101 protein-coding genes (1 of these 101 running past the window's edge) are annotated in these 115,343 nt (G+C 60.7%); 51 read left to right on the top strand and 50 right to left on the bottom strand.

What is annotated here, in order from left to right:
* Positions 1-71: 71 nt before the first annotated feature.
* The 5 genes from entH to entC are packed head-to-tail and all read right to left on the bottom strand — an operon-like array spanning position 72 to position 4,898.
* Positions 72-485: a proofreading thioesterase EntH gene (gene entH, locus ACKLKD_RS09275; protein ID WP_080897291.1), complete on the bottom strand. Its 414-nt coding sequence runs from the start codon at positions 483-485 to the stop codon at positions 72-74.
* Positions 486-1,241, bottom strand: coding sequence for a 2,3-dihydro-2,3-dihydroxybenzoate dehydrogenase EntA (gene entA, locus ACKLKD_RS09280; protein ID WP_042929942.1), 756 nt, complete (start codon positions 1,239-1,241; stop codon positions 486-488).
* On the bottom strand, positions 1,241-2,092 hold the full coding sequence (gene entB / locus ACKLKD_RS09285; RefSeq protein WP_025714610.1) for an enterobactin biosynthesis bifunctional isochorismatase/aryl carrier protein EntB: 852 nt from the start codon (positions 2,090-2,092) through the stop codon (positions 1,241-1,243). Before entB ends, entA begins: the two co-directional genes overlap by 1 nt.
* A 13-nt stretch (positions 2,093-2,105) precedes the next feature.
* Positions 2,106-3,713, bottom strand: a complete 1,608-nt coding sequence (entE, locus tag ACKLKD_RS09290; protein WP_025714611.1) for a (2,3-dihydroxybenzoyl)adenylate synthase EntE — start codon at positions 3,711-3,713, stop codon at positions 2,106-2,108.
* 9 nt (positions 3,714-3,722) lie between these two features.
* The gene (gene entC / locus ACKLKD_RS09295) at positions 3,723-4,898 is read right to left on the bottom strand and encodes an isochorismate synthase EntC (protein WP_025714612.1); all 1,176 of its coding nucleotides are present in this window, start codon (positions 4,896-4,898) and stop codon (positions 3,723-3,725) included.
* 187 nt (positions 4,899-5,085) lie between these two features.
* Here entC and fepB point away from each other — a divergent pair, with 187 nt between their 5' ends.
* Positions 5,086-6,045: a Fe2+-enterobactin ABC transporter substrate-binding protein gene (gene fepB, locus ACKLKD_RS09300; protein WP_025714613.1), complete on the top strand. Its 960-nt coding sequence runs from the start codon at positions 5,086-5,088 to the stop codon at positions 6,043-6,045.
* A 342-nt stretch (positions 6,046-6,387) separates the two neighbouring features.
* Here the strand turns inward: fepB and entS are convergent, their stop codons facing one another.
* Positions 6,388-7,629: an enterobactin transporter EntS gene (entS, locus tag ACKLKD_RS09305; RefSeq protein WP_080897292.1), complete on the bottom strand. Its 1,242-nt coding sequence runs from the start codon at positions 7,627-7,629 to the stop codon at positions 6,388-6,390.
* Positions 7,630-7,741: 112 nt separating this feature from the next.
* Between entS and fepD the strand changes: the two genes are divergently transcribed.
* Genes fepD through fepC form a run of 3 tightly spaced genes read left to right on the top strand, consistent with a single transcriptional unit; the run spans position 7,742 to position 10,529 of the window.
* Positions 7,742-8,749, top strand: a complete 1,008-nt coding sequence (gene fepD, locus ACKLKD_RS09310) for a Fe(3+)-siderophore ABC transporter permease (RefSeq protein WP_004176917.1) — start codon at positions 7,742-7,744, stop codon at positions 8,747-8,749.
* A complete protein-coding gene (gene fepG / locus ACKLKD_RS09315) occupies positions 8,746-9,738 on the top strand; it encodes an iron-enterobactin ABC transporter permease (RefSeq protein ID WP_004147521.1) in 993 nt (330 codons plus the stop codon). Before fepD ends, fepG begins: the two co-directional genes overlap by 4 nt.
* The gene (gene fepC, locus ACKLKD_RS09320) at positions 9,735-10,529 is read left to right on the top strand and encodes an iron-enterobactin ABC transporter ATP-binding protein (protein WP_002893737.1); all 795 of its coding nucleotides are present in this window, start codon (positions 9,735-9,737) and stop codon (positions 10,527-10,529) included. Before fepG ends, fepC begins: the two co-directional genes overlap by 4 nt.
* Before the next feature lie 64 nt (positions 10,530-10,593).
* On the opposite strand, the gene entF is transcribed toward fepC, so the two are convergent.
* The 3 genes from entF to fes are packed head-to-tail and all read right to left on the bottom strand — an operon-like array spanning position 10,594 to position 15,946.
* Entirely contained in the window at positions 10,594-14,475 is a 3,882-nt protein-coding gene (gene entF, locus ACKLKD_RS09325; protein ID WP_087806254.1) for an enterobactin non-ribosomal peptide synthetase EntF, read from the bottom strand.
* Between the two features lie 10 nt (positions 14,476-14,485).
* Positions 14,486-14,689: an MbtH family protein gene (locus ACKLKD_RS09330; RefSeq protein WP_004176919.1), complete on the bottom strand. Its 204-nt coding sequence runs from the start codon at positions 14,687-14,689 to the stop codon at positions 14,486-14,488.
* Between the two features lie 27 nt (positions 14,690-14,716).
* A complete protein-coding gene (gene fes, locus ACKLKD_RS09335) occupies positions 14,717-15,946 on the bottom strand; it encodes an enterochelin esterase (RefSeq protein ID WP_312019180.1) in 1,230 nt (409 codons plus the stop codon).
* A gap of 239 nt (positions 15,947-16,185) precedes the next feature.
* Here fes and fepA point away from each other — a divergent pair, with 239 nt between their 5' ends.
* From fepA to ACKLKD_RS09370, 7 genes are all read left to right on the top strand, one after another.
* Positions 16,186-18,414 carry a siderophore enterobactin receptor FepA gene (gene fepA / locus ACKLKD_RS09340; RefSeq protein WP_080897294.1) on the top strand — a complete coding sequence of 743 codons (2,229 nt, stop codon included), beginning with the start codon at positions 16,186-16,188 and terminating at the stop codon, positions 18,412-18,414.
* 66 nt (positions 18,415-18,480) lie between these two features.
* On the top strand, positions 18,481-19,140 hold the full coding sequence (entD, locus tag ACKLKD_RS09345) for an enterobactin synthase subunit EntD (RefSeq protein ID WP_087806258.1): 660 nt from the start codon (positions 18,481-18,483) through the stop codon (positions 19,138-19,140).
* A 117-nt stretch (positions 19,141-19,257) separates the two neighbouring features.
* Positions 19,258-20,199: a D-ribose ABC transporter substrate-binding protein gene (locus ACKLKD_RS09350; protein ID WP_004178959.1), complete on the top strand. Its 942-nt coding sequence runs from the start codon at positions 19,258-19,260 to the stop codon at positions 20,197-20,199.
* A 10-nt stretch (positions 20,200-20,209) separates the two neighbouring features.
* Complete coding sequence (locus ACKLKD_RS09355; protein WP_174705290.1) at positions 20,210-20,818, top strand: DUF2291 family protein; 609 nt, start codon at positions 20,210-20,212, stop codon at positions 20,816-20,818.
* Positions 20,818-22,344, top strand: coding sequence for a sugar ABC transporter ATP-binding protein (locus ACKLKD_RS09360; protein ID WP_004893537.1), 1,527 nt, complete (start codon positions 20,818-20,820; stop codon positions 22,342-22,344). The genes ACKLKD_RS09355 and ACKLKD_RS09360 overlap by 1 nt, the downstream gene beginning before the upstream one ends.
* 1 nt (position 22,345) lies before the next feature.
* Complete coding sequence (locus ACKLKD_RS09365; protein ID WP_004885708.1) at positions 22,346-23,434, top strand: ABC transporter permease; 1,089 nt, start codon at positions 22,346-22,348, stop codon at positions 23,432-23,434.
* Between the two features lie 155 nt (positions 23,435-23,589).
* Positions 23,590-24,552: an Rpn family recombination-promoting nuclease/putative transposase gene (locus ACKLKD_RS09370; RefSeq protein ID WP_080924550.1), complete on the top strand. Its 963-nt coding sequence runs from the start codon at positions 23,590-23,592 to the stop codon at positions 24,550-24,552.
* Here ACKLKD_RS09370 and ACKLKD_RS09375 read toward each other — a convergent pair.
* Entirely contained in the window at positions 24,549-25,499 is a 951-nt protein-coding gene (locus ACKLKD_RS09375; RefSeq protein ID WP_004893547.1) for a sugar-binding transcriptional regulator, read from the bottom strand. The genes ACKLKD_RS09370 and ACKLKD_RS09375 overlap by 4 nt on opposite strands.
* A gap of 311 nt (positions 25,500-25,810) precedes the next feature.
* Between ACKLKD_RS09375 and ACKLKD_RS09380 the strand changes: the two genes are divergently transcribed.
* From ACKLKD_RS09380 to ACKLKD_RS09395, 4 genes are read left to right on the top strand one after another with little or no spacing between them, the layout of a single operon-like run.
* Positions 25,811-26,641, top strand: a complete 831-nt coding sequence (locus ACKLKD_RS09380; RefSeq protein WP_004893549.1) for a transketolase — start codon at positions 25,811-25,813, stop codon at positions 26,639-26,641.
* Positions 26,634-27,584, top strand: a complete 951-nt coding sequence (locus ACKLKD_RS09385; RefSeq protein WP_087637213.1) for a transketolase family protein — start codon at positions 26,634-26,636, stop codon at positions 27,582-27,584. The genes ACKLKD_RS09380 and ACKLKD_RS09385 overlap by 8 nt, the downstream gene beginning before the upstream one ends.
* 34 nt (positions 27,585-27,618) lie before the next feature.
* On the top strand, positions 27,619-29,037 hold the full coding sequence (locus tag ACKLKD_RS09390; RefSeq protein ID WP_040147406.1) for an L-fucose/L-arabinose isomerase family protein: 1,419 nt from the start codon (positions 27,619-27,621) through the stop codon (positions 29,035-29,037).
* A 14-nt stretch (positions 29,038-29,051) separates the two neighbouring features.
* On the top strand, positions 29,052-30,551 hold the full coding sequence (locus ACKLKD_RS09395) for an FGGY family carbohydrate kinase (RefSeq protein WP_087806262.1): 1,500 nt from the start codon (positions 29,052-29,054) through the stop codon (positions 30,549-30,551).
* 60 nt (positions 30,552-30,611) lie between these two features.
* Here ACKLKD_RS09395 and ACKLKD_RS09400 read toward each other — a convergent pair whose 3' ends face one another.
* Complete coding sequence (locus ACKLKD_RS09400) at positions 30,612-31,217, bottom strand: glutathione S-transferase (RefSeq protein WP_087806264.1); 606 nt, start codon at positions 31,215-31,217, stop codon at positions 30,612-30,614.
* A gap of 254 nt (positions 31,218-31,471) precedes the next feature.
* Between ACKLKD_RS09400 and ACKLKD_RS09405 the strand changes: the two genes are divergently transcribed.
* Entirely contained in the window at positions 31,472-32,365 is an 894-nt protein-coding gene (locus tag ACKLKD_RS09405) for a LysR substrate-binding domain-containing protein (protein ID WP_087806266.1), read from the top strand.
* Here ACKLKD_RS09405 and ACKLKD_RS09410 read toward each other — a convergent pair.
* On the bottom strand, positions 32,362-33,618 hold the full coding sequence (locus ACKLKD_RS09410) for a mechanosensitive ion channel family protein (protein ID WP_080897301.1): 1,257 nt from the start codon (positions 33,616-33,618) through the stop codon (positions 32,362-32,364). The genes ACKLKD_RS09405 and ACKLKD_RS09410 overlap by 4 nt on opposite strands.
* Before the next feature lie 224 nt (positions 33,619-33,842).
* Between ACKLKD_RS09410 and ivy the strand changes: the two genes are divergently transcribed.
* A complete protein-coding gene (ivy, locus tag ACKLKD_RS09415) occupies positions 33,843-34,289 on the top strand; it encodes an Ivy family C-type lysozyme inhibitor (RefSeq protein WP_200548247.1) in 447 nt (148 codons plus the stop codon).
* 46 nt (positions 34,290-34,335) lie between these two features.
* Here ivy and betT read toward each other — a convergent pair whose 3' ends face one another.
* Positions 34,336-36,369 (bottom strand): choline BCCT transporter BetT, encoded by a 2,034-nt coding sequence (gene betT, locus ACKLKD_RS09420; RefSeq protein WP_008805564.1) that lies wholly within the window; start codon positions 36,367-36,369, stop codon positions 34,336-34,338.
* Between the two features lie 128 nt (positions 36,370-36,497).
* Here betT and betI point away from each other — a divergent pair, with 128 nt between their 5' ends.
* From betI to betA, 3 genes are read left to right on the top strand one after another with little or no spacing between them, the layout of a single operon-like run.
* Positions 36,498-37,085, top strand: coding sequence for a transcriptional regulator BetI (gene betI / locus ACKLKD_RS09425; protein WP_087806270.1), 588 nt, complete (start codon positions 36,498-36,500; stop codon positions 37,083-37,085).
* Positions 37,086-37,098: 13 nt separating this feature from the next.
* Positions 37,099-38,571: a betaine-aldehyde dehydrogenase gene (gene betB / locus ACKLKD_RS09430; RefSeq protein WP_087806272.1), complete on the top strand. Its 1,473-nt coding sequence runs from the start codon at positions 37,099-37,101 to the stop codon at positions 38,569-38,571.
* A 13-nt stretch (positions 38,572-38,584) separates the two neighbouring features.
* The gene (gene betA, locus ACKLKD_RS09435; RefSeq protein ID WP_087806274.1) at positions 38,585-40,249 is read left to right on the top strand and encodes a choline dehydrogenase; all 1,665 of its coding nucleotides are present in this window, start codon (positions 38,585-38,587) and stop codon (positions 40,247-40,249) included.
* 121 nt (positions 40,250-40,370) lie between these two features.
* Here the strand turns inward: betA and ACKLKD_RS09440 are convergent, their stop codons facing one another.
* Positions 40,371-41,066: a GNAT family N-acetyltransferase gene (locus ACKLKD_RS09440; protein WP_074386597.1), complete on the bottom strand. Its 696-nt coding sequence runs from the start codon at positions 41,064-41,066 to the stop codon at positions 40,371-40,373.
* Between the two features lie 205 nt (positions 41,067-41,271).
* On the opposite strand from ACKLKD_RS09440, the gene ACKLKD_RS09445 reads away from it, so the two are divergent.
* From ACKLKD_RS09445 to ACKLKD_RS09465, 5 genes are all read left to right on the top strand, one after another.
* Positions 41,272-42,840, top strand: a complete 1,569-nt coding sequence (locus tag ACKLKD_RS09445) for an ABC transporter substrate-binding protein (protein WP_087806276.1) — start codon at positions 41,272-41,274, stop codon at positions 42,838-42,840.
* 120 nt (positions 42,841-42,960) lie between these two features.
* The gene (locus ACKLKD_RS09450) at positions 42,961-43,983 is read left to right on the top strand and encodes an ABC transporter permease (protein WP_080897307.1); all 1,023 of its coding nucleotides are present in this window, start codon (positions 42,961-42,963) and stop codon (positions 43,981-43,983) included.
* Positions 43,983-44,816, top strand: a complete 834-nt coding sequence (locus ACKLKD_RS09455) for an ABC transporter permease (RefSeq protein ID WP_025714282.1) — start codon at positions 43,983-43,985, stop codon at positions 44,814-44,816. The genes ACKLKD_RS09450 and ACKLKD_RS09455 overlap by 1 nt, the downstream gene beginning before the upstream one ends.
* Complete coding sequence (locus ACKLKD_RS09460) at positions 44,809-45,645, top strand: ABC transporter ATP-binding protein (protein ID WP_080897308.1); 837 nt, start codon at positions 44,809-44,811, stop codon at positions 45,643-45,645. Before ACKLKD_RS09455 ends, ACKLKD_RS09460 begins: the two co-directional genes overlap by 8 nt.
* Positions 45,632-46,336, top strand: a complete 705-nt coding sequence (locus ACKLKD_RS09465) for an ABC transporter ATP-binding protein (protein ID WP_080897309.1) — start codon at positions 45,632-45,634, stop codon at positions 46,334-46,336. The genes ACKLKD_RS09460 and ACKLKD_RS09465 overlap by 14 nt, the downstream gene beginning before the upstream one ends.
* Before the next feature lie 742 nt (positions 46,337-47,078).
* Here ACKLKD_RS09465 and ACKLKD_RS09470 read toward each other — a convergent pair.
* Positions 47,079-48,416, bottom strand: coding sequence for an aspartate aminotransferase family protein (locus ACKLKD_RS09470; protein WP_080897310.1), 1,338 nt, complete (start codon positions 48,414-48,416; stop codon positions 47,079-47,081).
* Between the two features lie 180 nt (positions 48,417-48,596).
* Here ACKLKD_RS09470 and ACKLKD_RS09475 point away from each other — a divergent pair, with 180 nt between their 5' ends.
* On the top strand, positions 48,597-49,361 hold the full coding sequence (locus ACKLKD_RS09475) for an SDR family NAD(P)-dependent oxidoreductase (RefSeq protein ID WP_080897311.1): 765 nt from the start codon (positions 48,597-48,599) through the stop codon (positions 49,359-49,361).
* A gap of 54 nt (positions 49,362-49,415) precedes the next feature.
* Here the strand turns inward: ACKLKD_RS09475 and ACKLKD_RS09480 are convergent, their stop codons facing one another.
* Genes ACKLKD_RS09480 through ACKLKD_RS09495 form a run of 4 tightly spaced genes read right to left on the bottom strand, consistent with a single transcriptional unit; the run spans position 49,416 to position 52,390 of the window.
* Complete coding sequence (locus ACKLKD_RS09480) at positions 49,416-50,177, bottom strand: amino acid ABC transporter ATP-binding protein (protein ID WP_008805553.1); 762 nt, start codon at positions 50,175-50,177, stop codon at positions 49,416-49,418.
* Positions 50,170-50,835 (bottom strand): amino acid ABC transporter permease, encoded by a 666-nt coding sequence (locus tag ACKLKD_RS09485; RefSeq protein ID WP_025714456.1) that lies wholly within the window; start codon positions 50,833-50,835, stop codon positions 50,170-50,172. The genes ACKLKD_RS09480 and ACKLKD_RS09485 overlap by 8 nt, the downstream gene beginning before the upstream one ends.
* 14 nt (positions 50,836-50,849) lie before the next feature.
* On the bottom strand, positions 50,850-51,491 hold the full coding sequence (locus ACKLKD_RS09490) for an amino acid ABC transporter permease (RefSeq protein WP_004142522.1): 642 nt from the start codon (positions 51,489-51,491) through the stop codon (positions 50,850-50,852).
* Positions 51,492-51,538: 47 nt separating this feature from the next.
* A complete protein-coding gene (locus ACKLKD_RS09495; RefSeq protein ID WP_022631237.1) occupies positions 51,539-52,390 on the bottom strand; it encodes a transporter substrate-binding domain-containing protein in 852 nt (283 codons plus the stop codon).
* A 241-nt stretch (positions 52,391-52,631) separates the two neighbouring features.
* On the opposite strand from ACKLKD_RS09495, the gene ACKLKD_RS09500 reads away from it, so the two are divergent.
* Positions 52,632-54,095, top strand: a complete 1,464-nt coding sequence (locus ACKLKD_RS09500) for a PLP-dependent aminotransferase family protein (protein ID WP_080897312.1) — start codon at positions 52,632-52,634, stop codon at positions 54,093-54,095.
* Here the strand turns inward: ACKLKD_RS09500 and ACKLKD_RS09505 are convergent.
* On the bottom strand, positions 54,092-55,426 hold the full coding sequence (locus ACKLKD_RS09505) for a PLP-dependent aminotransferase family protein (RefSeq protein WP_087806280.1): 1,335 nt from the start codon (positions 55,424-55,426) through the stop codon (positions 54,092-54,094). The two genes, ACKLKD_RS09500 and ACKLKD_RS09505, sit on opposite strands and share 4 nt — an antisense overlap.
* Before the next feature lie 123 nt (positions 55,427-55,549).
* On the opposite strand from ACKLKD_RS09505, the gene ACKLKD_RS09510 reads away from it, so the two are divergent.
* The 3 genes from ACKLKD_RS09510 to ACKLKD_RS09520 all read left to right on the top strand — a co-directional run bounded on the left by ACKLKD_RS09510 (position 55,550) and on the right by ACKLKD_RS09520 (position 58,452).
* Positions 55,550-56,458: a DMT family transporter gene (locus ACKLKD_RS09510; RefSeq protein ID WP_087806320.1), complete on the top strand. Its 909-nt coding sequence runs from the start codon at positions 55,550-55,552 to the stop codon at positions 56,456-56,458.
* A 111-nt stretch (positions 56,459-56,569) separates the two neighbouring features.
* Positions 56,570-57,685 (top strand): YbdK family carboxylate-amine ligase, encoded by a 1,116-nt coding sequence (locus ACKLKD_RS09515; RefSeq protein ID WP_025714460.1) that lies wholly within the window; start codon positions 56,570-56,572, stop codon positions 57,683-57,685.
* 47 nt (positions 57,686-57,732) lie between these two features.
* A complete protein-coding gene (locus ACKLKD_RS09520) occupies positions 57,733-58,452 on the top strand; it encodes a phosphodiester glycosidase family protein (protein ID WP_025714461.1) in 720 nt (239 codons plus the stop codon).
* A gap of 260 nt (positions 58,453-58,712) precedes the next feature.
* Here the strand turns inward: ACKLKD_RS09520 and ACKLKD_RS09525 are convergent, their stop codons facing one another.
* Genes ACKLKD_RS09525 through ACKLKD_RS09535 form a run of 3 tightly spaced genes read right to left on the bottom strand, consistent with a single transcriptional unit; the run spans position 58,713 to position 65,674 of the window.
* Positions 58,713-61,805: an efflux RND transporter permease subunit gene (locus ACKLKD_RS09525; protein ID WP_087806282.1), complete on the bottom strand. Its 3,093-nt coding sequence runs from the start codon at positions 61,803-61,805 to the stop codon at positions 58,713-58,715.
* A 13-nt stretch (positions 61,806-61,818) separates the two neighbouring features.
* A complete protein-coding gene (locus ACKLKD_RS09530; protein WP_025714463.1) occupies positions 61,819-62,898 on the bottom strand; it encodes an efflux RND transporter periplasmic adaptor subunit in 1,080 nt (359 codons plus the stop codon).
* Positions 62,899-62,950: 52 nt separating this feature from the next.
* On the bottom strand, positions 62,951-65,674 hold the full coding sequence (locus ACKLKD_RS09535; RefSeq protein ID WP_165931831.1) for a cation-transporting P-type ATPase: 2,724 nt from the start codon (positions 65,672-65,674) through the stop codon (positions 62,951-62,953).
* A 504-nt stretch (positions 65,675-66,178) separates the two neighbouring features.
* Between ACKLKD_RS09535 and ACKLKD_RS09540 the strand changes: the two genes are divergently transcribed.
* Complete coding sequence (locus ACKLKD_RS09540; RefSeq protein ID WP_002893037.1) at positions 66,179-66,427, top strand: DUF1158 domain-containing protein; 249 nt, start codon at positions 66,179-66,181, stop codon at positions 66,425-66,427.
* An 18-nt stretch (positions 66,428-66,445) separates the two neighbouring features.
* Here the strand turns inward: ACKLKD_RS09540 and ACKLKD_RS09545 are convergent, their stop codons facing one another.
* Together ACKLKD_RS09545 and ACKLKD_RS09550 are read right to left on the bottom strand one after the other, a co-directional pair.
* A complete protein-coding gene (locus ACKLKD_RS09545; protein ID WP_002893035.1) occupies positions 66,446-66,787 on the bottom strand; it encodes a RamA family antibiotic efflux transcriptional regulator in 342 nt (113 codons plus the stop codon).
* Between the two features lie 30 nt (positions 66,788-66,817).
* Positions 66,818-67,933 carry an MBL fold metallo-hydrolase gene (locus tag ACKLKD_RS09550; RefSeq protein WP_165931832.1) on the bottom strand — a complete coding sequence of 372 codons (1,116 nt, stop codon included), beginning with the start codon at positions 67,931-67,933 and terminating at the stop codon, positions 66,818-66,820.
* Positions 67,934-68,112: 179 nt separating this feature from the next.
* On the opposite strand from ACKLKD_RS09550, the gene ACKLKD_RS09555 reads away from it, so the two are divergent.
* From ACKLKD_RS09555 to nfsB, 3 genes are all read left to right on the top strand, one after another.
* Positions 68,113-68,697, top strand: a complete 585-nt coding sequence (locus tag ACKLKD_RS09555; RefSeq protein WP_025714466.1) for a TetR/AcrR family transcriptional regulator — start codon at positions 68,113-68,115, stop codon at positions 68,695-68,697.
* On the top strand, positions 68,694-69,062 hold the full coding sequence (locus ACKLKD_RS09560; RefSeq protein ID WP_025714467.1) for an MmcQ/YjbR family DNA-binding protein: 369 nt from the start codon (positions 68,694-68,696) through the stop codon (positions 69,060-69,062). Before ACKLKD_RS09555 ends, ACKLKD_RS09560 begins: the two co-directional genes overlap by 4 nt.
* Before the next feature lie 119 nt (positions 69,063-69,181).
* Complete coding sequence (gene nfsB / locus ACKLKD_RS09565) at positions 69,182-69,835, top strand: oxygen-insensitive NAD(P)H nitroreductase (protein ID WP_025714468.1); 654 nt, start codon at positions 69,182-69,184, stop codon at positions 69,833-69,835.
* 609 nt (positions 69,836-70,444) lie between these two features.
* Here the strand turns inward: nfsB and ACKLKD_RS09570 are convergent.
* From ACKLKD_RS09570 to ACKLKD_RS09585, 4 genes are all read right to left on the bottom strand, one after another.
* Positions 70,445-70,732, bottom strand: coding sequence for a helix-turn-helix domain-containing protein (locus ACKLKD_RS09570; protein WP_087806286.1), 288 nt, complete (start codon positions 70,730-70,732; stop codon positions 70,445-70,447).
* Positions 70,725-71,042 carry a type II toxin-antitoxin system RelE/ParE family toxin gene (locus tag ACKLKD_RS09575; protein WP_087806288.1) on the bottom strand — a complete coding sequence of 106 codons (318 nt, stop codon included), beginning with the start codon at positions 71,040-71,042 and terminating at the stop codon, positions 70,725-70,727. The genes ACKLKD_RS09570 and ACKLKD_RS09575 overlap by 8 nt, the downstream gene beginning before the upstream one ends.
* A 183-nt stretch (positions 71,043-71,225) precedes the next feature.
* A complete protein-coding gene (locus ACKLKD_RS09580; RefSeq protein ID WP_087806290.1) occupies positions 71,226-72,269 on the bottom strand; it encodes a DUF2157 domain-containing protein in 1,044 nt (347 codons plus the stop codon).
* Positions 72,270-72,958: 689 nt separating this feature from the next.
* Complete coding sequence (locus tag ACKLKD_RS09585) at positions 72,959-73,825, bottom strand: helix-turn-helix transcriptional regulator (RefSeq protein ID WP_008805530.1); 867 nt, start codon at positions 73,823-73,825, stop codon at positions 72,959-72,961.
* Between the two features lie 109 nt (positions 73,826-73,934).
* Here ACKLKD_RS09585 and ACKLKD_RS09590 point away from each other — a divergent pair, with 109 nt between their 5' ends.
* Complete coding sequence (locus ACKLKD_RS09590; protein WP_025714926.1) at positions 73,935-75,362, top strand: MFS transporter; 1,428 nt, start codon at positions 73,935-73,937, stop codon at positions 75,360-75,362.
* A 70-nt stretch (positions 75,363-75,432) separates the two neighbouring features.
* Complete coding sequence (locus tag ACKLKD_RS09595; protein ID WP_004142570.1) at positions 75,433-76,677, top strand: mechanosensitive ion channel family protein; 1,245 nt, start codon at positions 75,433-75,435, stop codon at positions 76,675-76,677.
* Between the two features lie 3 nt (positions 76,678-76,680).
* Here ACKLKD_RS09595 and ACKLKD_RS09600 read toward each other — a convergent pair whose 3' ends face one another.
* Entirely contained in the window at positions 76,681-77,661 is a 981-nt protein-coding gene (locus ACKLKD_RS09600; protein WP_004176981.1) for a LacI family DNA-binding transcriptional regulator, read from the bottom strand.
* Between the two features lie 231 nt (positions 77,662-77,892).
* Here ACKLKD_RS09600 and ACKLKD_RS09605 point away from each other — a divergent pair, with 231 nt between their 5' ends.
* Positions 77,893-78,309, top strand: a complete 417-nt coding sequence (locus ACKLKD_RS09605; RefSeq protein ID WP_025714923.1) for an Exc2 family lipoprotein — start codon at positions 77,893-77,895, stop codon at positions 78,307-78,309.
* Positions 78,310-78,317: 8 nt separating this feature from the next.
* Here the strand turns inward: ACKLKD_RS09605 and ACKLKD_RS09610 are convergent, their stop codons facing one another.
* From ACKLKD_RS09610 to ACKLKD_RS09640, 7 genes are all read right to left on the bottom strand, one after another.
* Positions 78,318-79,469, bottom strand: a complete 1,152-nt coding sequence (locus ACKLKD_RS09610) for a Gfo/Idh/MocA family protein (RefSeq protein WP_025714922.1) — start codon at positions 79,467-79,469, stop codon at positions 78,318-78,320.
* 1 nt (position 79,470) lies between these two features.
* Complete coding sequence (locus ACKLKD_RS09615) at positions 79,471-80,493, bottom strand: sugar phosphate isomerase/epimerase family protein (protein ID WP_087806294.1); 1,023 nt, start codon at positions 80,491-80,493, stop codon at positions 79,471-79,473.
* 16 nt (positions 80,494-80,509) lie between these two features.
* Positions 80,510-81,715 (bottom strand): MFS transporter, encoded by a 1,206-nt coding sequence (locus ACKLKD_RS09620; RefSeq protein WP_025714919.1) that lies wholly within the window; start codon positions 81,713-81,715, stop codon positions 80,510-80,512.
* A 186-nt stretch (positions 81,716-81,901) separates the two neighbouring features.
* Positions 81,902-83,278 (bottom strand): phenylalanine transporter, encoded by a 1,377-nt coding sequence (pheP, locus tag ACKLKD_RS09625; protein WP_087806296.1) that lies wholly within the window; start codon positions 83,276-83,278, stop codon positions 81,902-81,904.
* 107 nt (positions 83,279-83,385) lie between these two features.
* Positions 83,386-85,584: a TonB-dependent receptor gene (locus ACKLKD_RS09630; RefSeq protein WP_087806298.1), complete on the bottom strand. Its 2,199-nt coding sequence runs from the start codon at positions 85,582-85,584 to the stop codon at positions 83,386-83,388.
* A gap of 59 nt (positions 85,585-85,643) precedes the next feature.
* Positions 85,644-86,726, bottom strand: a complete 1,083-nt coding sequence (locus ACKLKD_RS09635) for a YncE family protein (protein WP_004147457.1) — start codon at positions 86,724-86,726, stop codon at positions 85,644-85,646.
* Between the two features lie 395 nt (positions 86,727-87,121).
* Positions 87,122-88,606 (bottom strand): aldehyde dehydrogenase family protein, encoded by a 1,485-nt coding sequence (locus ACKLKD_RS09640; RefSeq protein WP_025714916.1) that lies wholly within the window; start codon positions 88,604-88,606, stop codon positions 87,122-87,124.
* Positions 88,607-88,764: 158 nt separating this feature from the next.
* Here ACKLKD_RS09640 and ACKLKD_RS09645 point away from each other — a divergent pair, with 158 nt between their 5' ends.
* From ACKLKD_RS09645 to ACKLKD_RS09660, 4 genes are all read left to right on the top strand, one after another.
* Positions 88,765-90,066 (top strand): NAD(P)/FAD-dependent oxidoreductase, encoded by a 1,302-nt coding sequence (locus ACKLKD_RS09645; RefSeq protein WP_025714915.1) that lies wholly within the window; start codon positions 88,765-88,767, stop codon positions 90,064-90,066.
* 13 nt (positions 90,067-90,079) lie between these two features.
* Positions 90,080-90,445 carry a cupin domain-containing protein gene (locus ACKLKD_RS09650; RefSeq protein ID WP_025714914.1) on the top strand — a complete coding sequence of 122 codons (366 nt, stop codon included), beginning with the start codon at positions 90,080-90,082 and terminating at the stop codon, positions 90,443-90,445.
* 374 nt (positions 90,446-90,819) lie between these two features.
* Complete coding sequence (locus ACKLKD_RS09655; protein WP_087806300.1) at positions 90,820-92,319, top strand: APC family permease; 1,500 nt, start codon at positions 90,820-90,822, stop codon at positions 92,317-92,319.
* Positions 92,297-92,839 carry a DUF3156 family protein gene (locus ACKLKD_RS09660; RefSeq protein ID WP_025714912.1) on the top strand — a complete coding sequence of 181 codons (543 nt, stop codon included), beginning with the start codon at positions 92,297-92,299 and terminating at the stop codon, positions 92,837-92,839. Before ACKLKD_RS09655 ends, ACKLKD_RS09660 begins: the two co-directional genes overlap by 23 nt.
* 17 nt (positions 92,840-92,856) lie before the next feature.
* Here the strand turns inward: ACKLKD_RS09660 and ACKLKD_RS09665 are convergent, their stop codons facing one another.
* The 5 genes from ACKLKD_RS09665 to ACKLKD_RS09685 form a co-directional block, all read right to left on the bottom strand.
* Positions 92,857-93,219 carry a helix-turn-helix domain-containing protein gene (locus tag ACKLKD_RS09665; protein ID WP_023341146.1) on the bottom strand — a complete coding sequence of 121 codons (363 nt, stop codon included), beginning with the start codon at positions 93,217-93,219 and terminating at the stop codon, positions 92,857-92,859.
* Positions 93,220-93,522 carry a type II toxin-antitoxin system HigB family toxin gene (locus ACKLKD_RS09670; protein ID WP_025714910.1) on the bottom strand — a complete coding sequence of 101 codons (303 nt, stop codon included), beginning with the start codon at positions 93,520-93,522 and terminating at the stop codon, positions 93,220-93,222.
* 85 nt (positions 93,523-93,607) lie between these two features.
* Positions 93,608-94,723 carry a class II histone deacetylase gene (locus ACKLKD_RS09675; protein ID WP_080896951.1) on the bottom strand — a complete coding sequence of 372 codons (1,116 nt, stop codon included), beginning with the start codon at positions 94,721-94,723 and terminating at the stop codon, positions 93,608-93,610.
* A gap of 16 nt (positions 94,724-94,739) precedes the next feature.
* Entirely contained in the window at positions 94,740-95,912 is a 1,173-nt protein-coding gene (locus ACKLKD_RS09680; protein ID WP_080896952.1) for an MFS transporter, read from the bottom strand.
* Between the two features lie 117 nt (positions 95,913-96,029).
* Complete coding sequence (locus ACKLKD_RS09685) at positions 96,030-96,713, bottom strand: helix-turn-helix transcriptional regulator (RefSeq protein ID WP_002892774.1); 684 nt, start codon at positions 96,711-96,713, stop codon at positions 96,030-96,032.
* 425 nt (positions 96,714-97,138) lie between these two features.
* Between ACKLKD_RS09685 and ACKLKD_RS09690 the strand changes: the two genes are divergently transcribed.
* The 4 genes from ACKLKD_RS09690 to ACKLKD_RS09705 all read left to right on the top strand — a co-directional run bounded on the left by ACKLKD_RS09690 (position 97,139) and on the right by ACKLKD_RS09705 (position 101,786).
* Entirely contained in the window at positions 97,139-98,326 is a 1,188-nt protein-coding gene (locus tag ACKLKD_RS09690) for an anaerobic sulfatase maturase (RefSeq protein ID WP_080924870.1), read from the top strand.
* Positions 98,327-98,371: 45 nt separating this feature from the next.
* Positions 98,372-100,105 (top strand): arylsulfatase, encoded by a 1,734-nt coding sequence (locus tag ACKLKD_RS09695; protein WP_025714906.1) that lies wholly within the window; start codon positions 98,372-98,374, stop codon positions 100,103-100,105.
* 87 nt (positions 100,106-100,192) lie between these two features.
* The gene (locus ACKLKD_RS09700; RefSeq protein ID WP_025714905.1) at positions 100,193-100,969 is read left to right on the top strand and encodes an SDR family NAD(P)-dependent oxidoreductase; all 777 of its coding nucleotides are present in this window, start codon (positions 100,193-100,195) and stop codon (positions 100,967-100,969) included.
* A 25-nt stretch (positions 100,970-100,994) separates the two neighbouring features.
* Positions 100,995-101,786, top strand: coding sequence for a MoaF C-terminal domain-containing protein (locus ACKLKD_RS09705; RefSeq protein WP_080896956.1), 792 nt, complete (start codon positions 100,995-100,997; stop codon positions 101,784-101,786).
* A 351-nt stretch (positions 101,787-102,137) separates the two neighbouring features.
* Here the strand turns inward: ACKLKD_RS09705 and ACKLKD_RS09710 are convergent, their stop codons facing one another.
* The 3 genes from ACKLKD_RS09710 to ACKLKD_RS09720 all read right to left on the bottom strand — a co-directional run bounded on the left by ACKLKD_RS09710 (position 102,138) and on the right by ACKLKD_RS09720 (position 105,193).
* On the bottom strand, positions 102,138-103,091 hold the full coding sequence (locus ACKLKD_RS09710; protein ID WP_080896957.1) for an aldo/keto reductase: 954 nt from the start codon (positions 103,089-103,091) through the stop codon (positions 102,138-102,140).
* Positions 103,092-103,218: 127 nt separating this feature from the next.
* Positions 103,219-103,995, bottom strand: a complete 777-nt coding sequence (locus tag ACKLKD_RS09715; RefSeq protein ID WP_002892707.1) for an ABC transporter substrate-binding protein — start codon at positions 103,993-103,995, stop codon at positions 103,219-103,221.
* 19 nt (positions 103,996-104,014) lie between these two features.
* A complete protein-coding gene (locus tag ACKLKD_RS09720; RefSeq protein ID WP_080896958.1) occupies positions 104,015-105,193 on the bottom strand; it encodes a M20 aminoacylase family protein in 1,179 nt (392 codons plus the stop codon).
* A gap of 540 nt (positions 105,194-105,733) precedes the next feature.
* On the opposite strand from ACKLKD_RS09720, the gene ACKLKD_RS09725 reads away from it, so the two are divergent.
* From ACKLKD_RS09725 to ACKLKD_RS09735, 3 genes are all read left to right on the top strand, one after another.
* On the top strand, positions 105,734-106,015 hold the full coding sequence (locus tag ACKLKD_RS09725) for a YSC84-related protein (RefSeq protein WP_229588915.1): 282 nt from the start codon (positions 105,734-105,736) through the stop codon (positions 106,013-106,015).
* 163 nt (positions 106,016-106,178) lie between these two features.
* The gene (locus ACKLKD_RS09730; protein ID WP_223862116.1) at positions 106,179-107,723 is read left to right on the top strand and encodes a nucleoside hydrolase-like domain-containing protein; all 1,545 of its coding nucleotides are present in this window, start codon (positions 106,179-106,181) and stop codon (positions 107,721-107,723) included.
* 93 nt (positions 107,724-107,816) lie between these two features.
* Positions 107,817-108,833 carry an ROK family transcriptional regulator gene (locus ACKLKD_RS09735; protein ID WP_080896960.1) on the top strand — a complete coding sequence of 339 codons (1,017 nt, stop codon included), beginning with the start codon at positions 107,817-107,819 and terminating at the stop codon, positions 108,831-108,833.
* Between the two features lie 60 nt (positions 108,834-108,893).
* Here the strand turns inward: ACKLKD_RS09735 and ACKLKD_RS09740 are convergent, their stop codons facing one another.
* Together ACKLKD_RS09740 and ACKLKD_RS09745 are read right to left on the bottom strand one after the other, a co-directional pair.
* A complete protein-coding gene (locus tag ACKLKD_RS09740) occupies positions 108,894-109,349 on the bottom strand; it encodes an RcnB family protein (protein ID WP_012542546.1) in 456 nt (151 codons plus the stop codon).
* 168 nt (positions 109,350-109,517) lie between these two features.
* A complete protein-coding gene (locus ACKLKD_RS09745) occupies positions 109,518-109,907 on the bottom strand; it encodes a hypothetical protein (protein ID WP_025714898.1) in 390 nt (129 codons plus the stop codon).
* A 271-nt stretch (positions 109,908-110,178) separates the two neighbouring features.
* On the opposite strand from ACKLKD_RS09745, the gene ACKLKD_RS09750 reads away from it, so the two are divergent.
* The 3 genes from ACKLKD_RS09750 to ACKLKD_RS09760 are packed head-to-tail and all read left to right on the top strand — an operon-like array spanning position 110,179 to position 113,180.
* Positions 110,179-111,297: an ABC transporter substrate-binding protein gene (locus ACKLKD_RS09750; protein ID WP_025714897.1), complete on the top strand. Its 1,119-nt coding sequence runs from the start codon at positions 110,179-110,181 to the stop codon at positions 111,295-111,297.
* Between the two features lie 60 nt (positions 111,298-111,357).
* The gene (locus ACKLKD_RS09755; protein WP_162494475.1) at positions 111,358-112,386 is read left to right on the top strand and encodes a FecCD family ABC transporter permease; all 1,029 of its coding nucleotides are present in this window, start codon (positions 111,358-111,360) and stop codon (positions 112,384-112,386) included.
* On the top strand, positions 112,383-113,180 hold the full coding sequence (locus ACKLKD_RS09760) for an ABC transporter ATP-binding protein (protein ID WP_025714896.1): 798 nt from the start codon (positions 112,383-112,385) through the stop codon (positions 113,178-113,180). Before ACKLKD_RS09755 ends, ACKLKD_RS09760 begins: the two co-directional genes overlap by 4 nt.
* Positions 113,181-113,220: 40 nt before the next feature.
* Here ACKLKD_RS09760 and ACKLKD_RS09765 read toward each other — a convergent pair whose 3' ends face one another.
* The 3 genes from ACKLKD_RS09765 to ACKLKD_RS09775 form a co-directional block, all read right to left on the bottom strand.
* Positions 113,221-114,363 carry an HlyD family secretion protein gene (locus tag ACKLKD_RS09765; protein ID WP_080896961.1) on the bottom strand — a complete coding sequence of 381 codons (1,143 nt, stop codon included), beginning with the start codon at positions 114,361-114,363 and terminating at the stop codon, positions 113,221-113,223.
* A complete protein-coding gene (locus ACKLKD_RS09770) occupies positions 114,363-114,707 on the bottom strand; it encodes a DUF3302 domain-containing protein (protein ID WP_025714539.1) in 345 nt (114 codons plus the stop codon). The genes ACKLKD_RS09765 and ACKLKD_RS09770 overlap by 1 nt, the downstream gene beginning before the upstream one ends.
* A gap of 135 nt (positions 114,708-114,842) precedes the next feature.
* On the bottom strand, positions 114,843-115,343 hold the 3' portion of the coding sequence (locus ACKLKD_RS09775; protein WP_025714538.1) for a helix-turn-helix domain-containing protein. The gene runs 141 nt beyond the window's last position; only the last 501 of its 642 coding nucleotides appear in the window; its start codon lies off the right edge, out of view; its stop codon occupies positions 114,843-114,845.

Here is a 115,343-nt window from a genome sequence, read left to right on the forward strand (position 1 = left end):
AAATAGCAGCTTCTTAGCCCAGAAACCGTAGCCCGGCTCAGCGCAGCGCAAGCCGGGGAAATAGCGGCTTCTTAGCCTAGCACCGCGGTACCCAGACGACAGGTGCAGCAGCGCCGCCCCCTTTCGTCATACACCACAATTTCCCAGCTCTGACTCTGGCGGCCAAGATGCAGCGGTCGGCATTCGCCTCGTACTTTCCCGCTGGAGACCGGACGATGGTGGCTAGCGTTAAGCTCGGTGCCCACCACGCACTGCCCATCCTCGGTCATCAGCCAACCGGCCATCGAGCCCAGCGTCTCCGCCAGCGCCGCCGAGGCGCCGCCGTGCAGCAGGCCAAACGGCTGATGCGTGCGGGCATCCACCGGCATCTCCGCCTCCAGCAGCCCCGCATCGAGCCGGGTGTAGACGATGCCAAGATGCGCCACCAGGGTGTTTTCGCTGCTGGCGTTCAATTCCGCCAGCGTGAGCTCTCGTTTCCAGGCCATTTACGCCCCCAGCGTCGAGCCGCCATCGACCACAATATCCTGCAGGGTGATATGGCTGGCGTGCGAAGAGGCGAGGAACAGAATGGTATTGGCGATCTCCTGCGGACGGGCAATCTTACCCAGCGGGATCCCGAGCTTAAACTGCTCGCCAAATCCGCGGATCCGCTGCTGTTCCGCATCGTCATTGACCCACAGGGTACGTTGCATATCGGTATCGGTGGAGCCCGGCGACACGAGGTTGCAGCGCACGCCGCTGCCTGCCAGCTCAAGTCCGACGGTCAACGCCAGGCTTTTCAGCGCCGCTTTCGAGGCGCCATAGGCGCTCATGCCGATACGCGGCGTATGCGCGGCATCGGAAGCGACGGTGACAATCGCCCCACCCCGCTGACGGCGGAACTGGGCCATCGTCTGCTGAAACAGATTAAACGCGCCGCCAACGTTCACCGCGAAGGTCTGCCGCCAGTCTTCCGCGCTCAGTTGATCGGTCGCACCCATGCGTAGGATCCCGGCGGCATTCACCAGCACGTCCAGCCGTTCGATGTTGTTGAGCAGCCGCGCGCACACGTCGCGTACCTGGTCGGCATCGGCGACGTCCAGCGTTTCGGTGGCAAACGGGTAGCTTTCGCCGCTAAAGGCAAGGTCGAAACCGGTGACGTTGGCCCCGGCCTCGACGAAAGCCAACGCGGTGGCATAGCCAATGCCTTTACCCGCGCCGGTCACCCACACGGTCTGGCCGCGAAAATCCAGCGCCGCCATTATTGCACCTCACGGGAGAGCAGCGCCCACCAGGCGTCGATGGTCGGGTTTTTCGCCAGCATCACGAAGTCGATATCGCCGTGCACTTTACGCCAGCGGGCGGCCAGCGCCATCATGCGCACCGAATCCAGGCCGTAGTCGATCAGGTTTTCATCATCCAGCGGTTCATCGGATTCGTCGAGCAGCGGCAGGATCAGCGCGCGCAGCGCCGCTTTGGAGGCCGGCAGCGGCAGCAGCTCTTCGGTCATCACCACGCGTCCGGAGCGGCCGGCGACGTATTTCAGCGCCATCAGGTGCTCTTCACGGCTGAAGTCCGCCAGCGCGTCGGCGACAAAGAACGGTTTGATATCGCGCATAAAAGCATCGGTGGCGGTAGTCATGCAGCCGATATGGGCGTAAACGCCGGTAATGATCAGCTGGTCGCGGCCGCTCTCTTTCAGCATCTCTTCAAGCGGCGAGCGATGAAACGCGCTGTAGCGCCATTTCACCAGCACCGTATCCTGTTCATCCGGCGCCAGCGCGGCAATCACCTGCTGCTGCTCCGGCGAGCGGGTCAACCCCGGCCCCCACATATCATTCAGCAGGGCGCGGTCTTCATCGCTCTGCTCTTTCGGCTGGGCGGTGTAGTACACCGGAATACCGTTTTGTTTGCAGAAGTCGCGCAGGGCGGCGATATTAGCCACCACTTTCTCCATCATCGCGCTGTTTTCGCCCCAGAAATTGAGGAAATACTCCTGCATATCGTGGATCAGCAGCGCGGCGCGCGACGGCTCAAAGGCCCAGTTGACTTTGTTCGCCGGGATATCGCTGGCTTCCGGCAGCGCGTAAGCCTGTAATTTAGGGATTGCCATTTTCTGTTCTCCTTCAGCCCAGCTTGCCTTCGGCCAGCCACTGACGTAATTGTTTTTTATCGACTTTGCCCACCGGCGTCAGCGGCAGCGCGGCAACGCACTCCACGCGATCCGGCAGTTTAAATTCCGCCACCCCCTGCTCGCGCAGGAAGCGGCGTACCGCGACGGCGCGCAGCGGCGAGGTCACCACCAGATAAGCGCAGCTTTTCTCGCCCAGCAGATTGTCTTCAATGCTGACCAGCGCGGCGTGGATCACCGCCTCATGGCGCAGCAGCAGGTTTTCGATCTCTTCCGCGGCGATCTTCTCGCCACCGCGGTTGATCTGATCTTTTTCCCGGCCCTGCACGGTGATATAGCCGTCTTCATCGATCGAAATCAGATCGCCGGAGCAGTAAAACCCCTCGGCGTCAAAGGCTTCCGCGTTATGCTGCGGGCTGTTGTAGTAGCCGCGGAAGGTATAAGGGCCGCGGGTCATCAGACGGCCCACTTCGCCGCGCGGCAGCGGGTTGCCATCGGCATCCGCCACCCACACTTCATCGTCCGGGCACATCGGGCAGCCCTGGGTGTTGATAATTCGCTCCGGGCTGTCGTTAAGGCGGGTGTAATTCACCAGCCCCTCCGCCATGCCGAACACCTGCTGCAGCTGGCAGCCGATTTCCGCCGGAATGCGCGCGGCGAGGGTCGCCGACAGGCGTGCGCCGCCGACCTGCAGCAGCTCCAGCGATTGCAGTTGCGCGTTGCCGCCCCATTCATGGATCGCCTGCAGCCACAGGCTGACCGCCGGCGGCACCAGCGACGCGACGTTGATCTGGTGTTGTTCAATCAGCGGGAAACAGAGGGTGGCGCTCGGGTCGGCGGCGAGGATCACCCGGCCGCCGGCGAGGAAGACACCGAGCGAACCCGGGGAACTCATCGCATAGTTATGCGCCGCCGGCAGCGCGTTGAGGTAGCGCGTCTCCGCGTTGATCCCGCAGATCTCGTTGCTGCGCCGGATACTGTAGTCGTAATCGTTATGGGTGCGCGGGATCAGCTTCGGCGTCCCGGTGCTGCCGCCGGAGAGCTGGAAAAAGGCCACTTCGTCGGCAGGGGTTGGATTGGCGACAAAGTTATCCGCCGGGCGGTTAATCTCCGTCGCCAGATCGCGCTCGCCGCCGTCGTTACGCAGCAGCGCGACGCGCAGAGAAGGATGCTCCGCGATAAACGCGTGGAGGAAACTATCATCGGCAAACAGCGCGTGCTCGCGATCGGCAATCAGCAGCGCCGGTTTAATCTGTGCGGCGTAGGCGTTAAGCTCGCTGCGCTGATGGCTGAACAGCGCGTTCACCGGCGCGACGCCGATGCGCAGCAGAGCAAAGAAGGTGATGTAAAACTCGGCGACGTTGCCCAGCTGCACCAGCGCGGTTTCCCCGCGCTTCAGTCCCTGGCGCTGCAGCGAGCAGGCAAGATTGTCCACCAGTTGATTAAACTGGCGGTAGCTAATCTGCCGCTCGCCATCGATAATCGCCACGGCGTCATTGTCCGCATGACGGGTAAGCAGATTGGTTAACGGCAGATCCTGCCAGTAGCCTTTTTGACGATAGCGGGACGCGAACGCTTCCGGCCAACGGGTAAATGCAATCATCCTTGCCTCTTAATTCAAGCCAAATACGTTAAGCATGGTGGTCAGTTTGACGCCGGTTTCGCGCCATTCGCCCAGCGGCGAAGAGGCCGGGACGATACCCGCGCCGGCAAACAGGCGCAGCGTACGCTGCTGCAGACGCGCACAGCGGATGGTCACCACCCACTCACCGTTGCCTTCATCGTCGCACCAGCCAACGATGCCGCCGAACAGCTGGCGATCGAAGGGTTCGAGCTCGGCGATCAGGCGCTTCGCCGCCTGGTGCGGGAAGCCGCTCAGCGCCGGGGTCGGGTGCAGCAGACAGGCCAGCGACATGGCGTTTTCTTCCGCCAGCGCTGTACCTTCGATCGGCGTCGCCAGATGCCAGAGCGTCGGGGTGGTAATCAGCTGCGGCGACTCCGGCAGCGACAGCTGGCTGCTGCGCGGGCCAAGCACGCTCTTCATCGCCTGGGTCACCAGCTCGTGTTCGTGACGATCTTTGCCGGACGCCAGTAGTTTGTTGCCTGCTTCGCGGTCCAGCACATCGTCCGGCTGACGACGGGCGGAGCCGGCCAGCGGTAACGAGCTGAAGCGCTGTCCTTCTTTACGCAGCAGCAGCTCCGGACTGGCGCCCAGCAGCACGCCGCCGTCGGAGAGCGGCACGTGGAAGTTAAAGCTGGCGGGGTTCTGGGCGATCAGTCGCTCCATCAGCGCGCCGCTGTCGACGCGGTCGCGGGTGGTAATATCGATAAGCCTTGATAGCACCACTTTGTCGACTTCCGGGGTGGCGGTCAGCGCGGCGGCGCGTTCTACCATCGCCAGAAACTCGTCCTGCTCCGGGATCTCCCGACGCTCCACCACCTCCATCGCCTCCAGCGGCGCGGCATAGCGGGCGGAACGCTGCTTTTCCGGGCGAGAGAACGCTTCCCAGCGCTCGGGGATATAGAGCTCGGAAGGCTGACAGGTGTCGAACGGGATAGCCCCGACCATCACCGGCTTGCGGATCCCCGCCGCCCGGGCCTCGGCAAAGGCGGCGGCCATCTGCTGCTGGAACTCGCCGTTCAGCGCATCGCCGCCAACGGCGGGCTGTGAGAAGCGACGGAAGCAGCCTGAAGTGGTAAAACTGCGGTACGGCGACATAAAGAAGAAGCTGTCCGGAGACAGGGTCTGGGTGTGTTTCTGTACATCCTCAGCCAGTGACGTTTCCATATCATCCTCCAAAAACGATAAATATATTACGAATAATTATCATTTGTATTTTGGTTGGCTAACCTAAAAGGTATTGCCCGCCATGTCAACCGCGTTACGTCATTGCGCGCCACTTTGGCTTGCATCCTGCTGACGCAAAGTTGAAAATGAGACGCATTTATTACCTTTCGAATCAGGATGCGATGACGTGAACTTCTTTTCTTTCTGCCGCCGCGGTGCGCTGACCGGCATGCTGTTGCTTTTAGGAATTACCTCAGCCCAGGCGGCGGACTGGCCGCGCCAGGTCACCGACAGCTACGGGACCCACACCCTGCCGAGCCAGCCGCTGCGCATTGTCTCCACCAGCGTGACCCTCACCGGCTCGCTGCTGGCGATTGACGCTCCGGTGGTCGCCAGCGGCGCCACCACGCCGAACAACCGCGTGGCCGATAGCCAGGGATTTCTGCGCCAGTGGAGCGAGGTCGCCAAAGCCCGCAAGCTGGCGCGGCTGTACATCGGCGAACCGAGCGCGGAAGCGGTGGCCGCCCAGATGCCGGACCTGATCCTGGTGAGCGCCACCGGCGGCGACTCTGCCCTGCCGCTGTACGATCAGCTCAAAACGATCGCCCCGACGCTGGTCATCAACTATGACGATAAAAGCTGGCAAACCTTGCTCACCCAACTGGGGCAGATCATCGGCCATGAGCAGCAGGCCAGCGCGCGCATTGCCGACTTCAATAAACAGCTCGTTTCGTTAAAAGAAAAAATGAAACTGCCGCCGCAGCCGGTGACCGCCCTGGTCTATACCGCCGCCGCGCACAGCGCCAATATCTGGACGCCGGCATCGGCCCAGGGGCAGATGCTCGAACAGCTGGGCTTTAGCCTGGCGACGCTGCCGGGCGGCCTGCCCGCCAGCCATAGCCAGGGTAAACGCCACGATATCGTGCAGCTGGGCGGGGAGAACCTCGCGGCCGGTCTGAACGGCCAGAGCCTGTTCCTGTTCGCCGGCGACCAGAAAGATGCGGATGCCATCTACGCCAACCCGCTGCTGGCGCATCTCCCGGCGGTCGAAGGCAAACGCGTCTATCCGCTGGGCACCGAGACCTTCCGCCTTGACTACTACAGCGCCCTGCTGGTGCTCCAGCGTCTCTCCAGCCTGTTCGGCTAACGCGGGCTGTGCCATCAGGCCTTAACTCTTTGCCGGGCGGCGCGGCGCTTGCCCGGCCTGCTGAGCTTGCACCGCCCTGCCATACCCCAGGCCCGGTAAGGCGCAGCCGCCACCGGGCATCAGGACGGGAACGCAACCTGAACTCTTTGCCGGGCGGCGCTCCGCTTGCCCGGCCTACAATACCCGAGACCGTAGGCCCGGTAAGGCGTAGCCGCCACCGGGCATCAGGCCGGGTACGCGGCCTGAACATCTTGCCTGGCGGCGCGGCGCTTGCACCGGCCTACAATGCCCGAGACTGTAGGCCCGGTAAGGCGCAGCCGCCACCGGGCAATCGCACCCTACTTAACTTTCGTTGACGATTTCCGGGCTCTGGAAACGGCGCAGCTCGCGTAGCAGCCCCACCAGCAGCACACCGACGAGCGCCAGCGCCCAGCCGCTGGCGCTGGCGGATGCCGCCGGGGTCATCACCGCCCCTAAGCCGCCGAGCAGCGCCGCGCCGATGGCGTCGCCGGTGACGTTTTGCGCGGTCCACAGGCCGTTAATCCGTCCAAGCATATGTTCCGGCGTCTGGGTCTGGATCAGGGTGTACTGCAGCAGCGAGCTAATAGCGCTCAGCCAGCCAAACAGCGCCAGGCACAGCGCACCCAACGCCCAGTGCGGCATCAGGCTGAACAGCGCAATGGCGATAAACGATCCCACCGTGGTCGCCAGCATCAGCGCGCCTGGCCGCACCGTCTGGGCCAGCTGGCCGCTGGTCAACGCCCCCAGCGCCGCCCCGAGCGGGATCGCAGCGTACAGCAGGCCAATCTGTCCGGCCGACATCTGCCAGCCGTCGGCCAGCGCCGGATAGAGCACCCGCACCGCGCTGGCCATGGTCAGCAGACCACCGAGCAGCGCAATCCCGCCGATAAGCGGGCTCTGGCAGAGGAAGGTCAGCCCCGCCAGCAGGGAGCGCAGCGGATGCTCACGCGGCTGCGGAGGCGGCGGCAGCTGCGGCAGACGCAGCAGGGTTAAGGTGGTGATAAAGGTCCCCGCCGCCGCCAGGCCGAAGTTCCAGGCCACGCCGCCGGTGGCCAGCAGCAGGCCGCCGATCATCGGCGAAATCACCGAGCCAAGGCGCACCGTCAACATGGTGATGGCCCCGGCCTGCATCAGGTTTTCCCGCCCCACCAGCGCCGGCGTCGCCGCCAGCAGCGCGGTCACCCCCAACGAGGCGAAGAACCCGTCCCAAATCCCCAGCAGGTAGATCGCCGCCAGCGACGGCTCCGGCAACAGGGCGTTCAGACACAGGCCGACAAAGCCCACGCCGCAGGTGCCGCGCGCCAGCAGGATCAGGCGTTTGCGCTCATAGCGGTCAGCCAGTACGCCCCCCACCATCAGGCCAACAAACATCGACGCGCCGGTCAAGGTCACCGACAACCCGACCTGCCAGGTCGAATGGGTCATCATCTGGATCTGCACCGGGATGGCCACGCCCAGCAGGCCAAGCGACAGAATAGAGATAAAGCGAGCGATAAAAACGGCGCGAAACGCCGGGTGAGTTTTCAGCAGGCTGAGATTGAGCAGCCAGGATTGTCGGTTCATTACAGCGCCTTGTCGTTATTTTTAATACCCTTTTTACTGTGGGTCATGCTACCATAGCTGAATAAAATCGATAACGATAATTACTATCATTATCATATCAGGGATGTCAGTTATGTCGTTTTCTACGACCGCGGTACGCTCTGTCGCCGTGCCCGGATTGTTGCTATTACTCGCCTTAGCCGCCGCGCTTAGCCTGACCATCGGCGCCAAATCGTTGCCGATCGGCACGGTATTCACCGCCTTCAGCGGAACCTGTCAAAGCGCCGACTGCACTATCGTGCTGGACGCGCGCCTGCCGCGCACTCTGGCCGGTCTGCTGGCCGGCGTCGCCCTCGGCCTCGCCGGCGCGCTGATGCAGACGCTCACCCGCAACCCGCTGGCCGACCCCGGCCTGCTGGGGGTCAACTCCGGCGCCAGCTTCGCCATCGTCCTCGGCGCGGCGCTGTTCGGGATCACTTCCCCGCAGGAGCAGCTGCTGCTGGCGTTCTGCGGCGCGCTCTGCGCCTCGCTGCTGGTAGCCTTTACCGGCAGCCAGGGCGGCGGTCAGCTGAGCCCGGTGCGCCTCACTCTCGCCGGGGTCGCCCTTGCGGCGGTACTCGAGGGGCTGTCCAACGGCATCGCCCTGCTCAACCCGGACGTCTACGATCAGCTACGCTTCTGGCAGGCCGGTTCGCTGGATATCCGCACCCTGCAAACGCTGAAAATTGTCCTGCTGCCGGTAGTCGTGGCGGGGATCGCCGCTCTGCTGCTGAGCCGGGCGCTGAACAGCCTGAGCCTGGGCAACGATACCGCCACCGCCCTCGGCAGCCGCGTCGCCCGCACCCAGCTGATCGGCCTGATCGTCATCACCGTCCTGTGCGGCAGCGCCACCGCCGTCGTCGGCCCCATCGCCTTTATCGGCCTGATGATGCCGCATATGGCGCGCTGGCTGGTGGGGGCCGATCATCGCTGGTCGCTGCCGGTCACCCTGCTCGCCACCCCGGCCCTGCTGCTGTTTGCCGACGTGATTGGCCGCCTGCTGGTGCCCGGCGAACTGCGGGTATCGGTGGTGAGCGCCTTTCTCGGCGCGCCGGTGCTGATCTGGCTGGTGCGCCGCCAGCCGCGGGGAGGTGGACTGTGATTGCTCCGTCCCGCCGCCTGATAGCCAGCTGTCTGCTGCTGATGGCCGCCAGCCTGCTGATTTCTCTGCTCGGGCTGGCGCAAGGCCCGGTGCCCCTGACGATTGACCAGGTGTTCTCGGCGCTGTTCGGCGATGCGCCGCGCAACGTCGCGATGGTGGTGAACGAATGGCGGCTGCCGCGGGTGTTAATGGCGCTGCTCATCGGCGCCGCGCTCGGCGTCAGCGGCGCCATTTTCCAGTCGCTGACCCGTAACCCGCTCGGCAGCCCGGACGTGATGGGCTTTAACACCGGCGCCTGGAGCGGCGTGCTGGTGGCAATGGTCCTCTTCGGCCAGAACCTGACGGCGATCGCCCTGGCGGCGATGGCCGGCGGGGTGCTGACCTCGCTGGTGGTCTGGCTGCTGGCCTGGCGCAACGGGATCGAAACCTTCCGCCTGATCATTATCGGCATCGGCGTGCGCGCCATGCTGGTGGCATTCAACACCTGGCTGCTGCTGCGCGCCTCGCTGGAGACCGCCCTTTCTGCGGGCCTGTGGAACGCCGGATCGCTTAATGGCCTGACCTGGGGTAAAACCTGGCCGTCGGCGCCGCTGATCCTGTTGATGCTGGTGGGCAGCGCCCTGCTGGTTCGCCGGATGCGGCTGCTGGAGATGGGCGACGATACCGCCTGCGCGCTGGGGGTGCAGGTCGAGCGTTCGCGCCTGCTGCTGATGCTGGTGGCGGTGGTGCTCACCGCCGCCTCGACGGCGCTGGCCGGGCCGATCTCATTTATCGCGCTGGTGGCGCCGCATATCGCCCGCCGCCTGAGCGGCACGGCCCGCTGGGGACTGACCCAGTCGGCCCTGTGCGGCGCGCTGCTGCTGGCGCTGGCCGATTACGGCGCCCAACGGCTGTTTATGCCGTGGCAGCTGCCGGTTGGCGTGTTAACCGTCAGCCTCGGCGGTATTTACCTTATTGCATTGTTGATTCAGGAGTCCCGCAAAAAATGAGTGCTGTCCCCTCCCGTTTGCGCGGCGAGCAGTTAACCCTGGCCTACGGGAACAAGACCATCGCCGAGTCGCTGAACGTGACCATCCCTGACGGTCACTTCACCGCCATTATCGGCCCCAACGGCTGCGGCAAGTCGACGCTATTGCGCACCCTCAGTCGCCTGATGACGCCCGCCAGCGGCCACGTCTGGCTCGACGGCGCGCAGATCCAGCAGTACGCCAGTAAAGAGGTTGCCCGCCGCATCGGGCTGCTGGCGCAGAATGCCACCACCCCTGGCGATATCACGGTGCAGGAGCTGGTGGCCCGCGGGCGCTATCCGCACCAGCCGCTGTTTACCCGCTGGCGCAAAGAAGATGAAGAGGCGGTGAACAAGGCGATGCGGGCGACCGGGATCAGCGATCTGGCGCTGCAGAGCGTCGACACGCTTTCCGGCGGCCAGCGGCAGCGGGCGTGGATTGCGATGGTGCTGGCCCAGGAGACGGCGATTATGCTGTTGGATGAGCCGACCACCTGGCTGGACATCAGCCATCAGATCGACCTGCTGGAGCTGTTGAGCGAGCTGAATCGCGAGAAGGGTTATACCCTGGCGGCAGTGCTGCACGATCTTAACCAGGCCTGCCGCTACGCCACCCACCTGATCGCCCTGCGCGACGGCAGGATCGTCGCCGAGGGGGCGCCAAAGGAGATCGTTACGGCGGATCTGATTGAACGGATTTACGGCCTGCGCTGCACGATCATTGAGGATCCGGTGGCGCATACGCCGCTGGTGGTGCCGCTGGGCCGCCGGTAATCTCCCCTTTCCCCGGCTTGCGCTACGCTGAGCCGGGCTACCTGCTGTAGCCCGAACTCAACCGTTACCCCAGAATCTCCCTGACCACCGGGCCGATGGCTTCAAAGGCCTGCGGGGAGATGATGTCTACGTGGGCGCAGTTCTGGCTGAACACCTCCAGTTCCCCCACCCACGGGCCCCATACGACCTGCGGATCCATCCCCGCCTGCCGCGTCTTCTCCGCCACGAACAGCGTCGCCTTGCCGTCAAACGACGCGCTGTGGGCGGTGGTTAACAGCCGCACCGCATCGGCATAGTTACCTTCGATAGCGCTGAACAGCTCGCCGGAGGCTTGCCCTTGCTGGGCGGCGAGGAACGCCTCGCGCTCGCGGTCAATCTCCGCCAGTACCTCGGGATCCAGCCCGTTAGCCTCTTTCTCCGCCCAGTTTTGCGTCTCCGGCGGCCAGGTATCCAGCAGGCCGAGGAAGGCCACCGCTTCGCCGCGCTGGCGCAAACGGGCGGCAATCCCCTGGGCTAAGGTGCCGCCCAGCGAATACCCGAACAGGTAATAAGGGCCGTGAGGCTGCTGCGCCAGCAGCGTGCGCAGATGGTGCTCGCACACCTCATCGAGGCTGGCGGCGCTGGCCATCGGCCCCTGCGGACGCGGCGACTGAATCCCGGTTATCGACCAGCGCGGGCTGAGATAGCGCGCCAGCACGCTGAACTGCCAGGCAAAGCCGGAGGCGGGATGGAAGCAGAACAGCGTCGGGCCGTCGCTCTCGCGCAGCGGCAGAAGCGTATCCAGCCCCAGGCGCCGGGCCTGCTCATCGCTGAGATCGGCAGCCAGCAGCGCGCTCAGTTTGCCCACCGTCGAGGCCACCATCACCTGCCCCGGGGTCACCTGCCGCGCCAGCTGGCGGCTGAGCTGCGCCGCCAGGCGCATCGCCAGCAGCGAATGGCCGCCAAGGGCGAAGAAATCGGCGTCGATATCGTTCACCTCGCAGCCCAGCAGCTGGCTAAAGGCCGCGGCGACAAGGGTTTCCATCCCGGGCTCCGGCGGCCGGCCGCTGCGCTCCCCGCCGAGGGTCGGCAGCGGCAGCGCTTTGCGGTCCAGTTTGCCGTTGGCGCTCAGCGGCAGTTCAGCGAGCTGCATCAGCACCACCGGCACCATATGCGGCGGCAGCTGTTCCGCCAGCCGCGCTCTCAGCGCCGCGGTATCCAGCGGCAGGCCGGAGTCAGAGACCAGATAGCCCACTAGCTGCCGGGCATCGCCGCCGGTCGCCGCCGCCTGATTGAAGACGCAGGCGTGGCTCAACGCCTGCGCCACGTCCGGCAGGGCCGACATCACCCGATCAATCTCGCCAAGCTCGATGCGCTGCCCGCGGATCTTCAGCTGGTCGTCGCTGCGGCCAAGGTACTCCACCGCGCCGTTCGTCAGCCAGCGCGCCACATCGCCGGTGCGATACATCCGCTCGCCGGGGGCAAACGGATCGGCGATAAAGCGGCTGGCGGTGAGGTCCGGACGTCCGAGATAGCCCTGCGCCAGCTGGATGCCGGTAAGATAAAGATCCCCCGCCACCCCCGGCGGCACCGGGCGCATCGCGGCATCGAGAATGCGCAGCCCGGTGTTCCACACCGGCCAGCCAATCGGCACGCTGCTGCCAGTCACGGCTGCCAGCTCAGGCCCGCAGGCCGGATACCAGCTGACATCCACCGCCGCTTCCGTCGGGCCGTACAGGTTATGCAGCGGCGCGCCGGTTAAGCGCTCCCAGTCGCGGCACAATTCCGTCGGTAGCGCTTCGCCGCTGCAGAAGACCCGTCGCAGCGTGCGGCAGGCGGCGACGCTGTCGCCATCCAGCGAGGCGACAAACGCCGCCAGCATCGAGGGCACAAAGTGGGTGGTGGTCACGCCGTAGCGGGCGAAAAACTGCTGCATCGCCTGCGGGTCGCGGTGCGCCTCCGGCTCGGCCATCACCAGCTGCGCGCCGGCGATAAACGGCCACCAGAACTCCCACACCGACACGTCGAAACTGCACGGCGTTTTCTGCGCCACCACGTCGTCGGCAGATAACGGATAGCGATCCTGCATCCACAGCAGGCGGTTGACGATGGCGGTCTGGCCGACCATCACCCCTTTCGGCCGCCCGGTGGAGCCGGAGGTAAAGATGATGTAGGCGGTATGGTCCGGTTTTGACAGCGCCAGCGGCGCCTCATCACCGGCGGCCAGCGGCTGCTGGTAGCAGAGGCTTTCCAGCCCCGGGATATCGCTGAAGCGGGCCAGCTGATCCTCCGAGGCGATCAGCAGCGACGGCCGGGCGTCTTCCAGCATCATCCGCAGGCGGTCGTCCGGATAGCCAGTGTCCAGCGGCAGCCAGGCGGCCCCCGCTTCGACAATACCGTGCAGCGCCAGGGTCAGGAACACCGAGCGCGGCAGGGCCACCGCCACGCTGTCGCCCGGCTTCACGCCGCGCTGACGCAGCAGCTGCGCGAGCGCCACCACCTGCTGACGCATCTCGCGATAGCTGAACTGCCAGCGGGCGTCCGCCAGCGCCGGGGCATCCGGCGTCTTCCGCGCCTGGTCGGCCACCAGCGCGCTGAGGGTGGTAGCGGGCAGCGGCACAGCGGTATCGTTGACCGCCGCCAGCCGGGCCAGCTCGTCGGCGGAGAGCATCTCTGCTTCGCCGCAGCGCAGCGCCGGATCGGCGGCGAACTGCGCCAGCAGCGCGGTCAGTCGCGCCATGTGGCGACGCAGCTCGGCTTCGTCGTACCGGGCTTTGTTGGCGAGGATCTCCAGCGACAGGCCGCCGGTCTCATCCGGGAACAGCGCCAGCTCAAGATCGTTGACCGGGCCGGTGGCAAGGGTGTGGGTCACCGCCTCAATACCATCGATATCCAGCTGGTAATCAAAGACTTTGACGTTCAGCACCGGGCCGAACAGCGGTTCATCCCCTGCCGCTTTGCCGCTGTCGCGAACGATCTGCTCGGCGTCATAGCGCTGATGGCGGCGCATCTTTTTCAACTGAGCGGCGAGGCGCATCGCCAGGTCTGCCAGCGTCTCCCGGGCGTCAATATGCACCGCCAGGGGCAGGACATTGAGCACCGGCCCCGTCGAGGTCAGCGCGGCTGACCCCATCCGGCGCATAAAGATAAAGCCCGCCGCGTAGTCCATCCGGTTGCACAGGCGGCCCAGCCACAGGGTGGTGAGCGCCAGCGCCAGGTCAGCGGGCTGACACTGCGGCGCATGGCCGGCCAGACGGCGGAAGGCGTCGGCATTCATCTCCAGCTTCATCCGCCAGATATCGCTCCCGGCGGCGCGCCCGCCCAGCGGCGCGGCAGAGAGCGAGGCAGGCGCCGGTAACGCCTGGCGTTGGGCCTGCCAGAAGGCTTTATCCCGCTGCCAGGCCTCGCTGCCGGCGTAGCGCTGGTACTCATCCACCACCTCAGCGAAGGGGGTGAAAGGCGACTCAGGAGTGGCTTCCCCCCGCTGCCAGGCGCGGTAAATGGCGGCGATCTGCCGGGTTATTGCCGGGAAGCTGAAGCCGTCCACCAGCAAGTGGTGATAGCGCTGATACCAGTACCAGCGGTCGTCGCCGACGCGCAGCAGCTGATGGCACACCAGCGGGTTGCCGCCGTCAACGCGCAGATCCTGCGCCAGGTCCGCCTGCATCCGCTCCACGGCGGCGTGATGCGGATCCGGCGCCGTACGCAGGTCAATGATCGACGGTTCGCCAAAGGTGCGGTCGGCCGCCAGCCACTGCCAGACTTCCCCCTCCTCTTCCTCAAAGCGCAGGCTGAGGGTGTCCGCCTGCTGCAGACCGGCGACAATCGCTTTTCCCAGCAGCGTCGGGTCGAGGGCGCCGCGCAGTTCAACATAGTGGGCCACGCTCCAGGCGCCTGGCAGAGTGGAGAGGCGCTCGGCCATCCAGATCCCCGGCTGCGCGGCAACCAGCGGTAAACGAGTGGTCATTGTCAGCTCCTTATGACGCATGATGGGCGGGGGTCAGTGTCGACCAGTTGGCCGCCAGCCAGGCGTTGCAGGCCTCGGCCGACTGCGGGGGGCACACCACCGTCCAGCCGGCAGGCAGGTCGCAGTGCGCCGGCCAAAGGCTGTACTGCTGCTGATCATTGCGCAGAATGTAAAACTGCCCTTGCGGATTGTCGAAGGGGTTACTGAATTGCATATCAAACTCCTGTCGTAAAGCGCGATGCTAAGGGTGCGACAGCAGCGGCTGCCAGAGCTGGATAAGCCCTGCCGTCAGCCCGCCGCGCCAGCAAAGCGCATCATGCCCGCCGTCAACCTGACGCCAGAAAATCGTCTGCTGTGGTGTAGTGAGTTGCGCCAGTAGCGTCTGGTTAGCGCGAAAAATAATCGGTTCACGCTGGCCCGCTTCCAGCCAGACGCGCAGCCCGGCCGCGGACACCTCACCCTGGCGAAGCTGTTCGCCGATAAAGCCCGTCCCGCGGCCATCGCGATGCGGCCACCAGTAGGAGCCTGACTGGCTGAGTACGCAGCCAAAGCGCTGCGGCCAGTTGAGGGCGGCGAACATCGCCGCCAGGCCGCCGAAGCTTTGCCCGGCCACCACCGTCCGATCCGGGCGGTCGCTGAACGGGGCATGGCTGCGGACCAGCGGCAGGAGCTCCTCCTGCACCGCCAGCCAGAAATCGCGGTGACAGGGCAGCTCAACCCCGCGGCGCTGGTTGTCGATCGCGTCAATCAGCAGGTAGACCGCCGGCGGCAGCTTCCCCTCGTGGGTCAGGGCGGCCAGCGGCGACCACACCGGCATGCTTTCGGCCCAGAACTGGCCGTCCAGCAGGATCGCCAGCGGCCGCGTTTGCGGGTCGACGGCCTCGCCAGGGGTGTAGATCCAGACCCGGCGATGGTTGCCCAGACGCGCGCTGCGCCACTCAAGACAACGGGCGGGAGGATGCGCCTCATTAAGCCGGTCCCAGCCGGGCTGCGCGGGGGCCTGCGGCATCTCCAGGGCCGACACGCCATGGCCGCGTCCGCCCTGCCAGCTGTGCGGGTTCAGCGGATCGGCTATCGCCCGCGGCAGCAGTTTGCGCCAGCCTTCGCGCAGCAGCGCGCGGTCGGGGGCGTCAGCGCTGAACACCTCAGGGGAAAAATCATCGTCACGGTCGGAGGGAATAAAACAGTAGCTACCGCGCCAGGTCGGCGACAGCGTAGTGCGCCAGCACCAGGCGTCGGTCCCGGGCAGACGCGTCAGCGATTGCGGCCGCGCATTCTGATGGTGGTCGGTCACGCCGGTGATATACAGCCATACCCGACGATAGGGAGAGTGCGTTTCATCCCCCGCCGGATCCCGCCACCAGAACGTCACCTCGATGACGTCATCCACTGCGCGGCACTGCGGTCCGTGCAGGGTTTGCCACCATTCCTCGCTTCCTGTCCTTAACATTCTGTCATTAACCCTATGTATCACGTGACTTTTTTAATTAATTGTCACTATTTATTGATAATATTATTGATAACTATTTGCATTTGCAATAGCGTATTAGCGCGCCGTGGGAAGCGCGTCTTTCACCAGAACATGTCAAAGCGGGCTTATTCAGCCAGCGACGGAGTGCCTTTGCCCGCTTCTGGCAACATTTATGCCGCCTCCCCTCCCGGTGGGAAGGGGCGTTTGGGGAACGTGGCGACAAAAAAGCAGGAATAACAATGAATAACAGGATCAAATCCCTGGCCTTGCTGGTCAATCTGGGAATTTACGGGGTTGCTTTTCCGTTAAGCGCAGCGGAAACCGCCACCGACGATAAAAACAGCGCTGCTGAAGAGACCATGGTGGTCACCGCCGCCGAGCAGAACCTGCAGGCGCCGGGCGTCTCCACCATCACCGCCGATGAGATCCGCAAACGTCCGCCAGCGCGCGACGTCTCGGAGATCATTCGCACCATGCCGGGGGTCAACCTGACCGGCAACTCCACCAGCGGCCAGCGCGGCAATAACCGCCAGATTGATATCCGCGGCATGGGCCCGGAAAACACCCTGATCCTGATCGACGGCAAGCCGGTCACCAGCCGCAACTCCGTGCGCCTCGGCTGGCGCGGCGAGCGCGACACCCGCGGCGACACCAGCTGGGTGCCGCCGGAGATGATCGAACGCATCGAAGTGATCCGCGGCCCGGCCGCCGCCCGCTACGGCAACGGCGCCGCCGGCGGCGTGGTGAATATCATCACCAAAAAAACCGGCGATGAGTGGCACGGCTCATGGAACACCTATATGAACGCCCCGGAGCACAAGGATGAAGGCTCCACCAAACGCACTAACTTCAGCCTCAGCGGCCCGCTGGGCGGCGATTTCAGCTTCCGCCTGTTCGGTAACCTCGACAAAACGCAGGCCGACGCCTGGGATATCAACCAGGGCCATCAGTCCGAACGTACCGGGATCTATGCCGATACCCTGCCGGCCGGGCGCGAAGGGGTGAAAAACAAAAACATCGATGGTCTGGTGCGCTGGGAATTCGCTCCGATGCAGTCGCTGGAGTTTGAAGCCGGCTACAGCCGCCAGGGCAACCTCTACGCTGGTGACACCCAGAACACCAACACCAACGACCTGGTAAAAGAGAACTACGGCAAAGAGACCAACCGGCTGTATCGCAACACCTACTCGGTCACCTGGAACGGCGCCTGGGACAACGGGGTGACCACCAGCAACTGGGCGCAGTACGAGCGCACCCGCAACTCGCGCAAAGGCGAAGGCCTGGCCGGGGGCACCGAGGGGATCTTTAACAGTAATCAGTTCTCGGATATCGATCTGTCAGATGTGATGCTGCACAGTGAAGTCAGTATCCCGTTCGACTATCTGGTTAATCAGAACCTGACGCTGGGCAGCGAGTGGAATCAACAGCGGATGAAGGATAACGCGTCCAACACCCAGGCGCTGTCGGGAGGCGAAATTCCGGGCTACGACAGCACCGGCCGCAGCCCGTACTCGCAGGCGGAAATCTTCTCGCTGTTCGCCGAGAACAACATGGAGCTGACCGACACCACCATGCTGACTCCGGCGCTGCGTTTCGATCATCACAGCATTGTCGGCAATAACTGGAGCCCGTCCCTCAACCTGTCGCAGGGCCTGTGGGACGACTTCACGCTGAAGATGGGTATCGCCCGCGCCTATAAAGCACCGAGCCTGTATCAGACCAACCCGAACTATATTCTCTACAGCAAAGGACAGGGCTGCTACGCCAGTAAATCCGGTTGCTATCTGCAGGGTAACGACGACTTAAAAGCCGAGACCAGCATCAACAAAGAGATTGGCCTCGAGTTTAAACGCGACGGCTGGCTGGCGGGCGTCACCTGGTTCCGCAACGACTATCGCAATAAGATTGAAGCGGGCTATGCCCCGGTCTATACCAACGGCAGCGGCACTGACCTCTACCAATGGGAAAACGTGCCGAAAGCGGTGGTGGAAGGCCTGGAAGGGACGTTGAACGTGCCGGTAAGCGAGACCGTGAACTGGACCAACAACATCACCTATATGCTGCAGAGTAAGAACAAAGAGACCGGCGATCGTCTGTCGATTATCCCGGAATACACGCTGAACTCTACGCTGAGCTGGCAGGTACGCGATGACGTTTCGCTGCAGTCAACCTTTACCTGGTACGGTAAGCAGGAGCCGAAGAAGTACAACTACAAAGGTCAACCGGTTACCGGCAGCGAGAAGAACGAGGTCAGCCCCTACAGCATCCTCGGCCTGAGCGCGACCTGGGACGTCACCAAATACGTCAGTCTGACCGGCGGCGTGGATAACGTCTTCGACAAACGCCACTGGCGCGCGGGCAACGCCCAGACCACCGGGGGCGCCACCGGCTATATGTATGGCGCCGGCGCCGAGACCTATAACGAATCGGGCCGTACCTGGTATATGAGCGTCAACACCCACTTCTGATAGCGGGTTCTCCCTCCCCCGCCCTTGCTGGACAAAGGGCGGGGGCAACCGCGGTAACCTTACCCTATGCGCCACCATCACACCGCTTTGCCACTGGCCGGCTATACCATCCAGCAGATCGACTTCGACCCGGCGACTTTCCAGCCGGAAGATCTGTTCTGGCTGCCCTATCACGCCAGCCTGACCGGCTGGGGCCGCAAGCGGCAGGCGGAGCATCTGGCCGGACGCATCGCCGCGGCATACGCCCTGCGCGAGGTGGGGGAGAAACGGCTTCCCGCCATCGGCGATCGGCGCCAGCCGCTGTGGCCCACACCCTGGTTCGGCAGCATCAGCCACTGCGGCCAGCGCGCGCTGGCGGTGGTTGCCGATCGGCCGGTGGGGGTCGATATCGAGCGCCGGTTTACCCCCCAGCTGGCGGCGGAACTGGAGAGCAGCATTATCAGTCCGGCAGAAAAAACGGCGCTGCTGCGCAGCGGTCTGCCCTTCCCGCTGGCGCTGACGCTGGCGTTTTCCGCGAAAGAGAGTGGGTTTAAGGCCTGGTCTTCACACGCTTTAGCCCTGCCCGGCTTCCACAGCGCCCGGATTGTGGCGCTCACTGCGCAGCAGGTTCATTTACGTTTTACCGCCCGCTTCTCCGTACAGCTTGCTGATTTCACCTTGCAAATCAATCATCTGATAAAAGACGATTTCGTTATTACCTGTACCTGCCCGCCTCGCGAAGCGTGATCCTTTTCGCTTTTTAAGAAATTACCTGTGCAAACCGTAGACAGTTCTGGCTGGCCGCTTTATGGTTACATTGAATAATAAATCATTATTGAATATATATTCAATGCGGAGATAATAATGAAAACTACCCTGATAAAGTCTGTTCTGTTTGCCTCCATGATGGCCGCATCTGGCTCACTTTTCGCCGCCGATAATGGCCTGATCGCGATCATTACCCCTTCACATGATAATCCATTCTTTAAAGCGGAGGCTGACGGCGCAGCGGCGAAAGCGAAAGAGCTGGGTTACAGCACCCTGGTCGCCTCCCACGACGACGACGTCAACAAACAAAACCAACTGATTGAAACGGCTATTGCGCGCAAAGCCAAAGCCATCATCCTGGATAACGCTGGCGCGGATGCCACCGTCGGCCCGCTGGAAAAAGCAAAAGCGGCAGGTGTGCCGGCATTTTTAATCGATAGAGAGATCAATAAAACCGGCGTCGCCGTGGCGCAGATCGTCTCTAACAACTATCAGGGCGCCCAGCTTGGCGCGGAAAAATTCGCCAGCCTCCTCAACGGTAAAGGCAAGTATGTCGAACTGTTAGGTCGTCAGTCCGACACCAACGCCAGCGTCCGCTCGCAGGGTTATCACGATGTGCTGGACGACTATCCGGAAATGAAAATGGTCGCCCAGCAGACGGCGAACTGGAGCCAGACGGAAGCCTTTACCCGTATGGAAGCCATTCTGCAGACCAATCCGGATATCGTCGGCGTGATTTCCGGCAACGATACCATGGCGCTGGGGGCGGAAGCGGCGCTGAAAGCCGCGGGTAAAAACGACGTGATTGTCGTCGGCTTCGACGGTAGCGACTACACCCGCGACTCGATACTCAAGCAGGGCAACATTAAAGCCACGGTTCTCCAGCCTGGCTGGAAGCAGGCGCAAATGGCCGTGGAACAGGCGGACTTTTTCCTGAAAAACGGGAAAGCCCAGAAAGAAGAGAAGCAGTTGATGGACTGCATCCTCATCGATAGTGGCAATGCGAAAAAACTCAACATGTTCAACCTCAGCGAGTAAGGCGGAAATGATGCGGTTAAAACAATGGGGCGCCGTGCTGATGGGCTGCGCCGCCCTGTTGCTGACGGCCTGCACGGTGGTGGACTTAGATGAGAATGGCAAGCCAGTGCTGCCTGCCGACCCGAACGCGAAACCCAGCTTCGACCATCTCACCCCGCAGCAGATCGCGCAACAAACCTGGCAATCTCGAGTAATTGACGCAGCGAACCAACATGCGCTGGACGCGACTGCGCTGGAAAAAGTGCGTCAGGCCTCTGGCGCGACGCCACAGAGCGTCTTTGTTCGCCTGAGCAGCGAAGTGACCGGGATTGACGTCAGCACCCCACGCGAGCAGAAGCTCACTCTTACGCTACAGGGCCAGCCGTTGGTCGTGCAGCTGGGTCCTGTCATGCGGGGCAACGCCATTCGCGATGCCAGCGGGTTCAAATTTGAAGACTTTACCAACCAGGTGCAGTTTGCGCAGCTTTCACGCGCCTATAACCGGGAGGCGATAAAATCGTTGCCGACAGTGGACGCGAGCTGGGCAGGCAAACCTGTCGATATTCTCTTTGCGGCCACGGTGGTTAACGGCAGCCTGCAGGATGCGGCCGCTCTTGCGCTAAAACAGGAGGCGCGCTGATGGCCAGTTCACCCACAGAGGAGATCATTTTACGCACCCGTGGTATTTCCATGCTGTTCCCCGGCACGGTGGCGCTGGATAACGTCGACTACAACGTCTGGCGTGGCAAAGTTAACGTGATCATCGGCGAAAATGGCGCGGGTAAATCAACGCTCATGAAAATTCTCGCCGGTGTGCAACAGCCGAGCCTGGGCGAAATGGAGCTCAACGGTAAGCTTGTCCGTTTCTCCAGCACCCGCGAGGCCGCCGCCCACGGCATTGGTATGGTTCACCAGGAGCTGAACCTGTTTGAAAATCTTAGCGTCGCGGAAAATATCTTTCTTGGCCGCGAGCTACAGCGCGGGCTTACGCCGATTAACGAAGCAGAGCAGGAACGACAAGCCGCGGAGCTGTTGCAGCGACTCGACCAGCCGATCTCGCCGCGGGAGCTGGTGGGTAACCTGAAGGTCGGTCAGCAGCAGTTGGTCGAGATAGCCAAAGCGCTGGCGGAAAATGCGGACATTCTGATCCTTGATGAGCCCACCTCCGCCTTAAGCAAAACCGAGGTGGATATCCTGTTTCGGGTCATCCGCGAACTGACGCGTCAGGGGGTGTCCATCATCTACATCTCACACCGTCTGGAGGAGCTGATGGCCATCGGCGACGTCATTACCATACTGCGTGACGGCAAATTCCAGGCGGAGGCCAGGGTGAGTGAAATTGATGTGCCATGGATCGTCCGTGAAATGCTGGGAAGCGATCCGGTAAGCCATTTTCTTCCTCCGGATCGCCGCTTCGGCGCCCCACTGCTGGAAGTGGAAAACCTGACCTGCGTGAATGCCGCGGGCAATACGGTGGTGGATAACGTCAGTTTTAAAGCACATGCCGGTGAAATTATTGGGATCTACGGCCTGATGGGCGCCGGGCGAACCGAGCTGTTTGAATGTCTGCTGGGGACTGCGCGCCACTACTTTGGCAAGATCTGGCTGGACAGCAAACCGGTTCCCCAGCGGTTAACCACGGCCGAACGCATCCGCATGGGCATGAGTCTGGTGCCGGAAGATCGTAAGCGGACCGGGATTTTTCCTATCTCGTCAGTCGCCAGCAATCTGACCATTGCCAGCCTGTGGCGTCGTCTTCAGCGCGGGTTAACCATTGCCAATAAAGAGGAAGAGGCCGTCGTCGCCAGCACGATTGGCAATCTCTCCATTAAGGTCTCATCACCAGAGGTCGAGATCCAGGCGCTCAGCGGCGGCAATCAGCAAAAGGTGGTGATTGGCCGTTCGCTGTTAACCAATCCGAAGGTGCTGTTTCTTGACGAGCCTACGCGTGGAATCGACATCGGCGCCAAGGGGGATGTGTTTCGCATGATGGTGCAATTGTCGCAGCAGGGAATGGCGGTGGTGTTCTCCACCTCCGATTTAAAAGAAATCATGGCGGTCTCTGACCGTATCCTGGTGATGTCAGGCGGCAAACTGACCGCCGATATCGTTCGTGACCAGGCCGAAGAGTCGGCGCTGGTTTCAGCAAGCGCTCAGGGGTTCTAAGATGAAAATGACACAATCGGTCGCACTGGCGCCGCGCGGCGGAGCCTCCCTCTCCCGTGAAAATATCCTGCTGTTGTTATTAAAACTGCGCACCTTTATCGCGCTGTTTCTGATTGTCGGCTTCTTCACGATGACCGTGCCCGGGTTTTTATCCGCTGGCAGCATGGTGATTATGATTAAACACATTGCGATTAACGCCTTTCTGGCGTTGGGGATCACCTTTGTCATTATCACCGCCGGTATCGACCTCTCGATTGGCGCCACGCTCGGTCTCTGCGGAATGATAGCCGGCTGGCTTATCACCAAAGGGATCGTCCTGCCGATGTTCGGCATCGCCATTTTTCCAAGCGTGTGGGTCATTGTGCCCCTGGTGCTGCTGATAGGCGCGCTGATTGGCGCCGTTAATGGCTGGATCATTACCCGCTACAATGTGGCGCCGTTTATCTGCACCCTCGGTACCATGTATGTGCTCCGCGGAGCCGCGATGCTGACCTCTGATGGCCAAACCTTCCCCGGGCTCGCGGGCAATCCGCAGCTGGGCAACACGGGTTTCGATGAAATTGGCGCAGGTGCGCTCTTTGGCATCCCGTGGGCCATCTGGCTGATGATCCTCCTGGCGCTGATCATCGCCTATATCGCCCGGCGTTTGCCTTTTGGCCGCCATGTTTATGCGATCGGTGACAACGAGCGCGCCGCCGAGCTTTCCGGCGTGAAAGTGAAGCAAATTAAAGTGCTGGTCTACACGCTGTCCGGTTTTTGCGCCGCCATTGCCGGGATCGTGGTCTCCGCGCAGCTGCTGGCCAGCCACCCGGCTAACGGTACCGCTTTTGAAATGAATGCTATCGCCGCCGTCGTACTGGGCGGAACATCGCTGGCCGGCGGCCGGGGAACCATTCTGGGTACGCTGATTGGTGCGTTTGTCATCGGTTTTCTCGCCGACGGGCTGGTGATGATGGGGGTGAGCGAGTTCTGGCAGATGGTCATCAAAGGGATCGTGATTATTGTGGCGGTCATTATCGATCAGATGCAAAACCGGATGCAGCAGAAAGCGGCGGTGGTCGCTCAGAAGGCGGTCATGGAGAATAAGTAACCGCAAGCCCTCCTGTGGCACCGGCCACAGGAGGTGGCGGCTTGACGCTCGATGCGCCTTTCTCCGAGGCGCTTCGCAAAACCTCATCGAAAAATCCTGCCCGACGGCAAGCGGTGGTAGCATCCCGCCACTCTGCTCTGCCAGGCAAGGAAGCCATGAAAAAACGTCCGCACTCGACCCCGCACGACAGCCTGTTTAAACGCTTTTTGCGCGACAGCGAAACCGCACGCGATTTTCTGGATATTCATCTGCCGCCCGCGCTACGGCAGCTGTGCGACTTAAGCACTCTGCACCTGGAATCCGGGAGCTTTGTTGAGGACAACCTGCGCGCCAGCTATTCCGATATTCTCTACTCTCTGCAGACCAGCAAGGGAGAGGGCTATATCTATGTGGTCATTGAGCATCAGAGCACCCCGGACAGCCATATGGCGTTCAGACTCCTGCGCTATGCCCTCGCGGCCATGCAACAGCATCTTGATCGCGGCCATAAAGCGCTGCCGCTGGTGATCCCCATGCTGTTTTATCATGGCACCATTTCTCCCTATCCCTTTTCACTGTGCTGGCTGGACGAGTTCCCACCTGACTCACCGGCAAAGCAGCTTTATCTCGGGGCTTTTCCGCTCGTCGATGTGACCGATATTCCCGACGACGCCATATTACAGCATCGGCGGATCGCGCTTCTGGAACTGGTCCAGAAACACATCCGTCAACGCGATCTTAGCCATATCCTCCAGCAGTTGGTGGAGGTGGTGCTGATGGGATACACTGACCACCAGCAGTTCAAAACGTTATTTACCTATATGTCGCTGCATGGCAATAGCGCCGACCCGGACAACTTTATCGACCAGCTGGTCGAACGTCTGCCGCAATATGAGGATACCCTGATGACGATTGCCGAGTACCTGAAGCAGAAAGGGCGCGAAGAGGGAAAACAACGCTGGTTACAGGAAGGCTTGAACGAAGGTTTACAGGCGGGTGAGCATCGCGAAGCCTGCCGCATCGCGCTGATGATGTTAGAGAACGGCATGGACACTGAAACCGTATTGCGGATGACTCGCCTCAGCGCGGACGAACTGGCGACGCTGGCGCGCCAGGCACGCCAGTCTCCCCCCGCTTAGCCCTTAATTAACGCGCGCGCGGTCGGGAAGTCGGTGATCAGGACATCAATATAGTCGCCCTGCAACGCGCCGCGGATGGCGTTCTCTTTGTCCACGCCGCCGGCCAGCGCAATCACCTGCGGACAGCGACGAATTTGCTCAAGCTCCATACCGATCACCGGATCCTCATCCTGGCTCAGTACCGGTTTGCCCGCCGCATCATAGTAATGCAGGCAGATATCCCCCACCGCGCCGCGCGCCGCCAGCAGCTGGAGCATGGTTTCATTATAATAGTTACCGGAGTTTTTCAGCAGCTGCGAAGGCTCCAGTTCACCAATACCGACGATGGCCACATCCACTTCGGCAAATTTCGCCACCACCGCCGCGACGTCCGGGCTGTTTACCAGACGGCTGCGCTCCTCCACGGAGTGCTCAATACTCTGCGACGGCAGCAGCCACGCCGGGCAGCCTAAATGCGCCGCCAGCTGCTGGGTTAAGATGGTGGCCTGCACGTTGCCGTTGGGACCGACGCCGCCCAACAGCTGAATCACCCCGGCGGCGCGAATGTTCTGCGGATGCATCTCATCCACCATACAGCGGATCGTACTGCTCCAGGACGAGATCCCCACGAGGTCTTCCGGCCGCAGCCGCGTTTCAACATAGTGCGCCGCCGCGCTGCCGATGGCATGCTTTACCTGGCTGTAACTGGCGTTCTCGCCCACATCCACGACTATCGCCTGTCGAATGCCAAAACGCTCCTCAATCGCCTTTTCCAGATCGACAAAAATGTTTGTCGGCTGGACCACGGTAATTTTCACCAGCCCCTCTTTCTGACAGCGGGTTAGCGCCCGTGAAACAAAAGACTGGGACAGATGCAGCAGCGAGGCGATCTCGGACTGCTTTTTATTCTCGCTGTAGTAAAGCGTGGCGATCTTCACCAGCAACCGCTGTTCATCCTGCTTCGACATGGCATTCCCCTCTGTTTTCTGCTCGTTATTTTTATGCATCATTGAATAGATAACAAGCGCAGCGCCCTTTTCCCGACGATCCAAATGTGATCGTTTTCTCCTTTTTTAGAAAATAGGCCGTACAAATCGTGGACAAACCCCGTCACAGGGCATATCTTACCTATGTGAATAATAAATCAGTAGTGAATATATATTCAATCACTTATTAATACCTTGTTTTGTCGACGATTAAAGGTAGTCAGGATGGGAAGTGTTTTTTTACCCTGCTGGAATATTTATTCATACAAGAATTTACTTTCAAGAGGTGTTTTATGAATCCGTTTTCACTCTCCGTTAAGGAGTTAGAACAAAAAGCACGCGCCATCCGCCGCCGCATCATCGTCTTGAATGCGGAAAGCCCGGCAGGCGGCCACACCGGTGCCGATCTATCACAAGTCGAACTGCTGACCGCCCTCTACTTTCGCATCCTTAACTGCTCCCCTGCGCGAAAAGAGAGCGACGACCGCGATATCTATATTCAGTCGAAGGGGCATGCTGTCGGCGGTTATTACTGCGTGCTGGCCGAAGCAGGCTTTATTCCCGTTGACTGGCTGGCAACCTATCAACACGCCGACTCGGCGCTGCCAGGACACCCGGTAAAGCACAAGACGCCGGGTATTGAGCTGAATACCGGGGCGCTGGGCCATGGTCTGCCCGTGGCGGTAGGCATTGCGCTGGCAGCGAAACGCGATAACAACCCGCGTCGCGTATTTGTCGTCACCGGCGATGGCGAACTGGCGGAGGGCAGCAACTGGGAGGCCGCGCTGGTCGCCGCCCACTACCAGCTGGATAACCTTATTATTATCAACGACAAAAATAATCTGCAGCTGGCCGGTGCGACCAAAGAGATCATGAATACCGATCCGCTGGATGAAAAATGGCGCGCTTTCGGCATGGAGGTTACGCAGTGCAACGGCAACGATATGGCGGAGGTGGTCGCCACCCTTGAGGGCCTGCAGCCGAACGGGAAACCACACGTCGTGATTGCTAACACCACCAAAGGCGCGGGTATTTCCTTTATTCAGGGACGCCCCGAGTGGCATCACCGGGTACCGAAAGGAGAAGAAATTGAACTGGCGCTGGAGGAACTGAAAGATGAGTAATAGCGAACATCTCGCCACGGTGATGGTGAATGCCTTTATTGATGCCGTAGACCGCGGCGTGGATCTGGTGCCGGTGGTGGCCGACTCCACCTCAACGGCGAAAATTGCTCCGTTTATCAAAAGATTCCCTGGCCGGCTGGTCAACGTCGGCATCGCCGAGCAGACGCTGGTTGGCGCTGCCGCCGGTCTGGCGCTGGGGGGGAAAGTGGCCGTAACCTGCAACGCCGCGCCATTCCTCATCTCACGAGCCAATGAGCAGATTAAGGTCGACGTTTGCTACAACAACACCAACGTCAAACTGTTCGGGCTGAACGCGGGCGCCAGCTACGGTCCACTGGCCAGCACCCACCACAGTATTGACGATATCGCCATTCTGCGCGGTTTTGGCAATATTGAAATTTACGCGCCGTCCAGTCCCGGCGAGTGCCGGCAGATTATCGATTATGCCCTTGCCCACGTCGGGCCAGTGTATATCCGCCTCGACGGTAAAGCGCTGCCGGAACTGCATGATGAACATTACCGGTTTGTTCCGGGCAACATTGATGTGCTGCGTCTGGGGCGCGATATTGCGCTGGTTGCCATGGGCTCAACGGTACATGAAATTGTGGAAGCCGCCGCACAACTCGCTGCAGAAGGTATTGACGCCACCGTTATCAGTGTCCCATCTATTCGTCCTTGTGATACCCAGGCGCTACTGGCGGCAATCCAGTCCTGTCCGGCCGCGATCACGGTGGAAGAACACAACGTCAACGGCGGCGTCGGGAGCCTGGTGGCGGAAGTGCTGGCCGAGGCCGGGTGCGCGATCCCGTTGCGGCGCTTAGGTATCCCTGACGGGCAATACGCCATTGCCGCCGATCGCGCTGCCACGCGCGCGCGCCATGAAATCGATGCCGCCGGGGTGGTGAAGCACGCCCGCAAGCTACACATAAAAAAAGCATCCTGAAAAATAACAAGAACATCTTACTGGAGAGAACGCAATGTCCCGAATTCCTCAACAACTCACCATGGGCGTCATTATTGGCAACCGGGGATTTTTCCCCAGCTATCTGGTCGCCGAAGCGCGCGAACAGGCGGTAGCCCTGTTTAGCCGTCTTGGGATTAACACCATTATGCTTGATCCATCCCAGACGGAACTGGGTGGCGTGGAAACCCGGCAGGATGCCAAAATTTGCGCCGAGCTGTTCCGCAGCCACCGCGACAATATTCACGGTGTCGTGGTGCTGTTACCCAACTTTGGTGATGAGAAAGCCATCGCCGAAACGCTGCGCCTCTCCGGTCTCAACGTCCCGGTGCTTATTCAGGCCGAAGAGGATAATCTGGATAAAATGGGGTTGTCGACGCGCCGCGATAGCTTCTGCGGCAAAATTTCCCTTTGCAACAACCTGCGCCAGTACGGTATCCCGTTTACGCTGACCACCCAGCACGTCTGCGCGCTCAGTGGCGAAGTGTTTGAGCAGGATCTGCGGCGCTTCACGCAGATATGTCGCGTGGTGAACAGTATGCGCGGCGTGCGCGTTGGCGCGATCGGCGCCCGTCCAGCGGGCTTTAACACCGTGCGCTACAGCGAAAAGCTGCTCGAACGTTTAGGCATCGCGGTGGAAACGTTAGATCTGTCAGAGGTGTTTACCCGGATTAAAGCCCTGCGTGATGACGATATTCGTGTGGATGAGAAGCGCCGCCTGCTGATCGATAATGCCGACGCCAGCGGTATTCCGGCAGATAAACTGGTCACCATGGCAAAACTGTTTGTGGTCCTGAGCGAGTGGATTGTTGCCAACGACATCGACACCACCGCAATTCAGTGCTGGACCTCGCTGCAGGAAAATCTGGGGATTAACGTCTGCTCCATCATGAGCGTGATGTCCGGACAACTGATGCCAAGCGCCTGTGAGGTCGATGTCATGGGCGCGCTCTCCATGTATGCGCTCGCCAGCAGCAACCTGAGCCCCGCCTCGATCGCGGACTGGAACAATAACTTCGGCGACGATCGCGATAAATGTGTGCTGTTTCATTGCGGGAACTTTGCCTCGGCCAGCCTTGAGTCGCCGCACATGGGAACGGCCGATATTATCGGCACCACCGTCGGCAAAGAAAACACCTGCGGTGCCGTGCATGGTCGCATGAAAAGCGGCGCGCTGACCTATTTTCGCCTCAGCACCGACGACCTGACTGGCGAGATCAAAGCCTACGTCGGCGAAGGTCGGTCGGTTGACGATCCCCTCGATACGGTAGGCTGTCGGGCGGTCATTCAGGTTCCCCACCTGGAAAATCTGCTGTCGTGGATCTGCCGCAATGGCTTTGAGCACCATGTCGCGATGAACCATTCCGCCAGTGCCGCAATTTTGCACGAAGCATTTACGCGCTACCTGGGCGTGTCGACCTATCTCCACCAGTGAGGCCGGAGGCCGCTATGTCGGTAAACAAGGATATTATTATTGCCCTCGATGAGGGCACAACCAATGCCAAAGCCGTTGCCTTCGACAGCCACGGGCGGGTAATTGCGCAATTTTCCCGTGCGCTTGAAATCGCTACGCCGCAGGAAGGATGGGTAGAACAGTCAGCGGAGCTTCTGCTTGCCGCGTCGCTGGAGGTGATTTCTCGCGCAGTGGCCGCCGTTGGCGCGGAGCGTGTAGCCGCCCTGGCGATCAGCAACCAGCGCGAAACCGTCGTGGGCTGGTATCGGGAAACGGGCGAGGCTATAGCGCCCGCCCTGAGCTGGCAATGTGCACGTACTGCCGCATTTTGCCACATGCTGCGTGAACAAGGTCATGAGCCGCAGATCAAGGCGGTAACCGGCCTGCCAGTCGCCCCGCTCTTTTCCGCCTCGAAAATGCGCTGGCTGCTGGACCACACTCCGGATGGCCTGAAGCGGGCGAAAAATGGCGAGATTTGCCTCGGTACGGTGGATAGCTGGCTGCTCTGGCACCTGACGCAAGGCCAGCATTTTTGTTGTGATTATGCCAACGCGTCTCGTACGCAGCTCATGAATTTGCACACAGCGGACTGGGATACCGATATGCTCGCCCTGTTTGGCATTCCGCGTGCAGCACTCCCGGTGATTAAACCTTCGAGCGGCCTGTTTGGTTACACCGCGGGTTTAGCCACCCTCCCTGATGGCATTCCGGTAATGGCGATGATTGGCGATTCGCATGCCGCCCTTTTCGCCCACGGTCTGGGCGCCGCCGGTTGTGTTAAAGCCACTTACGGTACAGGGACCTCGGTGATGGCGCCCGTTGATTCGGTGGCGTGTCACGTCAGTAATCTCGCCACCACGGTGGCCTGGCACGACGGAGAAAAGCTGGTCTATGCACTCGAGGGGAACATTCCCCATACCGGCGATGCGGTGGCGTGGATGGCCGACAGTACCGGATTGAGCGAACGCGCTCCCGGCGAACTGGCCCAGGCGCTGAATGATCTGCCGCGCTCGGTCGACTCCACCTTAGGCGTCTTTTTTGTCCCGGCGCTCACCGGCATGGGCGCCCCCTGGTGGGACGATAAGGCCCGCGGTTTGATCCATGGATTAAGCCGGGGCGTGAAGCGGGCCCATCTCATTCGTGCCGCGCTCGAGTCAATAACCTACCAGATTGCCGATGTAATCACTGCGATGCGTGCCCATCATGGCTTTACGCTCAACACGCTGCTGGTGGATGGGGGCCCCACCAAAAACGACTGGTTAATGCAGTATCAGGCCGACCTGCTGGGTTGTCCGGTGATGCGCAGCGATGTGGCCGAGCTGTCGGCGACCGGTGCGGCACTGCTGGCGCGTAAAGCGTTGCACAAGCTGACGGTGGCAGAGCTTCAGCCCTTTTTACCAGAACACATCACTTATGCGCCAGAACTGATCCGGCATCATCGGCTTGTGCAGCGATGGCAGTCCTGGCAACACGCGGTGACGCTGGCAAGACGCTGAGCGCAACCCAGCCGGGCGATAATGTCTTCGTCCGGCTGCAATCCAACGCGCCCCCCGCCGTTAAGCCAGCGGATACTGTTGAAACGCCGGCAGCGCCTCTCCTTTCTCCGCCAGCGCGCGAATATGCGCAAACGCCGCTGCCGGCACCACCGCCGGGATCATCAACTGGATAAAGGACCAGACCACCGTGCTGGTGACCAGCACCTGGTCCGGCTGCGCGGCGGCGGCGCGGTCTGCCAGCCGGGCGTCCCACTCCCGACAGGCGGCGAGCAGCTGGCCGGTCACCCGGGCTATCCACGGCTGATGCTGCTTCTCTTCCGGCCGCAGACGGTGCTCATAAACATGCTGGACCGCTTTTTCACAGGCGGCGAGGATCACCCCCAGCAGGTGCAGATCGCGGGCCAGCGCGTCAGGCTGCGCGGGAAGCAGCCGGCGCCCGGTCAGATTGGTCGTTTCGAAATAGTGGAGGATCAGCGTGGAGTCCATCAGCTGCGTCCCGTCATCGAGCACCACCGTCGGCGCCTTGACCACCGGATTAATGCGGGAAAATTCGTCAAAGCCGCTAAAAACCGAGAGCGGCAGGCTCTCGAATTCCACGCCATAGAGCGCCAGAGAAACCGCCACGCGTCTAACATAAGGTGAATCCATCATACCAATGAGTTTCATCGTCACTCCTGCCTGCGATAAAGGGGTTGCGGCTTTACCTTACTGGAAAACCCATGCTGCGAATATCACGGGATACTTACCGAAATGGTTAGTCAAACTAACAGATTGGCGATTCGCGGTAGCCCTCCAGTTCCCCTTGTGCTATACCGACTGAGACAGCATTTCGCTCCTTTTCAGCCTGTTTGCAGTGGCGTTAAAAGCCGCTAACCCGGTAGTAACGTTAACGTATCGACTCCCTGACAAGAGAGATCACCATGGCAGATTTTCCCCCTGTCGCCAGCCTGCGCAGCTTTGAGGCGGTGGCGCGCCTCGGCAGCGTAACGCAGGCCGCCCGCGAGATGAGTGTGACCCATTCGGCGGTCAGCCAGCACATCAAACAGCTGGAAGCGCTGGTCGGCGTCACGCTCTTTATCCGCCACGGTCGCGGAGTGCGCATTACGGAAGAAGGCCGGCTCTATGCCCTGCAAATCCGCGAGGCGTTACAGCACATCGCCGACGCCACGCGGATGGTACAGAGCAAACCCCGCACCCTGGAAGTGACCCTGGCGACGCTCCCCTCCTTTGGCTGCCACTGGCTGCTGCCGCGGCTGGCGCGCTTTCAGGCGCGGCATCCGCAGATCGCGGTGCGCCTGCTGACCAGCCTGGCGGTGGTTAACCTGCAGCAGGAGGGTATCGATCTGGCCATTCGCATGGGGCAAGGCGACTGGGAGGGGATGGAAAGCCGGCATCTGTTTGCCGATGAACAGCTGGTGGTCGCCGCCCCCGGCTATCGCGGCGGTAACCTGCCGACCACCCCGCAGGCGATCGCCGCCAGCGATATTATTTTTTCCATGGAGTCCTGGAACGCCTGGTGCAGCCAGGCGGGGCTGGAAAAGGCGATCGTCCCCTCAGGCCTGCGCCTGAACGACTCCAATCTGGTGCTGGAGGCGGTTCGCCTGGGGGCCGGCGTGGCGCTGGAGCGGCGCTCCCTGGTGGCGGGGGCGATAGCCCGCGGCGAGCTGGTGCAGCTCACCACCGTCACCGTCCCCTACCCCTGGCACTACTGGCTGACCCTCTCCCCGCAGGCGGAGAACCGGCCGGAAGTCGCCCGGTTCATCGCCTGGCTGGAGGAAGAGATCGCCCTCTGGCGCCAGCAGATCAGCGCTTAGCCTTCGGCCGACGGCGGCAGGCCCGTCCGGGCGGCGTGCTCCTGGGAGAGACGCCAGAAATCGTGGCCGGCGGGATACTGATAGAGGCGCAGAGAGAACTGCCCGGCCACCGCGGTAATGTACTCAAATATCGCCGACTGGGTGTTTTCGTAGTCTTTCCACAGCGTTGAGGAGGTGAAGCAGTAAATCTCCAGCGGAATGCCCGACGGCGACGGTTTCAGGGTTCTCGCCACAATGTACATCTCCTTAATAATATCCGGCCGCTCGGCGAGATAGTGCATCAGATAGTGGCGAAACAGGGTCAGGTTGGTTAGCCCGTTATCGATAAACCAGCGGTCGGCCACGCCGCCGGGATCCCGGCCGTCAAGCAGCGTCGCCAGAGGCTCACTCACCCCGCGGATGGACAGCATCGAAGCCAGCATCTCCTGGTCGAGAAAACGCACCGAGTGCTGATCGATGGCGATACTGCGCATGATCCGCCGCGCCCCGGAGGAGAACATCGCCTGCCAGTTGGTATAGGTCTCGGTGAGGAAATTCTTGGTCGGGATGCGGGAAATGGTATTGTCCCAGTTGCGGATGGTAATGGTATGCAGCGCGATATCCGTCACCTCACCGCTGAGGTTCTTGTCAGGCATTTCAATCCAGTCCCCCAGCTGCAGCACGTCGTTAGACGACAGCTGAACGTTCGCCACCAGCGACAGCAGGGTATGCTGGAACACGATCATCAGCACCGCCGCCACCGCCCCCAGACTGGAGATAATAATGATCGGCGATTTGTTCGACATCACGGCGAGGATCATAATCGCCGCCAGGATGTGAACTAAGATTTTGCCTATCTGGATATAGCCCTTAATGGAATGATTTTTACGTTTGGTCTTTCGCAGATAAGAGCTGTTGACAATATCCAGCATCTCGTTGAAAAACACCGACATAAAAATAAAAAACAAGATCCCGCAGATGGTATTAATCGCCGTCACCAGCGATGCCGGCATCGCTGGCATAAACTGCAGAACGTAATAGACGATAATAACCGGAATGAAATTGGACAGCTTTTCGGCGATGCGTCGATCCTTCTCCAGCGGCACATCCTGTTTGTGGCTACTAAAGAAGACCTTACGCACCACTTTAATCAGCAAGAACTTGCATAAAAGATGGGCAAATATGCCGGAGAGCAGCAGCAGAATAAGATTAAACCCCACCGCCAGCGCCGGATTACTCTCAATAAACGTCAGTAGATGATTCACATACGCCATGCTTTATCGCCTGAATAACTATGCCATTTCGTTCACTGCTTTATCCCAAAGGCATATATTTGGAAAATAAATCAATCCGCATCATGGCATATCGCTTAGCGTAACGTCCATGCGCGCACCGCTTCTAATCATTCACAGAAAATATGTCAGAGTTTGCATTAATCATTCTCTACGCTCACTATAAAGAGGCTTGTTATGAGGACGGAATAAGTCCAGGAGGAAACATGTTTAAAGCGCTTACCGCTATCGTCGCCTTAGCCGCCTCCGCCAGCGTCATGGCGCAAGGCGATGTCACGCTCAACAGTCTGGCCCACGATGCCGCCACCCGGGCGTCGTTTAACCAGATGGTCAAAGGCCATCAGCTGCCCGCCTGGGTAACCACCGGCGGCACCGGTTCGCCGGCGCAGACGGTGAAGCTGGGTAGCGAATCCTGGCAGGTGTTAAGCGCCTGCAAACCCCACGACTGCGGTCATGAACGTATCGCGGTGATCTGGTCCGAGAAAAGCCAACAGATGTCCGGCGTTTACTCGGTGGTCGATGAAAAAACCGACCAGGAGAAGCTGACCTGGCTTAACGTCAGCGATGCCCTGTCCATCAATGGCAAAACCGTGCTGTTTGCCGCCCTCAGCGGCAGCCTCGACAACCATCCGGACGCCTTTAACTACCCGTAACCGCCCGTCGCCCCCGTCAGTCTTTCCCCGACGGGGGCTTCCCTGATTAGCCATCCGGGAACATCACGCTGTTCCCCGGCGCTTCCCGATGCAGATGGATAAAGTTCAGGTGCCGCTCGTACTGGTCGAGAATATCGGTGATCACCTGCTCTTTGCTGTAGTCCATCAGGTCGTTACCCTGACTGCCCTCCAGCAGGAAGGTCTCCAGCCGGTAATAGGTGGATTTCCCGCTGCGCGCCCGATAGGTAAAGCCCGGCACCGAGTACTGCTGCGGCCAGATCTTGTAGATGAAGTTCTGCTCGTCGCCCATGTGCACCAGCAGATCGAGGTGGCCAAGGTTCTCGCCCTCTTCCGGCGGCAGGCTCTTCAGTTCCACCGCGGCGCCGCGCAGCCGCAGCTCCTGGGCTACCTCTTCCATCGCCGGGTAGCACACCGTCTCCATCATCTGTTTGGTATAGCGCGTGCCCGGGTAATTCATCAGCCGCGACAGGCGCTTCTTCCAGCTCAGACGATCCTGGAGGCCCATCGGGCGCGGGGCGGTGTCGCGACTGGCGCTGACCCGGCGGTAATCTTCCACTTTCAGGGATTTATACAGTCCGGCCATCACGAAGAAAATCACAAAGCTGAACGGCAGCCCCATGATCACCGTGGTGTTCTGCAGCGCCGAGATGCCGTTGGTCATCAGCATCCCGAGGGTCAACAGACCGATGGCCACCGACCAGAAGATGCGCAGCCAGTTCGGGGCATCGCTGTTGATGTCCTTTAGCTTCGAGGTGAAGTTCCCCAGCACCAGCGCGCCGGAGTCGGCGGAGGTGACGTAGAACAGCAGACCGGTAATGGTCGCCACCGAAGCGCTAAAGGTAAACGCCGGATACTGCGCCAGCAGGCTGTAGAATCCACGCTCCGGGTGGACCATCGCCTCCTCGGCAAAGGCCGCGTCGCCGTGAATAATCTCATACAGCGCGCTGTTGCCGAACACCGACAGCCACAGCAGGGTAAAGGTGAACGGAATAATCAGGGTACCCATCACAAACTGGCGGATGGTGCGCCCGCGCGAAATGCGCGCCAGGAACAGGCCCACAAACGGCGACCAGGCCACCCACCACGCCCAGAAAAAGAGCGTCCAGTTATTCATCCACTCCACCGGGCGGTCGAAGGCGAAGCTGTTCAGCGTCATGCCCATAAAGCGATTTACGTAGTCGCCGACGTTCAGCACTAACGCATTGAGCAGGAAGGAGGTATCGCCCATGAACAGCACGAACAGGATCAGCCCCAGCGCGAGGGCGACGTTCAGCTCGGAGAGGACGCGGATGCCCTTGTCCACCCCGGAGGTGACCGAGATGGTGGCGATGATCACCGACAGCGCAATCAGAGCCGCTTTTGCCGCCAGCGAGTCCGGAATATCGAACAGCACACTCAGACCGTAGTTGAGCTGCACGACGCCAATACCGAGGGTGGTGGCGATGCCGAAGATGGTGCCGATCACCGCTGCAATATCGACGCTGTGGCCGATGGGCCCATTGATCCGTTTGCCAAAAATCGGGTACAGCGCCGAGCGGATGGTGAGCGGCAAATTATAACGATAGCTAAAGTATCCCAGCGCCATGCCCATCAGGGCATACATTGACCAACCGGTTAAGCCATAGTGAAACAGCGTCCATACCATCGCCTGGCGCGCCGCCTCGATGGTCTGCCCCGCCCCTTCCGGCGGCTGCATATATTGCGTCACCGGCTCGGCGACCGAGAAGAACATCAGGTCGATACCGATGCCGGCGGCGAACAGCATCGCCGCCCAGCTCAGCAGGCTGAACTCGGGCTTTGACTGCTCTGGCCCGAGCTTCACCGAGCCGAAGCGCGAGCAGGCAATGCAGACGACGAAGACGATATACAGCGTCGCCGCCAGCAGATAGTACCAGCCGAAGGTTTTCGACACCCAGTTGAGGGTGCGCCCAATCCACTCGGCAGAAAAATCGCGAAAAAAGATCGTCATCAGGGAAAACAACAAAATCAGTCCGGCCGAGGTATAAAAAACCACCGGATTGATTTTGTCCTTTTCTCTGTTTTGCGAAAGATCTGTCATCCAGTATCCCCACTGTTTTTGTAACTATTAAAATTCAATAACGTAACAATTAAGACACATTTTATATTGAACGTCCAATCAAAAACCGCTTTAATAGTTAACCAACGCTGATGAATGGAGTGGCAAAAATGCCCAAACTGGGGATGCAGCCGATCCGGCGCAGGCAGCTGATCGACGCCACGCTGGACGCAATAAATGAAGTCGGAATGCACGACGCGACCATCGCGCAGATCGCCCGACGGGCGGGCGTATCGACGGGGATCATCAGTCACTATTTCAAAGATAAAAATGGTCTGCTGGAGGCGACCATGCGCGACATCACCAGCCAGCTGCGCGACGCGGTGCTCAACCGCCTGCACGCCCTGCCGGACGGCAGCGCCAGCCAGCGCCTGCAGGCGATTGTCGGCGGCAACTTTGATGAAACGCAGATCAGCAGCGCGGCGATGAAGGCCTGGCTGGCCTTCTGGGCCAGCAGCATGCACCAGCCGATGCTTTATCGGTTACAGCAGGTCAGCAGCCGTCGTCTGCTGTCGAATCTGGTGTACGAATTCCGCCGCGAGCTGCCGCGCGAGCAGGCGCAGGAGGCCGGCTACGGGCTGGCGGCGCTGATAGACGGCCTGTGGCTGCGGGCGGCGCTCAGCGGCAAACCGCTGGATAAGACGCTGGCGCAGTCGCTGACCAGCCACTTTATTTGTCAGCATTTACCGAACCCATAACCGAGGAGGCGTTATGTCCCGAATGGCAGAACAGCAGCTTTATATTAATGGTGGTTATACATCGGCCACCAGCGGTCGCACCTTCAAGACCATCAACCCTGCCACTGGCGAGGTGCTGGCGACCGTTCAGGCTGCCGGACGCGAGGATGTGGATCGCGCCGTCGAGAGCGCGCAGCGTGGGCAAAAGATCTGGGCGGCGATGACCGCCATGGAACGCTCGCGCATCCTGCGTCGCGCCGTCGACCTTCTGCGCCAGCGCAACGACGAGCTGGCGCGGCTGGAGACGCTGGATACCGGTAAACCGCTCAGCGAAACCGCCGCCGTCGATATCGTCACCGGCGCCGACGTGCTGGAGTATTACGCCGGACTGATCCCGGCGCTGGAAGGCAGCCAGATCCCGCTGCGCGACAGTTCCTTCGTCTATACCCGTCGCGAACCGCTGGGGGTGGTGGCCGGGATCGGCGCGTGGAACTACCCGATCCAGATCGCCCTGTGGAAATCGGCGCCAGCGCTGGCCGCTGGCAATGCGATGATTTTCAAACCGAGCGAGGTCACCCCGCTCACCGCCCTCAAGCTGGCGGAAATTTACAGCGAAGCGGGCCTGCCGGACGGGGTGTTTAACGTCCTGCCAGGGATCGGCGCGGAGACCGGCCAGTATCTGACTGAACATCCGGGTATCGCCAAAATCTCCTTCACCGGCGGCGTCGCCAGCGGCAAAAAAGTGATGGCCAACTCCGCGGCCTCGTCGCTGAAAGAGGTCACCATGGAGCTGGGCGGTAAATCGCCGCTGATTATCGCGGACGATGCCGACCTCGACCTCGCCGCCGATATCGCCATGATGGCCAACTTCTACAGCTCCGGTCAGGTGTGTACCAACGGCACCCGGGTGTTTGTCCCGGCGCAACGGAAGGCGGAATTCGAGCACAAGATCCTCGAACGCGTGGCCCGCATCCGCCCCGGCGATCTGTTTGCCGATGACACCAACTTCGGCCCGCTGGTCAGCTTCCCCCATCGCGACAACGTTCTGCGTTATATCGAGAGCGGCAAACGCGAAGGCGCGCGCCTGCTGTGCGGCGGCGAAGCGCTGAAAGGCGACGGTTTCGATAATGGCGCGTGGGTCGCCCCGACGGTGTTTACCGACTGTAGCGACGAGATGACTATCGTGCGCGAAGAGATCTTCGGCCCGGTGATGTCGATCCTCAGCTATACCGACGAAGCGGAGGTCATTCGCCGCGCCAACGCCACCGAATACGGCCTCGCCGCCGGCGTGGTGACGCCCAACCTCAACCGTGCCCACCGTCTTATCCACCAGCTGGAAGCCGGCATCTGCTGGATCAACAGCTGGGGCGAATCCCCGGCGGAGATGCCGGTCGGCGGTTATAAGCACTCCGGCATCGGCCGCGAAAACGGCGTGATGACCCTGCAAAGCTACACCCAGGTGAAGTCCATCCAGGTTGAGATGGGTAAATTCCAGTCCATATTTTAACCGGGAGGTTTTTTTGCAATTTGACTACATCATTATTGGCGCCGGCTCCGCCGGCAACGTTCTGGCAACACGACTGACTGAAGATCCAAACACCACCGTCCTGCTGCTGGAAGCCGGCGGCCCGGACTACCGGTTCGATTTCCGCACCCAGATGCCCGCCGCGCTGGCTTACCCGCTGCAGGGCAAACGCTACAACTGGGCCTACGAAACCGAACCTGAGCCGTACATGAACCATCGCCGCATGGAGTGCGGACGCGGCAAAGGGCTGGGCGGCTCGTCGCTGATCAACGGCATGTGCTACATCCGCGGCAACGCGATGGATCTGGACAACTGGGCCAAAGAGCCGGGTCTGGAGCACTGGAGCTATCTCAACTGCCTGCCCTACTACCGGAAAGCGGAAACCCGCGATATCGGGCCTAACGACTATCACGGCGGCGATGGCCCGGTGAGCGTGACGACGCCGAAGCCGGGCAATAATCCCCTCTTCGAGGCGATGGTTGAAGCCGGGGTGCAGGCGGGCTATCCGCGCACCGACGATCTCAATGGCTACCAGCAGGAAGGCTTTGGCCCGATGGACCGCACCGTGACGCCGCAGGGCCGTCGCGCCAGCACCGCCCGCGGCTATCTCGACCAGGCGCGCGGTCGCCCGAACCTGACCATCCGCACCCATGCGCTGACCGATCACATTATTTTTGCCGGCAAGCGCGCGGTGGGCGTCGAGTGGCTGGAGGGAGAAAGCACTATTCCGTCCAAAGCGACGGCCAACAAAGAGGTGCTGCTGTGCGCCGGGGCGATTGCCTCGCCGCAGATCCTGCTGCGCTCCGGCGTCGGTAACCCGGAGCTACTCAGGCAGTTTGATATCCCGGTGGTGCACGATCTGCCCGGCGTGGGTGAGAACCTGCAGGACCATCTGGAGATGTATCTGCAGTACGAGTGCAAAGAGCCGGTATCGCTCTACCCGGCGCTGCAGTGGTGGAACCAGCCGAAGATCGGCGCCGAGTGGCTGTTCGGCGGCACCGGCATCGGCGCCAGCAACCAGTTCGAAGCGGGCGGTTTTATCCGCAGCCGCGCAGAGTTCGCCTGGCCAAATATTCAGTACCACTTCCTGCCGGTGGCGATTAACTACAATGGCTCAAACGCGGTGAAAGAGCACGGCTTCCAGTGCCACGTCGGTTCAATGCGTTCGCCCAGCCGCGGCCACGTGCGCCTGAAGTCGCGCGATCCGCACGCCCATCCGGCGATCCTGTTTAACTATATGTCCCATGAGCAGGACTGGCAGGAGTTCCGCGACGCCATCCGCATTACCCGCGAAATCATGAATCAACCGGCGCTGGATAAGTATCGCGGCCGCGAAATCAGTCCGGGAACAGAATGCCAGAGCGATGCCGAGCTGGATGAGTTTGTGCGCAACCACGCCGAGACCGCGTTCCACCCGTGCGGGAGCTGTAAGATGGGTTACGACGAGATGGCGGTGGTCGATGGCGAGGGCCGGGTCCACGGTCTGGAAGGTTTGCGGGTGGTCGATGCCTCGATTATGCCGCAGATCATCACCGGCAACCTCAACGCCACCACCATTATGATAGGCGAGAAGATGGCTGACGCTATCCGTGGCCGCCAGCCGCTGCCGCGCAGCACCGCGGCGTATTATGTCGCTGGCGACGCGCCGGTTCGCCGCTAACGGGTCAATGCCGGGCGGCGGCTACGCCTTGCCCGGCCTACCCTGAGACGATGTAACGTAGCCCCGGTAAGCGCAGCGCGACCGGGGTGCCGTTGCGGATGTTGGGCCGCATAGATTGATGTTAGCGAAACGCCTCCAGGCGCTTAATCTGCTGACCGTCGGCAGTAAAGTTTTCCGCCGCCAGCCACGCCCGCAGCGCGGCATCGCGCGCAGGCCACTCGCCGTCGATGATGGACAGCATATCGCTGTCGCGCGTCCGCCCTTTGCGCACCAGCCTCTGCCGCAGACGTCCTTCCCAGCTAAAGCCCAGCCGCTCGGCGGCCCGGCGCGAGGCGACATTCATCGAATCGCATTTCCACTCCAGCCGACGATAGCCATGGTCAAAGCCGTTTTTGAGCAGTAGCCAGACCGCTTCGGTACCCAGCGGGGTGTTTTTCATCCGTCGCGACCAGGTGACATGGCCGATCTCAACCGTGCCCATTTCCCGCTCGATCGCCATATAGCTGACGAGACCCACCGCCTGCTCGCTACGCAGGTCAATCACCGCATACGGCACCAGAGCATCATCATTCACCTTGCCCGCGATCCAGTGGGCGGTCGCCGCCACGCTCTCCGGCCGCGTAGACGCCAGCCACGTCCAGTCGCTGTTGTCGCCGAGCGCATAGGCGGCAAACAGATCCGCCGCATGACGGTCAACGTCCAGCGGCTCCAGTCGGCAAAAACGGCCGTTTAACGCCGTCCGCCGCAGGACTTGCGCCCCCTGCCAGCCAGGAACAAGGTCGTTCACCTGCTGGCCAAATTCATTGATTTCCGGCACACCCACCTCCTCGCAATAGACAATGCGTTATAGCAAGAAGCCCGCAGCGGAGAAAGGCGCTTCTGCGATCCCGGCAATAACCTGTCGTTCTTGAATATGCGTTTTTAGCATAAGGATATCCTTATTTTGACTTTACGCCTTTTGGCAAGCGGCCTAACGTAGCGAGGCATAAAACAATAAAATAACCATTCTTCAGGGATTGCTCATGACCAAAAAACTGTTGCCTTTACTGGTACTGACGGCGCTCTCCGCCGCCGCGCATGCCGCCACGCCGCCCAACACGCTGGTAGTCGCCCAGGGTCTCGACGATATCGTCAGCCTCGACCCGGCGGAAGCGAACGAACTCTCCAGCATCCAGACGGTCCCCAGCCTCTACCAGCGTCTGGTGCAGCCGGACCGCAACAACCCTGAAAAAATCGTACCGATCCTCGCCGAAAGCTGGCAGGCCGATCCGGCGGCCAAGACCCTGACCATTAAACTGAAGCCGGATGCCAAATTCGCCTCCGGTAACCCGCTGCGCCCGGAAGATGTGATTTTCTCTTACACCCGTGCGGTGACGCTGAATAAATCGCCGGCGTTTATTCTCAACGTGCTCGGCTGGCAGCCGGACAACATCGCCAGCCAGCTGAAAAAGGTTGACGACCATACCCTGACGCTGCACTGGACCGCCGACGTCAGCCCGGCGGTGGCGCTGAATATTCTCTCCACCCCTATCGCCTCCATCGTTGATGAAAAACAGGTGGCACCGAACGCGAAAAATAATGACTTCGGCAACGACTGGCTGAAGATGCACTCGGCGGGCAGCGGCGCCTATAAAATGCGCGTCTACCAGCCGCATCAGGCCATCGTGCTGGAGGCCAACGCCAGCTCCCCCACCGGCGCGCCGAAGATCAAGAGCATCATTATTAAAAACGTCCCCGACCCGGCTTCCCGCCGCCTGCTGATCCAGCAGGGGGATGCCGACGTGGCGCGCGATCTCGGCGCTGACCAGATTGCCGCTCTGCAGGATAAACCCGGCGTGAAGGTGCTGAGCATCCCGTCCGCCGAGCAGAACTACCTGGTGTTTAATACCGCTAACAGCGCCAACCCGCTGCTCAATAACCCGGCTTTCTGGGAGGCAGCGCGCTGGCTGGTCGATTATGAGGGCATCACCAAAAATCTGCTGAAAGGCCAGTACTTTATTCACCAAAGCTTCCTGCCGGCCGGCCTGCCGGGGGCGCTGGAGACCAATCCGTTCACTTTCGACCCGCAAAAAGCTAAGGCTATCCTCGATAAAGCGGGCATTAAGGATGCCCACTTCACCCTCGACGTGGAGAACAAACCGCCGTTTATCACCATCGCCCAGTCGCTGCAGGCCAGCTTTGCCCAGGGCGGGGTGAAGGTGGATCTGCTGCCAGCCGCCGGCAGCCAGGTCTATGCCCGGGTGCGTGCGAAACAGCATCAGGCGGCGATCCGCCTGTGGATCCCGGACTACTTTGATGCCCACTCCAACGCCAGCGCCTTTGCCTGGAACGATGGTAAATCTAGCACCGTGGCCGGGCTCAACGGCTGGCAGATCCCTGAGCTGAATAAAGCCACCCTCGCCGCGGTGGCGGAGCCGGACCCGGCGAAGCGCCTCGGCCTGTACAAAACGATGCAGGAAACCCTGCTGCAGCATTCGCCGTATGTCTTTATTGACCAGGGGAAAACCCAGATCGTGGTGCGTGACAACGTGAAGGGCTATCAGCAGGGGCTGAACGCCGACATGGTCTGGTACGATAACGTGACCAAGTAAGCGGGCTTTGGTCACCGGGTACGGCGGCCTCGCCTGTCCGGATGGCCGACGCCTCCCCCGGGCCCGGTCGGCGTCGCGCCGCCGGGCACAATGCTGATATACCAGGAATTTCCATTTTTCATGCCATCGTTTTCCACTCACCTTACCCGCGTGCTGCAGGGGCTGTTTACGCTGCTGCTCACGCTGTTCGGGCTGCTGCTGGTCACCTTCTCGCTCTCCGCGCTGTCGCCCGTCGACCGCGTACTGCAGATCGTCGGCGACCATGCCAGCCAGTCGACCTATGACCAGGTTCGCCATCAGCTGGGTCTCGACCAGCCGCTGCCGGTGCAGTTCTGGCACTACCTGGTCAACCTGGCCCATGGCGATCTCGGTATCGCCAGCGCCACCGGCCAGCCGGTGCTCCATGACCTGCTGGCGGTTTTTCCGGCAACCCTTGAGCTGGCGACCCTGGCGCTGATCGTCGGCGCGGTACTGGGCATCGTCGCCGGGGTGCTGTGCGCCCGTTACGCCGGTTCGCCGTGGGATCTGGCGGTGCGCACCTTTACCCTGTTGGGCAACTCGGTGCCGATATTCTGGCTCGGCCTGCTGATGCTGGCCCTGTTTTACGCCCGGCTGCAGTGGGCGCCTGGCCCGGGTCGCCTCGACGATATTTATCAGTACACCGTCGAGCCACGCAGCGGTTTTGCGCTGATCGACACCTGGCTCGCCGGCGATACCGCGGCGTTTAAAAATGCTATCGGCCATCTGGTGCTGCCGGTGCTGCTGCTGGGCTATTACTCGCTGGCGAGCATCACCCGCCTGACCCGCTCCGCCTGCCTGAGCGAGATGAACAAAGAGTACATTCTGCTGGCGCGGGCCAAAGGGGCCGGAGAGATGACGATTTTGCTGCGCCACGTCCTGCCCAATATCCGCGGCACCCTGCTGACGGTGACCGCCCTCGCCTGGACCTCCATGCTCGAAGGGGCGGTGCTCACCGAAACCGTCTTCTCGTGGCCGGGGATCGGCCGCTACCTCACCACGGCGCTGTTTGCCGGAGATACCACGGCGATTATGGGCGGCACGCTGCTGATCGGCGTGAGCTTTGTGCTGATCAATAACCTGACCGACCTGCTGGTGCGGTTAACCGATCCGAGGGTGCGCTGATGCCGACTTATCTGTTTTTACGCCGTCTGCGTCGCTCCCCCGCCGCCTTCAGCGGCCTGACCCTGGTGGTCCTGCTGGTGCTGACCGCGCTGTTTGCCCCATGGCTGGCGCCGCACGATCCCAACTGGCAGGATGCCGCCGCTCGTCTGCAGGGACCCGGGGCGGGGCACTGGCTCGGCACCGACAGCTACGGCCGCGACCTGCTGTCGCGCCTGCTCTACGGCACCCGCCCGGCGCTGGGTCTGGTGGCGCTGGTGACCGCCATTACCCTGCCCGTCGGGCTGCTGGTGGGTATTCTCTCCGGCTACTATGGCGGGTGGCTGGAGCGGATACTGATGCGATTTACCGACGTGGTGATGTCGATGCCGCGCCTGATCCTCGCCTTCGCGTTCGTGGCGATGCTCGGCCCGGGGCTGGTCAACGGCGCGCTGGCGCTGGCCCTGACCACCTGGCCGGCCTACGCCCGTCAGGCGCGCAGCGAAATTCAGCGCCTGCGCCATAGCGACTACCTCGCCGCGGCGGAGATGCTGGGCATCCGCGGCGGACGGCTGCTGATCGGCCATATTCTGCCGCTGTGTCTGCCGTCGGCGATTGTCCGGCTGGCGCTCGATCTGGCGGGCATTATCCTCGCCGCCGCCGGGCTCGGCTTTCTCGGCCTGGGCGCCCGCCCGCCGATGGCCGAGTGGGGAGCGATGATTGCTGACGGGATGCAGGTGATTTTCGACCAGTGGTGGATCGCCGCCATCCCCGGCGCGGCGATCCTGCTCGCCAGCCTGGCGTTTAACCTGCTGGGCGATGGCCTGCGCGATATTCTGGAGCCGCAACATGACTGACATCCGACTGACCGTCCAGGGACTCGCCGTCGACTACCCCACCGCCCGGGTGGTGGACAACGTCAGCTTCACCCTCGGCAACGAGCGGCTGGCGCTGGTGGGCGAATCCGGCTCCGGCAAATCGATGACCGCCCGGGCGCTGATGGGCCTGGTGCGTAAGCCCGGGGTGGTGAGCGCCGAACGGCTGGAGGTGCTGGGACGCGATGTGCTAACCCTCAGCGCCCGCGGCTGGCGCGCGCTGCGCGGCAACGATATCGCTATGGTGCTGCAGGATCCGCGCTATGCGCTGAATCCGGTGCAGTCCATTCAGACGCAGCTGGAGGAGGCGTTAACCCTGCATCAGCGTCTCAGCCGCCGCGCGCGCACCGAGGCGGTCAAAGACGCCATCGCCGCCGTCGGTCTGGATCTGCCGGTCCTCAGCCGCTATCCCGGCGAGCTCTCCGGCGGGATGGGACAGCGGGTGATGATCGCCCTCGCGCTGCTCAATAACCCGCAAGTGCTGATTGCCGACGAGCCGACCTCGGCCCTCGACGCCCGCCTGCGCAACCAGATCCTCGAGCTGCTGGTGGAGCAGTGCGCGCAGCGGCAGATGGCCATGTTACTGATCAGCCACGATCTGCCGCTGGTGGCCGCGCATTGCGATCGCGTGCTGGTGATGTACCGGGGGAGACAGGTCGATGAGATGCCGGCGCGGGCGCTGCCGAGCGCGACGCACCCTTATACCCGCACCCTGTGGACCTGCCGGCCAAATGCGCACACTTACGGCCAGATGCTGCCGACCCTCGACAGAACCCAGGACTTTACGGAGACGGCCCATGGCGATCGTTAATCTTCAGGATTTGCAGGTAACTTTCGGCGCGAAGACGGCGGTCTCTGCCGCCAGTTTCCGTGTCGACGCCGGGGAAACCTTCAGCCTGATCGGCGCCTCCGGCTGCGGTAAATCGACGATTTTGCGCGTGCTCGCCGGATTACAGCGCGAATGGCGCGGCAGCGTGGAACTGCTCGGCCAGTCCATCGCGCCGGGCGCCCGCTTTCAGGGCGCGCTGCGGCGCAACGTGCAGATGGTGTTTCAGGATCCGTACGCCTCGCTGCATCCCAACCATACCCTGTGGCGCACCCTGGCGGAGCCGCTGCAGATCCACGGCATCCGCGACGTTGCTCCGCGAGTAACCACCGCCCTTGAGCAGGTGGGTCTGGCCGCCGACGCCGTGCGCCGCTATCCGCATCAGCTCTCCGGCGGCCAACGGCAGCGCGTGGCCATTGCCCGCGCCCTGCTGCTGCGCCCGCAGATCCTGCTGCTGGATGAGCCGACCTCGGCGCTGGATATGTCGGTGCAGGCGGAAATCCTTAATCTACTTAATCGTCTGAAACAGGAGCACGGCATGACCTATCTGCTGGTCAGCCATGATGCCGACGTCATCGCCCATATGTCCGATCGGGCGGCGTTTATGGCGGAGGGCGTGATCCAGCGCTTTTTCGATCGCGACGCGTTGGTCAACGGAGAGCACCGGATGAGCTGAGGTCAGCGGATGCGCCGCTGTTTTGTCGGGTGGCGCTTCGCTTACCCGACCTGGGATTCGCGCAACCTGTCGTTAATTTATTCACCAGTCTTGCTGAAACTGCCGGTGCTGGCGGCCTCAACATCGCTGAGACGTTCCCGGAAGGCCGGGGCAGCCCGCATGGATGCGGGCTGAGGGCCGTGTTTTGCATGGACGCTGCCTCGGCCCGGCCCGAAGCCTGCAGGGATAAGTCGAAGGCACCACGCAGTGGCGATGTTGCTGGCCGGAGCCCGGGGGTACAGGGGGCGGCGGCGACTGGCCGCCCCCTGTGCGCTCCCTGCGCCATGAGTGACATAACGCAGACGATTAACCGGGAGCGCAAACTACGCTGAAGCCACCGATAACATAAACAACCACACTGCAGTGCTTCCCCTCACCCTGGCCCTCTCCCGGAGGGAGAGGGAACTGTCCGGCTGGCGTTTAGGCCCGTGCAAGCGCAGCGCCGCCGGGCAATAATCAGGCACGGTACCCGTGGTGTTGCCGGGTGGCGGCTGCGCCTTACCCGGCCTACAGGATCCATTCACAGGCTCACACCCCGTAGGCCCGGCAAGCGCAGCGCCGCCGGGCAAGATATCAGGCACGGTATCCTTGATTTCGCCGGGTGGCGGCTGCGCCTTACCCGGCCTACAGGATCCACTCACAGGCTCACACCCCATAGGCCCGTGCAAGCGCGCCGCCGGGCAACAGTATCCGGCCCACTCCCCTACTTCGCCAGACTGGCAAAGCGAGCGAAGACCGCATCAAACATCGCCAGCCCTTGCGCTACCTGCTCAGCAGTAATGGTGCACGGCGGCACCACGTGAATGCGGTTCTCCACCACAAAGGCCAACAGCCCGGCCTCGGTTAAGGCCCCTTTGATCGCGGCCATGTCGGCGGCGGTCAGCGGCGTTTTTTGTTCACGGCTGCTCACCAGCTCCAGCGCCTGGAACAGGCCGCGACCGCGCACCTCGCCGATAATGGCGTGCTTCTCCGCCAGCGCCTCGAGACCGGGACGAAGCACCTCGTTGCCGATATAGGCCGCGTTCTCAACCACCTTCTCCTCTTTCATCGCGTCGATGGTGGCGACAATCGCCGCCATCGCCAGCGGATGGCCGGAGTAGGTCAGCCCGCCGGCAAAAAAGTGGTCGTCAAAATAGCGGGCAATCGGTTCGCTAATCAGTACCCCGCCCGCCGGCACGTAGCCCGCGTTAACCCCTTTGGCAAAGGTCACCAGATCCGGCACCACGCCATCTTGTTCGAAGGCGAACCAGCTGCCGGTACGGCCAAAGCCGGCCATCACCTCATCGAGGATCAGCACGATGCCAAACTCGTCGGCCAGGGCGCGCACACCCTGCATATAGCCTGCCGGCGGCACGAGGATCCCGGCGGTGCCGGGGATGGACTCCAGCAGGATCGCCGCGATGGCCGTCGGCCCCTCGCATTCAATGATCCGCCGCAGATGCGCCAGCGCGCGCTGGCACTCCTCTTCCTCAGTCGCGGCGTTGAACTCGCTGCGGTAAAGGTAGGGGTTGAAGAAGTGAACATGGCCGCGGGAGAACTCATTCGGCACCCGGCGCCAGTCGCCGGTAGCGGCGATCGCGCTGCCGGTGTTGCCATGGTAGGAACGATAGGCCGACAGCACCTTGTCGCGCCCGGTATAGAGCCGCGCCATGCGAATCGCGTTCTCATTGGCATCCGCCCCGGCGTTGGTGAAGAACACCTTGCTGAAGCCCGCCGGCGCCAGGTCGACGATGCGCTTCGCCGCTTCGCCGCGGGCAAGGTTGGCGGTGGCGGGCGCGATGGTGACCAGGGTCTCCAGCTGCGCCTTCATGGCCGCCAGTACCCGGGGGTGCTGATAGCCAATGTTGACGTTCACCAGCTGGCTGCTGAAATCGAGCCAGGTATTCCCCTCGTAATCCCATAGCTCGCAGCCTTGCGCCCCGGCAATCACCAGCGGATGGAGATTGCCCTGCATCGACCATGAATGAAACACATAAGCGCGATCCAGCTGCCGAACTTCATCATTGCTTACCGCGACCTCGTTCTGTAGTGCCAGCTTCATACCCTGCCCTCTCTCATGTCGTTGTGGTTGGCTTCATCATTGGCCGCGGCAGCGCAAAACGGATAGAGCCAGTGCGTGAAAAACGATGTGACACGGTGTCACATCCGCGTCCGCCGTCTGGCCCTGTGCCTTGCCGTCCGGCGTTTTTATAGTGGAGGGACAACCGCACAGGAGAATGACATGGCAACGAGCAACGTAGTGTTTATCACCGGGGCGACCTCGGGTTTTGGCGAAGCGGCAGCGCAGGTGTTTGCCGAGGCGGGCTGGTCGCTGGTGCTGACCGGGCGCCGCTATCCGCGACTGAAGGCCTTGCAGGACAGACTCGCCGCCCAGGTGCCGGTGCATATTATTGAGCTTGACGTTCGTGACAGCGAGGCGGTGGCTGCCGCCGTGGCGTCGCTCCCCGCCCCCTTCGCCGATGTCACCACCCTGATCAACAACGCCGGGCTGGCGCTGTCGCCGCTGCCGGCGCAGGAGGTGGCGCTGGAGGACTGGAAAACGATGATCGACACCAACGTCACCGGTCTGGTGACGATGACCCACGCCCTGCTGCCGACGCTGATCCGCCATGGCGCCGGGGCGAGCATTATCAATATCGGCTCGATCGCCGGACAGTGGCCCTATCCCGGCAGCCATGTGTATGGCGCCAGCAAAGCGTTTGTGAAGCAGTTCAGCTATAACCTGCGCTGCGATCTGCTTGGCACCGGCGTGCGGGTCACCGATCTGGCGCCGGGGATTGCCGAGACCGAATTTACCCTGGTGCGTACCAAAGGCGACCAGGCGGCATCGGATAAGCTCTATCGCGGCACCACGCCGCTGAGCGCGCGCGATATCGCCGAGCAGATGTTTTATATCGCCACATTGCCGGCGCATATGAACATTAACCGGGTGGAGGTGATGCCGGTGCGTCAGGCGTGGCAGCCGTTCGCGATTGACCGGGACTAGGCGGGCGCGTGGTTTTTCCCCTGCCGGCGATACCGGCAGGGGATGCAAGCCGGACTAACGGCTGCTTTGCAGAAACTGCCTGACGCGTTCGGAGTCAGGCTGAGTGAAGAACTTCTCCGGCGGCGCCTTCTCAATCAGTAGCCCCTTCTCCAGAAACACCACCTCGTTGGACACCTGGCGGGCAAAATCCATCTCGTGCGTCACCACCACCATGGTGTAACCCTCGGCGGCGAGGGCTTTCATGACCCCCAACACCTCATTAACCAGCTCCGGATCCAGCGCCGACGTCGGTTCATCGAAGAGAATCACTTCGGGCGACATCGCCAGTGAACGAGCGATCGCCACCCGCTGCTTCTGCCCGCCGGAGAGGGTGATCGGGTAAACATCGGCTTTGTGCGCCATGCCGACTTTCTCCAGTTGCTGCATGGCAATGGCCTTCGCCTCGTCTCGTTTCATGCCCTTGACGTGCAGCAGCGCCTCGCTGACGTTTTGCTGAACGGTCAGATGCGGCCACAGGTTAAAACTCTGAAAGACCATCCCCACCCGCTCGCGGATTTTGGCCAGCTGGCGGTGCGACATCGCCCGGCCGCGCTGCTCATCAATCCCCAGTCGCTGACCGCCGATATGAATTTCACCGCGGTCCGGCTGTTCCAGCCAGTTCATACAGCGCAGCAGTGTGGATTTTCCCGACCCGGACGAGCCGAGAATACTCACCACGGTCCCCTTCTCCACCGTCAGGTTAATATCCCGCAGGACTTCCACATTATCGAACTGTTTGGAGACGTTTTTGACGCTTACGGCAATAGACTCAGGCATGGCTCATTCCTCTTTTGGCTCCCCAGGCGGTCAGGCGCTTAATCAGCAGCTCCAGCAGAATGCTGATCGCCCAGTAAAGCCCAATGGCGACGATAAAGGCGTTAAACGGAATAAAATAGGTCGCCTGGACGCTGTTGGCGGCGGCGGTGATCTCCTGAACGGTAATAATGCTCAGGAAAGCGGTGTCCTTCAGGCAAATAATCAGCTGATTGCCGATCAGCGGTAAGGCGGAAGAGACGATATTGGGTAAAATAATCCGCCGAAAAATGGCATAGCGAGAAAAGCCCAGAGCAATCGCCGCTTCAATATATCCGCCGGAAAATACCCGCCGCTGGCTGCGCAGTATTTCAAAGAAATAGGCGCCATGATAAATAATCAGGGCCAGTAAACCGGCGGTCCACGGCTCCATGCTAATACCGAGCTGCGGCAGCCCGTAATACAGAAGATAAGCGAGGATCAAAAAAGGGATCGCGCGCATCAGACTGACGAAACCAATAATAATCCGGTTAATCACTTTCTTTTGATATTCGCTAAAATAACACAGCGCAATACCGATAATCAGCGCCGCCAGGGCGGCGGTAATAAACAGTTCGAGGGTCGCGAATAACCCGGCAATAAAGCTATCGCGAACCGACCAGATAACGCCCCACTGATTCATAATGCCTCCCGTTCCTAGCGCGCCAGACGCCTGGCTTTACGTTCCGCGATACCCTGCAGCTTCAACAAACAGCCAATGATCACCACATACAGCAGGCCGGCGGCGAGGATCGGCGACAGCGGCTCGTAGGTGACCGAGGAGATACGGTTGGTGACCCGGGTGAGATCCACCACGCCAATCACGGCGATGGCCGGGCTACCTTTGATCAAAAAGGACATCTCATTGACCAGCGCCGGCAGGCTCTCGATCCACATCTGCGGCAGCATGATGTAGCGGAAGTAGGTCCAGCGGCGCATTCCCACCGACTCCGCCGCCTCCCGCTGTTCGCGCGGAAAGGTGCGGAAGGCGTTGCGCCAGATCTCAGCGTTAAACGCCGACGTGTTAAGCGTCAGCGCCACGATGGCGGCCACATTCTTGTCGAGGTTAATGCCCATCGTCGGCAGCGAAAGAAACAGAAACAGCACCAGCGTCACCAGCGGCGTCGCGCGGGCCAGGCTGATATAGACCACCAGCAGCTGGTCGATCACCGGCAGGCGCAGCATCCGTACCAGGGCGATCAGCAGGCCAGCCACCACCCCGAAGGCGATAGCGATGGCCGAAATCCAGAGGGTCGTCCATGCGCCTTCGATTAATAACTGCCAGGAAATTGCATCCATGAGGCCCTCCTTCTCAGCAACAGGCGGCGGTCGCCCGCCGCGGAATATTACAGTCCGGCGAGTTTGTGAAACTGTTCCGGGCTGGTGATCGCCTCGGTCGGCAGGTTGTCATAGGTTTCGCCAAACCATTTTTTCTGCAGCTCGGCGAGCTTGCCGGTCTCCTTCATGTGGTTCATAAACTTGGTCATATAGGCCAGCAGCTGCGGCGAGTTTTTCGGGATCGGCCACGCCATATACCCCGGTCCGGAGACAGCCAGCCCTTTGGCGAAGACCTTCGGTTTGGCTTTCGCCAGGTCGTTTACCGAGATCACCACGTTAATCACGTAATCCAGCCGCTTATTCGCCAGGTCGGCGTAGGCTTCCGGATAGGAGGGATATTCCACCACCGGTCCCAGCTTGCCGCCGGTCTTCTCCAGCATCGCCTTCAGCTCCGGCAAACGCGCCAGCAGCGCGCTCCCGGCCTGTACCCCCACTTTTTTGCCGCTGAGATCGGCAATCGTATTTAACGAGGTATCGCCAGCGCGTTTGACGAAATAGTGCTGTGCGGAGGCCCATGGCGGGGTGAAATCAAAGACCTTCAGCCGCTCATCGGTAATCACCGCCCCGGTTAAGGCCATATCGTATTGCCCGGTGGAGACGGCCGCTAATAATCCGGTCCACGGTAATATGCTCTGGTCGACATGGAATTTGGCGTATTTACGTAATTCCTCAAGCATATCTTTGTTAAAGCCATCGGCCTGGCCATTATTCATAAAGTTAAACGGCGCATAATCATCTTCCGTCGCCACTTTCAGGGTGCCGGATTTTTCTATTTCCGGAAGATCGGCCGCGACGGCGTGATAAGAAAAAGCGACCGTTAATACAGCGCTCAGACACATTGATGCCAATGATTTTTTCATTATTTCACCCCTGATGGATTGGCCAGACGGGTTCATTCCAGAACGCGAAAAGGTTTCTGCAAAATAGTGGCCGGGGACGTTCCGGTCCACGGCGGCTGAATACGTTTTTAATGTGGGAGCGTTTTTCGATTCCGTATAGAGCCAGATGGGCCGCATCGCTGTGTCAGATGGCGGCAGGGTGGTATGGAATTTGCTGAGTGTAACAGGTGGTCGCAATGCGTTATTGCCAGAGGAGCCCCGTATGATCCGTCACCTGTTACACGTTGATTTTCAGCCTGGCCGCGGTTTGCAGGAACAGGTGCGAGAGACGCTGGTGAATGCCATTCTCAGCGGGATCTTCGCCGCCGACACCCCACTGCCCTCCTGTCGCCAGCTGGCCAGCCAGCTTCGCGTCTCGCGCAACACCACTGCGCTGGTGTTTGAAAGTCTGGTCAACGAGGGCTACCTGATTAGCCGCCCACGAAGCGGTTACTACCTGCATCCCGACTATCATGAAGCTTCGCCTGCCGCCGTCGAGAGTGCACCGCAGCGCGAAGCCGCTGCACCACGCTGGAGCGACCGGCTGCAGATGACCCCCAGCCAGCAGGAGTCGATCCTCAAACCGGCGGGCTGGATGCACTACCGCTACCCGTTTATCTACGGCCAGCCCGATACCCGGCAGTTCCCGCTGGCCACCTGGCGCTCGGCGGCGAACTGGCTGCACGGCGGGGTGCGCGACCCGGCGTGGGTCATCGACCATATTGACCAGGATGTGCCGATGCTGATCGAGCAGATCCGTACCCGGGTGCTGCCCAAGCGCGGCATTGTCGCCGCGCCGGACGAAATTCTCATCACCCTGGGCTCGCAAAATGCGCTCTACCTGCTGACCCGACTGCTGCTATCTTCCACCACCCGCATTGGCGTCGAAAACCCCTGCTTTCGCGAAGCCATCAACACCTTTCTGCTCGCCGACGCCGAGGTGGTGCCGCACCCGGTGGATGAAGAGGGGATCGTGCTTAATGAGCGTCCCTGCGATTACTACTATGTCACTCCAGGCCATCAGGTGCCCACCGGGGTGACCATGAGCAGTGCGCGGCGTCGCCAGCTGCTGGAGCATGCCGCCCGCCATGACGCGGTCATTATTGAAGATGATTATGACTCGGAGAGTAACTTTACCCTCAACCCGCTGCCGGCGCTGAAGGCCAGCGATCGCAGCGGCCGGGTGGTGTATGTCAGCAGCCTGTCAAAAGCGCTGTCACCGGGGCTGCGGCTGGGGTTTATGGTCGCCGACCCGGACCTGATCGACGAGGCGCGCGCCCTGCGCCGGCTGGTCTATCGCCATCCGCCGACCAACATTCAGTACCAGATGGCCCACTTCCTTGCCCAGGGCCATTATGAAACCCATCTGCGGCGCTACCACTATGACTCCGCCCAGCGCTGGGAGCGTCTGCACGCCGCCCTGCAGCGCTATCTGCCGTCGTGTCGCGCGCTGGCGGGGAGCGAACATGCTAACGCCTTCTGGCTGCAGACCCCGGCGCAGATCAACACCCAGCAACTCACCTGGCGCGCCGCCCACGCCGGCGTGCTGATTGAGCCCGGCGCGCGCCATTTTCTCAGCGCCGCGCCGCCGGATAACTACTTTCGCATGGGGTTCCACGCCATTAACCCTGACGCCATCGCTCAGGGGGTGGAGGTCCTGCGCGGCCAGCTGGAGCAGATGGGTTAGCGGTATTGTTCATACTCAACGGCGTCGCGCACGCTGAGCAGCGCCGGGCGCAGGCTGTCGAGAGGAACCGAACCGAGCGCAATGCGCAGCGCCTGCGGGATCGTGGCGGAGACGCAGAACGGCTCGGCGGTCGACACCGAAATACGGCGTTCCATCAGCGCGTTCGCCAGCCGATCGGCCCGGCTCTCTTCACCCAGAGGCAGCCAGACGAAGTACGAATCGGGATGACTCACCACGGGAAGCCCACAAAGCACCTCGCGGGCCACCTGCTGCCGCTGTCGCGCATCCTGTCGTTTCTGCGTTTCAAAGCGGGCCACCGTGCCATCTTCAATCCAGGCGCAGATCAGCGAACTTATCAGCGTCGGCGTATTCCACGTCGTGGCCCGGATGGCGTGCTCAATCTCCGGGCGATAGCACGGCGGAGAAATCACCACCCCCACGCGCAGCCCGGTGGCGATATTTTTTGAAAATCCGGTGACATACACCGTTCTTTCCGGCGCATAGCTGACCACCGGCGGCGGCGGATGGCTCACCAGCCGGGCGTAGGCGGCATCCTCAATAATCAGCAGATCGTGCTGGCGCGCGAGATCGGCCAGCGCCTGCCGCTGCCCGGTGTTGAGCACCCAGCCCAGCGGATTGTGCAGCGTCGGCATGGTATACACCGCCCGCACCCGCCGCTGCTGGCACAGGGTATGCAGCGCCTGCAGGTCCGGCCCCTCCGGTCGACAGGGGATCGCCGCCAGCTCCAGATGATACAGCGCCGCCAGAACCTTGAAGCCCGAATAGGTCAGCGCATCCACCGCCACCACATCCCCCGGACGTAACAGCCCCATGACGGTCACCGCCAGCCCGTGCTGTGCGCCGTTGACGATCAGAACATTTTCCGCGTCCGACGCAAAGTGCTGGCAGGTCAAATGGCGGGCGATAATTTCCCGCTCGGCGAGCCGTCCGGCATGAGGCTGATAGCGCAGATGCGAGTCAATATCGCCCGCCATCGCCAGCTGCCTGAGCGCCTCGCGCAGCGCATCGCCCTGCTCAGGCAGCGAAGGATAGTTAAAGTTAAGATCCACGACGTCGGCGGCGACCGCCTGCTGATCGACCCCATGCCCCGGCGGTAACGAGAGATCGCGCACGAAGGTGCCGCGGCCGGTTTCGCCGCTGACCAGCCCCATCTCTTCCAGTTCACGATAGACGCGCGTGGCGGTGGCCAGCGAGAGGCGTTCTTCGGCGGCAAGGGTACGGTGCGTCGGCAGACGGCTGCCCGCAGGCAGCTGCCCGCTGCGGATCGCCTGGGCATATCGGTCGACAACGGCTTTGTATCGGGCTTTCATCGTGAAATGTATCTATGACAATAATTTGATTGTATTAGATTGGCCACATTACCATCGCCGAAGACGATGCTCAAGCGGGTGCAGCCCATCTGATAACGCGAGGTTAACGTGGTAGATTCAACACTGGATAAATCGGTGCCCGGCCCCTGGTCCGGATGGCTTCATGGTTTACTGGGGGTGATTATTTTTAGCGGTTCGCTGCCCGCGACGCGGCTGGCGGTGCAGGATATGGATCCGTTGTTATTGACCTTCCTGCGCGCCTTCATCGCCGGGCTGCTTGCCGTCGCGCTGCTGGTCGGCTTTCGCCAGAAACGCCCGTGCCTGTCGCAGCTTGTGCCGTTGATCATCGTCTCATCAGGGGTGGTGATCGGCTTTCCCCTTCTCACGGCGCTGGCCCTGCAGCACATCACCTCAGCGCATTCGATTGTGTTTATTGGCCTGCTGCCGCTGATGACCGCCCTCTTCGGCGTACTGCGCGGCGGCGAACGCCCGCGGCGGGCTTTCTGGATCTTTTCGCTGCTGGGCAGCCTGCTGGTGGTGGGATTCGCCCTGACGCAAAGTGCGGCGGCGTCACTCAGCGGCGATCTGCTGATGCTGGCGGCGGTTATCGCCTGCGGCCTCGGCTATGCGGAAGGGGCAAAGCTGACAAGGGAGCTCGGCGGCTGGCAGGTGATCTGCTGGGCGCTGGTGATAGCCCTGCCGTTGATGCTCCCCGCCTCGCTGCTGGTTCAGCCTGCGTCCTGGCATGCCATATCGGCCTCCTCCTGGGCGGCGCTCGGCTATGTGTCGCTGTTCAGTATGCTGATCGGCTTCATCTTCTGGTACAAAGGGCTGGCCGCGGGCGGGATCGCCGCCGTCGGCCAGCTCCAGCTATTGCAGCCGTTCTTCGGGCTTGGCCTGTCGGCGGCGCTGTTGCACGAAACCGTCAGCCCCTTGATGCTGGCGGTCACGCTGGGCGTGGTGCTGTGCGTGGTGGGCTCGCGCAAATTTGGCCGCCAGCGGGTTGTCGCAGGGAGCGGGAACACCAATTGACCGGGCACGTCGCCCGACATCGCGGGCGGCGAATGGATAAGCCGCGTAGCAAAGCCAACGTAAATGTGTGACGGGTATATACTTCAGGGAACACCTCGACCGGGAGAGACTATGCCTTTAGCCGATTTTCACCGCTCCGATCCTTTTACCCTCGGTATCGAACTGGAGCTGCAGGTGGTAAACCCGCCGGGTTACGACCTCAGCCAGGATGCCTCGACGCTGATTGCCGACGTCCAGCATCAGCTGACCGTGGGAGAAGCCAAACACGACATCACCGAGAGCATGCTGGAGATCGCCACCGGGGTGTGCCGCGACATCAGCCATGCCCAAACCCAGCTCAGCGCCATCCAGCAGGCGGTTCAGCGCGCGGCGCTGCGCCATCATCTGCAGATCTGCGGCGGCGGTTCGCACCCCTTTCATGCCTGGCAGCGCCAGCAAATCAGCGACAATCCGCGCTATGTCAAAACCGTCGAGCATTTTGGCTATCTGGCGCAGCAGGCCACGGTCTTTGGCCAGCATGTGCACGTCGGCTGCCAGAGCGGCGACGACGCCCTCTATCTGCTGCACGGCCTGTCACGCTTTGTACCGCACTTCATCGCCCTTAACGCCGCCTCGCCGTGGTTTGACAGTACCGACAGCCGCTTCGCCTGTTCGCGCCTGAACCGCTTCTCCTCCTATCCCGACAACGGTCCGATGCCGTGGGTGGCAGACTGGCAGGGGTTTCGTCGCCTGTTCCGCCAGCTGAGCTACACCAGCATGATCGACAGCATGAAGGATCTGCACTGGGACATTCGCCCCAGCCCGCAGTTTGGTACCGTCGAGGTGCGGGTGATGGACACCCCCCTGACCCTCGCCCAGGCGATCCATATCGCCGGCTTTATTCAGACCCTGGCCTGCTGGCTGTTGACGGAGCGCCCCTTTAAGCACCAGCCTGATGACTATCTGCTGTACCCCTTCAACCGCTATCAGGCGTGCCGCTATGGGCTGGACGGGACCCTCACCGACGTGCGCAGCGGAGAGCAGCGCAGTATCCGCCAGGAGATCCTGCAGCTCGCCGACCGGCTGGCCCCCTTCGCCCATCAGCTGAAGGCGACGGCGGCGCTGGAGGCGGTGGTCCGTCAGGCGAAATCGCCGCACAGCGAAGCGCAGCAGATGCGCGAGTTTATCGCCAACGGCGGTTCGCTTTCCGGCCTGGTGCAAAAACACTGTGAGATTTGGGCGGCATAAGGCAGCGAGGCGGGTATACTCGGCGCAGACCATAGAAAGGACTGCCCATGTTATTACGTTGCCTGCTCCCCCTGGCGCTGCTGCCTCTGGCCGCCGTTGCCAGCGCCGCCTGTACCCTCACCGACCCGACGCTGACCCTGCAGAGCTATCGGGTGGATGCGCAGAAAGAGCGCATTGCGATGTACTGGCAGGATCGGCACGGCAAAGCCTGGGGTTCCCTGCGTTCGCTGTTGGCGGGTATCGATGGCGATGGCCGGGTGCAGATGGCGATGAACGGCGGCATTTACGATAAGGCCTACGCGCCGCTGGGGCTGTATATCGAAGACGGCAAACGGCTGACGCCGGTCAACCGCTCCGCCGGCGGCGGGAACTTCTTTATCCGCCCCGGCGGCGTGTTCCTGGTGGCGAACGGCCGGGCGAAAATCGTGCCGCTGCCGGCGTACAAACCCTCTCCCGCCATCCGTTATGCGGTGCAGTCCGGCCCGATGCTGATTGAGAATGGCATCATCAACTGGCGGCTGAAGCCCTCCGCCAGTTCGCGCAAGCTGCGTAACGGGGTGGGCATCGATAAGCAGGGCCGGGTGGTGTTTATGCTCAGCGATCGCGAGACCAACTTCTATGATTTTGCCTGCTATGCGCAGTCAAAGCTCGGAGTGCGGCAGATGCTTTATCTTGACGGCACGCTGTCGAAGATGTACCGCAAAGGCGGCAGCGTGCCATGGCAGTATCATCCGTTCGTGACCATGATAACGGTGGAGAGAAAATAGCGGGCGCCCGGCACAAAAGCAGCGCCGAGCCCGCCGTCCTTATCCGTTCACCAGCGAAGGACTACCCTTTTCTGCCAAACCAACGTGAACGGAAAATCCCCCCTCACCCTAACCCTCTCCCAAAGGGAGAGGGAACCGCCCGGCAGACGCTGTTGCTCCGGCAGATAAGGCCAAACGCAACGTGAACGGAAAATCCCCCCTCACCCTAACCCTCTCCCACAGGGAGAGGGGATCGACAGGCAGACGCTGTGGCGCAACGCTTACCCCCGCCGATGCGCCCACTCACGCATACGCTGAAACAGCACATACAGCGACGGGATAAACAGGATGCCAATCATCGTCGCCACCAGCATACCGCTGAATACCGTGGTGCCGATGATCCGCCGGCTCTGCGCCCCGGCGCCGGTGGCGAGCATCATCGGCATGATGCCGATAATAAACGACACCGCGGTCATCATCACCGCGCGGAAGCGGCGGGTGGCCCCCTCGCGCGCGGCGTCAACTATCGACAGCCCCTCCTCGCGCCGGCTGCGGGCGAATTCAACAATCAGAATCGCATTCTTCGCCGCCAGGGCAATCAGCAGCACCAGCCCTATCTGAACATACACATCGTTGGCATAGCCCGCGGTCCACAGCCAGAGCAGCGCTCCGCCGATGGCGAACAGCACCGAGAGCATGACGCTCGCCGGCAGCGTCCAGCTCTCATACTGCGCCACCAGGAACAGCCACGCCATCGCTACCGCCGCCAGCACGATCCACACTGCCTGATTGCCGGTCTGCTGCTCCTGCCAGGAGATCCCGCTCCAGGCGTAGTCATATCCCGGCGGCAGATGGGCCCGCAAAATCTGCTCCATGGCCGCCATCGCCGTGCGGCTGCTGACCCCCTCGGCCGCTGAACCGCTCACCGACACGGACGGGAACTGATTGTACTGCTGAATAAACGGCGCCCCCACCGTCGGCGTAATGGTGACCAGATTGCTCAGCCGCACCCGCTCGCCGTCGCGGCTGCGGACGTACAGCTCGCTAATCTGCTCTGCCCGCTCGCGCCACTGCATCTCATTTTGCATCACCACATGATAGACACGGTTGTTACGGCTAAAATCGCCGGCGCGCGTGCCGCCAAACGCCGTCTGCAGGCTGCTGAAAATCTGCGCCACCGGCACATCCAGCAGCGCCGCCCGGTCGCGGTCGACCGTCAGGGTCAGCTGCGGCACGTTGCTGCTCCAGGTGGTAAACACCCGGCTCAGCTGCGGATGCTGGTTCGCCCGCTGGAGGATCTCCCGCGTCACCTGCTCCAGCTCCGCCGACGACTGCCCGGCCTGCGCCAGGATGCGCAGATCAAACCCCGAGGCATTGCCCAGGCCCGGCAGGGTCGGCGGCGCGAAGGTCATGATCGTCGCCTCCGGCAGTGACAGCAGCTGGCGCTGGATATCCGCCATCACCGCATCCAGCGGCGGCCGCTGATGCCAGTCCTTGAGCATGACCGAGATAAACCCGCCGTTAGAGGCGCTGGTGCCGTTGAGAATGTTGAAGCCGGACACCTGAATCACATCTTCCACCGCCGGGTTAGCCATCAGCAGCTTGCGCGCCTGGGCCATCACCGCTTCGGTACGCTCCAGCGACGCCGCCTCCGGCAGCTGCACGCTGGCAAACAGGTAACCCTGATCTTCCTGCGGCAGGAAGCCTTTCGGCATCGAGGTGAAGCTGAACGCCACCAGCGCGCCTGCCGCCACCGTCGCCGCCAGCGCCAGCCAGGGACGGCGGTTCATCCCGCCCACCAGCCGGCCATAGCCGTCGCGGGTGCCGTCGAGAAGACGGTTAAACGCCCGCCACACCGCCGCTGGCCGGGCAGGACGCGGGCGCAGCAGCAGTGCGCAGAGGGCCGGCGTCAGGGTTAGCGCCACCAGGCTCGACAGGGCCACCGCAGTGGAGAGCGTCACGGCAAACTGCCGGTACAGCTCGCCGACGATCCCCGGCAGCAGCGCTACCGGCACAAACACCGCCAGCAGCACCAGGGTCGTGGCGATCACCGGCCCGGCGATCTGCTGCAGCGCCTGGGCGGTGGCCTGCAGGCGGTCCAGCCCTTCCGCCATTTTGGTTTCCACATTCTCCACCACCACAATGGCGTCATCCACCACCATCGTCAGGGCAAGAATGATCGCGAACAGGCTGAGGGTGTTGGCGCTGTAGCCCAGCAGATAGAGCACCGCAAAGGTGCCGATCAGTGACACCGGGATCGCCAGCACCACGATCAGCGTCGCCCGCCAGCTCTGCAGAAACAGCGACACCACCACCACCACCGCCAGCAGGGTCAGCGCCAGCGAGACGCCGATCTCTTTGATCGTCGCCGCCACAAAGCGGGTGGTATCGAACTTCACCTCCCAGGTGAGATCCGCCGGAAAGCGAGTGTGCAGGCGGTTAAGCTCCGCACGCACTGCGCTGGCGACCTGCAGGGCGTTGGCGGTGGGCGTCGGATAGATCCCCAGATAGGCCGACGCTTTACCGTTCAGCTGCGCGCCGGAGCTGTAGCTGCGGGCGCCCAGCTCAATGGTCGCCACGTCAGCGAGGCGAACCAGCTGCCCCTGGGCGCCGCGGCGGATAATAATCTCGCCAAAGCTGGCCGCCTCGTTCAGACGCCCCAGCCCGTTGATGGTCAGCGTCTGCTGCTGGCCGTTGAATACCGGCGGGGTGCCCACCTGCCCCGCCGCGCCCTGCACATTCTGCTCGCGCAGCGCCTGGGCAACGTCATCCGTGGTGATGTTGAGGGCGTTCATGCGGTCCGGGCGCAGCCAGATGCGCATACTGTAATCCCGGGCGCCAAACATCTGCACCTCACCGACGCCGGGCAGGCGGGCCAGCGCCTCGCGCACCTGGGTGCTGGCGTAGTTACTGACAAACAGCGGCGACAGCGTGCCCAGCGGCGAGTAGAGGCTCACCCCCATCAGCAGGTTGCTGGCGCGCTTGCGGACCTGGACGCCATTCTGCTGCACCTCCGTCGGGAGCTGCGCCAGCGCCTGCGCCACCCGGTTTTGCACGTCGATCGCCGCCAGGTCGGCATCGGTGCCCGCCGCGAAAGTAATGCTCAGGCGGTAGGTCCCCTCATCCGAGCTGGTGGACTCCATATACAGCATATGATCGACGCCGTTGAGCTGGGTCTCCAGCGGCGCGGCGATGGCTTCCGCCACATCTGACGCGCTGGCGCCCGGCCAGCTGGCGCTGACGTTCACCACCGGCGGGGTGATCGCCGGGTACTGCTCCACCGGGATCAGCTTCAGCGACACCGCGCCGACAAAGGTCAGCAGCAGCGCGATCACCATGGCAAATCGCGGACGACGGATAAAAAAGGTCAGCATCCCTTCTCCTTACTTAGTTCAGCACCTGTACCGCGGCGCCTTCGCGTAAACGCTGCGCGCCGTCGGTGATCACCTGCTCGCCCGCCTGCAGCCCTTTCTCCACCGCAAACTGCTGCCCCTGCTGCCCGGCGAGGGTCAGACGACGCTGCCCGGCGGTGTGGTCCGGCTTCAGCACCCAGCTGAAAAAGCCCTGCGGATCCTGCTGTACGGCGGCAGCCGGGACCATCACCCGCGACTGCAGTTCCTGCGGACGGAACAGGATCGTCACGCTGCCGCCCGGCAGCAGACGGTGCTGCGGATTGGCGAACTCCGCCCGCACTGCCACGCTGCCGGTGCGGGCGTCAATCCGGTTATCGATGGAGGTCAGCACGCCGTCGCGTCGTTGGCCATCCACCTCAATCTGCGCCAGCCACGCCTGCTTCAGGGCGTGGATGTCGGCATGCTGGCCGGTTTTGCTGAAAAACGCGGCTTCGTCGAGGGCGAACGACACCCGCACCGGATCCAGCTGCACGATGTCCACCAGCACGCCGCTGGACGAGTTGACCAGCGTCCCGACGTGAAAAGCGCTGTGGCCCACGCGCCCGGTCACCGGCGCCGCAATCCGGGTGTAGCTGAGCACAATCTGCTGGGCCTCGACGCGGGCTTTCGCCTGCTGCACGGCGGCGGCGGCGACGTCGCGCTGCATCCGGGCCGTATCGACGTCGTTGCGGCTGATGGAGTGGTTGTTGATAAGCCGCTCGTAGCGAGTGAGCAGCTGCTGCGACTGACGTAATGAGGCTTCGGCGCTTTTCAGCTCAGCCTGCGCCAGGGCCAGGGCCGCACGGGGCTGCGCGTCGTCGAGGGTAAACAGCAGGTCGCCTTCGGTAACATACTGCCCGTCCTGGAAGTGGCGCTGAACTATCACCCCTTCGGTGCGCGCGCGAATGTCGACGGCGCGGATCGCCTCGACCCGTCCGGGAATAGCGCGTTCTTCAGCGTGAGGCGCCCGTTCAACCGTGGCGACGCGAACCGGCACCGCCGGCGCGGCGGTCGCCGTCAGGGCGCCGCCAGCCAGACCGCAGGCCAGCAGAGCAAAGCGGAAGGTTTTAATCATAGGGGATCCTTGCGACAGTAACGCGCGCCTGCAGCGAGGCGCGCGAGATCGATCAGGCCGTTTTGCGGAACCGGCGCGTCAGACGCTTCTCGACTTCCACCACCAGGAACATGGCGATGCCGATGACCAGGGTGACAAACCAGTAGCGCAGCGGCAGCGCTTCCGTCCCAAACATGCTCTGCATCAGCGGGACATAGATAATGACCAGCTGCATCAGCAGCAGGACACCGGTCACCAGCCAGATGCCTTTGTTGCGCAGCAGCCCCATGCTCAGGGAGAAGCTGTCGCTGCTGCGGCAGTTGATCATGTAGACCCACTGCGCTGTCACCAGCATCTGCAGCAGCACGGTGCGGATAAACTCCGGGCTGTGGCCGCGCGGCGCCAGCCAGGCCTCAAGGATAAAGGCGGCAATAGCAATCATAGACCCGACGAAAGCCACTCGCCATACGGCGAAACCATCCATCACGTGCTGGCCGGTTTTACGCGGCGGGCGGTTCATCACGTTGCGCTCTGCGGCTTCAAAGGCCAGGCCGAAGGAGAGCGTCGCCGACGTCGCCATGTTCATCCACAGGATCAGCACCGGGGTCAGCGGAATAATGTTCCCCGCCAGCAGGGCGATGATGATCAGCAGCCCCTGCGCCAGGTTGGTCGGCATGATGAAGAGGATGGTCTTCTTCAGGTTGTCATAGACCCGACGGCCCTCTTTTACCGAGCTGGCGATGGTGGCGAAGTTATCATCGGTCAACACCATGTCAGCCGCCTCTTTGGTGACTTCGGTACCTTTGATACCCATGGCGATACCCACGTCGGCCTGGCGCAGCGCCGGCGCGTCGTTGACGCCGTCGCCGGTCATGCCGACCACTTCGCCGTTATCCTGCAGGGCTTTCACCAGGCGCAGCTTATGCTCCGGGCTGGTACGGGCGAAGATGTCGTACTCCACCGCCGCCTTCGCCAGCGCCGCATCGTCCATGTGCTCGAGCTGGTAGCCGGTCATGGCCTGGCTGCTGTTGGTGATCCCCAGCATCTGGCCGATGCTCATCGCCGTCTGCGGATGGTCGCCGGTGATCATCTTCACGCGGATCCCGGCGGTCTGGCAGGCGTGGATGGCGTCAATGGCCTCTGGCCGCGGCGGATCCATCATCCCGGCGATGCCGAGGAAAATCAGCCCCTCCTGCAGGTCCTCATGGTTCAGCGTGGTGGCATCGAGGCTGGCAGGCTTACAGGCCGCCGCCACCATCCGCAGCCCCTGGCGGGCGAAGCGCGCCATCTCCTCTTCCCAGTACTGCGCCTCGAACGGCACCGCGCCCTGGCGGCTCATCTGCTCGCGGCACATGGCGAAGATAACGTCCGGCGCACCGGTGATCAGCACCCGGGCATCGCCATCAATGTGCTGCAGGGTCGACATATATTTGTACTGTGAGTCAAAGGGGATCTTGGCCACCAGACGGGCCTCCACCGCCGGGAGCTGCGCTTTCGCCGCCAGCACCTTCAGCGCCCCTTCGGTCGGCCCACCGGTGATCCCCCACAGACCGCGCTCATCCTGGATAAGCTGGCTGTCGTTGCACAGATCGATGGTGCGCAGCCAGGTCTCCAGCACGGTGCCCGACTGAACCTGCACAGGCTCATCGCTTCCCTCGAGGAAGATCCGTCCCTGCGGCTCATAGCTGTCGCCTTCCACCCGGTAGCAGCAGTCGGCCGTGATGATCGCTTTAACGGTCATTTCGTTCATCGTCAGGGTGCCGGTTTTATCCGAGCAGACCACGGTCATGGCGCCGAGGGTTTCCACGGTCGGCAGCTTACGAATAATCGCCCGCTTGCGCGCCATCGTCTGCACGCCCAGCGACAGAATAATCGAGATGATCGCCGGCAGCCCCTCCGGTACCGCGGCCACCGCCAGGCTAATCAGCGACAGCAACAGCTCGCCCATCGGGATATCCCGCAGCGCGAGGCTGAAGATAAACAGCGCCACCATCATGGCGAGGATAATGGCGAAAATCGCTTTGCCGAGCTTATCCATCTGCACCAGCAGCGGGGTACGGTGCTTCTCAATACCCGCCATCATCTGGTTGATATGGCCGAGTTCGGTCTGCGCGCCGGTGGCGGTCACCACGCCGACGCCGCCGCCAGCGCTGACGGTGGTCCCGGAGAAGACCATATTCACCCGGTCGCCCAGCGGCAGATCGCCCTCCAGCGCGTCGGTGATTTTATCGACGACCGTCGACTCGCCGGTAAGGATCGCCTCTTCCACCCGCAGGTTGTGGGTTTCAATCAGGCGCATATCCGCCGGTACGCGGTCGCCGGCGCGCAGGATAACGATGTCCCCCGGAACCAGGTCGCGCGTCGGGATAGTCTCATGTTTGCCATTACGCTGGACGCGGGTATCGCTGGAGAGCATGTTGCGGATCCCCTGCAGGGATTTTTCGGCGTTGCTCTCCTGGATATGGCCGATCAGGGCGTTAATCACTGTCACGCCGAGGATCACCAGGGTATCGACCCAGTGACCCATGATGGCGGTCAACGCTGCGGCGGCCAGCAGCACATAAATCAGTACGTCGTTAAAGTGGGCGAGAAAGCGCAGCCAGCCCGGTTTACCCTTCTTTTCCGGCAGGGCATTCGGACCAAAGGTATTCAGGCGCTCGGCGGCGTCTGCGGAATTTAACCCAGCGGCCTGGCTTTTTGTCTGCGCCAGCACTGCGTCAACGGTCTGCTGCCAGACCTGCCGTGGCGCGGTGTCGCCCGAGGGCGTCGTAAACTTTGGGTTATTCATCTTGGTCAAATTACATTTTCCTTATAAATTCCGTGAGTCGGAAAGCCTGAAATCATTCCTGGCCAATGAAGTAAAAGAGGGCAAAAAAATGCCGATAAAAATGTGAACCAATACAAGCCTAAATTTTTCGCAAAATAAAAAATTTGTGATAAGTTAATTCCATAAATCAACTATTACAGAATATTAATAAACCAAAACTAAACGAGGTTAAATATGTTTGGAATCTACCGAGGACGCCGCCTGGTACTGTACATCCTGCTAGCCATCATCGTTGCCACGCTGGTGGGATATAGCACTTATAGTTTTGTAAAAGCGCTGGCATAATAATGACGTTAATTTACAGACAACGGCTTTTAATTTAATTACAAATTATTTCAGATTAATTAACATGAGAACAAAAGGCAGACGATAATATTTAAAACAGGCGCATTAAGGCGAGTAAGAAAACAAAGCATATTGCGTTAGGCATTATTTTACCGGACAATATGTTTTTTAACTGATGATTAACATGATATGAAACATCCGCTGGAAACGCTGCTCTCCGCCGCCGGGATCTTACTGCTGGCCCTGCTCTCCTGTCTGCTGTTGCCCGCGCCTTCGCTGGGCCTGACGCTGGCGCAAAAGCTGGTTGAGACATTCCATATGATGGACCTCAACCAGCTCTATACCGTGCTGTTTTGTCTGTGGTTCTTAGCGCTGGGCGCCATTGAGTATCTGGTGCTGCGCTGGGTGTGGCGTCGCTGGTTTTCTCTCGAACGCTAATACCCGGAGGGGCGCGCCTCAGTGGGCGCGGCTGTGGTTCTCTTTACGGTAGGCGCCCGGCGGCTGATTGAAGGTCCGGGTGAAGACGCGGGTGAAGGTCTGTTGCGAATCGAAGCCGTACTTCAGGCAGATATCGTAGACCCGCTGATCGGTATCGCGCAGATCGCGGGCGGCCAGCAGCAGCTTCCTTTCGCGAATATAGCGCCCCAGGCTCTCTCCCTTGTACTGTAAAAACAGCCGTTGCAGATGCCATTTCGAATACCCGGCATGGCGAGCGATATCATCAATACGCAGCGGTTGATGCAGGTTGTCATCAATCCACTCGACGATAGTGTCAATCACCTGAGCGGAAATCGTCATATGCTCTCTCCTCTGATACTGCACTGGCGCTTAGCGCCACCAGGCGTTAAATGATTGCATCTTATCGGCGACCCACACCGGCTCGCCCTGCATTGGCGTCAGCAGACGCCATGCCCTTCCTTCGCTGGCAGCCGCCAGCCGTTGATACGGTTCATCCCAGCTGTGCTTCGCCAAAACGAATCGTCCTGCATGCCCAGGCAGCACCGCGCGAGCGCGCAGGTCGTCGGCAGCCTGAGCCGTTTCATCCGGCATCATGTGGATATATTTCCAGTCCTGGTCATACTGCCCGTTCTCCATGATCGCCAGATCAACCGGACCAAATTCATCACCAATCGCTTTGAAGTGCGGCCCATAGCCGCTGTCGCCGCTGTAATAAATTTTTTGCTGCGGGGTGACGAACAGAAAGCTGGCCCACAGCGTCTGGTTACGCTTCAGTCCACGGCCGGAAAAGTGCCGCGCCGGCAGAACGTGAACGGTGAATTCATCGCTGACCGGAATCTCCTGCTGCCAGTCCGCTTCGGTAATCAGCGCCCCGTCCATCCCCCAGTAGCGCAGATGCGACCCGACGCCCAGCGGCGTAATGACCCGCTTAATTTTCGGCAACAAGGCGCGGATGGTGGCGTAATCCAGATGGTCGTAGTGATCGTGGGAGATGATCAGCAGATCGATATCCGGCATCCCTTCCGCCCGCCACGGATAGTCGCCGGGAAACGCTTTATTGATAAAGGAGAACGGCGCCGCGTAATCGCTGAACACCGGGTCGATCAGGATGCGTTTTCCCGCCAGCTGCAGGTACCAGGAGGAGTGGCCAAGCCAGACCATCACATCCTGCCCCAGGGGCAGCGTCGCCAGGTCGGTCTTCACCAGCGGCAGCGGCTGAGCAGGACGGGCATTTTCCCGTTTGGTCATCAGGAAATCCCACCACGCCGCCAGCATATTTTTCTGCCCGGTGAACCCTGGCGTGGGCAATTGGTTATGGAACTGGCCGTCCCGGTAGTGGGGAGACGCTTCCACCTGGCTAAGCTGTGCCCCCTGCGGCGCCTTACCAAAACCGGCATTGAGGACAAACGGCAATGTCGTTGCTGCTGCGAGTAACATGATGGCGACCACGCTAAAAGTGACACGGTTCATATCCTGACCAGACAAAAGCCCCCATCCCGGAGGCTTTGTGATATAACTTGATTATGAGTGAGTACGCACTCATTATTAGGAAAGTGATGAAAGTCGTCAAGACGATTTTCAATTTTTGCGTTCCGCCGTTGCAGCGACCTGGTCAGACGTGCAAAGATCGGCGGTTTGTTTAAACCTGCGTGAGGAAAAAAGTAGTGGCTCGTCCAAAGAGTGAAGATAAAAAGCAAGCGTTACTGGAAGCTGCCACCGCGGCTTTCGCCCAGTCCGGCATCGCCGCCTCGACGTCGGCCATCGCCCGCAGCGCCGGTGTGGCCGAGGGGACGCTGTTTCGCTATTTCGCCACCAAGGATGAGTTGCTCAACGAATTGTACCTCGCCATTAAGCTGCGCCTGGTACGGATGATGATCGCCGGGCTGGATCCCGACGAAAAGCGCCCGAAAGAAAACGCGCGCAATATCTGGAACAGCTATATCGACTGGGGCCTGCGCAATCCAATGGAGCACAAGGCGATCCGCCGGATGGCGCTCAGCGAGCGCATCACCGACGAAACCCGTCGCCAGGTTAAAGAGAGCTTTCCGGAGCTCAACGAAATGTGCCAGCTGTCGGTGAAAGAAATATTCCTCAGCGAGGCGTACCGCGCCTTTGGCGACGCCCTGTTTCTGTCGCTGGCGGAGACCACCATTGAATTCGCCGGCCACGATCCGCAGCGCGCCCGGGAGATTATCGCCCTCGGCTTTGAAGCCATGTGGAGCGCCCTGCATGAGGCTGACGCCAAATGATCCCCGAGATGCTGCATCCCTGCGCCCATCGTATCGCCCTGACCTACCCGTTTACCGAGCACTGCTGGCCTTTTGGGCCAGAGTACGACGTGTTTAAGGTCGATGGCCGTATCTTTATGATCACCATGACCATTCGCGGCCGGGCGCTGGTCAACCTGAAGGCTGAGCCGCAGAAGTCGCTGCTGAATCAGGAAATTTATCGCAGTATCGAACCGGGCTACCATATGAACAAGAAACACTGGATCACGGTGGTGCCGGGAGAGGATATCAGCGAGGATCTGCTTGCCGAGTTGATTGACGATTCGTGGCATCAGGTGGTGAACAAGCTGAGTAAAAAGGCCCAGCAGCGCCTGCGTCCGCGCTGATTTTCAGCCAAATGCGATAAGTGTTATCGCATTTTTCACCCTTATCATTTGGCGATCTTCGCTGTACTCTTCCTCTCCTGAACGCACCGGTAAGGTGCTGTAAACTGTGAGGAAGAGTTATGGATATCGTATCGGTCGCTTTGAAGCGCTATTCCACCAAGGCCTTTGACGCCACGAAAAAGCTGACAGCCGGAGAAGCGGAACAGCTGAAAACGCTGCTGCAGTACAGCCCGTCTAGCACCAACTCCCAGCCGTGGCACTTTATCGTCGCCAGCACCGATGAAGGGAAAGCTCGCGTAGCCAAAGCCGCCAGCGGCACCTACGTGTTCAACGAACGTAAAATTCTCGACGCCTCGCACGTGGTGGTATTCTGCGCGAAAACGGCAATGGACGACGCGTGGCTTGAGCGCGTGGTGGATCAGGAAGAGGCCGATGGCCGTTTCGCCACCCCGGACGCAAAAGCCGCTAACCACAAGGGCCGCACCTTCTTTGCCGATATGCACCGTAAAGAGCTGAAAGATGACGATCAGTGGATGGCGAAGCAGGTGTATCTCAACGTCGGCAATTTCCTGCTGGGCGTGGCGGCGATGGGCCTCGACGCCGTGCCGATCGAAGGGGTCGATTTTGCGATCCTCGATGAGGAATTTGACCTGAAAGCCCAGGGCTATACCAGCCTGGTGGTCGTCCCGGTTGGCCACCATAGCGTGGAAGATTTCAACGCCACCCTGCCGAAATCGCGTCTGCCGCAGTCGACCACCATTACCGAGATTTAATCCCTCCACCAGGCGCCTTTCACCGGGCGCCTCCGGTGCCGCTTGTTATTGCCGGGTGGCGGCTACGCCTGACCCGGCCTACGTAACCATATCTCTATCAGATTGTTACCCCTCAACGTAGGCCCGCGCAAGCGCAGCGCCGCCGGGCAGGGGCAGTGGGCGCGGAGCGGCTTTTATGCCGGGCGGCGGCTCACGCCTTGCCCGTCCTACGGTTCGTGCGACCTGTTGGTGATTGACCCACTTGCGCGATTGAAACTGCCGGTTTTCTCCCTCTCCCTGTGGGAGAGGGCCGGGGTGAGGGCAGCAGAGTGCCCCCACTCCCCGGAGCCGTAGCCCGATGCGCCGTTGTTTTGTCGGGTGGCGCTTCGCTTGCCCGTCCTGGGGTTCGTGCGACCTGTTGGTGATTGATCCACTTGCGCGATTGAAACTGCCGGTTTTCTCCCTCTCCCTGTGGGAGAGGGCCGGGGTGAGGGCAGCAGAGTGCCCCCACTCCCCGGAGCCGTAGCCCGATGCGCCGTTGTTTTGTCGGGTGGCGCTTCGCTTACCCGTCCTGGGGTTCGTGCGACCTGCCGTTAATTTGAGCCCGCAAGTGAATCGCCACCGACCGCGTTAGTAAAGTAAAACTTGTGGGTGCTTTATACCGCAGGCTAACGCGTATCGCGTTAAGGTATCCAGACTGGCGCGGGTGACATTGGCTTCCATTCTGGAGACCGTTGGCGCACTCACCCCCATCCTCTGCGCCACCTGGGCCCGGGTCAGCCCCGCCTGCTCGCGCCATTGCGCCAGCATAGTACGTAATCGCTGTTGACGTTCTTGCGCATCGAATGCAGCCTTAACCTCAGGCTGGCTAAGCAGTTCTGTTTTTAACGTATCCCAGTCAATGATCTTTTTACTCATTGCGCATCTCCTCCAATCGCTTCAGCGCCAGGCGAATTTCCGATGACGGGGTTTTTTGCGTTTTCTTAACAAAAACCCGTAGCAGAAAGAGCGTCTTGCCTTGCTGAAAAACGTAAATCCCTCGCCCCTGTACCGAACCTAACGCACGAATTTCAAATAGCCCCTGCCCCAGCGGTTTACTGTCAGGTTCTCTCAGCGCGGTGGGATTTTGGCGTAACTTGTCTAATTGCCGGATCATCTTCGCCTGGACAATGGGCGCAAGCGCCTGCAATTCCTTTTTAACGTCCACATGCACAACCAAACTGAACATCAGACTCCCTTCCTCTGGATGTTAGCATATAAGACAAATTGCCTTAAAGGCTAATTTTTGCGATACCCGGCAAGCCTATACTCATTTGCAGCCAATCGCAGAAAAATGTGCTGAAACTGGAATCAGGGACGAAAAAGGCCGCGACTGAGCGCGGCCTGAGTGGTTAGCGTTCTCAACGCGAGATTAGTTGTTCCCCACCCGCCCTTCGCCCGCGTGCCAGATGCGCTCGGCATAGCGGCCAATCACCGCCAGCGAGACGGCAAGGATCAGGAAAAACAGCACCTTGTGCATCCCGTTCCAGAAAAACTCAAAGAAGCGGGTATAGAGATTGATTGCCAGGAAGGTTAGCCCGAAGCCGCGAAGCATTCCATCATCGGTTTTCAGGCTGATAAAAATGCAGACGCCGGCCGCCGCGGCAAACAGCAGCCCCCACGGCAGGAGTCGCGCCTGGCTCACCTTGTACCAGCTGTCAGCGTCGTAATTACCGAAAATCGACAGGATCCACAGCGCAATAAACAGGTACGTGAGGCCCATCGCCTTGCTGACGGTAAACAGCTGCCGCTGGCGAAGCAGGGACTGCGCGCCGTAGCAGAGCGCCAGCAGCGCGCCGCCGAACAGCACGAAGCGAATCGGGTAGTTCATGCCCAGCCAGTAGGCGCCCCACCCCGAGACATAGCCGGTTTCGGCGCCAAACCAGTTGCCCAGCGCCAGCAGGAAAAAGAGCCACACCAGCCCGGAGCGGGCAATATAGCCGATGGCACCGTAAATCACGCACCCAACCAGAAACAGCGGTGCGATATGGCCGCTGCCGTTATCCAGCCGTTCGCCAAGCTGCCATAGCGCCACGGCGGTAAAGACGACGCCCATAAACAAAATCGCCTCGGTGCTGTAGTGCCACTGCGTCTCCCGCCGCTGGCGGCGAAAACCCCAGACGTAGCAGGCGGCGGCCAGCAGCGCAGGCAGCAGGATCCGCGTCAGCGCCGAGTGGCTGAACAGGCTCAGCAGCCACGCCATCAGTTCGCTGTCGGCGAACAGACTGCCCAGGGCAATCAGCACGCAGGCCAGCGCGGTCCAGAAGGCATAGCGGCTCAGGCGCCGCCAGTCGAAGGGGGAGACGCGCAGCGTTTGCGCCAGCCGCTGGCTGTCCGCCGGGGTTAACTCCCCGCTGGCCTGCCAGGCGTTCAGCGCGCGCTGAATAATGCGCTGCTCTTTTCGGGTTACGTTCATAGGCATTCCTTGAGACTGATGACAAACCTGTTCGCTAATGTGCTCGCCTTTCTGCCGGGCAGCAGCTGTCGTCTTCCCCGGCCTACTTAATCATTTATATATCAGATTGTTACCCCTTACCGTAAGCCCGCGTAAGCGCAACGCCGCCGGACATGATATCAGGCTCGATACCCGTCATATTGCCGGGTGGCGGCTACGCCTGACCCGGCCTACGGTCCCTTGCCCGGCCTGAGGTCCATGCGACCTGTTGTTCATTTACCCACTTGCGCTGCTGAAACTGCCGGTGCTGGCGGCCTCAACATCGCTGAGACGTTCCCGGAAGGCCGGGGCAGCCCGCATGGATGCGGGCTGAGGGCCGTGTTTTGCATGGACGCTGCCTCGGCCCGACCCGAAGCCTGCAGGGATAAGTCGAAGGCACCACGCAGTGGCGATGTTGCTGGCCGGAGCCCGGGGGTACAGGGGGCGGCGGCGACTGGCCGCCCCCTGTGCGCTCCCTGCGCCGTAAGAGACATAACGCAGAAGACTAACCGGGAGCGCAATGTGCGCTGAAGCCACAGATAACATAAAAGACTTCCCTGCAGTGCTTTCCCTCACCCTACCCCTCTCCCGGAGGGAGAGGGAACCGTCCAGCAGCGCCGGCCGGGCAATACCCGAAGATGGCACATTGCCAGCCATCTGATTCCTTGTGATTAATGTTGGTCCAGCCACGCCAGCGCCTGCTCGCCCGCCTCGTCCATCGGCAGATAGACCAGCAGGCGCGAGCCGTTGCGCGGCGCCGAATACCAGTACATCTGCTGCAGACTGAATCGCCCGAGCTGCGGGTGGTTAAAATGTTTAATCTGGTTTTCCACGCCGCGCACCTCATAACGCTGATGCCACAGCGCTTCAAACTCCGACGAGGCGGCGAAAAAGCGCGCCAGCTTGTTTTCCCACGCCGGATCGCCGCGGTGCTCGGCCATCGCGGCGCGAAAATAAGAGACGAAGGTCGGCAGCACATCGCGATTTTCGATCCGGCTGCGCCAGGTCTCATGGGTCAGATAGAGATAAATGCAGTTGCGATCTTCTTCCGGAAGGGTGGCAAAATCGATGCCCATCAGGCGGCAGAAGCTGTCGTTCCAGGCCACAATATCAAAGTTCGGTTTCTGAATGCTGGCCGGCTGCGGCATCAGGCTGTCCAGCATCCGGCGGGTGCCGGGGCTGATGCCTTCGCACACCGTCACCTGAGTCGCTTCTGGCGGGGTCAGCCCGGCCAGCACGAACAGGTGCCGGGTCTCCAGCGGACTGCACTGTAGGGCATTTGCCACCCCCACCAGTACCGCCTCCGACGGATTCACCTCCCGCCCCTGCTCCAGCCAGGTGTACCAGGTGACGCCGACGTCGGCGAGCATCGCCACCTCTTCCCGACGCAGGCCCGGCGTGCGCCGGCGGCCCACCCGGGGCAACCCCAGGCGCTGCGGATCGAGGCTTTCGCGGCGGGCGCGCAGAAACGCCCCCAGCTGTTTACGTCGATCGTCCGGCACAGCGATCGTCAACTCCCGTTGCGGCATCGTGGTCATCACCACCTCCAGCATAGTAGTGCCAGTACCAGTATAGACAGGAACTGGTACCCGTTTAATTTATCGGTAATGCTACGTCGGTCTGCTGAATGACGCAATGGAGAATCCCATGAATACGTCTGCTGTTTCACCCGGCCGTGCCGGTCTGTGGCTGCTGCTGGGCGGCCAGATGTTGCCGCTTATTGATACCTCGATCACCAATGTGGCGCTCGATTCCATCACCCACACCCTGGCGGCCAGCGCTACCCAACTGGAGCTTATCGTCGCGCTCTACGGCGTCGCCTTTGCCGTCTGCCTGGCGATGGGCAGTAAGCTTGGCGATAACTATGGCCGCCGACGCCTGTTTATGTGGGGCGTCGCCCTCTTTGGCATCGCTTCCCTGCTGTGCGGGATGGCGAACAGCATCGGCGCCCTGCTGGCGGCCCGCACCCTGCAGGGCGCCGGGGCGGCGCTGATTGTGCCGCAGATCCTCGCGACCCTGCACGTCACCCTCAAAGGCCCCGCCCACGCCCGGGCCATCAGCCTGTATGGCGGCATCGGCGGCATCGCCTTTATCGTCGGTCAGATGGGCGGCGGCTGGCTGGTGTCGGCGGATATCGCCGGGCTGGGCTGGCGCAACGCCTTTTTTATCAATGTGCCGATCTGCCTGCTGGTGCTGGCCCTGAGCCGCCGCTATGTGCCGGAAACCCGTCGCGAGACGCCGTCGCGTATTGACTGGCAGGGCACGCTGTATCTCGCGCTGATCCTCTGCTGCCTGCTGTTCCCGATGGCCCTCGGCCCGGAGCTGCACTGGCCGCTGTGGCTGCAGCTGATGCTGGTGGCGGTCCTGCCGCTGCTGTTCGCCATGCGTCAGAGCGCCCTGCGCCAGCAGCAGCGTGGCGACCATCCTCTGCTGCCGCCGCGTCTGCTGCAGTTGACCAGCATCCGCTTCGGGATGGCCATCGCCCTGCTGTTTTTCAGCGCCTGGTCCGGCTTTATGTTCTGCATGGCGCTGACCATGCAGGAGGGGCTGGGGATGGCGCCGTGGCAGTCCGGCAATAGCTTTATCGCCCTCGGCGTGGCCTATTTTATTTCGGCGCTGTATGCCCCGCGGCTTATCGCCCGCTACAGCATGGGGCGGATCCTGCTGACCGGTCTGGCGGTGCAGATCGCCGGACTCCTGCTGCTGTGCGCCACCTTCTCCCGCTTCGGCGTCGCCACCAACACCCTGACGCTGGTTCCCGCCACGGCGCTGATCGGCTATGGCCAGGCGCTGATCGTCAACAGCTTTTATCGGATTGGTATGCGCGATATCAGCGCCAGCGACGCCGGGGCCGGGAGCGCAATCCTCAGCACCCTGCAGCAGGCGACCCTCGGTCTCGGACCGGCTATCCTTGGTTCGCTGTTCCTGGCGCTGGCCCGTCGCGGCGGCGGCAACTATCCGCAAGCGCTGATTGATTTTCTGCTGGTCGAGGTGGCCATGATGCTGTTGCTGGGGGCCATCGCGCTGTGGCTACGCCATCATCTCAACCGACAGCCGGCGACGGTGGCCTCGTAATACCGGCGGCGGTAATTTGCATAATAGCTATCCAGCGGTCATCATACCCGCTGGATATTCAGGAGACGTTATGCAGGAATTAATATCGCAAATTGCCGCCTTAGGAATCGAAATAACCCCCACCCGCTCGCTGATGATTATCTTCGGCATTATCTTGTTCACCGCCGTGGTCGTGCATCTGATATTGCACAAAGTGGTCCTGCGCGCATTTGAAAAACGGGCGCTGGCCAGCAGCCATCTGTGGCTGCAAATCATCACGCAGAATAAACTCTTTCACCGACTGGCTTTTACCCTGCAGGGGATCATCGTCAACGTCCAGGCGGTGCTGTGGCTGCAAAAAGGCAGCGAGGCGGCGGAAATATTAACCACCGTGGCCCAGCTGTGGGTGATGATATATGCCATGCTGTCCTTCTTCTCGCTGCTGGATGTGATCTTAAAGCTGGCGCAGAAATTTCCCGCCGCCTCTCAGCTACCGCTTAAAGGCATATTCCAGGGAATTAAGCTGGTGACGGCGATTATTATCGGCATTCTGATTATTTCCCTGCTGATAGGCCAGTCGCCGGCAATCCTGATTAGCGGGCTCGGCGCCATGGCCGCGGTGCTGATGCTGGTGTTTAAAGATCCGATCCTCGGCCTGGTGGCCGGTATTCAGCTCTCTGCCAACGATATGCTCAAGCTTGGCGACTGGCTGGAGATGCCGAAATACGGCGCCGATGGCGCGGTGATCGATATCGGCCTCACCACGGTCAAGGTGCGCAACTGGGACAATACCATCACCACCATTCCGACCTGGTCGCTGGTCTCTGACTCGTTTAAAAACTGGAGCGGCATGTCGGCCTCCGGCGGCCGCCGCATCAAACGCAGCCTTAACATCGACACCACCAGCATTCATTTTCTTGATGAACAGGAGCAGCAGCGCCTGATCCGGGCGAAATTACTCAAACCCTATATGGATTCACGCCACGAGGAGATTAGCGCCTGGAACCAGCAGTACGCCGGGGAGCAATCGATCCTCAACGAGCGGCGGATGACCAATGTCGGCACCTTCCGCGCCTATCTGCAGGAGTATTTACGCCATCATCCGCGCATCCGCCAGGATATGACCCTGATGGTGCGCCAGCTGGCGCCGGATGCCAACGGCCTGCCGATCGAGATCTACTGCTTCACCAACACCGTGGTATGGGCGGAATATGAGGGGATCCAGGCGGATATTTTCGACCATGTCTTCGCTGTGGTGGATGAGTTTGGCTTACGCATTCATCAAACGCCCACCGGCAACGATATTCGCGCGCTGACCGGCGCCTTCTCCCGCTGATCCTCAGACGCTGGCGCGGTCTATCACGCGCCAGTCCATCATCACCCGCTCGACGGCAGCGTCGGGATCGTCGATGCGTTTCATCAGTAGAGACACCGCCGTACGGCCGATCGCCCGGGAGGGCTGTTCGACGGTGGTCAGCTGCGGGGAGACCACTTCCGCCAGCTCGGTGCCATCGAAGCCGATCACCGCGATATCCTCCGGCACCCGCAGTCCGGCCTGGGCGATAGCCCGCAGCGCCCCGGCGGCGAGGGAGTCCGAAACGGCAAACACCGCATCGGGCTTCTCGTCTTGCGACAGCAGTTGCTCCATCGCCCGTTTACCGGCCGCCGCGCTAAGATCCTGCGCGTAGGTCACCTGCTGATAGGCCAGACCGTGCACGTGCAGTACGCTTTTATAGCCGCGCTCGCGCAGGCGGGCGTAGCGATAGCTCAGGTCGTGATTAATGAGCGCAATGCGGCGGCGGCCGCTGTCGGCCAGCCGGGACACCGCCCCCTGAGCCGCCTCGACGTCGTTAATCCCGACGCAGGAGATGCTGCCGGTGTCGGCATACTCCGCGCACTGCACCCAGGGCGCGTCGCCAATCATGGTGGTCAGTTCCGGCAGGCTGGAGAGCGCGTTCATGGTAATAATGCCGTCGACCATTTTGCCGGAGAGCAGCTGCAGGCCCGAGGTCGAGCGGGCCAGATCCGACCCGGAGTTACACAGCAGAATGCGATAGCCATTCTTCTCCGCCTCTTCTTCTATCCCCTTCACCACCTCGGCGCAAAAGGGGTTAGCGATATTGGAGACCATCACCAGGATCATATTGCTGCGGGCGGTTCGCAGCTGACGCGCCAGCAGGTTCGGCTGATAGTTACTCTCTTTGATCGCCTGCAGCACGCGCTCACGGTTTTTGGCTTTTACCGTATCGCTGTTGTTCAGCACCCGCGACACCGTGGCCACCGAGACGCCGGCCAGACGAGCAATTTTCTGAATAGACATAAACCCTGCACTTCCTGCGATAGAGGTGGATCCTGCAGGCTATCATAAATGACCTCTGATTGGCCTGCCAGCCTGGCGCGAAAGCGCGGTAGCACGCGAGAAAACTATTAAAAATCAGGGCTTCTCTCCCACCTCGTTAACGCGCATCCTTTTGCCGCTCCACCCGGTTCGCGCTCTGGCGACTGTCCCCTGGCGCCCTTTTCTTCGTTTATGATTAAGGATGATATCTTTATGAGGCTCTCCACCGCAGTTCTCGCCCTTAGCTGTACCCTGGCTACACTCACCGGCTGTACCTCGTCAAAATCGTCACCGGAACGCCATGCCTACGCGTTTGTCGCCCACCGTTCTGATTTCGTCGGCGGCAATTTCACCGTCAATCGCCAGGAAAATTACCGTTTAAATCTGCCGACCTTTAAGGCGATGTATGCCCGCGGGCAGCAGGATAAAGCCGCTGGCATGAGCGAAAGCGATGCCCGCCGCACCGCCGAGGCCATCAAACAGCAGGCGGCGCAGGGTACCCGCACCGAGCATACCTTTACCGGCAACGCCAGCGACAAATGGGATAATGCGATGGAAAATAAAGACGCCGTCCTGTTCGGCAACGCGCTCTCCGGTACCTATCTCGACGGCTATCTTGGGGTGAAATAATCCTGCGCTCAGCGTTCGACGCTGACCCAGCGCTGCTGCTGATGGCTTTTGACGATCGCCTCGATGATGTACATCACATCGGCGCCGTCGTCGAAAGCGGCGAAGCGCCGGGCCCCGGCCTCCGGCATCTTCCCGGCGCGCACCGCCTGATAAAAATGCCCCATCATATTTTTAAAGGCGTCCGGCCAGCCCTCAATATGGCCGCCGGGATAGTGGGCGCTGGCGGCGGCCTCCGGCCGCAGCAGGCTCGGGTCGTCGCTGAGCAGACGATCCGGTTGCTCGCGATGGCCGATCCACAGCCGCTGGGGCACTTCCTGATCCCAGGCCAGGGAGCAGAGACTGCCGTTAATCTCTACCGTCAGACCGTTTTTTCTGCCGGCGCTGACCTGGGAGACCATAAAGCTACCCTTGCTGCCATCGTCAAAACGCAACAGCACCGAGCCAAAGTCCTCGGTATCGACAGGCCGGGTTTCATATGCCTGCGCCTCGTGAACGGCGCTGAAGGTCGCTTTGCCAGTGACGGGCGCTTTTCGCGTCGGCCAGACGATAGACAGATCCGCCATCACCTCGACAATCCGCCGACCGGTCATAAACTGCACGGTATCGCACCAGTGGGAGCCGATGTCTGCCACCGTCCGCGACGCGCCGCCCTGCGCCGAATCGACCCGCCAGTTGTAGTCGGTCTCCAGCAGCATCCAGTCCTGTAAATAGCTGCCGTGGGCCGCGAAGATTCTGCCGACCTCGCCATGGCGGATCATCGCCGCCGCCTGCTGGACCATAGCGAACTGGCGATAGACGAAGCTGACGCCATGCACCACGCCGGCCCGGGCGGCAAGCGCCACCAGCTCCCGCGCCTCCCCCGCCGTCATACACAGCGGCTTTTCCGAGAAGACGTGCAGCCCGGCGGCGAGGATCTGCCGGTTAATCTGGGCATGCAAATGGTTCGGCGTACAGTTATGCACCACCTGCAGCCCCGGATGGGCCAGCAGCGCCTCCACGCTGTCGTAGGCATGGGCAATGTTCAGCGCGTTTGCTTTGTGCTGCGCCGCTTCAAGGCTGCTGTCGCACAGCGCCACGACCTCAACATCCCCCAGACGCCGCAGCGCCTCCAGATGCGCCGGGCCAATAAACCCTGCCCCGATAATCGCAACCTGAATCATGTTACTCCCTCCCGCCGGCGGCAAAGTCATCAAAGGCCCGCCCGGCAACGGGAATGATATGGCGGCGGATAAACTCGTTGCCCTCGCGCGCGCCGGTCTCACTATCCTTCAGGCAGCACTCCCACTCCAGCACCGCCCAGCCGGCAAAATCATATTCGGTCAGCTTACTGAACACCCCTTTGAAGTCGATCTGCCCGTCGCCGGGAGAGCGGAAACGCCCGGCCCGCTGCTGCCAGGGCTGGTATCCACCGTAGACGCCATTGCGCCCGTTGCGGCGAAATTCGGCGTCCTTGACGTGAAACGCTTTAATACGCGCATGATAGATATCGATATAGGTCAGGTAGTCCATCTGCTGCAGATGCAGGTGGCTCGGGTCATAGAGCATATTGCAGCGCGGATGGTTATCCACCAGCGCGAGAAAACGCTCAAAGGTCACGCCATCGTGCAGGTCTTCGCCGGGGTGGATCTCATAGCAGACATCGACCCCCTGCTCGTCGAAGAGGTCCAGCAGCGGCCGCCAGCGCCGGGCCAGCTCGGCAAAGGCCTCATCCAGAAGCGGCTGATTGTGCGGCGGCCACGGATAAAAAAAGGGCCATGCCAGCGCCCCGGAAAAGGTCGCGTGCGCCTGCAGCCCCAGGCGGCCGGAGGCTACCGCCGCCTGGCGCACTTTCTCCACCGCCCAGCGCTGGCGCGCCTGCGGATCGCCATGTAACGCGGCTGGGGCAAAGGCGTCAAACGCCGCGTCATACGCCGGATGCACCGCCACCAGCTGTCCTTCAAGGTGAGTGGACAGCTCGCTGATCACCAGCCCATGCTCCGCCAGGATGCCGCTGACCTCGTCGCAGTAGGTCTGGCTCGCCGCCGCCCGCTCGACATCAAAAATCGCCGGGTGGTTGCAGGGGATTTGCAATGCCTTGTACCCCAGGCCGGCGGCCCACTGCGCTATCCCCGCCAGGGTGTTGAACGGCGCCTGCGGCCCGATAAACTGCGCCAGAAAAATGCCCGGTCCCTTAATCGTTTTCATACACCCTCCTGAAAAATTAGTGCGGCTCTTTCTCGTTGTACTGGAAAGAGAAAAGGAAAATCAGCGCGATAACCGCGGCGGCCACCGCCGGGATCCACCAGAAGGTCACCCAGGCCTGAGGCACGCTCTGGCCGGCCACCAGATGGTTATACAGCGCGCCGGAGATCTGCGAGCCCAGCAGCATGCCGATCCCGTAGGTGAACATCACAATCATGCTCTGCGCCTGGCCTTTGACCTTCTCGCCCGCCACGCGGTCGGTGTAGATAAAGCCGACGACAAAGAAAAAGTCATAGCACACGCCGTGCAGCAAAATGCCCAGATAGAGCAGGAAGCGTCCCTCCTCGCTGACTCCGAGGGCGAAAAAGGCGTAGCGGACAAACCACGCCGCCATGCCGATGAGCAGCATGTATTTCACCCCGAGGCGACGGAACAGCAGCGGGATCACCAGCATAAAGACGATCTCTGACATCTGGCCGAAGGACATCGCGGTGCTGACATCTTTAACGCCGGCATCCGCCAGATACGACGCGGTATAGGCGTAATAGGTGCCTAACGGCACGGAAATTAAGGTGGCGCAGAGGGAGAAAATCAGGAAATGGCGGGTTTTCAGCAGCGCGAAGGCGTCCGCACACAGCAGATCGCGAAACTGCACCGGCATGCCTTTGGCCGGCGCCGGGGTATGGGGCAGCGTCAGGCTGTAGATCGCCAGCGCCACCGAACAGAGCGCCGCCACGGTGAAGATGCCGGTGGTATCAGAGATGCCGGTCACCCCGATGCAGATCCCGGCGATAATCCAGCCGATGGTGCCGAACACGCGGACCACCGGGAAGGTTTTATCGATATTGGCCAGGCTGTGGAACGCAATATTGTTGGTCAGCGCCAGGGTCGGCATATAGCACAGCGTATAGCCGAACAGCAGGCCAATCAGCAGGGCGCCGTTCTGCGCCACCAGCGCCTGGGGGACAAACCACAGGATTGCCGCCCCGGCGAGGTGCATCACCGCCATCACCTTCTGCGAGGCGAAAAAGCGATCCACCAGCATTCCCAGCACAAAGGGGGACAGGATGGAGGCGATTGGCCCGGCGGAGAACGCATCGCCGATCAGCAATGACATCTCATAGCGGGTCATCACCAGCCCCAGGGTCACCGACCAGCTTCCCCAGATAAAGAACTGCATAAACATCATTAACGACAGCCGCGGCACCAGAAAACGGTGGCTCACGCGGGCACTTGCCTGACCTTCGGTTGTGGTGATCATGTTGCTTGCCCTCAAAAAGTAATCGATTACAAAATCGCTCAACACAAAAGTAATCGATTACAAAAAGAAGATCGCCAGGCAAATTCCCCACCTGCGAAGAGGATCACAATAAAAAGGCAGGCAGCCCCGCCGGACGGCGGGGCGTCTCGCTTACGCCGGGCGGCGCAGCAGTTTGAAGGCGATAAACAGGAACAGGATCCACACCGGCAGCAGGATTGCCGACAGGCGCATGCCGTCGATAGTGCACATCAGCACCAGAATCAACCCAAGGAAAGCAATGCAGAAGTAGTTGCTGGCGGGCGCCAGCAGCGCTTTAAACTTCGATTCACGCCCTTTGCGGCGCTGGGCGGCGCGGAACTTCAGGTGCGCCATACAGATCATGATCCAGTTCAGGAGCAGCGTCGCCACCACCAGGGCCATCAGCAGCCCCAGCGCTTCATGCGGCAGCAGGTAGTTCAGCACCACCACCAGCGAAGTGATAATTCCGGAGAGCAGCAGAGAGTTCACCGGCACGCCGCGTTTGCTGACGCGGGCGAGGAACGTCGGCGCATTGCCCTGCACCGACAGGCCGAACAACATCCGGCTGTTGGAGTACACGCCGCTGTTATAGACCGACAGCGAGGCCACCAGAATGACGAAGTTCAGCGCGGACGCCACCATGTTGCTGTCGAGATGATGGAAAATCATCACAAACGGGCTGCTGTCGGATTTGATCTCCACCCACGGGTAGAGCGCCAGCAGCACCACCAGCGAACCGATATAGAACAGCAGGATACGATAAACCACCTGGTTCACCGCTTTCGGGATGCTCTTTTCCGGGTTTTGCGCTTCGGCGGCGGTGATGCCGATAAGCTCCAGCCCGCCGAAGGAGAACATAATCACCGCCAGCGACAGAATAAGACCGTGCCAGCCGGTGGCGAGGAAGCCGCCGTGTTTCCACAGGTTGTCGAACCCGGCGTTGCTGCCGCCGTGGCCGCCAAACAGCATCCACAGGCCAAAGGCAATCATGCCGATAATCGCCAGCACTTTTATCAGCGCGAACCAGAACTCGGCTTCGCCATACAGTCGCACGTTGACCAGGTTGACGGCGTTAATAATGAGGAAGAAGGCCGCCGCCCAGACCCAGGTCGGGACGTCGGGCAGCCAGTACTGCATGTAGATCCCGGCGGCGGTCAGCTCCGCCATCCCCACCAGCACGAACATCACCCAGTAGTTCCAGCCGGACAGGAAGCCGGCGAACGGGCCCCAGTATTTGTAGGCAAAGTGGGCAAAGGAGCCGGATACCGGCTCTTCCACCACCATTTCGCCCAGCTGGCGCATGATCAGAAAAGCGACAATCCCGGCCACGGCGTAGCCCAGTAAGACCGCCGGACCGGCCATCTGGATAGCGGGACCAATGCCGAGAAACAGGCCGGTACCAATCGCGCCGCCAAGGGCGATAAGTTGAATGTGTCGGTTCTGTAAACCGCGATGAAGCGTCGGGCCACTTTCCGTGACGGTCTCCGACGACGTTGACGCGTCTTTCACGTCGTTCCCCTGTGTGTTTTTGTGAAGGGGCACCTTTTATCACTTAGGGGGGATTGTCGCAAGTTGCATGGGGCGAGCGTCAGCCGCCCGCCCCGCTTTTTTTAGCGTCAGAAGTCGTAGCTCATTGAGACGCGGACGGTACGCGGATCGCCTTCGAACAGGTAAGTACCGGTATCGTCAATGCCAGACCAGTACTTCTCGTTGGTCACGTTGGTCACCCCGACGCGCCAGATCATTTCGTTCTGGTCGGCGTTCAGACGCATACGATAGCGCAGACCTAAATCCAGGGTGGTGTAGCTATCCAGCTTTTTGGTATTGGCCGCATCGGCATACTGCGACCCGCTATGATTGGCGCGCGCGGTAGCGGTCAGGCCTTCCACCGGCTTGATGTCATATTCGGCGCCGAGTACCGCGTAGAAGTTAGCCACCCCGATGGCATCTTTACCGTCGGTTGCGCCTTCAGCGGTTTTAGTCTGTTTTGCATCCAGCCAGACGGTACTGGCATTAAGACGCAGTCCCAGCATCGGCTCGCCAAAGACGTTCATCTCTACGCCGCGGTTACGCTGCTCGCCGTCGAGGCCGTAATTGCCAGCGGTATCGGAAATGGCGTTCGGTTTTTTGATTTCAAACAGCGCCAGCGATCCTCCGATCGTACCGTAGTCGATCTTGACGCCCACTTCGTCCTGCTTCGAGTGCGCGATCCCGGTACTCTGCCCGGCATTGGCCGCCGTCGTCGGCGCCACAGAGCCCGGCTGCAGCGCTTCGGTATGGTTAGCATACAGCGACAGCTGCTCCCACGGCTTGTACACCAGGCCAAACGTCGGCATCCAGCGGCTTTGGGTATAACGCGAAGAGGTATCTTCCAGCCCGGTGGCGTTGCTGTAGTTGCGCACAACCACTTTCTGATGACGAGCGGCGGCGGTAAACAGCACTTTATCGTTAAAGAAGCCGAGGGTATCACTCAGCAGCCAGCCCTGCGTACGGCTGCGCGAGGTGACCAGCGGATCGTGGTAGTTGCCGCCAAAATAGGCGTTATCCGGCATCGCCACATCATGGTTGTCATAGATATTAGTGGTCGGGTTCCCGGCCGACATCCGCCAGGCGGTCGCATCGGTATGCACCTGCGCCGCATAGCCGAGGTTCACCTTATGCGAAATCGCGCCGGTATTGAAATCGCCGCGTACCCCGCCCATGCCGCTGATCGCGTCGATAATGCGGTTAGTATCCAGGCGGCCCACCGTCGCATCGCCGTTTTTATTCAGAAGCTTCGGCGCGCTGTAGGTACCAATTTCATGCGAATGCTGGCCGCCGAGGGCGCTGTATACCGTCCAGCTATCGGTCAGGTCATATTCTGCCTTCGCCATGCCGAACTCGCTTTCGATATCGCTATAGCCCCACTTCTGGCTGTAGTTTTTGCTGTTGTCCGGCAGCGCCGGAACGAAATCCACGCCGCTGATATTGACGCCCATCGTACCGCCGTGGAACGTTTTCTTCTGATAGCCGAAATCGAGCGAGGAGCGGAAACGGTCGCCGCGGTAATCAAGCCCCAGCGAAGCCAGTGTGGTACGACGTTTATCATTATCAATAGCGCCTTCACCCTCGCGGTGCACCAGGTTGACCCGGGCGCCGAACTGGTTGTTGTCGCCGAAACGCCGCCCCAGGTCGAGGGTGCCGCCCACCTGAGAATCAGAGGTATAGTCGACGCCAACGCGCGCGGTCGGCAGATCTTCCGCCCGCTTCGGCTCGAGGTTAATCATCCCGCCGACGCCGCTGCTGGCCGCGCCGTTAAGCAGGCTGTTAGCCCCTTTGAAAATTTCAACGCGCTCCAGCATCTGGGTGTCCATCACCTGACGCGGCACCACGCCCGCCAGGCCGCCCATCGTCATGTCATCGCCATCGAGCTTAAACCCGCGGATTCGATAGGTCTCGGCGAAGTTGCCGTAGCCCTGTACGGCCTGCACGCCAGCGTCGTTACTGACGACATCGGCGATAGTTTTCGCCTGCTGATCCTGAATCAGCTTCGAGGTATAGCCGATGACGTTAAACGGGACGTCCATCGCTTTTTGTTCGCCAAGCATCCCCAGACGGCCGCCGTGGGCGATCTGGCCATCGAGGAATGCCGGAACCACCAGGTCGCCGCCGGATTTAAAATCGCTGGTTTCATTAGCCTCGACGATGAGGGTCTCTTCGCCAGGCTGCTTCGCGGCGGCAGCGTCCGCGGCCATCGCCGTTTGACTGGCGGCGCCGATGGCTAAGGCCAGCAGCGTTTTACGCAGCGGGAAGGATGAATAGTGCGTGGTGTGCATAATTTGCCCCATGGATGAGGATAAATGGATCAAAGGGCCCGTCGCCGGACCCGTTATTTTTATTGCGCGTTCAGGTCGATACGTACGACGCTGTCCGGGCCTTTAGTGGAGTGGTCTTTATTGAAGGGCTGTTTGACGGTGACAAACAGCGTCTGACCATCGGCGGAAAGCAGCAGGCTGTTGGGATTGGCCGGCAGCGCCCAGCTTTTCTTCAGCGTGTAGCGGCTGGCGTCAAGGCTGATGACCTTGCCGGATTCACGCTGTGAAATATAAATTTCGTGGCGTTTCTTATTGAACTGCACCGCCAGCGAATCGCCGACGTCGAGCTGTTTAAGCAGCTTGCCGCTGTGAATATCCAGCACCAGAGTGGTTTTCGCTTTCGAGTTGTCGGTCACGAACAGACGGCCGGTGTCGCTATCTTCGGCCATATTAAGCAGCAGCGCCGGCTTGTCGCCCAGCGGCTTCCAGCGCTGTTCAATGCGTTGGTTACGCGGGTTGATCACCAGAATTTCACCGCTGCCGTTAGCGGCGTACACGCGACCGGTTTGCGCGGAGTAGTGCAGGCCGGTCATCCATTTACCGGTATTTTTAATCCGCGTTTTCAGCTTCAGAGTGGTGGCGTCAACCACCCAGATTTGCGCCGGGTCGGCGACCGCGCCAACGTAGAGAGTATTATTCAGCAACAGCAGCTGACGGGCCCCATAAGGGCGACCTTTTTCATTGCGCTCGCTGAACAGCAGACGGTTTTTTACCTTGCCGGTGGCGGTGTCGATAGCGCTGATGCCGCCGTCCAGCGAATTGCTGACATACAGCGTTTTACCCTCCGCAGAGAGCTGTAAAGCGAAGTTTTTCAGATCGGTGTGCGTCAGGCCGATGGTATTGAGGGTGTGCGGATCCAGTGTGTAAACCGCCCCGCCCTGCACATTTTTAAAGCCTTCAGCGCTGGCGACGTACAGCGCATCACCCTGCGGGCTTAACGCCATCTCGTACAGCCCTTCCGCTAGCTGGCGCTGCAGCGGTTGCGCCACGTTAGGGACTGGCGAGTCGACAACCGGTTGGGAAACGGCAGAGGAATGAGGCGTCGCGCAGCCGCTTAACGCCGCGCTGATGGCCAGCGTCAACGCCGGAAGTGTGTATTTCATTGGATCAACCCTATAAAAAATCAATGACCCGATGGACGCGCAGCGGCCGATATTGTGTGTTTCCAGCCTGCTGTCTTTACGTCACCCTACGCCTTCGCGACTCTTAGTGAACGACTCACTGGCGCAGCTCGAACCTTGCCAAAATTACGAATGAAAAAGAGAATGAGAACTATACTCATTATCCAGTGTCAAACAAGTCTTGGCGGGCAAAAAAGATAATCTGCTGATTTTTTTTACGGCAATGGCGGATTAGGAGGGGAAGAAAGGATCCGTGACGGGAAAAGCGTCCCGGAAGCGATGCCGTGCACCGCCCGGGTTGCAGGCCAGAAGGCACACAATGTGTTGCCTATCTGGCGCAAAGCGACACATAACAGCGCTATGTCGCTGAACGGCGATTAATAGCGCACCATCACCGACTTCAGCTCCGTATAATCATCGATAAACGCGCTGCCGAATTCGCGCCCGATGCCCGAGCCCTTCATGCCGCCGAACGGCACCGCCGGGTCGAGGAAAGTATGCATATTGACCCACACGATGCCGGCGTCAATCGCCTCCGAGTAGCGCAGCGCCTGACGAATATTATCCGACCAGACGCTGGCCGCCAGGCCATACGGTGAGGCATTGATCCGCGCCAGCGCCTCTTCTTCACTGCGATAGCCGATAAAACTGCACACCGGACCGAAGGTCTCCTCGCGCATCAGGGTGCTCTCTTCGCTGCGGACTTTGACCGCGGTCGGCTGCAGGAAATAACCCTCCCCCGGCAGCGCTTCGCCGCCGCAGACGATGGTATCCCCCTCGTCGCGCGCGGTCTGGATCAGTTTGAGCACTTTCTCGTACTGCTGGCGGTTGGCCAGCGGCCCCATCAGCGTTTGTTCATCCAGCGGCGACCCCGGCGCGAAGGCGCTAAGCTTGTCTTTCAGCAGCGCCAGCACCGCATCCAGTTTGCCCTGCGGCAGATAAAAACGCTCCGCAGCGGCGCAAATCTGCCCCTGGTTCAGGTAGCCGGCTTCAATAATGCCGTTGACCATCGCCTCCGGCGTCAGGTCATCGAGGAACAGCGCGGCGTTTTTACCCCCCAGCTCAAGGGTCACCCGCTTACCTGAGGCACTGGCCGACTGCTGGACTTTTTCACCGGTGGCCACCGAGCCGGTGAAGCTCACCTTGGCGCAGGCCGGATGCGCGATCAGCCGCTGGGCAATCTCGCCGCCGGCGCCGTTGACCACGTTAATCACCCCATCCGGAATACCCACCGCTTTTGCCAGCTCCGCCACCCGCAGCAGCGTCAGCGGCGTATACTCGCTCGGCTTGAGGACGATGGTGCAGCCGCAGACCAGGGCCGCCGCCAGCTTCCAGATGGCAATCATGATGGAGAAGTTCCACGGTACGATGCCGACCACCACCCCCAGCGGCTGGCGGCGGGTAAAGGCGGTATATTTCTCCCCGCTCATGGAGGGGAGCGACACATCCAGCGTCTCGCCCGTCACCTTCCCCGCCCAGCCGGCGAAGTAGCGCAGGAACGCCACCGATTGATCCAGCTCGAGCATCCGCGCCAGCATGATGGTTTTACCGGAGCAGAGACTTTCCAGCTGCGCCAGCGCTTCACGATGTTCGGCCAGGGCATCCGCCAGCTTCAGCAGCAGCGCGCCGCGCGCCAGCGTCGGCATCTCGCGCCACTGATTAAACGCCTGGCGGGCGCTCTCCATCGCGCGATCCGCCTGGCCGACATCCGCCGCCGTGACCTCAGCAATCGCCTGTCCGGTCGCCGGGTTGATCACCGCGAACGGCGCGCCGCGGCCCGCTTCATGTTGACCAGCAATAAACTGCCCGTGCGGCTGGCGTAAAAAGGCGGTCACTTCCGCCAGTAAGGTTATCTCGCTCATCGTCAGCACCCGTTTTTCAGCAAAGTGAGTCCATCACAACACGGCTTATCGCCGCCGCCCATCGTTCTAAAGAACGTCATTCTTCCGGACGATATTCAACGCCCGCGCGGCGTGCTGTGATGAGGACCTTGAGCCAGGCAAGACCACAGGGTAACGCGATGAATATTAAAATCGATGCGCTGAACTACTACGGCGCGACGAAGAAATACCAGCTCCATTTTCCGGCGCTGCGGGAAGATATTGAAGCCGATGTGGTGATTATCGGCGGCGGCTTCTCTGGCATTAACACCGCCCTTGAGCTGGCGGAACAGGGGATCACCAACGTGGTGGTGCTGGAAGCGCGCCATCTCGGCTACGGCGGCACCGGGCGCAACGGCGGCCAGGTGATGGCCGGGATCGGTCACGATATCGAAGCGGTGAAAAAACACGTCGGCAAAGAGGGGCTGGAGACGCTGTTTAAAATTTCCAATCTTGGCGCTGGCATCATTCGCGAACGCATCCGCAAATACAACATCGACGCCGATTTCGTCCCCGGCTACGGCTATCTCGCCTATAACCAGCGACAGCTCAAAACGCTGCGCCAGTGGGAGAAGGAGTTTAAGGCCGCCACCCCGGATGAAGAAATTGAACTGTATACCGGGAAAGAGGTGCAGCAGGTGGTCGGCTCCGAGGTTTACTGCGGCGCGCTGAAACATATGGGCGGCGGGCAGATCCACTCCCTGAATATGCTGCTTGGTTCGGCGCAGGCCGCCCATTCGCTGGGGGTGAAGATTTTCGAATCCTCGCCGGTGGTGGAGGTGAATTACGGCAAACAGGTGCGGGTACGCACCGCGATGGGCAGCGTCAAAGCCGCCAAACTGCTGTGGGCCTGCGACAGCTTCCTCAACAATATGGAGCCGGAGATCTACAACAAAACGCTGGTCACCTACTCCTATCAGGTGTCGACCGAGCCGCTCTCCGATGAACTGATCGAGCGCATCAGCCCGCTGCGCGGCGCCTTCAGCGATATTCGCCCGGTGATTAACTACTACCGCGTCACCCGGGAAAACCGCCTGCTGTTCGGCAGCGCCACCCGCTTCGTGGAGTATACGCCGAACGATTTCGCCGCCTGGAATCGCACCCTGCTGGCGGAGGTCTTCCCGTACCTGAAAGATGTGAAGATCGATTTCGCCTGGGGCGGGCCGATGGCCTGTAGCGCCAACCTGTTCCCGCAGATCGGCACCTTACGCGACCATAACAACGTCTTTTACGTCCAGGGGTACTCCGGCTTCGGCGTCACCCCGTCGCACATCGTGTGCAAAATCCTCGCCGAAGGGATCAATGGCGGTTCCGACCGCTATCGTCTGCTAAGCAGCATCCCCCACGCGACCATCCACGGCCGTGACAGCCTGCGCTTGCTGTTAGTCACCGCCGGAAAACTGATGCATCAAACCGCCGGTTTCTGGAAAGGCCGGAGTTAATCAGGAGAACGCTATGCACGCTTTTAAACTCAAACACCCGGTACCTGAACTACAGCCGATCGGCAGCGTCAGCCTGCTTGGCGCGACGCCGACCGCCGGCGACCCGCAGGTGGCCGGGGCGATGATCTACGGCGAGCCGCAGGACGCCTTTACCTGCGGACTGTTTTCGTCCACTGAAGGGAGCTTCACCATGACCTATCCGTTTACCGAACACGCCACCGTGCTGGAGGGCGAAGTGGAGCTGACCGTCGCCGGCGGCGAGCCGCAGCGCTTCGCGCCGGGCGACAGCTGGTTTGTCAAACAGGGTACCGAAGTGGAGTGGAAAATCCTGACGCCGCGCTTTGTGAAGCACTACCTGGCAAACGTCGAGACGCGCTAACACGCTGATCATGCCCGGCGGCGCATTACGCCTTCTCCGGGCTACCAAATCGCACAGCGCTGTAGCCCCGGTAAGCGGCAGCGCCACCGGGGATTTTGAGGCCAAATTAAAGGCAGGCCGCACGGACCGTCGGCCGGGTAAGGCGCAGCCGCCACCCGGCAGAAACAGGCGCAATGTGACAGGACGAATGGCCCCGGTTTTCGGGGTCATGTTGTTTATCAGCCGCCACATTCATCGACGCCGTCACAGAATCATGCGCCGCCCTCCACCTTCCGGACGATATTCATTGAGCAGGATGCCCGCCTAAATTATGACTATCCGGGAGTGGCGCTGGCTATTCCCTGCCCTACCCCATTATTGTGCAGAGGTTGACTATGTTTAGTAACAGACTCGCCAGCCATCTTGAGCGCGGCGTCGTCGGCTTCCCGACCACCCTCGCCAGCTCCGTCGGGCTGATCATGGCCAGCCCGGTGATCCTGACGGTGACCAGCGGCTTCGGCATGGGCGGCGATACCTTCGCGCTGGCGGTACTGCTGGCCTTTATTATGATGCAGGCGCAGGTCACCACCTTCGCCGAAGCCGCGACGTTAATCCCTACCACCGGTTCGGTGTACGACTATATCTCCTGCGGCATGGGGCGCTTCTTCGCCATTACCGGCGCGCTGTGCGCCTATCTGATCGTGCATATTTTCGCCGGGACGGCGGAGACGATCCTGGCGGGCATTATGGCGCTGGTGAACTTCGAGTCGATCAACGCGCAGATGGCCGCTCACCAGAATACCTGGATGGTGGGCGTCGGCATGGTGGTGATTTTCGGCCTGCTCAACGCCATCGGCGTGGAAATCTTCGGCAAGGTCGAAGTGGTGCTGACCTTCGGCATGTGGACCACGCTGACCATTTTCGGCCTGTGCGGCATTTTTATGGCGCCGGTCACCCATCTTTCCGGCTGGTTCGGCACGCCGCTGAACATCAGCGATATCAACGGCCTGTTCGGCTATATCGGCATGGCGATGTTTATGTTCGTCGGCTGCGAGCTGGTAACGCCGATGGCGCCGGAAATCAAACAGGCCCATCGCACTATTCCACGGGCGATGGCGCTGGGCCTGCTGGGGGTCGCCAGCTGCATGTTTATCTACGGCGCGGCGATCAACCGCCAGGTGGAAAACGTGGTGCTCGACGCGGCCAACAACGTCCATCTGCTGGACACGCCGATGGCGATCCCGGCCTTCGCCGCGCGGGTGATGGGCCGCGCCGGCCAGTACTGGCTGGGAGCCGGACTACTGCTGGCCGGCTGCGCCACCATCAATACGCTGATGGCCGCCGTGCCGCGCATTATCTACGGTATGGCGCTGGACGGCGCGCTGCCCCGCTTCCTGACCTGGCTGCATCCGCGCTTTAAGACACCGGTGATCGCCATTGCTATCGGCGTGGCGATCCCCTGCCTGCACGCCTGGTATCTGAACGGCGATCTGGACCGCATCGTACCGCTGATCCTCGCCGCGGTCTGCGCCTGGGGCGTCGCCTACCTGCTGGTTACCCTGTCGGTGGTGATGCTGCGCATTCGCCGCCCGGACCTGCCGCGCGCCTACCGCTCGCCGTGGTTCCCGCTGCCGCAGATTATCTCCAGCGTCGGGATTATCATCGCTATCGTCAATATCACGCCGCCGGGGATGGACAGCCGCCAGGTGCTGGTGCCGTTCGGCATTATGCTCGGCCTGACCGCCGCCTACGCCCTGTTCTGGACGCTGTGCGTGCAGCGCGTCAACCCGTTCAAGCCGCTGGTAGTGGAAGAGGTGGTGGAGCGCGCCATCGGCAATTATGAAAAACAGACCCGCGGGGAGATGACGCCAGATGTCCTCCGTCCCCTGGTTTGAAACGCCGTTAATGAACGCGGTGCAGCGTGACCTGGCGGGCTGGCCGTGCGAAAAGCTGAGCGAACGCAGCGCGCAGCTGCGCTTGAACGACGCCACCGCCGTCACCTTCAGCGTGCGTCAGAAGCGGCTGTTTATGGCCAGCATTCACAGCTGCGAGTTTGTCGTCGAGGGGCCGGTAACCCGGCCCGCTCGCGGTAAGATCCGCGCCCACCAGTCCGGCTGGTGGAAACGCCAGCCGATCCGCTTTATCGGCGGCAAAGGCAGCGAGGAACTCGCGGGCTATCTCAACGGTTTTCCTAATCTCCAGCAGACCTTAAGCGAGCTGGACTACCGCCGCTTTTCGCTGACCGTTGACGATAGCGGCTGGCGTTGCTGCATTGAACCCTGGGCCGCCAGCGAAGTGGTCTGTAAAATGCCGCCGCTGCGCCGTTATCTGAAGCTCGAAGCGCAGCAGCGGATGCTGCTGCTCAGCGTGCTGGCGATGATCAATCAGGCGGTAAGTCAGTGGATGCATGAGTGAGCCAGATGCCCGCGCCTTCACGCGCCGATCAGACTCTCCAGCGGAATGCCGAACTGAGCATGAAGCCGGCGAATCATCGGTAGCGTCAGGTTGCGCGTACCGTTGAGAATTTCATACACGCGATTAGATTTACCAATCGCCGGCTCCAGATCTTTCACGGTCAGCCCCTGCTGCTCCATGCGAAACTTGATGGCCTCTATCGGCGTAGGAGGCTCGATGGGATAGTGCTTTTTTTCATACTCAGCAATCAGCAGGCACATCACCTCAAAAAAATCGCCCTCTGGCGTATCAGGTGCTGGTTCATTATCAAAAAAAGGTTCAACCGCGCTTAACGCGGCTTCGTAATCTTGTTCAGTGCGGATAGGCTTAACATTCATCATTTACTTCCTCTCTATCGTCTCAGCGTTTATCACGTCATATTCCTTATGCGTTCCGATAAACTTAACGAACATCCACCCCCGCAGATAAGCAACGGCTACGATTAACCGGTAATCATTTCCCTTTATGTTGAATACCACTCGCTTATTTTTCAGAATACTTGCGCTGCGGTATTGGTCCTTTATCTCCGCCGGGGTTTTCCAGTCTGCTTTTGTCGCTTCGTCTACCCAGGCCTTTAGCGGTTGTTCAGCGTCGGGATTCTCCGCCCAGAAGTCCCTTAAGGTTTTCACTGAGATTATCTTCATGTGCAGAGACTAGTCCCATTTCGGGACTAAGTAAAGAAAAAGTCCCATATCGGGACTTTCGGGATCAACGTGAACGCGTGAGCGACTACTGCAGACCGAACTGTTGCGCCAGCCGATCGATAGCCTGTCTCTGGAATTGCGCGAACTCCGCCCGCGGCTGCTGCTGCTGAATAAATTCCAGCAGCGGATCCTGGACCTCGGTACGGATACCGCTCAGCGTTTCCATCACCGCCAGGCCGCAGAACGGCACGTAGGATTCGGCATAGCCGCCCTCGTGCACCATCACCAGTTTCCCGCCGCACAGGCGATCCGCCGCCTGCTGGACCTGTTCGGTCATCGCCCGGAAGCTGTCGCTATGTAGCTGCATCCGCGCTAATGGATCCATGGCGTTGGCGTCATAGCCGCAGGCGATAATAATCAGCTCCGGCTCAAAACGCGCCAGCGCAGGAATGACGATAGTTTCCAGCGCATAGCGCCAGCTGTCGTCGCCCGCCCCGGCCAGCAGCGGAATATTAATGTTGTAACCTTTGCCCGCGCCCACGCCGCGATCGTCCTCGCCGGCGTAGCCCGGCGGGAAGCAACCATCCTGATGCAAGGAGATAGTCAGTACGTCATCGCGCTGCAGGTAGATATGCTGGGTGCCGTTGCCGTGGTGAACATCCCAGTCAATGATCGCCACCTTGCCCAGCCCCAGCCGCGCTTTCGCCCGCTCGACGGCAATGGGAATATTGGCGAGGAAACAAAATCCCATCGACTGATCCGGCAGACAGTGGTGTCCGGGCGGGCGCGACAGCGAATAGGCGTTATCCAGCTCCCCCTTCAGCACCGCTTCCACGGCGGCACAGGCCAGTCCGGCGGAAAGGCAGGCGATTTCATAGCTCCCCGGCCCCAGCGGCGCCTCTTTGCCGAGCATGCCGCCGCCGTTATCGCTGATCGCCTTAAAGCGCTCCAGATAGCTGTCGGGGTGGATCCGCCGCAGGTCCTCAAGGCTCGCCGGCGCCGCGCTGCGCAGCGCCAGCTGCGGCGTCAGCCCGGAGACATCCATCAGGTTTTTCATCCGCCGCTTGGTCTCCGGCGATTCGGCATGGCCGCCGCCGGCGGGCGGCTGCACCCAGCCACCCACCGGCAGCGTCACCGCGTGCAGGCCGGTACTGTGCCAGAAACAACGTTCATCAAAGAAGAAACCGGTTTTTCTTTTCACTCTATCCTCCCGTGGGCTAAGCCTTCCCGGCGGCGGACGCCGCCACAATCAAAATCAGTGACAGCAGCGCGCAGACGCCTGCCGCCGCCAGCAGCGGGTCGGCGCTGGCAAAATGCTGCAGTAAAGCCCCGGCTAATGCCGGGCCAGCCGCCATGCCGCCGCCGATCACCAGATTGATGCTGTTCATCAGCCGGCCGTTGTTATCCAGCCCGGCCACGCGGGCGAGGATAAAGGGCAGCACAAAGGTCCAGGTGAACTTAAACAGCAGCGCCGCGATGGCGTAGCGCACCAGCAGCGGCTGGCCGATCAACAGCCCGACGCTGACGATCAGCAGGCCGTAACCCAGCCACACCGGTAAACGATCGGCCCGCCGGGTACCCCGCAGGGCCGCGCCGCCGGCGCCGATGATGCCGCAAACCGTCGCCGCCGCCAGCACCAGACCGACCTGCGTCGGGCTCAGCCCCGCCCCGCTGCCGATGGTGCCGATAAAGGTCCACACGGCGCTGAGGCTGATATAGAAAGTGAGCACCGCCAGCACCGCCAGCGCCTGACGCCACAGCGCCGTCGACGGCTGCTGGCGGGAGACTGAAAGCGGTTGAAAGCGCGGAGGGAAAGCGGATACCAGCGGCAAACAGCAGAGCATGATGGCAGCGAGGATCAGATACACCACCTTCAGGCCAAAGGTCGCGAACAGGCCGGGCAGCGCCAGCAGGCCAAGCATCCCTAACAGCAGTTGCCCGAGCACCCAGAAGGCGTAGACCCGCGACGGGTTCGGCGTTCCGGCCGCGCAGCTGATGCACAAAATCATCAACGTGCCGCCCGCCAGCGAGGCGATAAAGCGCGCAGCCAGCAGCGTCTCGTACTGGGTGACCACCGCCGAGACGAGGTTGGCGGCCAGAAACACCACCCCGGCCGTCAGGGCAACCCGCCGCCAGTCGAGGCGGCTCATCCACCACCACGCCGGGAGCGTCGCCAGGCTCATCGCCCCCAGCTCCGCTGAGAACAGCCAGCCGATCTGCCCGGGTTTTAGCTGCCATTCGCTGGCCAGCTGCGCCGCCACCGCCGGCGCGGTCATCAGAATACCCGGCGCAATAGCGGCAAAAATCACGATCGCCGCCAGCAAACGCAGGGACACCATCAGCCCGGCGGGCCGGGAAAGCGCATTATCAGTGAGAGGTGTACTCGACATCGTAGGGCGTGCTCCGGTCAAAAAAGCCTCCCCCCGGAGGATCCTCCAGGGAGTGATACCCACAGGCATCAGGAAAACGCCGTGCTGCCACGGCGCGCGCGGGATGCGAAAGTCAGATTACAGATGCAGCGTACGCTGAGCGGCCGGCATCCAGGTTCGGGAAACCAGTTCGGTACGATTGACCACTTCGGTCTTGGCGAAAATATTGCGCAGGTGCGTTTTTACCGTCGAGAGCGAGATATCCAGCTGGCGGGCAATCAGCTTATTGCTGGCGCCTTCGCGCACCATGCCGACGATTTCCCGCTCTTTCGCCGTCAGGATGGCGGGCAGATCATCTTCTTCCTGCAGGCAGTCGCGAATGGCCAGCTCTACCAGCGGCAGCACCGCCTGGGCCCGCTGGCGCTCTTCGCTGGAGAAAGGCACGTCGCGCATCAGCGAGATACCGGCGACGATCCGCCGCTCGCGGCGGATAAAGATCTCGGTCATGTCGCGCACGTTATTCGGCAACATAAATTCATGATAGTAATGCCGGTTGCGGTCGCAGAGCCGCGGCGTCATCGCCGCCACGGTGGTGTTCTGGTGGCTAAAGTGCGACGGCAGAAGCGGATCCAGCGGCTGAAAGTTTTCCAGATATTGTTGGTGCGTATTATCGGAAATATTATGCAATATATAGTTTTCGGGTTTTAAACGATTATTTACTCGATAAAACACCGCTGAAGTTAGTGGAATTAACTGGGAAATAGTCTGTAAACAACGGGCTATTATCGCATCATTACGGCTGGCTTTTAACAAAGCAGACATGATAGGGCCTCCCCGTCGAGATGATGGTACATGACACATGGATGACTACTGATAATTGAAGCATACATTTCACATTTAAGTAACACAATCATTAACATATTAACAATGTGATAGCCGTTACAAAATTTTCAGCAATACATTGTTATATAAAGCATTTAAAAAACACCCCGGCCATGCTTTACGATAGCGGCGTTAAAACATAAACAAATAAGATTAACACCCGGCGTACCTGCCCCTGGTGATAAAAAAACCCTATCCCCGACGCGTCATTCTCATCCTTAAGAACGATGGATTTCTGTTTTTTTTCACTTATACCCTTAACAGGATGCAATTAATTTTCGCCGCGGCTTAATCATGTGATTACGCCTGACCCGCTGTTGCCGAAATAATGTGAACAACACCGGTCATTAACCGAGGATAAGCCGATGCTGAATATCGCCGCCCTGCGCCAGCAGCAAATTCCACTGGCCGCTGAGCCGCGTTCGCCGGTGCCGTTTCATATTCTGATGAAGCCGATTGGCCCCGCCTGTAACCTCGCCTGCCGCTACTGCTATTACCCGCAGGATGCAGCGCCGGTCAACAAGATGGACGATGCGCGGTTAGAGCAATTTATCCGCCGCTATATCGCCGCGCAGCCCAGCGGCGCGCGGGAAATCAACTTTGTCTGGCAGGGCGGCGAGCCGCTGCTGGCCGGCCTGAGCTTCTACAAAAAAGCGCTCGCCCTGCAGGCGCGCTATGCCCCCGACGGCGTGACTATCAGCAATAGCCTGCAAACCAACGGGACGCTGATCAACGACGCCTGGTGTCGGCTGTTTCGCGAACATCGCTTTATTATCGGGTTGAGCCTCGAAGGCAGCGAAGCGCTGCAGGATCACCATCGTCCGGACAAACGCGGCGGGTCGACCTGGTCGGCGGCGCTGCGCGGCATTGACCTGCTCCATCAGCATCAGGTGGACTTTAATCTGCTGGTGGTGGTGCATAACGAGATGGCCACCCACGCGGCGGCGATTTATGACCGGCTGGTCAGCCTCGGCGCGCGTTATCTGCAGTTTCAGCCGTTGATGAGCGAAGGCGCAGCCCTGCGCGAGGGATACCAGCTCAGCGCCGATAACTGGGGGCGTTTTATGGTCGGCATCTGGCGCCAGTGGCAGAAGCGCTGCGATAGGGGGCGGGTGTTCGTTATCAATATCGAACAGGCGTGGGCGCAGTACTTTACCCATACCAGCGGCAGCTGCGTGCACAGCGCCCGCTGCGGCAGCAACCTGGTGATGGAGCCCGATGGACAGCTCTACGCCTGCGATCATCTGATCAACGCCGAACACCGGCTGGGCCGTCTTGACGAACAGACGCTCGCCGCCGCGGTCGACGCCTCGGTTCAGTTGCCTTTCGGTCAGCAGAAAAGCCGGCGCCGCGAATGCCAGACTTGCTCGGTGAAAATGGTCTGCCAGGGCGGCTGCCCCGCGCATCTCAACGCCGCTGGCAACAATCGGCTATGCGGCGGTTATTACCGTTTCTTTAGCGAAATCCTTGCGCCTGTGCGCCCTTTTTCCCGCGACCTGCAGGGGCTACAAGCCTGGCGGGCCGCGTTTGTCGGGGCCGCGCATCCGGCGTAGCCCATTGCTCTGAAAGCTATTCCCGCAGAAACAGGAGAATCCGTTGTGAATAAAACAGCCATGGCCGCGGCGGTCAGTATGATCCTCGCCGGTGGCGCGCACGCCGCGCAGCAGGAGCGTCCGAACGTCATCGTGATTATCGCCGATGATATGGGCTACTCGGACATCAGTCCCTTTGGCGGCGAGATCCCCACCCCTAACCTGCAGGCGATGGCCGAGCAGGGGATGCGCATGAGCCAGTATTACACCTCGCCGATGTCGGCCCCGGCGCGCTCAATGCTGCTCACCGGCAACAGCAACCAGCAGGCCGGGATGGGCGGCATGTGGTGGTACGACAGCACCATTGGCAAGGAGGGTTACGAGCTGCGGCTGACCGACCGCGTCACCACCATGGCCGAGCGCTTTAAAGATGCCGGCTATAACACGCTGATGGCCGGCAAATGGCATCTCGGTTTTGTTCCCGGCGCCACGCCGAAGGACCGCGGTTTTAACCACGCCTTCGCCTTTATGGGCGGCGGTACCAGCCACTTTAACGATGCGATTCCACTCGGAACCGTCGAGGCGTTCCACACCTACTACACCCGCGACGGCGAGCGCGTCTCCCTGCCGGATGATTTTTACTCCAGCGAAGCCTACGCCCGCCAGATGAACAGCTGGATTAAAGCGACGCCGAAGGAGCAGCCGGTCTTCGCCTGGCTGGCCTTCACCGCCCCTCATGACCCCCTGCAGGCGCCGGATGAGTGGATCAAACGTTTTAAAGGCCAGTATGAGCAGGGTTACGCCGAGGTCTATCGCCAGCGCATCGCCCGTCTGAAAGCGCTGGGAATTATTCATGACGACACCCCGCTGCCGCATCTGGAGCTGGATAAAGAGTGGGAAGCGCTAACGCCAGAGCAGCAGAAATATACGGCGAAAGTGATGCAGGTCTACGCGGCGATGATCGCCAATATGGACGCGCAGATCGGCACGCTGATGGAGACGCTGAAGCAGACCGGGCGCGATAAAAACACCCTGCTGGTGTTCCTGACCGACAACGGCGCCAACCCGGCGCAAGGTTTTTATTACGAATCTACCCCCGAATTCTGGAAGCAGTTCGATAACCGCTATGACAACGTCGGCCGCAAAGGCTCGTTTGTCTCCTACGGCCCGCACTGGGCCAACGTCAGCAACGCCCCCTACGCCAACTACCATAAGACCACCAGCGCCCAGGGCGGCATTAACACCGACTTTATGATCTCCGGTCCCGGGATTACCCGGCGCGGTAAAATCGACGCCTCAACCATGGCGGTGTATGACGTGGCGCCTACCCTGTATGAATTCGCCGGTATCGACCCGAACAAATCGCTGGCGAAGAAGCCGGTGTTGCCGATGATCGGCGTTAGCTTTAAGCGCTATCTCACCGGTGAAGTACAGGATCCGCCGCGCGGCAACTACGGCGTCGAGCTGCATCATCAGGCGGCGTGGGTGGATGGCGAATGGAAGCTGCGGCGGCTGGTGCCGCGCGGCCTCACCGCCGGCGATGCGCCGTGGCAGCTGTTTAATCTGCACGACGACCCGCTGGAGACGCATGATGTCGCGGCCGACCACCCCGATCGGGTCAAAGCCATGCGCGAGGCTTACGAGGCGTTCGCCAAACGCACCATGGTCACCCGGGCAGAGGGCAAGATGATCGACTACGTCGGTATCGACAGCAAAACCGGACGTTATCTGGCAGTCGACCCCGCCACCATGAAGCCGGTTCCGGCGCCGCAGGCGATCCCTGTGAGCGAGCTCCATTAACCGCCACGGCTATCGTTCTTCCGGGCGATAGTCGGGACCTCGCACGCTTTTTAAGGTAATCGGAAACCTCATTACAGGAGAGTGCGGATGGCGAGAGTCGTGGTGATCACCGGCGGCGGAAGCGGAATTGGCGCCGCCTGCGCGCGGCTGATGCGCGCCGCGGGCGACCGGGTGTTTATTACCGGACGACGCGAGGCGCCGTTGCAGGCTGTCGCCGCTGAGAGCGGCGCCACGGCGCTGGTGGGCAATGCCGCCGATGGCGAGGTGTGGCGCCAGCGACTGTTGCCGGCAATCCTCGACCAGGCTGGCGGGATCGATGTGCTGATCTGCAGCGCCGGCGGGATGGGCAACAGCCCCGCCGCCGAGACCAGCGACAGCCAGTGGCACGAGGCGCTGGACGGCAATCTCACCAGCGCGTTCGCCAGCGTTCGCGCCTGTCTGCCTTCGCTGATTGCCCGCCGCGGCAATGTGCTGTTTGTCGCCTCCATCGCCTCGCTGGCTGCCGGGCCGCAGGCCTGCGGCTACGTCACCGCTAAACACGCCCTGATCGGCCTGATGCGCTCCGTGGCTCGCGATTACGGCCCACAAGGGGTACGCGCGAATGCCATCTGTCCCGGCTGGGTCACCACCCTGATGGCGGATGAAGAGATGATCCCGCTGATGCAGGCGGAAGGGCTGTCGCTGACTGAGGCTTATCAGCGGGTCTGTCGCGACGTTCCGCTGCGCCGTCCCGCCAGCCCGGAAGAGATAGCGCAGGCCTGCCATTTTCTCTGTTCGCCACAGGCCGCCATCATCAGCGGCGCCACCCTGGTCGCCGACGGCGGTTCCAGTATCGTCGATGTTCCCACTCTGGCGTTTACCTAACGCCCTACTCTGTTCAGGAGCCCCTATGACTTCAGAAGCCGTATTTATCCAGGTCGGCGCGCTGGCCGATGGTTTTGCCCCGCACGGCAACCTGCTCACTCCCGCCAGCCTGCCCGTCGGCGAAACCTTTACCTTTTATGTCACCGGAAGCGAGCCACAGCAGCTGGTTATCGAAGATGAGCAGACGCTAAGCTGGAACGGCAAGCGCGCCCCCTGGCGGGCGACCGCCCTGCGCCCGGATATTCTGTTTATCGACTTTCTTGACCCGGAGCGGGATAACGCCAGCATCAGCGCGGTATGCAACCTGACGCAGCGCAACGCCACGCTGGTCTACGGCCAGCTACCGGACGAAGCCGCCGCGCGGCTGGACGCCTTCAGCCGGGTAGAGCAAGGGTTGCCGCTAACCGCGGTTGAGGCCCGGTTCGTCTTCGCCCGCCTGGATGCCCAGCCGGGGCCGCTGCCGGACTTTACCACCGCGCTGGTCGGCATGCGCAATCAGTACACCTATAGCCCGACCGAGCGCTATGAACACATCTATCTCAACGATAATTTTTACGCCTGGCAGTGTCTGGACGGTGTGGAAAAGGGGCTGGCGGATGTCGATCGCTGCCACTATGTGCAGGTGGCGGAGGATCTCTATCTGTTCGTCTGGCGGGAGAAAATCATTCCGACGCTGGGAGTGATCCTGATCGATCTGCAGCAGATGCGCACCGACGGCAAGATCATGGGCTATCAGGGCAGCGATTTCGGCGCTTTGAGTAATTTCCCGGTCGGCGCCAGCGCGAAAATCCTCAACGTCACCCGCCATCAGGAATAATAGTGCGTGGCCGGGCATGCTTTCAGGCACCGCCCCGTTATTTTGCCGGGTGGCGGCGACTGGCCGCCCCCTGCGCCATGACTGACATAACGCAGACAATTAACCGGGAGCGCAATATACTCCGAAGCGCCACGGGATAAACGCTTTTCTCAGGCTAAAAAATTTGAAAAGTGGTAACAGTATCTACGGTCCGGGTGGCCTGCCGTTAATTATTCACCACGCTGGCTGAAACTGTCGGGGTTGGTGGCCGCAAAATCCCCGGTGGCGCTACCGCTTACCGGGGCTACGGCTCTGTGCGATTTGGTAGCCCGGAGAAGGCGCAACGCGCCGCCTCCGGGGAGAGGGATTGCCTCAGGCGCTGGCGCTGTCCAGCCGCGCCACCTGCTCCGCGCTCAGGCTCAGCGCCGCCGCGCGGGCAAAACTCTCCACCTGAGCCACGCTGGTGGCGCTGGCGATCGGCGCGGTCACGCCTTCGCGGCCGATCAGCCACGCCAGGGCCACCTCAGCCGGCTTCGCGCCCTGCTCGTCCGCGACCGCCACCAGGGTATCGATAATCCGCATCCCGCGCGGATTCAGGTACTTACCAATCCCGCTTCCGCGCTGGCTCTGTGTGAGATCCGACGGCTGGCGGTACTTGCCGGTTAAGAACCCGGACGCCAGGCTGTAGTAGGTCACCACCCCGATGTCGCGGCTGACGCAGAGATCGCACAGCGCGCCTTCAAACGCGGAGCGGTGGTAGAGGTTATATTCCGGCTGCAGCACCTGCCAGGCGGGCAGGCCGCCTTTACGCGCTACCTCCAGCGCCGCCGCCAGCTGCATCGCATCGAGGTTAGAGGCCCCCATCGCGCGGATTTTTCCGGCCTGCTGCAGGCTATGGAAAGCCTCCAGCGTTTCCGCCACCGGGGTTTGCGGATCCGGCCAGTGAGAGAAGTAGAGGTCGATATAGTCGGTATTCAGGCGACGCAGAGAGTCGTCCACCGCCTGCTGGATCCAGGCTTTGCTGAGCCCTTTATGGCCGGGGAGGCCTAAATCGGAACCGACTTTGGTGAAGATTTTCACCTTATCGCGCATGCCCGGGCGCGCCTGCAGCCAGCGGCCGATTATGGTTTCGGATTCGCCGCCCTGGTTGCCCTCCGCCCAGCGGGAATAAACATCCGCCGTATCGATAGCGTCAAAACCGTGGTCAACAAAAGCATCAAGAAGAGCAAAACTGGTTTTTTCATCGATGGTCCAGCCAAAGACGTTGCCGCCAAAGACTAATGGGGCGATGGAAAATCCGGTTTTGCCCAAAGGACGTGTCATCATGCCGAGTACTCCTTAGCTTATATTCTGCTTCCCTCAGGTAACCACAATGGTCAGGAGAGGAGGTGAATGGATAATCAGAAAAGGAATCATACGGCGGGCGCTCCATGCCCGCAGGTACACTCAGACATTATGTCCCGGAATAAACATCAAAGCTAAAATATTTGCCGGCTAATTTTTTATAGGTGCCGTCGGCAAGAATCTTCGCAATGGCGCCGTTTATTTCCTGACGCAGCGCCTCATCGTCTTTACGCAAGCCGATCGCCGCCCCGGCGCCAAACAGCGTATCGTCCTGCAGATGGCCGCCGACAAAGGCGAATTCCTTACCCTGCGGCTGCTGCAGGAAGCTGTAGTCGGCCATCATCCCGGAGAGCACCGCGCCGTCGATGCGCCCGGACTCCAGGTCACGCACCACGCTATCGGCCCCCTGGTAGGCCACAATGTTAATCCCCTGCGGCCGCCAGTGCTGGTTAACGTAAGTCTCCTGCGCCGAGCCCTGCTCCACGCCGATGGTTTTGCCCTTCAGCTGTTCCGGCGTATTGCCTTGCAGGGTATTTTTACGCGCCACGAGGAACACCGGTCCGTTATACAACTTGTCGCTAAAGGCAATCTGCGCTTTGCGCTTCTCGGTCATGTACATCCCGGAAAGGATCGCATCGAATTTACGCGCCTTCAGCGCCGGGATAATGCCGTCGAAATTGCTTTCCACCCATACGCATTTCGCCTGCAGCTGCTGGCAAATGGCGTTGCCTAAATCGATATCAAACCCCGCCAGCTTGCCCTGCGGATCCTTCCATTCAAACGGCGCGAAGGTCGGGTCGACGCCGAAGCGGATTTCTTTTCCCCCTTCGGCCAGCGCCGACGTCGACGCCATTAATGCCAGCCATAGCAACAGTGATTTTTTCATTCGCGTTCTTCTCCAGAGATTAGCGACAGTGCTTTTCCACCAGGCGGGCGAACAGCGTCGCGCCGGTGGTGATAATGTCATCGTTAAAGTCGTAGCCGGGGTTGTGCACCATGCAACCGCCCTTTTCCCCTTTCTCACCGTTGCCGAGCAGGAAGTAGCTGCCCGGACGTTCACGCAGCATAAAGGCGAAATCTTCGCTGGCGTTCATCGGCGAGACCGACTCCAGGACCCCTTCGCGGCCAAACACCTCCAGCGCCAGCGCCCGGGCGAAATCGGTCTCTTCAGGACTGTTGGTTAATACCGGGTAGGAGTCGTAAACCTCCACTGCGCTGCTGGCGCCATAGCTTTTGGCGGTAAATCCAGCGAGCTCGTGAATGCGCTTGATCAGCAGGTCGCGGATTTCCGGCTTCATTGCCCGCACGCTCAGCTCCATCACCACGCTCTCCGGAATGACGTTGGAGGCGATACCGGCCTGGAAGGTGCCGACGCTGACCACTGCCGTTTCCCCCGGCGGCACGTTGCGCGCCACGATGCTCTGCAGGGCCATCACCAGCGCCGCGCCGGCGACGATCGGGTCGACGGTGCGCTCGGGATGCGCGCCGTGGCCGCCGTAGCCGGTAATCGTGATTTTGACGGTGTCCGCCGAGGCCATAAAGTTGCCGGCGTAGAAGCCCAGCTTGCCTACCGGCAGGCCTGGCATGTTGTGCAAGCCAAAGATGCGTTCGCAGGGGAACTGCTCGAACAGGCCGTCTTTAATCATTAAATCGGCGCCGCCGATAGCCTCTTCCGCCGGCTGGAAAATCAGATGCACCGTGCCGTTAAACTGGCAGGCCGGCGAGGCGATATATTTCGCCGCCGCAAGCAAAATGGTGGTATGGCCGTCATGGCCGCAGGCGTGCATTTTTCCGGGTACCGTACTGGCCCAGGGCAAATCAGTCGTTTCATGGATCGGCAGCGCGTCCATATCGGCGCGCAGGCCGATGGTGCGCGGCGAATCGCCTTTGCGCAGGCTGCCGACCACACCGGTTTTACCGAGGCCGCGGGTGACCTGATAGCCCCACTCCGCCAGTTTGCCAGCCACCAGTTCGCTGGTATTAAACTCTTCAAGACTTAATTCCGGATTGGCATGTAAATAATGACGGATAGAAATCATTTCCGCTTCCGTCGCTTTAATTTCTGGAATTACATAATCACTCATGCCGCTCTCCGGGAAATATAGTAAGGACTTTACACGGTATCGCGGTGGAAACTTTATGCAAGCAGGATTTCTAATACCTGGAATGAGCTCATCTTATTTAATAATGGCTCCTCAACAGCGTAATTAGCATTCAAAATAGTAAAATTTAAAAATAAACGTTTATTTTATAGAGCATTAAGCGTTATTTACCCTACTATTCCCGGCCATATTCAGATTTAAATAAAATAAACGTGTATGAAATTACAAACGCTTTTCCTCGCCGCCATCACCGCGCTGGCGGGCTGCAGCGCGCAGGGAGATACCGCCAGCCAGCAGCGGGCCAGCATTCAGAAGATGCGCAGCGAAACCCTTAATAAACTTTACGCCCTGCAGCCTGAGGCGCGCAGCGACATCCAACAGGCGAAAGGGTATGCGGTGTTTGCCAATAACAGCAGCAAGATCCTGCTGTTCGGGTTTGGCAGCGGTTACGGCGTGGTACGGGATAAGGCCACCGGGAAAGACACCTATATGAAAATGGCCCAGGGTGGCGCCGGCCTGGGAATGGGGATTAAGCAGCAGCGCACGGTGCTGGTTTTCCATGATAAAGCGGCCCTGGAGACCTTTATCCGCCAGGGATACATGGTTGGCGCCGATGCGAACGCCGCGGCAAAATATGATGACAAAGGCATCGCGCCGATCGCCGCCTCCACCAGCGGCGTGGCGTCAGATACCGCCTCGCTGCCCTCGAAGGTCAACGTCTACGACCTGACCGAAAAAGGGCTGGCCGCCCAGGCAATGATCAATGGTTATAAATACTGGCCGGATGATGCGCTGAACCCGTAGCTTTCATGTCCGCACGGTCATGGTGCGGACCGTATTTGCTCGCGGCCCAACGGCGCAAACTGCTAGCCTGGTCACACTCCCTCTCTTTTCTTTTTTACTTTGTTTCCTCAGTTAACTATGTTGTTGTCACTTTCTATGGCAAACGTAACCACGAGGTCACATCATGAATCCACGTCCCAGCCGGATCGCCTGGGGGATTAGCCTGGCAATGACAGGCATTCTCGCACTCTGCGCACCACTGGCGGTCAACGCCGCCGACAATGCCATCTCTGAGATAGCCGCCAAAGTGGTGCCCTATCAGACCACGCCCCGTGTCTTTGTCCTGACGGATATTGGTAACGAGCCCGACGATCAGATGTCGCTGACCCGCTTTTTACTCTACGCCAATGAAATGAACATTGAGGGGCTGGTGGCAACCACCTCAACCTGGCAGCGGGAGAAAGTCCATACCGATATGATTGACCTGGTGCTCGGCCATTACGGTGAGGTACAGCCTAATTTACTGAAACATGCGGCGGGCTTCCCGACGCAGAGTCAACTGGAAAAGGTTGTCGCCCCCGGACTTGCGGGTTACGGTCTGGCCGCCACGGGCAAGGGGAAGAATACCGCTGGCTCCGACCTGTTGGTTCGCGCCATCGAAAAGAGCACTGATGCCAATCACCCGCTCTATATCAACCTGTGGGGTGGCGCCAATACGCTGGCACAGGCATTACAAGATCTGAGCGCAAAACATCCAGCCAGCACCGTGACCGCTCTCACTGGCAATCTGGTGGTGTATTCGATTTCCGATCAGGATGACGCGGGTTTCTGGATCCGTGCGCACTATCCGGCCATCACCTATATCGTCGATCCCTCCAGTCAGAATGGTGAAGACTACGCTCGCGCCACCTGGACCGGCATCAGCGGCGATAAATATTATCGCAACGCGCCGGGAGCAGATTTCACCACCGTCTCCCAGCACTGGCTGGATCAAAATATCCGCAGTAAGGGGCCGATGGGTAAAGGTTATCTGCAGTATTTGTTCATTATGGAAGGCGATACGCCCGCCTTCCTTGGGCTCATCCGCAACGGTCTTAACAGCGAGCGAAATCCCGGCTGGGGAGGCTGGGGCGGGCGTTACATTGTCCGCCAGCCCCAGCATGAAACCCGCCCGGTCTGGAGCAGCGGCGGCGATTTTTACCCAGGCAACCCGAATGCTGCCGATACCGTGACCGGCGTCGACGGTAAGCCGTACACGTCCAATCAGGCAACAATCTGGCGCTGGCGCGAAGCTTTTCAGCATGATTTCGCTGCCCGTATGGACTGGACTATCAAAGATTATGCTTCAGCCAACCACAATCCGCAGGTGGTGGTTAACGGCGACAGCGGGCAGGCAGCGCTACTGCTGACGACCACCGTGGGGGAAACCCTGAAGCTGAGCGCCGAGGGCAGCAAAGATCCGGATGGTAACATGCTCCGTTATCAATGGTTCCTCTATCCGGAAGCCGGCTCCGCCAGTTCGCAACCGGTGGCGGTAAGCGATGTTCAGGGCCGTCGCGGTGAGGATAATCTGCAGGCGCCGGCAGTGCTGGCCCTGAGTGAACAAACGCAATCGCGCACCGAGGTCAAAGCGTTACGCAAGGGCACCGAACACCTCATCCTCGCGGTGACGGATAACGGTACGCCTTCACTGACCTCCTATCGCCGGGTGATCGTCACCGTCAACTAGTCCTGCTGACGTCCACTACTTTTCCAGCCCGCACTCACACGGGCTGGATGATATGATGAGGCCTCGACTCATGGTCATTAAGGGCAGAATCGCGTGGACTACCGACAGCAGATCCTCAATATCTTGCACAGTGAAAACGAATCGCGGGCGGAGATGACCCGGCGTCTGGGCGTCACCAAAGCGTACATCACTAAACTGACCGCCCGGCTGCTGGAAGAGGGCTTAATCGAAGAGCGGGATGTGAAGGATACGTCGTTTGGTCGCCCACAGCAGTGCCTGGCCGTCAAAGAGGGCTGTGCCTGGAGCATCAATATTATGTTGCGCCGGGGGAGCTTTCAGGCAACGCTGAACGACTATCGGACGCTGAACGCCCCGCTGGCCAGCGAGCAGTTCAGCCTGCCGGACATCATGACGCCCGACGAACTGACCCAGTTTATTGCCAAAGGTGTCCAGGCGCTATGTCTGCAGGCCTCTCTGGCAGTTGAGCATATTAACGTGGTGAGCATTGCGCTGCAGGGCGGGATTGAGCATACCACTGGCGTAGTGCGCTACTGCCCTCTCTTCCCCGATGAAAATATTACGCTGATGGCGCACATTGAGCAGCGTCTCGGCCTTCCCACCCGCATTTATAATATCGCCCACTGCACGACCTATCTGCTGGCTAAACGCTGGCCGGGTCGCTCCTGGATCGCGTTTATGCCGGGTTTTGGTAGCCTCGGTTTTGGCTATTGCACTCACGGCATACCGGGACTGGGCGAGAACGGGTTTTACCCGGAAATTGTCCACTTGCCTTATGAGGGTGGTCTGGAGCAGGCGTTTAACGTTAACCCGGCGAATAAGGCGGCCGGCATTCAGCAAACCGCTAACGCCCTGTACTTCGCCATCTGCTGCACGGCGCCGATCCACAACATACGGCTGGTTATCGCCACTGGCGAACTCTTTGAAGATTATGGCGACGAGATTCTGCCATTGACGCAGCAGATGCTGGCCGCCAGTCCAAACCGTCATGTTCGCGAGATTACCTTACACCACGACAAAACCGGGCATAACTATGGCTGGCAAGGGCTGGTCCAGCTCAGCTCCGATGCCATCACCGCGCAACTGGCGTAAAAAAACCGGATCAGGTGTTCCCTGACCCGGCGTTGCAGAAAAGCGCATCGCGCAGCGCGTTTAGTGGCCGAGGGCGCCGCTCACCAGAATCGAGGTGATGATCCCGGTCGCCGCAGCGATCAGCACATAGTTACCGTCGATATAGGACCAGTGATGGCCTTCCGGCGGGGGCGGCAGGCCGCGGTCGCTCCAGTCGCGGACGCGATATTCATCGCCACGGAACGGCGCCGGAGCCGGGTGGCCTTTGCGGAAATCGTTCCCGCGCCAGGCGAAATGGTCCTGCTCATGACGTGCCTGATCGCGTTTGTCATGACCGTCGCGATCCGGGCCACGCTGGTCATGGTCACCCTGATGATGCGCGTCAGGTCCGCCCTGCGGCGCATGCCCATCATGGTCCGGACCGTTCTGCCACACCGTTGGCTGCCCCGGGCGATGGCCGTCGTTCGGGCCATCGGCAAAGGCCGGGACACTCAGCACACACGATAAAATTACAGCCAGAGAAATCATCTTTTTCATGGTACACCTCCTGATTCAGCTCCTTTGTACCGGGCAAATGTGAAGAAAGAGTGAGTATCTGGTTAACCAGGAAGATTCCTGGCATCGGCTGTCGGGAAGAGGTTGCGCTGATGGCGGGGCAATAAAAAAGGCCGCTTTCGCGACCTTTATTCAGACAGGTAAAAGGACTTATTCAGTCACTTTATTTTTTAACTCTTCGGCGCCGGTTTTGGTTTTATCCCAGCCCTTTTCCGCACCGGATTTGGTGGCGTTCCAGCCTTTTTCACTGACCTCTTTGGTCTTATCCCACCCCTTCTCGGTGCTTTCTTTGGTCTTGTTCCAGGTTTTCTGCGCGCCCTCGCTCACCTGGCTGCCGACGCTGTCCTGCTTGCCTTCGGCGGCGTGTTTCGCCTTCAGCTGCTGCTCTTCGCCCTCATGCTGGGCCTGGTGCAGCTTCTCTTTGGCGGTGTTGGCGTTAGCATTCGCCGCCGCGACGGTATCATCTGTTGCATGTGTTGTCGCAGCAAAAACCGGAGCCGCAACCAGAATAGCCGATAACGCAATCATTGCTTTTTTCATAATATCCTCTCTCACGTGTCGTGTTATGAGTCGCATTCAGGATGGCACAACGAACCGGGGATGACATTAGGAATTAGCCTGAAAAACGTCTTCGACCTCCAGCCATGGCAGAAAATGCTGCCGCCGCGCGCGCCCTGTCGGCGTTGGCATAATTTCCAACATGTTTGTTACATTTTATGAAATTTGCCCTTGATATACTTGCCGTTGACGTTTACTCGAGAATAATTCTCAGAATCATTATATTTATAAATTGGCAAACGGAACTCATTTTATGGCAAGAAAATCAGTAAGATCGCTGTTGCTTACTGCGCTGATCGCGACTCCCTTCTTCAGCTATGCGACCCAATATCCTCTGACGGTTACTGACCTCGACGGCCGGCAGGTCACCCTGGCTAAAGAGCCGCAGCGTATTATTTTGCAGGATGGCCGCGACATTATGACCCTCGCCCTGCTGGACCGGGACAATCCGTTTAAGCGGCTGGTGGCATGGAATAATCTGGCGAAAAAGCAGGACGTTGCCACCTGGCAGATGCTGAAAACGACGTGGCCGCAGTCGGCCACGATCCTTGACATGGGCTTCAGCGACAAGGGGAATGTCGATCTTGAAAGCGTCATCGCCCGCCAGCCGGATCTGATGATCGCCCAGCTGCGCGCCAGGCCAGCGCTGATGGAGAGCGGCGTCATCGACAAGCTCAGCGCCCTGCACGTTCCGGTGCTGTTTGTCGACTATGAGATCGACCCGGCGAAAGATACCGCTCCCAGCATCGACCTGCTGGGCAAAGTCCTCAACCGCGAGAGCCAGGCCAAAGCCTTTACCGATTACTATCGTCAGCAGCTGCAGACGATTCGCCAGAAAACCGCGGCCATTACGCCGAAGGCCAACGTCTTCGTGGAAGCGCTGGCCGGCAACAGCGACGCCTGCTGCTTTACCCACGGCCACAGCGGCTGGGGCGGGCTGGTGGAGGCGGTCGGGGCGAACAATATCGGTTCGCAGCTGCTGCCGGGCGCCTCCGGGTTCGTCTCGCTGGAGAAAATCATCAGCATGAAGCCCGACGCCTGGATCATGACCGGCTCGAAGCGCGGCAACAGCCAGGTGCTGCCCCTGGGTTATGAGGTTAAGCCGGAGGCGGTGAAGGCCCAGGCGCAGATCCTGCTGGCGCGACCTGGGGTCAGCCAGATCCCGGCGGTACAGGAAAAGCGGGCCTATGGCGTCTATCACCACTTCTATAACCACCCGTGGAATATTGTCGGCATGGAATACCTGGCGAAAGATATCTACCCGCAGGCCTTCGGCGATCTCAACCCGGATGAGACTTACCATTATATCGTGCGCCATTTCACCGACCTGCCGGACCAGCCGTTCGTCTTCTCCTGGCAGCAGAGCGAGTAATCCGGCATGCGTTTAACCTCCGACTCCGTGCTCGACGGGCTGCCCGCCGGGACCTCTGGCGTGATAGATGACTATCGCCGTATCGTGCGTCGCCGTCTGCTGCTGATGCTCCTGCTGGCGCTGTTGATTGTCGCGTCGCTGCTGCTCGATTTTATGCTCGGCCCCTCCGGTCTGCCGCTGCAGAGCCTGTGGCAGACGTTAACCGATCCGGCCAGCGCCGATCCGGGCACGCGCGCCATCGTCTGGGATATCCGTCTGCCCTATGCGGTGATGGCGATTATCGTCGGTCTGGCGCTGGGACTGGCCGGCGCCGAAATGCAGACCATCCTCAATAACCCTCTGGCCAGTCCGTTTACCCTTGGCGTCTCCTCGGCTGCGGCGTTTGGCGCCGCGCTGGCGATTGTGCTGGGTATTGGCCTGCCCGGTATTCCCGGCCAGTGGTTTATCTCGGCCAACGCCTTTATCTTCGCCCTGCTGGCGGCCCTGCTGCTGGACGGCATCACCCGCTGGACCCAGGTGGCCACCTCCGGGGTCATCCTGTTCGGCATCGCGCTGGTCTTTACCTTTAACGCCCTGGTCTCGATGCTGCAGTTCATCGCCAACGAAGACACGCTGCAGGGGCTGGTGTTCTGGACCATGGGCAGCATCGACCGCGCCTCCTGGAGCAAAGTCGCCATCCTGCTGGTCGCCCTGGCGCTGGTGATGCCCCTGTCGCTGCGCAGCGCGTGGAAGCTGACGGCCCTGCGGCTGGGCGAGGACCGGGCCATCAGCTTTGGCATTAACGTTCGCCGCCTGCGCCTGACCACGCTGCTGCGGATCAGCATACTGTCGGCGCTTTCGGTGGCCTTTGTCGGGCCAATCGGCTTTATCGGCCTGGTGGCGCCGCATATTGCGCGGATGCTCTTCGGCGAAGACCATCGCTTTTATCTGCCCGCCAGCGCGCTGATCGGCGCTCTGGTGCTCTCCCTGGCCTCCATCGCCTCGAAGAACCTGATCCCGGGGGCCATTATTCCGGTGGGGATCGTCACTTCCCTGGTCGGGGTCCCGTTCTTTTTGAGCATTATTTTACGTCATCGGGGGCAGGCATGAGCGACCAGACGTTATCCGGGCTGTCGCTGTCTCACTTCAGCGCCGGCTACCCCAGACGCAAGGTGATCGAGAACCTGACGGTTCCCCATCTGCCGCGAGGGAAAATCACCGCGCTGCTGGGGCCAAACGGCAGCGGTAAATCAACGTTAATGCGGGCGATGGCGGGTCTGGGACCCTGCCGCGGCGAGCTGCTGCTGGAGGGGGAAAATCTGCTGACACAGCCGTTCTCACGTCGCGCAGAGCAGGTGGTCTATCTTCCGCAGACGCTGCCCGCCGGCGTGCATCTGCATGTGCTGGAGTCGATTATCGTTGCCCAGCGCGCCGCCGGAGGACGCCACAGTCCGCAGCACCAGGAGGAGGTGATGGCGCTGCTGCGGCAGCTGGGGATTGCCCATCTGGCGATGAGCTACCTCGATCAGCTCTCCGGCGGGCAAAAGCAGCTGGTGGGTCTCGCCCAGTCGCTGATCCGCCAGCCGCGCCTGCTGCTGCTCGACGAACCGCTCAGCGCCCTTGACCTCAACTACCAGTTTCACGTGATGGATCTGGTACGCCGGGAGACCCGACGGCGCAACATCGTAACCCTGGTGGTGGTGCACGATATCAATATTGCCCTGCGTCATGCCGACCACGTGCTGATGCTCAAGGCGGGCCAGTTGCTCGGCGACGGTACCCCGGCCGCGGTCATCACCCCCGAGACCCTGGCGGCCGTCTATGGGGTGCGCGGGCGTATTGAACCCTGTTCGCAGGGGGTGCGGCAGGTCATTATTGACGGCCTGGTGGCCAGCGAGGCCTGACTGCGGCGCGGGGCGGCACGTCCGCCCTGCGCCCGCCGGCCTAGTGATCGAGATAGAGATAGTTTTCCCAGCTTTTCATGCGGATCAGGATCTTCCGGATCAGCGACAGCTCTTTCAGATGATCTGAGTAGACCGCCGCCTCGAGGGTGGCCCCCTGCGGCAGAGCGTATTCGGCAAATCGCGGATCGGTGACCTTCAGCACCACCAGCGCCCGGCCGTGGGTATTGAGCGCATCCGTGGTCAGCAGTTTGCCCTGCCCCTGGAACTGGCTCTCGCCAATCGCCGGCAGCACGTCGGCCACTTCTCCGCGAAAGACGGTGCCCGGGATGGCCGGAAACATCAGCTCCGCAGGCTCGCCTTTGTGCAGACGCTGCAGGGCGTTCTGGCGAAATGCCGCGACGTACTCCCGCGAGGCAGCGCCCTCCACCGGCACAAAGGTCATCAGCGGGATCATCCCCAGCGCAGTGGACATGGTACCCGGCCGTAAGCCGACGGTGCTGACATAGCCATCCTCCGGGGCACGGACGACGGTGTTATCCAGCTGAAACTGGGCCTTCTGCAACTGCGCCAGCAGGGAGGCGACAGTGGTATTTTTGCCCTTCACCACTGAGTCCAGCGCGTTGCGCGCCTGGGCTACCTTCGCCTGAGCCGCGCTGACGCTGGCTTCATCGGCTTTCCACGTCTGCAGACGGGTATCGACCATTTGATCGGAGAAGGCGCCCTGGACGTGGCCCGCCCGATAGCGGGCATATTCCCGCCGCGACTGATCGCGCTGGGCCACCGCTCTGCTCAGCTCGGCCTGCGCCTGGCTTAACGCCGCGTTTAAGGAGAGCGCATCCTGACTGGCCGCTTTTATCTGCGCCTGCAGATCGTCCACTTTCGCCTGGAACGGCGTCGGGTCGAGGGTAAACAGCACATCGCCCTTATGCAGCATCTGGTTAGGCTTCACCGGTACGCTCTGCACCCGGCCGCGCACCTGCGACACAATCGGCACGGTACGAAACACCTGGTTACCGACATCGGTATACGGGAAGTTGTAGTTCATCCCGAAGATCACCGCGCCAATCAGGGCGATACCGCCGAGCACCGCCGTCGGTACGGTCCACTTATTGAGCGGGATGCGGAAGACTTTAAACACCACGATGCACAGCGCGGCGTAGGTCAGCAACATTAACGTTTCCATTAGTTTGCCTCCTTCGCTTTCAGCGCGTCCACCTCGCGCTGGACCTGTTCCAGCTGCTGGACCACCGTTTCCAGACGCTGATGCAGCCCCGGCTGTACGTCGGCAATGTGGCGCATTCCCCACCCGCGATCTTCGCGCCACAGCGTTGCCCAGATCCATAACAAAGGCCACAGCGCGTGCAGGGTAAATAAACTGACCCAGCCGGCATAATGAATTGCATCCTGATGAGGATGGTGCCGCTCTTTGGCAATTTCATAAGGAATATCGTGAATAACAATCACGCCATAAAACAGTATTAAGGCCACAGCGATCAAAATGGCCAGCGCCACATAGTCCAGGGTCATAAAATAACTCCAGAGTGAAAGGTTAACTAAATAAAACGGCCAGATTCAGGCGTAACGGGGCCGGGGAAAACGCGCGCTTAGCGCTTTTCCCTGGCGGTGATAGCAACGTGATGGCGTGAATCTGCCGAATCGGGTTCAGAATTTCTCAGGAATATGACGGTCGATGGAGATCAGCTTGCCTTTTTTCACCGTGATATATCCCCCCTCGCGCAGGGCGGCCAGCACCTGGTACACATAGCTGCGCGAGAGATTGGTTCGTTTAATAATAAATGCCGACAGGCTCTCATGCTGACCACCATCGATTTCGCTGCGATATAGATAGCGCGACAGCATCGATTTAATGGTCTGAAAACTGGTCTGGCTGCCACGTTCATAGTGGGCATCAAGGGCAAATATGCCCATATAGGCCAGGATCGTGGTCAGCTCTTGCATATAGCCCGGCGACGAATGAAAGAATATTCGCTCAAAATCGCTGGCGGTTATTTTCGCCAGCTGGCACTCGCCCAGACACCGATAATAGAGCGCCACCGACGGACAATAATGTTCCAGTAATCCTAACGGCATATGCGCGATAACAATCCCGACCAGGTTCTGCTCATCGCCAAAGGCCAGCGTCATTTGTCCCTGCAGCAGAAA

Origin of the sequence: Klebsiella sp. 10982 (genome assembly GCF_048589245.1) — a bacterium.
Taxonomy (GTDB): domain Bacteria; phylum Pseudomonadota; class Gammaproteobacteria; order Enterobacterales; family Enterobacteriaceae; genus Klebsiella; species Klebsiella quasivariicola.

Coding starts and splice junctions, on each gene's coding strand:
- ACKLKD_RS09600 (WP_004176981.1), bottom strand. CDS start 77,661: ATGTCTATTCAGAAAATTGCTCGTCTGGCCGGCGTCTCGGTGGCCACG.
- ACKLKD_RS09470 (WP_080897310.1), bottom strand. CDS start 48,416: ATGAAGCTGGCACTACAGAACGAGGTCGCGGTAAGCAATGATGAAGTT.
- entD (WP_087806258.1), top strand. CDS start 18,481: ATGCGCCACCATCACACCGCTTTGCCACTGGCCGGCTATACCATCCAG.
- ACKLKD_RS09370 (WP_080924550.1), top strand. CDS start 23,590: ATGAAAAAACGTCCGCACTCGACCCCGCACGACAGCCTGTTTAAACGC.
- ACKLKD_RS09770 (WP_025714539.1), bottom strand. CDS start 114,707: ATGACCCTGGACTATGTGGCGCTGGCCATTTTGATCGCTGTGGCCTTA.
- entA (WP_042929942.1), bottom strand. CDS start 1,241: ATGGCGGCGCTGGATTTTCGCGGCCAGACCGTGTGGGTGACCGGCGCG.
- ACKLKD_RS09480 (WP_008805553.1), bottom strand. CDS start 50,177: ATGCCTGAGTCTATTGCCGTAAGCGTCAAAAACGTCTCCAAACAGTTC.
- ACKLKD_RS09720 (WP_080896958.1), bottom strand. CDS start 105,193: ATGAGTGATTATGTAATTCCAGAAATTAAAGCGACGGAAGCGGAAATG.
- ACKLKD_RS09750 (WP_025714897.1), top strand. CDS start 110,179: ATGGCAAGAAAATCAGTAAGATCGCTGTTGCTTACTGCGCTGATCGCG.
- ACKLKD_RS09730 (WP_223862116.1), top strand. CDS start 106,179: ATGAATCCACGTCCCAGCCGGATCGCCTGGGGGATTAGCCTGGCAATG.
- ACKLKD_RS09570 (WP_087806286.1), bottom strand. CDS start 70,732: ATGAGTAAAAAGATCATTGACTGGGATACGTTAAAAACAGAACTGCTT.
- ACKLKD_RS09540 (WP_002893037.1), top strand. CDS start 66,179: ATGAAACATCCGCTGGAAACGCTGCTCTCCGCCGCCGGGATCTTACTG.
- ACKLKD_RS09350 (WP_004178959.1), top strand. CDS start 19,258: ATGAAAACTACCCTGATAAAGTCTGTTCTGTTTGCCTCCATGATGGCC.
- ACKLKD_RS09520 (WP_025714461.1), top strand. CDS start 57,733: ATGTTATTACGTTGCCTGCTCCCCCTGGCGCTGCTGCCTCTGGCCGCC.
- ACKLKD_RS09715 (WP_002892707.1), bottom strand. CDS start 103,995: ATGAAAAAATCACTGTTGCTATGGCTGGCATTAATGGCGTCGACGTCG.
- ivy (WP_200548247.1), top strand. CDS start 33,843: ATGTTTAAAGCGCTTACCGCTATCGTCGCCTTAGCCGCCTCCGCCAGC.
- ACKLKD_RS09705 (WP_080896956.1), top strand. CDS start 100,995: ATGACTTCAGAAGCCGTATTTATCCAGGTCGGCGCGCTGGCCGATGGT.
- ACKLKD_RS09740 (WP_012542546.1), bottom strand. CDS start 109,349: ATGAAAAAGATGATTTCTCTGGCTGTAATTTTATCGTGTGTGCTGAGT.
- entB (WP_025714610.1), bottom strand. CDS start 2,092: ATGGCAATCCCTAAATTACAGGCTTACGCGCTGCCGGAAGCCAGCGAT.
- ACKLKD_RS09390 (WP_040147406.1), top strand. CDS start 27,619: ATGTCCCGAATTCCTCAACAACTCACCATGGGCGTCATTATTGGCAAC.
- ACKLKD_RS09545 (WP_002893035.1), bottom strand. CDS start 66,787: ATGACGATTTCCGCTCAGGTGATTGACACTATCGTCGAGTGGATTGAT.
- ACKLKD_RS09590 (WP_025714926.1), top strand. CDS start 73,935: ATGAATACGTCTGCTGTTTCACCCGGCCGTGCCGGTCTGTGGCTGCTG.
- nfsB (WP_025714468.1), top strand. CDS start 69,182: ATGGATATCGTATCGGTCGCTTTGAAGCGCTATTCCACCAAGGCCTTT.
- ACKLKD_RS09530 (WP_025714463.1), bottom strand. CDS start 62,898: ATGATTAAAACCTTCCGCTTTGCTCTGCTGGCCTGCGGTCTGGCTGGC.
- ACKLKD_RS09450 (WP_080897307.1), top strand. CDS start 42,961: ATGCCATCGTTTTCCACTCACCTTACCCGCGTGCTGCAGGGGCTGTTT.
- ACKLKD_RS09645 (WP_025714915.1), top strand. CDS start 88,765: ATGAATATTAAAATCGATGCGCTGAACTACTACGGCGCGACGAAGAAA.
- ACKLKD_RS09605 (WP_025714923.1), top strand. CDS start 77,893: ATGAGGCTCTCCACCGCAGTTCTCGCCCTTAGCTGTACCCTGGCTACA.
- ACKLKD_RS09500 (WP_080897312.1), top strand. CDS start 52,632: ATGATCCGTCACCTGTTACACGTTGATTTTCAGCCTGGCCGCGGTTTG.
- ACKLKD_RS09650 (WP_025714914.1), top strand. CDS start 90,080: ATGCACGCTTTTAAACTCAAACACCCGGTACCTGAACTACAGCCGATC.
- ACKLKD_RS09495 (WP_022631237.1), bottom strand. CDS start 52,390: ATGAAAAAATCATTGGCATCAATGTGTCTGAGCGCTGTATTAACGGTC.
- ACKLKD_RS09685 (WP_002892774.1), bottom strand. CDS start 96,713: ATGTCTGCTTTGTTAAAAGCCAGCCGTAATGATGCGATAATAGCCCGT.
- ACKLKD_RS09655 (WP_087806300.1), top strand. CDS start 90,820: ATGTTTAGTAACAGACTCGCCAGCCATCTTGAGCGCGGCGTCGTCGGC.
- ACKLKD_RS09475 (WP_080897311.1), top strand. CDS start 48,597: ATGGCAACGAGCAACGTAGTGTTTATCACCGGGGCGACCTCGGGTTTT.
- entE (WP_025714611.1), bottom strand. CDS start 3,713: ATGATTGCATTTACCCGTTGGCCGGAAGCGTTCGCGTCCCGCTATCGT.
- betB (WP_087806272.1), top strand. CDS start 37,099: ATGTCCCGAATGGCAGAACAGCAGCTTTATATTAATGGTGGTTATACA.
- betT (WP_008805564.1), bottom strand. CDS start 36,369: ATGACAGATCTTTCGCAAAACAGAGAAAAGGACAAAATCAATCCGGTG.
- ACKLKD_RS09365 (WP_004885708.1), top strand. CDS start 22,346: ATGAAAATGACACAATCGGTCGCACTGGCGCCGCGCGGCGGAGCCTCC.
- ACKLKD_RS09765 (WP_080896961.1), bottom strand. CDS start 114,363: ATGGAAACGTTAATGTTGCTGACCTACGCCGCGCTGTGCATCGTGGTG.
- ACKLKD_RS09505 (WP_087806280.1), bottom strand. CDS start 55,426: ATGAAAGCCCGATACAAAGCCGTTGTCGACCGATATGCCCAGGCGATC.
- ACKLKD_RS09400 (WP_087806264.1), bottom strand. CDS start 31,217: ATGAAACTCATTGGTATGATGGATTCACCTTATGTTAGACGCGTGGCG.
- ACKLKD_RS09465 (WP_080897309.1), top strand. CDS start 45,632: ATGGCGATCGTTAATCTTCAGGATTTGCAGGTAACTTTCGGCGCGAAG.
- ACKLKD_RS09455 (WP_025714282.1), top strand. CDS start 43,983: ATGCCGACTTATCTGTTTTTACGCCGTCTGCGTCGCTCCCCCGCCGCC.
- ACKLKD_RS09515 (WP_025714460.1), top strand. CDS start 56,570: ATGCCTTTAGCCGATTTTCACCGCTCCGATCCTTTTACCCTCGGTATC.
- ACKLKD_RS09690 (WP_080924870.1), top strand. CDS start 97,139: ATGCTGAATATCGCCGCCCTGCGCCAGCAGCAAATTCCACTGGCCGCT.
- ACKLKD_RS09680 (WP_080896952.1), bottom strand. CDS start 95,912: ATGTCGAGTACACCTCTCACTGATAATGCGCTTTCCCGGCCCGCCGGG.
- ACKLKD_RS09375 (WP_004893547.1), bottom strand. CDS start 25,499: ATGTCGAAGCAGGATGAACAGCGGTTGCTGGTGAAGATCGCCACGCTT.
- entC (WP_025714612.1), bottom strand. CDS start 4,898: ATGGAAACGTCACTGGCTGAGGATGTACAGAAACACACCCAGACCCTG.
- ACKLKD_RS09700 (WP_025714905.1), top strand. CDS start 100,193: ATGGCGAGAGTCGTGGTGATCACCGGCGGCGGAAGCGGAATTGGCGCC.
- ACKLKD_RS09725 (WP_229588915.1), top strand. CDS start 105,734: ATGGGGATTAAGCAGCAGCGCACGGTGCTGGTTTTCCATGATAAAGCG.
- ACKLKD_RS09525 (WP_087806282.1), bottom strand. CDS start 61,805: ATGCTGACCTTTTTTATCCGTCGTCCGCGATTTGCCATGGTGATCGCG.
- ACKLKD_RS09615 (WP_087806294.1), bottom strand. CDS start 80,493: ATGAAAACGATTAAGGGACCGGGCATTTTTCTGGCGCAGTTTATCGGG.
- ACKLKD_RS09405 (WP_087806266.1), top strand. CDS start 31,472: ATGGCAGATTTTCCCCCTGTCGCCAGCCTGCGCAGCTTTGAGGCGGTG.
- ACKLKD_RS09635 (WP_004147457.1), bottom strand. CDS start 86,726: ATGAAATACACACTTCCGGCGTTGACGCTGGCCATCAGCGCGGCGTTA.
- ACKLKD_RS09460 (WP_080897308.1), top strand. CDS start 44,809: ATGACTGACATCCGACTGACCGTCCAGGGACTCGCCGTCGACTACCCC.
- ACKLKD_RS09760 (WP_025714896.1), top strand. CDS start 112,383: ATGAGCGACCAGACGTTATCCGGGCTGTCGCTGTCTCACTTCAGCGCC.
- ACKLKD_RS09330 (WP_004176919.1), bottom strand. CDS start 14,689: ATGCAATTCAGTAACCCCTTCGACAATCCGCAAGGGCAGTTTTACATT.
- ACKLKD_RS09665 (WP_023341146.1), bottom strand. CDS start 93,219: ATGATGAATGTTAAGCCTATCCGCACTGAACAAGATTACGAAGCCGCG.
- ACKLKD_RS09410 (WP_080897301.1), bottom strand. CDS start 33,618: ATGGCGTATGTGAATCATCTACTGACGTTTATTGAGAGTAATCCGGCG.
- fepD (WP_004176917.1), top strand. CDS start 7,742: ATGTCGTTTTCTACGACCGCGGTACGCTCTGTCGCCGTGCCCGGATTG.
- ACKLKD_RS09485 (WP_025714456.1), bottom strand. CDS start 50,835: ATGAATCAGTGGGGCGTTATCTGGTCGGTTCGCGATAGCTTTATTGCC.
- entS (WP_080897292.1), bottom strand. CDS start 7,629: ATGAACCGACAATCCTGGCTGCTCAATCTCAGCCTGCTGAAAACTCAC.
- ACKLKD_RS09575 (WP_087806288.1), bottom strand. CDS start 71,042: ATGTTCAGTTTGGTTGTGCATGTGGACGTTAAAAAGGAATTGCAGGCG.
- entH (WP_080897291.1), bottom strand. CDS start 485: ATGGCCTGGAAACGAGAGCTCACGCTGGCGGAATTGAACGCCAGCAGC.
- ACKLKD_RS09395 (WP_087806262.1), top strand. CDS start 29,052: ATGTCGGTAAACAAGGATATTATTATTGCCCTCGATGAGGGCACAACC.
- ACKLKD_RS09490 (WP_004142522.1), bottom strand. CDS start 51,491: ATGGATGCAATTTCCTGGCAGTTATTAATCGAAGGCGCATGGACGACC.
- ACKLKD_RS09595 (WP_004142570.1), top strand. CDS start 75,433: ATGCAGGAATTAATATCGCAAATTGCCGCCTTAGGAATCGAAATAACC.
- ACKLKD_RS09610 (WP_025714922.1), bottom strand. CDS start 79,469: ATGATTCAGGTTGCGATTATCGGGGCAGGGTTTATTGGCCCGGCGCAT.
- ACKLKD_RS09445 (WP_087806276.1), top strand. CDS start 41,272: ATGACCAAAAAACTGTTGCCTTTACTGGTACTGACGGCGCTCTCCGCC.
- ACKLKD_RS09630 (WP_087806298.1), bottom strand. CDS start 85,584: ATGCACACCACGCACTATTCATCCTTCCCGCTGCGTAAAACGCTGCTG.
- ACKLKD_RS09660 (WP_025714912.1), top strand. CDS start 92,297: ATGTCCTCCGTCCCCTGGTTTGAAACGCCGTTAATGAACGCGGTGCAG.
- ACKLKD_RS09585 (WP_008805530.1), bottom strand. CDS start 73,825: ATGACCACGATGCCGCAACGGGAGTTGACGATCGCTGTGCCGGACGAT.
- ACKLKD_RS09355 (WP_174705290.1), top strand. CDS start 20,210: ATGCGGTTAAAACAATGGGGCGCCGTGCTGATGGGCTGCGCCGCCCTG.
- ACKLKD_RS09380 (WP_004893549.1), top strand. CDS start 25,811: ATGAATCCGTTTTCACTCTCCGTTAAGGAGTTAGAACAAAAAGCACGC.
- ACKLKD_RS09710 (WP_080896957.1), bottom strand. CDS start 103,091: ATGATGACACGTCCTTTGGGCAAAACCGGATTTTCCATCGCCCCATTA.
- ACKLKD_RS09385 (WP_087637213.1), top strand. CDS start 26,634: ATGAGTAATAGCGAACATCTCGCCACGGTGATGGTGAATGCCTTTATT.
- ACKLKD_RS09640 (WP_025714916.1), bottom strand. CDS start 88,606: ATGAGCGAGATAACCTTACTGGCGGAAGTGACCGCCTTTTTACGCCAG.
- ACKLKD_RS09560 (WP_025714467.1), top strand. CDS start 68,694: ATGATCCCCGAGATGCTGCATCCCTGCGCCCATCGTATCGCCCTGACC.
- fepA (WP_080897294.1), top strand. CDS start 16,186: ATGAATAACAGGATCAAATCCCTGGCCTTGCTGGTCAATCTGGGAATT.
- ACKLKD_RS09580 (WP_087806290.1), bottom strand. CDS start 72,269: ATGAACGTAACCCGAAAAGAGCAGCGCATTATTCAGCGCGCGCTGAAC.
- ACKLKD_RS09360 (WP_004893537.1), top strand. CDS start 20,818: ATGGCCAGTTCACCCACAGAGGAGATCATTTTACGCACCCGTGGTATT.
- betI (WP_087806270.1), top strand. CDS start 36,498: ATGCCCAAACTGGGGATGCAGCCGATCCGGCGCAGGCAGCTGATCGAC.
- fepC (WP_002893737.1), top strand. CDS start 9,735: ATGAGTGCTGTCCCCTCCCGTTTGCGCGGCGAGCAGTTAACCCTGGCC.
- ACKLKD_RS09745 (WP_025714898.1), bottom strand. CDS start 109,907: ATGAAAAAAGCAATGATTGCGTTATCGGCTATTCTGGTTGCGGCTCCG.
- entF (WP_087806254.1), bottom strand. CDS start 14,475: ATGACCACTCGTTTACCGCTGGTTGCCGCGCAGCCGGGGATCTGGATG.
- ACKLKD_RS09670 (WP_025714910.1), bottom strand. CDS start 93,522: ATGAAGATAATCTCAGTGAAAACCTTAAGGGACTTCTGGGCGGAGAAT.